Raw genomic sequence first — 111,152 nt, 5'->3', positions numbered from 1 at the left:
TCCTGCCGGTGCTCGCGTTGGTCATGTTGCAAGCAGGAAGCCTGACACGCTATTTCCGCGCCAGCATGCTGGATGTCATTCGGATGGACTTCATCCGTACCGCCCGCGCCAAAGGGCTGCGCGAAAGAACGGTTATCTTCAAGCATGCCCTACGCAACGCGCTGTTGCCGCTCATTACCTTGATGGGCTTTGAGCTGCCGGGGCTCTTTTCTGGCGCGATCATCACCGAGAAGGTCTTTAACTGGCCGGGAGCCGGGCATATCAATATCGACTCACTGGCCGCCCGCGATTACCCGGTATTAATGGGATTCACGCTGTTTTTGGCGGTGCTCACCATCCTAGGCAACCTGATCGCTGACGTGCTTTATGCCTGGGCTGATCCACGTATTCGGGTGAAGTCATAATGTTAATTTCTCTGTTCTCCAGCCAGCGTCGGCTGCGTAAGGCGCAAATCCCCGCGCTGGCGCAGGCCACGCCTTCACCACTGCATCAGGCGTGGAAGGCATTACGCAGCAATCCGCTGGCAATGTTTAGCCTCATTCTGCTGACGGTTATGGCGCTGTGGTGCGTGTTTGGCCCGATGTTTTCCCCGTGGCGCGATGAAGCCACTGACGCCCTGATGATCAACAAAGCCCCTAATGCCCAGCACTGGCTAGGGACCGACTTTTTGGGCCGCGATATCTATACCCGCCTGCTACTGGCCGGGCGCATCTCGCTGGTTATCGGCCTGCTGACCATGCTGCTCTCGGTGACGCTGGGCTATCTGCTCGGGGCGCTTTCCGGCTATGTCGGCGGGTTGACCGACAAAATCGTCATGCGCCTTGCCGACCTAATGATGACCATTCCCACTTTGCCTTTGCTGTTGGTAATGGGCGCGATGCTGTCCGAGCTGGATTTCTCGCCGGACTCGCGCATCTATATGGTGATCGTGATGCTGAGCCTGATCGAATGCCCGAAACTGGCGCGTCTGGTGCGCGGGCAGATCCTCTCATTGCGCGAGCGCGAATTTATGCTGGCGACGCAGGTGCTGGGGCTCTCTTCCCGCCGTCGCGTGTTCCGTCACTTACTGCCGAACACGGTACCGATTCTGGTAGTAATGGCCACCATGGCCGTTGCCAACGCTATTTTGATGGAGTCCGCGCTGAGCTACCTCGGCTTGGGCGTGGTGCCGCCGATGGCCTCCTGGGGCAACATGATGGATGCTGCCAACAGCCTGATCGACTTCCAGCGCCGTCCGTGGCTGTGGATGCCGCCGGGCATTGCCATCTTCCTCACCGTGATTGCGATTAACGTGCTGGGCGACGGGCTGCGTGACGCCTTAGACCCAAAAATGAAGCGGGGTTAACGCCATGACGCAACCTTTAGTCAGTTTTAACAACCTGTCGCTGTCGTTTTCCAGCGAGCAGGGCAGAGTGCGCGCGGTGCAAGGCGTGAGTTTCGACGTGATGCCAGGCCAGACGGTCGGCGTGGTCGGTGAGTCCGGCTGCGGCAAAAGCGTCACCGCCATGTCGTTGATGGGGCTACTGCCGCCGCAGTCGGCACGCATCGACTCCGGCGAGATCTGGTTCGAGGGCACCAATCTGCTGACCCTGCGGCCTTCCCGCATGGCGGATCTGCGCGGCAACGAGCTGGCGATGATTTTCCAGGAGCCAATGAGCGCGCTGAACCCGGTGCTGACCATCGGCGAGCAGCTGGTAGAACCCTTGATTCGCCATCTCGGGGATAAACCCAAAGCCGCATGGGCTAAGGCCACGGCTTTGCTGACGGAAGTCGGCTTAGCCCGCGCCGCAAGCCTGATGGAAAGCTACCCGCACCAACTTTCCGGCGGCATGTTGCAACGCGTGATGATAGCCATGGCGCTGAGCTGCAAACCTAAATTGCTGATTGCCGACGAGCCGACCACCGCGCTGGATGTCACCGTGCAGGCGCAGATCCTCACCTTGCTACGCGAACAGGCCCAGCGCCAGCACATGGCGCTGATGCTCATCACCCACGACCTCGGCGTTATCGCCCAAATGGCTGACCACGTGGTGGTGATGTACGCCGGGAAAATCGTCGAGCAGGGGCCGACCGCCGACGTGCTGCGCAACCCGCGGCACCCTTATACGCAGGGGCTGATTGCCTCAAGGCCAGTGCCCGGCGAACGCCGCCGCCGCTTATATTCCATCCCCGGTCAGGTGCCGAGCCTTACCGCGCTGCCGCCATATTGCGCATTTACCGAGCGCTGCGCCAAAGCCACCGAACGTTGCCGTCAGGGCATTCCGGCTTTGGTGGGGGAGATCCGTCAGGCCGCCTGTTTCTACAGTGGTTTGCCCGCCAGCGGGCTTGCCACCGCGTCGCCATTAGAGGTACAGCCGTGAAGACAGAATATTTGGTCGAAGTGAAAGACCTGAAAAAGCATTTTCCAATCCAAAATGGCGTGTTCGGGCAGGTGACCGGCCAGCTTCGCGCGGTGGATGGTGTGAGTTTCAACATCCGCAAAGGCTCTATCTTTGGGCTGGTGGGGGAGTCGGGGAGTGGCAAAACCACGGTCGGCAGAACCCTGCTCGGCTTATATGACAAGACGGCGGGCAGCGTGAAGTTTCGCGGCGAAGACCTTTCGGCATTGAAGCCCAAACAGCTGAAAGCCCTGCGGCCAAAAATCCAGCTGGTATTTCAGGATCCCTATAGCTCGCTGAATCCGCGAATTCGCGTGGGTGATGCCATCGGCGAAGCGTTGCTGGAGCACAAGCTGTGCGCGCCGGGCGAGCTGCGCGGCAAAGTGCTGGAGGTGATGAAGATTTGCGGCTTATCCGAGCTGCACTACAACCGTTTCCCACACGAGTTTTCCGGCGGGCAGCGTCAGCGCATTGGTATCGCCCGGGCGCTTATCCTGCAACCAGACTTTATCATTGCCGATGAACCTATCTCGGCGCTGGACGTGTCGATTCAGGCGCAAATCATCAATCTTTTTTCGGATTTGCGCGATGACCACGGTGTCACCTTCCTGTTCATCTCCCACGACCTTGGGGTGGTGGAGCACCTGTGTGATGACGTGGCGGTGATGTACCTTGGGCAGATTGTCGAAACGGCCGATCGCGACACGCTGTTCCGCCAGCCGCTACATCCTTACACTCAGGCTCTGCTGGCTGCGGTGCCGACCTTGGACCCGGGCAGCGTGCCGGTGGCGATGGCCAAGGGTGAGATCCCCGACCCGTCGCAGCCGCCGTCAGGCTGTCGCTTCAACACGCGCTGCCCGCTAGCCACCGAGCGTTGTCGCCAGGAAGTGCCCCTGCTGCGCGCCATTGGCGAAGCGGGGCATCGAGTGGCCTGTCACTTAGTGTGAATCCTGGGATGCTATAATCTCAGGATTTTGTGATTCTGAGATTTTATCGCCTCTTACCACCAGCATATAAGTCAGGGTAAATGACAGCACTAGCGCGATAGTCACCCCCATCAGGATGTAGATAAAGTAAGGGCCAATGTAGGCCGGCAGGCTGAAAATGCTCGACAGGATATAGCCATACAGACGCACGCCGAAGAAAGCGATGAAAGCCGAGGCAATCGAACTGCTGATGGTGGTAGCGATAAAGGCTTTCTTATAGCGGGTCAGCACGCCAAACAGCGCTGGCTCGGTAATGCCCAGTAAGCCAGAGACGGCGGCGGAAACCACCAGCGTTTTCTCCTCGCGGGTTTTCACGTGGAAGTAGATGGCGAAGGTGGAACCGGCAATCGCCATGTTGGCCATGAACATCATTGGCATCAACATATCCCAGCCCTGATCGGTGAAGTTCTGCAAGGCAATCGGCGTCATGGCATGGTGCATGCCGGTCAAAATTGCCACTGGCCGGATGGCACCGACAATAAAGCCCGCGAACACCGACGAGACGTCAAACAGCCCCTGAATGAAGAACGCCAGCAGCTTGCCGAGGTAAATGCCCGCCGGTCCAATCACGGACAGCGACACCAGCGCGGCGATAAACAGCGTCAGCGTTGGGGTGAACACGGTCTTCAGCACGTCCGGCATAAACCTGTCTACCCAGCGGTGAATGTAGCTGAGCGCCAGAACCGAGAAAATCACCGGGATCACGCTTGCCGAGTAGTTAAACACCGAGACCGGAATGACATCCATAAAGTAAATCGCGCTGGCGGCGCCCGGCGTGTGGCTGGCCAGTGCCTTGGCGGCGTCGATAAGCGTTGGGTACATCAGGCAGGCTGCTACCGCCGCGGCTAAATATTCATTGGTTTTAAAGATTTTCGCCGCAGACACCGCGAGGAAGAAGGGCAGGAAGTAAAACACCCCGCTGGCGATCAGGTCGATAACCATCACCGTGTCGCTCTTGGCTGAAATCACTTTCAGCGCGATCAGCCCGGCCAGCAGACCTTTGATCATACCCGCGCCCGCGATGGCCGGAACGATTGGGCCAAAAACGCCGGAGACGGTATCCATAAACAGCGACACCAGCCCTTTACGCGCTTTCGGTTTATCGGCTTTTTCCAGCGTCACTGGCTTAAGATGGCTGACTATCTCCTCATACCACTCATTCACCTTCGGGCCGATGATGATTTGCACCTGCTCACTTTGGCTTTGCGCACCTAATACGCCGGGCAGGGCTTTTATTTCCTGCCACGCCACTTTATTTTCATCAATCAGATCAAAACGCAGCCGAGTCATGCAGTGCCAGACTTTATTAATATTTTCTGGCCCACCCACAAGCTGGATAATTTTCTGCATTGCTTCTGTTTTTGCCATAAAAACCCCACTGCGAACAGTTATTATTATGAAGTCGAAAATAATGACGTGAATAGCATGGAATACTAATGTTCCATGCCGACAAAAACAAACCAATAAAACATGATACAACTTACAAAACCACCCTGAACGGCGGTGATTTGTGGAGGTTATAGCAAATTGGTATGGTTTTTACTGGTCTTCGATGCTGAATGCCAAACCATTTAAAATGAATTAAATTTAAGGTTTACAACAGGGTTTAAAATAGGGTGAAATTGATGAAATCAGATTATTTCCATCCATCATGGTTACTCGATAAATAGCTTTTTAAGAGCAGTTTTATGTGAGCCACCGAGGAATAAATTATGCAGCCCACCTTTATTACAAATATTGAATGCCAGATAACTCGCCCCGATCGCCATAATCTGGTGGTGGTGACGATTGAGACAGATAAAGGCATTCGCGGACTGGGTTGCGCGACCTTCCAGCAGCGCCCGCTGGCGGTAAAACTGATGGTGGATGAGTACCTTAAGCCGCTGCTGATAGGCCGCGACGCCAACCATATTGAAGACCTATGGCAGATGATGATGGTCAACGCTTACTGGCGCAATGGCCCGGTGATGAACAACGCTGTGGCGGGAATAGATATGGCGCTGTGGGACATTAAAGGCCAACTGGCGGATATGCCGCTCTACCAACTGTTTGGCGGGAAATCTAAAGACGCTATCACCGCTTACAGCCACGCGGCCAGTGACACGCTGGAAGGATTGTATGCTGAAGTAGATCGCCTGCTGGCGGAAGGCTATCGCCATATTCGCTGCCAGCTGGGGTTTTACGGCGGCAACGCGCAGGACTTCCACGGTACCAAAAATCCGACCGAGGGCGCGTACTACGACCAAGATCAGTACATGGACAACACGCTGGCGATGTTCAAAGCGCTGCGCGAGAAATACGGCAATCGCTTCCATATCTTGCACGACGTCCACGAGCGTCTGTTCCCGCAGCAGGCGTTGCAGTTCGCCAAACAGGTGGAAGCTTACCGCCCATACTTCATCGAGGACATCCTGCCGCCGCACCAAAACGAGTGGCTGGAGCAGATCCGCAATCAAACCGCCGTGCCGCTGGCGACCGGTGAACTGTTCAACAACCCGGCCGAGTGGAAAGATTTGGTGATCAATCGCCGCATTGATTTTATCCGCTGCCACGTTTCACAGATTGGCGGTATCACCCCGGCCCTCAAGCTGGGGAGCTTCTGCCAAAGCTTCGGCGTGCGCCTTGCCTGGCATTGCCCGCCGGACATGACGCCGATCGGCGCGGCGGTGAATACCCATCTGAACATTCATCTGCACAACGCGGCGATTCAGGAGTTCGTGGCCTATCCCGCTAACACCCAGCGCGTGTTCCCGGACGCAGTGAAACCCGAAGGTGGCTACTTCTATCCAATTGAAAAGGCAGGGATCGGCGTCGGCTTCGATGCTAAAGCCGCAGAGGAATTCCCGGTGGTCTATCGCCCACATGAATGGACCCAAAGCCGTTTGCCGAATGGCGCAATTCATACGCCGTAAAGCATGGCGGTTAAAGGCGAAAGTGAGGGTCAAAAGGCGGGAGGTTCAAGCCTGATGACTCTTCCTGCTGAAGCTATGGTTGATGGGCGATGGGCAATAATGATTCGGGTAATGTGCAGCGCTGAGATCGCCGCGTTAATACAGGCTTCGTTATCAAGATCGAGATGGCTGGTGGCTTCGTCCATAAAGAGGATGCTCGGGCGGCGATGCAAGGCTCGGGCAATCAGCAATCTCTGTTTCTGGCCTCCGGACAAACTTCCTCCCAGCTCGCCAATTAAGGTTTCATAACCCATCGGCATGGCAATGATCTCTTCGTGAATATTGGCGTGCTGCGCGCACTCTTCAATCCACCGTATATCAGCAGACGACGTAAATCCGGCGATATTTTCCGCAATTGAACCGGCCAAAAGTTTATCGTCTTGCAACACACAGGCGATGCATTTTCGATAATTATTAATACCTATGGCATGTATATCTACACTATCAACCCGCAGCGTTCCTGATGTCGGTACTAATAATCCGCACATCAATTTCATTAATGTTGTCTTGCCTATGCCCGACGGGCCGATTATTGCCACGCTTTCGCCGGAATGAATATGAAAACTCATATCCCTAATTAATGGCTTTGAAATGTCGTCATATTGGTAAGACAACTGGTGGACATCGAAAGAGAGCGCTTTTCCGGCATGAAATACAGCCTGGCTGGGCATCTGTTTTTCTTTATCAGAGAGCACGATGTCTGAGACCCTTTCGTTATGCAAGCTGAGCATTCGCAGGGCCAGCAGCATATCGATGAGGCTTGAGGCGCGCTCAGAGAACTGACCACGGTAGGCGTTGAAGGCCACAAACATGCCTAATGTCATCTGATTTTCAATCACCAGAGAGGCCCCTAGCCACAGAATAACCACCTGATCGAGAGTGGCTATCAGTGAGCTTATGCCACCAAAAAGCATATTCATTTTGGTGAGTTTGATGTCGGCATTCACCGTATCGGCGTTTAGATTCATCCAAATTTGAGAGCGCGAACCCGCCAGATCCAGAGATTTAATGGTGCTGATGCTATATAAGGTTTCCATAAAATGAGAGTCAGTCTTGGCTCCTTTGACTAACTGCTCCTCAGAGAGTTGGCGATAATAGTTATAGGTTGATAAACGTAAAATGATATAGAGGGTCGTGAAACCCAGTACCACCCACACTAACCAGCCGCCATATAACAGCATCATGATAAATACGCCAACGGTCATGATAGTATCGATAATGCTATTTACTATGCTGGTGGTGAAAGTGGTTCTAATAATTTCTAAAGAGCCAAACCGAGAATGAATATCCCCAAGTTTGCGTTTCTCGAAATAGGAGAGGGGAAGCTTGATCAAATGGTCAAAAACACCGGCTACCCATTGGATGTCAATAACCGCATCCATCACTATTGATGTCCACGACCTCAGCATTGAGATAGCCGTTCGGAACAAAATAAAAAATAGCAGCCCGATGCAAATCAGAGACAGCAGGTTGTGGTCACTCGCCAGAATCACGTGATCCATAATGAGCTGGGTGCCGACCGGCATGAGCAAATTAATACTTTCAATCACTACCGACAGCGCGAAAATCTTGATCAATGCGCCTTTCAAGCCGCCAATATTGGATAACAGAAGGCGAAAACTCAGTTTGCTACGCTTGGTGACGGGCGTGAATTCGCTATCTGGCCACAGTTCTAATGCCATGCCGGTGAAGTGTTTCGACACCTCCTGAATACCCAAGACTCTGCGACCAAACGCCGGGTCATGAATGACCACCCGCCCGCGACGCGCGGCGATAAGCACCACAAAATGGTTCATATCCCAATGTAAAATACAGGGGGTTTTCAGGGCATTAAGCTCTTCAAGATCAAGGGACAAAGCCCGGCTTTTCATTTTTAAGCTGCTGGCTGCGTCTATCAGCATCGACATCGTGGCACCGCGAGAAGATAGCCCAAACTGCTGGCGAAGATTGAAGAGATCGATACTCGCGCCGTAGTAGTGGCACACCATTGCCAAGCTTGCTAACCCGCACTCCGCGGACTCGGTCTGTAATATCTGTGGGACTTTGCGTCGCCAGGATAGATTCAGTTTTGCAGTGAGATCGTTAAAAAAGCTTTTATCCATTTACCGGCCCAGCTACGCTTTTTCGAATACCGTAAAAGGGCGAAAACATCCATTGATAAAGCGGCCTCTTCTCTAGAAACAGGGTGGATTCGGCCTTCATGCCGCTCGAAAGCGCCAAGGTTTTATTCTGATGGCGAAAGTGAGTTTCCGTTAAAGCCACCATCACTTTGTAGTACGCCTCGCCCTGTCGATTGGGCTGGCCGATAGGTGAGTTACTATAGGTTGCCATCTCTTGGGGTGAGGCGGGCACGTAGGCAATGGTCTCAATTTGGCCATGAAACTGACCAAATTTCTCGAACGGGAAGGCTTCATAGCGAATATTTACGCTCTCTCCCTGCGAAATATAAGGCACGCTAGAGTTTGGCAGCCACAGCACTAAGTAGTAGGTCGAGTAGGTGCTGGGTATAAGCTGCGCCAGACTGTCGCCTTGATTGACCATCTGCCCGCGGGTTACGCTCAGTGACTCAATGCGGCCATCCGCCGGGGCCTCAATGATCCGCGTGCTGTTGGCATCAGATTCTGCTAGCTGCCGTTGCAGGCTATTGTGTTCAAGCTGGGACTGAGATATTTGGTTGTCGAAATCTGCCGCCCGAGTGACTATTTCCGTAGCAAGGTTGGTTATCTGTAGTGACTCTTGAATTCGCTGATTAGACAGTATCTGAACGCTGTTCTGCTGCTGATAATAACTATAGGTTTGCGCGCTCAGTTGGTCTTTCGTGGTAAGCCCTCTTAGATGGTAATCCGAGTAATTCTTCATGGTCTCTTTAGCGAATTGCGCGCCCTTGCGGGCATCCATGAGGAACGATAAGGATTGGCTATGGGCCAATTCGTATTGCTGTTTCTGCGTTCGTAAATTATCGACGGTCAGCTGCTTATTTTTTTGCAGTTTGTCGATAATCTTTTCTATTTGAACCAGCTGCGACTCTATTGCTTCCCGGGTCTTAATGCTGAAATTGCCACCGTGGGTAACTTTGCTAAAATCGATCTGATAGAGACGATCTCCCTTTTTAACCACATCACCGACCTTTACAAAACGGTCTGAAATAAACCCTTGCTGAGTCGCGAAAATGTTCACTGAGCGAGGTTCGCTGGTTATCTCACCAAAGACGTTTATACGGCGGGTGTAGTTGCAGAGGGTTAACGCTGCAATGAAGATCGTTAAAAAGAGAAGTGACAATCCCAAAACTAGCCAAGCTGGGGCAGAGGGGGTTAATAATGCTTTACCTATCCACTTAGTCTGCTGGTGTTCTATCGATTCCTTTCGAAAAGAGAGCTTCATTTAGTGGTCTATTCTGGTTTAACAAAGAAATAGGTTAATGTTTTGAATGCTATCCACCTTATTCCCATAAAGGAGGATGCGCTTAAAAACGCATCTGCAATGCTATTTCCATTGGACACAATATTTAAGTTTGATGCGTAGGCTAAAATAATACTCAGTGTTAAGGCGAAGATATTCGCTGCGGCGTGTATCCACTTACTGCGGGTCATCATTAGATTCCATTCTAAGTGTTAACGAAAAACCGCGCCCTTAGACGCGATTTTTCAGGCTGGAGTTAATAATATGGCTATCGACGGCATTGCCCATTCACACTATTGCTATTATTATTGCCGCCAAATGCACCTTGATTGCGGCCCCCACTTGAGCCATTTCTAGAGCAAGAAACGGCAGTCGATAAACTAGCTAATGCAGCGGCTGCCGCCATTCCAGGAGGGCCTCCTGGTATACCTGCCATTGCTCCAAGAATACCATTTACGCCTGCTTGATTGGCGCAGGTGTCAGGTGCTCCGCGACTATTTTTATTTCGATCTGAGCGATAATCACCGGTATTACCGCCACGGCCACCAGATATGTATTCCACTAATGAATTGTCAATAACTTTCATAAACGGCTCCTTGTTTTTGGAAACTGCATATTTAAATAATAATATATTTCTTATCGTGAGCTAGATCTCATTATTAAACCTGTCGTTTAATTTTTTATCGAATTTTTAGTTAATTAAATTAGTCGGGCTACTATAAAAATCACTTTTCAATATGTTGTGTTGTTTTTTTGATTTTATTTTATTTGAGATTTTTGTAATAAACCCTATTAGGAACTATGATTTTAATGAATTCATCAAGCTTCCTGCCAAACAATAATATATAAATTTCTGTTTTACAAAACAGCCTTATGATCATTAAATTCCTACCAAACACCTTCAATCAAGTCTAAGGAACCCTGCGCGATGATGACCCTAAAACGAAAAGAAAGTATCAATGAGGTGGATTGGCAGGCGTTGGTCGAGCTGATTGATACCGCCGGTCTAGGTCTACGTGAGTTGGGCGATTTAGAAAATGCCTTTCGCCACAGCGCTTTCTGCTGGTTTGGCTATGAACAGGGCAAGCTTATTGCTGTGGCGAGAGCAATCAGTGATATGACTTGGTGCAGCTATCTTTCCGACGTAGCGGTGGCACCTCATCAGCAGGGCAAAGGTTATGGTCGGCAGCTCATGGAGGCGGTGCGAGAAGAGTTGCTGCCCTTCGGCAAGATCTTCATCTATGCCGCGCCGGATAAAATAGGTTTTTACCAGAGTCTCGACTTTGAATTACTGTCGACCGGCATGGTCTGCGCCAAGGGTGAAACCCTAGAAAAAATGCAAAAGCAGGGCTATATCAGGTCTGCCTAAAGGCCAAATTATCCTGATTGAAGGGGATAACATAGGTGCAGGAATAATCGATATCGACAATATCGCTGAACGCATACACCCGGCCGTCGCGCAGAATTCCACGGTTAAGGATATGCATCGCTGGCGCGCCTTTCTTACAGCCGAGCAGCTCGGCCTGCACTTTATTAACTATCACGGCGTCGTAATGGGTGAGGGAGTGGGAAATCTGATAGCCCTTGCCCAGCACATATTGTTGAATAGAACTCTCAATCACCCTCTGGTTTAAATCGGTAAACAGGCTGAAGGGCATTCTGGCCTGTTCAATCTGCACGTTGTGCTGATTCACCGCGCGCAGCCGGGTAAAGGCCCAAATAAAGTCATCCGCCGTCAGGCCAAAAATCTGCTGCTCTTCCTTGTCCGGGCGGCGTTTGTGCAGATTAAGCATGCGAAAGCTAATTTCAGCGAATTTCTTCTCGGTGATGGAGTTGTAAACCAACGGATTACTACTGATGCCGGGATTAATAAAAATCCCAGAACCCTGAACCACCCGCACCGCGCCGATATCCACCAGCTTCTCCAACGCCTTGCGGATGGTGAAGCGAGAAGCGCCGTACTCCTCTGCCAGCTGGCGTTCGGGGGGAAGCTTGGTCGGGCGTTGATCTTCCGGCAGGGCGCTGCGTTGGTAAATTTTACTCAGCAAGTCCTGAGCAATAAATTCCTTCTTTTTCATCAACAACGCCCCGATTTAATCATTCTATTTCGCCAACTTTATCATTAAACAGAGCTTATTTAGCATCATGATGCTGGGTGAAGAGTGCCAGCAGGCTGTGCGGCGCGTCCTCCCCAAAGCACAATTCTAGATTTCGCGCGGCTTCTTCTGCCGCTGCCGCGCTGCGCGGGAAGAGTTCCTTTTCATAGGCGGCCAGCGCCGCTTCTATATCGCCGAGGTGCGCGACGATGGCTTTTGCCAGTTCAGCACCGTCGAACATGGCCAGATTTGCGCCTTCACCGGCGAAGGGCGACATCAGGTGCGCCGCGTCGCCGAGCAGCGTCACGCCTGGAACCCGTTGCCACTGATGATCCACAGGCAGCACGGAAATGGCACGTACCACGGCGTCTTCTTCGCTGTCGGTGATAAGTGCAGTAAGCTCCGGTGCCCAGTCGGCGAACTCGGCGGCCACCTGCGCCTTAGCGCTCTGCGGAACGGAAAAATCAACAGTGGCGAGCCAAGCCTCAGGCTCTCTCAGGGCCGCATAGGCGTGCAGCGTGCCATTACCTTCACAGTGCGCCAGAATGCCTCGGTTTGGTTCGAGAGCAAACAGAGTTCCGCCGCCCACGGCTGCCGCGCTTTCCGGGTGATCCTCATCAGCATTGTGCAGGTAGGTTTCAATGAAGGTCACTCCGGCATAGCTTGGCTTGGCGGGGGAGAGAAGAGGGCGGACCTTCGACCATGCGCCGTCAGCACCCACCAGAATATCCGTCACCAACGTCGAGCCATTGGCGAAGGTCAGCTGATGCTGCCCAGAGCCTAGCGGCGCGACTGACGTGACTTTATGCCCCCAGCGGATCATGCCCTCAGGCAGTGAATCCAGCAGCAACTTACGCAAATCGCCGCGATGCACTTCTGGCCTGCCACCATCGCCATCGTCCGGCTCATCAAGCAGCACCTTGCCGTGTTTATTCAGCACCCGCGATGCCTGAGCGCCGCGCTGGATAATTGCCTGAAACTGCTCGAAAAGCCCCGCAGCCTGAAGCGCAAGCTGGCCATTATAGTCGTGGATATCCAACAAACCGCCTTGTGAACGCGCATCGGCAGAGGCTTCGGCCTCATAAATAGTGGAGGTAATGCCGTGCAGAAGCAGAACTCTGGCCAGCGTTAAGCCACCCAAACCTGCACCCACGATGGCGATTGATTGGTTCATTCTGGGTCCTTTAGAACTTTAAAAAGATAAAATAGGGTCAGATTCAACGCTAAAGATGCCAGAAGGGTTCCCAAGAACTCAAATAAAAAGTTCTCTCTTAGATAAGGAGGGCTATTAAGCAGATCTAAGGTTAGCGGATGAAAAAACAAACGAAGGAAGTAAGCAAGAAAAGCATGATTAACACTCTAAATTTGCTGTGCAATTTCCCGGTGTTTTTTGAGTAGATAACGTAGCTCATGACTGACATACAGAAAGAAGCAAAATTGAAACCTAGTTCATCCATGATATTGATCCTTTAAAAAGAATGCTCCAAATAGCCACTGCCCGCGGCTATCCACACTTTCCCACGAACAGACATCATAAATGCCCTTGGCTTCAAAACTCTGACTTTCAACTACATTCCATTGGCACCAACATTAGTTACAACATACTCATACGTGGAAGGATTTCCTGTAAGTGCAACCTGTAAGTTTGACGGCAGAAATAGCGCCAGAGCCCCTTTGGAGCAAGCTTTAGCAGGGCGGATGTGTTGGCGAGGCGTGGGCAGTGACTTAGCGAATAATCAGCTAAATAATTACGTAATGATCATTACGTAATTTATTGACGCTTGGCCCTGAATGCCGTTTCATAGCCGCGATATCTAGCTTCCCTCACTTTAAAACCTTCAGGATCCTTTTATGACTGAGTGCACTTCCCTGGACGCCCAGCCTAACGCTTCTGCATTTAAACGATGGTTGAGTGTTATCTCGCTCGGCTTCGGCACCTTTGTTTTGATTAACACTGAATTCTTGCCTATAGGCTTACTGACCCCCATTGCGCATTCGCTGAATGTCAGCGAGGGGCGGGCAGGGCTGGCGGTGATGCTGCCGGGGCTGGCGGCCGCAGCCTCGGCGCTCCTGTTGATACTGTTTTCCCGCCAGCTGAATCGCCGCACTCTGCTGTTGTTCTTGTCTGCGCTGGTGATTTTCTCTAACGCGGCGGCGATGCTCGCACCCTCTTTTGGAGTTTTGCTGATCGGTCGTATCATTTTGGGAGTCGCCGTTGGGGGATTTTGGTCTTTTGCCATTCCTGCGGGCCGCCGCCTAGTGCCTGAAGAGCAGGGAGCAAGAGCCACTTCGCTGATTTCGGCGGGCGTGGCGGTGGGGACTGTCGCCGGGGTGCCCGCTGGGGCATTTATCGGCGATATTCTTGGCTGGCGGATGGCATTTACCCTGAATACGGTGTTGGCCGTTGGGGTCTTTCTGCTGCAATGGGTGACGCTGCCCTCGCTCCCGGCCAGACAGTCGATAAAAGCCAGCACCCTATTTAGCGTGGCGAAGATCTCCGGCGTGCGTTATGGGCTGATCATCGCGCTGTTCATGGCCGCCGCGCAGTTCTCGGCTTATACCTACCTCGAGCCGTGGCTGCGTTTTCAGCTCGGGTTATCGGCGTCAGATCTCTCTCTATTACTCATGGCTTATGGTCTTGCGGGACTGGTCGGGACTTTCCTGACGGAAGTGATGGTGAAGAGCGTCGGCGTGAAGCACACGCTTTTGGCCTGTTTGCTACTCATGGGTGTGGCGGTGGTCGGCGCTTCCCAGCTTAGCGACAGCGCGCTGACGGCATCCTTCCTGATTGTTATGTGGGGGCTGGCGTTTGGCGCTATGCCAGTATGTTTGAATATCTGGGTTTATCAGGCCGCGCCTGAGCAGTTTGAAACCGGATCCTCATTGATCGTGTTTATTTTCCAGTTTTCACTGGCGAGCGGCGCGTTCTTTGGCGGCGTACTGGCTGACAGTATCGGCACCAGCAGTGCCTTTATGCTCGGCGGAGTTCTTGCCCTGCTGGCCTCGGTCATTGTGTTATTCACCCGGCCGCGGCCCGCCGTGCGGGTCTGATAGGTCGCTGCTTGCTGCGTCAGGGGGCATCTTTTAGAATCGGAGTTATGAACACAGATAAATCTTCCACATTAAAGAAACGCGGCAGACCTAAGTCTTTCGATCGCGAAGACGTGCTGGAGCAGGCCATGCGCCTGTTCTGGCTGCATGGCTATGAAACGACGTCGATGGCCGAACTGCTTGAGGCGATGAAAATCACCACGCCGAGCGTCTACAGCACCTTTGGAGATAAAGAGCGGCTGTTTCTTGAGTCGGTGGATCGCTATATCAAAGGGCCGGGCAATTATCAGGTGGAAGCCTGTAAAGAAGTCACCGCCAAGGCCGCCATTGAGCGCATTTTACGGCAAGCCGCCGAGCGATATGTCAGCCCAGGAAACCCGCCGGGCTGCATGCTGGTGGTCTCGACGGTGAATTCCTGCCCGTCCACCTCGCCAGTACAAAGGGCTGTTAAGGCCGCGCGCTTTGAAACCGAATGCGCTCTCAGAGGCCGCATAGAGCTGGGAATGGTCGACGGCGATGTGCCGAAAACTGCCGATCCCGCCGCCTTAGCCAGCTTCTTCAGCACCCTGCTGAATGGCATGTCGATCAAAGCCAAAGAGGGCGCGTCGAAAGAGGCCATGATGGCGCTGGTCGACAATGCTATGCGCGTTTGGCCCGAGTAAACTGCTGCTCAGTGATAGTGCTTCCCCTCTGATCGCCTTGCCACTCTTTCGCCAGTTCAAAGCCAAAGGACTCATATAAACGCCTAGCGGCGGTGAGTTTGTTGAATGTCCACAGCTGTACCGCCGGGAAACCTTGTTCATCGCAGAATTGCATCGCGGCGGCAATCAACTTTCTACCCGCGCCGCTGCCGCGACAGCCATCATCAAGGATGAACCAGCGCAGGTGGGCATCGTCATTCGCCAGATCTTCACCATCAATCGCCACCGAGCCGACAATGCGTCCATTTTGCATCGCCAGCCAAATCTGATTGCCCGGCTTATCCAGACGTCCGGCAAAATCCGCCAGACCCGCCGCCACTTTGGCTTCAAAAAAGCTGCCGAAATTATGTTCTCTGGCGTAATAACTGCCGTGCATTTCAGTGATGCGGCCAATCATTCCGGGCTGGTAGCCACAAATGACTTTTACCTGATCTTTGCTTTCCGGCTCGCTCTCTTGGCGACAGGCTTTTAGCGCCTCGGCATAAAATCTCAACCCTTGTGAGACGGTCTGCTGCTGGTGGGGATTCATCTTTTGCAGGGCGGCGATCACCTGTTGGCTGCCGTAACTATTGATTTTTTCGACGGTTTTCCTGCCCTGCGCCGTCAGGGTAAGCTGCTTGATCCTCGCGTCGTCGGTAGATGGCGTTTCTTCCAGCTCACCGGCGCTCACCAGCTTAGTCAGCATGCGGCTGACGCTCGACTTCTCAAGCCCGAGGATTTGCACCAGCTGCGCCGCCGTCATGGAGCCATGGTTTTCCACTTCGAGCAGGGTGTGGACCACCGACGGGGAGTATTGGGTGGCGGCCAGCGTGTTATTCATAAAACCCAACTCTCGCACCATTTTGCGCGACGCCACGCGGATTTCTTCAACTATAGAGGGGGCTGAACTCATGGAAATCGATCTCTGAAATATGGTTGTATTATACAACCATATAGCAAAGGAGTCGTCAATATCGTTTGGGAATGTCTCACCTAAAGGCTATTGCAAATCGCACTCGGCGAATTTGAAAATCTTTTACCGTGCAATTTTTTACAATCCAGCTCCTTTTACCCGCGCCATACTCAGGTTTGCAGTTAAAAAATCACCTATAAAAACCAGAGGAACATCGCATGACGCGCATTTTAAGCCGGACTCAACCTGAACTTATCACCTGTGAAAGCCCAATCTTGCACACCGGCGAAGATGAAAAAGGGCGCTATTTTGTGGTCGAGCAGACGGTTTTTTATCCTCAGGGAGGCGGGCAGATGTCGGATCACGGCAGTGTGACCCAGCATGGCCAAAGCCATTTGGTGCGCCAGGCGCTGAATCATGGCGGGGAAGTGCGCCATTACTTGGCGGATCCCCAAGTCAGTCTCGACATCGGTCAGCTCGCGACCTTAACTATTGACGCTGAGTTCCGCCGCAGGGCGTCGCTGGCCCATACGGCAGGGCATTTAATTGCCCACGTGGTGGAAACTCTGATGCCCTCTTTGGTGCCAGCTAAGGGCCACCACTTTTTGCCGGGTGCCTATGTGGAATTCACTGGAAACAGTACCTTAGCCGCCGATCAGCTGCTGGAGCAGGTGCGCAGCAAGGTGGCGGAGGCAATTGAGCAGGATTTGCCGGTTACCATTGAAAGTATGTCTTTTGATGAAATCGCCCGCCTGCGGCCAGAGCTGGCGGGGTCTATTCCGCAAAACGAAGAGATGCGCATTGTGCGTCTGGGCGACTATGTGCCGGTAGCCTGTGGTGGCACACATGCCGCCACCACCCAGGCATTACGGGGGTTGGAACTGCGAAAAATCAAAGCTAAAGAGCGGATTAAAATCAGTTACGAATTTGCCTGAACACCCGTGCGGCTTGGCTTTTAGGCGTCTTTTAGTGGCTGGTGGTGAGTGTTTCTAATGCGGCTCAGGCTAACAATAATCGCCAGACCCGTGGCTATCACCGCCACCCACAAACTGAAATGAATCGCCTGAGCTTCGTGCGCCGCATCACTCAGTGAAATCGACAAAATCACGCCCACCAGTGCCGTTCCCAGACACTGCCCGAAGGTGCGCATAATCGCCAACACGCCAGAGGCGTAGCCACTGTTTTCGCGCGAGGCGTTGGCCAGCATTTCGCGGTTATTGGGGCTTTGGAAGCAGCCAAACCCGATGCCACATATCAGACTGCGCAAACAGATATCCCACATCGCCGCCTGTTCTGGCAGCAAAGAGAGCAGAATCAGTCCCAGCGCAATTATCCCCAGCCCAATGGTTGAAATTACCGCTGGCGAATGGCGGTCGGCCAGCCTCCCGGCGTGCGGCGCGGCGAGGATAATGCCAATCGGCCACGGGGTGAAAAGCAGGGCCGAGGTAAAGGCGCTATAGCCATAAACGTTTTGGAACAGAAACGGCAGGGCGACGAAGGTGATGCCCTGACTGACAAAGGACGCCAACGAGGTGAGCGCCGCCAGAGAAAAGCGCGATGAGGCGAACATGCCCAGAGGCAGCAGCGGCTTAGGTGCCCGGCGCTGACGCCAGACAAAGGCTATCCCGGCCACAATGGCGGCCACGGCGTAGGCCAAAGCGTCCAGCAGAGTTTGCGATGAAAAATGGCCGTTGTCCGCATGGGAAAAGCTATTCGCGGCCATGATCAGCGCGCCGAGCGTGATGGCAGACAGCGCCCCTCCGGCGACATCAAAGGGGTGGCGAACCGTGCTGGTTTTGCCCGGCACCACGCGCAAAGCCAGAAGCAGTGCCACGACGCCCAGTGGGATATTAATCGCAAATAGCCATTGCCAGCTTAGCGCGGCGAGGATGGTGCCGCCGAGCATCGGGGCAACGGCCGTACTGGCGGCGATCAGCAGGGCATTCGCGCCCAGCACTCTTCCCAGCAGGCGATTAGGGAACACGGTGCGCAAAATGGCCGGGCCGATACTCAAGGTGGCGGCGCCGCCAATCCCCTGTAGCAGCCGCATAGCGATCAGCATGTCCAGCGAGGAAGAGAACACGCAGCCCACCGACGCCAGCGTGAACAGGATCAGGCCGCCGCTGAACAGGGCGCGAAAGCCAATATGGCTGCCGAGGGCGGCGAAGATAGCCAGCGACATCGCCGCAGACAGCAGGTAGCCATTCGATACCCAAACGGCGGCGGCGGCGGAAACCTCGAGCGAGCGCGCGATTTGCGGCAGGGCGATATTGACCATCGAGCCGTCGAACACCACCATCGCCGCCATGGTCATCACGGTTAGCATAGCGAAGAAACGGTCGCGGCCGGGCAGGCCGTCGTCACCGGGTCGGTTGGAGAATAATTCCATAAATAGCCTTTACCACTCGTATTAAGTTGTCGATGAAGCAAATATACTCGTCGCTGAGATAAGGCGGAAGGCGCAGCATTTGCACTTATAACCTGCACCAGACGCCTTCTCACTTTGACTGACTCTGGAGTAAAACGCGCGTCATGACTGAACCCGATCTCAATTTACTTATCGCCCTCGACGTGCTGCTTAATGAAGTCAGCGTCGCCGCCGCCGCTCGCCGCCTGAGTCTCAGCGCCTCGGCGATGAGCCGCACCCTCAGCCGCCTGCGTGCCGTCACCGGCGACCCGCTGCTAGTAAGGGCCGGACGGCAGATGGTGCTCACGCCCTACGCCGAAGAGATCCGCGAACGCGCGCAAAACGCCGCGTTGGAAGCCCGCGCCGTGCTGCGCCCTGCGGCCACCGCGCTCAATGTTGCCACGCTAAAGCGTACCTTTACTCTACGCTCCAATGACGGTTTTATTACCGCGTTCGGCGCGGCGCTGATTGCCGCTGCCGCCGCAGAAGCGCCGGGTGTCTGTCTGCGCTTTCTGCCTAAGCCGGAGAAAAGCGCCAAACCGCTGCGGGAAGGGCGGGTAGATTTAGAAATTGGCGTGCTGGGCGAAATGGGGCCGGAGATCCGTTTGCAGACGCTATTTCGCGATAAGTTTGTCGGCGTGGTGCGCAACGGCCACCCGCTGGCCCAAGAGGAGAAGATGAGCGTGGCGCGCTATGCCTCTTTCGGTCATGTTTTGGTGTCGCGCCGCGAAGGCATCACCGGGCCGGTGGATCAGGCCTTAACCGAACTAGGCTTTACCCGCAAAATTGCCGCCGTGGTGCCGGGCTTCTCCGCCGCGCTGGCGATTGCTCAGTCCTCAGACCTGGTGGCTCACGTCCCGGCATCATTCCTGATTAATCAGTCCGTTAATCAAACTGACGGCCAGCTCGCCAAACTTTGCTCTTTCCCACTGCCGGTGCAAACGCGAGAAATCACTATCTCGCAGATGTGGCACCCGAGATCTGAAGTGGATCCCGCCCATCGCTGGCTGCGGCAGCTGGTGCTCAACGTTTGTCGGCGGCTGGCTCCCGGCTGATTCTCACCGCCGAAGTATTTAATTTATACCCTTGAATTTACAGGCTGAAAGTCTGAAAAAAGTCTCGCATTTTTAATGCATAGGTTATGTCTTTTTCTTATTTGCCAGCGAGGGCGGGGTTTGAAAAACTCACGCCACAAAACTAGCCCGACGGGCACCTTCATTTTGGTTGTTTTTTATAGTTTAAGGAAAGACATTGTCTATGCGCACCTCTCTCAAACACGCGGTAAAAGCTTCTTTATTAACAGTTTCTTTGGCAAGCGCGCTGATCCTTAGCGGCTGTGGCCCGAAGAAAGATGACAACCACATCAAAGTCGGCATCAGCGCCGGTATTGACCAGCCGCTGTGGGACACGGTCAAAAAAGTCGCCAAAGAGAAATACAATCTCGACGTGGAAGTCGTCACCTTCACCGATTATGTGCTGCCAAACTCAGCATTGAGCAGCGGCGATATCGACGCCAACTCCTTCCAGCACGGCCCTTATCTGGAAAAACAGATTAAAGAGCGTGGCTATAAACTGGCGGCTGTAGGCAACACCTTCGTTTACCCAATCGCAGGCTATTCGCGCAAAATCAAATCCGTCTCCGAGCTGAAAGACGGCGCGCAGGTTGCCGTGCCAAATGACCCCACCAATCTGGGACGCTCTCTATTGCTGTTGCAAAAACAGGGTTTGATTAAGCTGAAGGATAACGTGGGCCTACTGCCGACTTCTCTGGATATCGTCGAGAACCCAAAACACCTGAAAATTGTTGAAATTGAAGCGCCGCAGCTGACCCGCGCCATCGACGACGACAAAATCGACCTGGCCATCATCAACACCAACTACTCAAGCCAAGTCGGCCTGACGCCAGCTAAGAATGGCCTGTTTGTTGAAGATAAAAACTCACCTTACGTGAACATTATTGTGGCGCGTGAGGACAATAAAGACAGCCAGAAGGTGAAGGATTTGGTTAAGGCTTATCAAACTGATGAAGTTGCCGCCGCCGCCGACAAGATTTATCACGGTGATGCAGTAAAAGGTTGGTGATGATTGTGGAATCCTGAGATTTCAGGATTCCATGATACTTATTGATTTATCTGACTATATATAACTAGTAGTGAGAAGGCGCGACGCCGAAAGCCCAGCGGAACGCGCGGTTGAAATGGCTTTGATCATAAAAACCCACTGCGGACGCGATGTCCGCAATGCTTCTCCCTGGTTGCCCCAGCAGGCTACAGGCCACTTCCAACCGCAGGCGTTTCAGCCAGGCATAAGGCGTCATGCCGGTGTGTTTGCTGAAACAGCGCAGAAACTGAAATCGATTCAACCCGCACAACGCCGCCAGCTCGCTCAGTGAAATTTTCTCCGCCAGATGCGCGTGGCAGTAAGCTTCAATCTCTCCCCACTGGCGTCTCGACAGGCCCTGCTGCGTCTCCACCGGCCTCGTGACTTTTAGCTGAATAAACAGCGGCTCGAGCGCGGCCAAATATTGCTCGTCAAACGAATGCCCTGCCGTATCACTCTTCTGCGCCATCAGTTGATGAAGTACAGATAGGTGCTTACTGAGATCCGGCGCTTCAATAATTCCCGCGCCGACGGCCAATGGCCGGTGGCGGCCAGAAAACTCTTCCGCCAGATTATTGAGCAAAGCAGGAGCAACGCGGAAGGTGCGCAGGGTATAGGCATTATTGTTTTCCGGCGTGCCGGTGTGGATCTCGCCGGGCGGCATAATTGAGATACGCCCGGCGCCCAGCAGCCCGGTTTGCCCTGAGAACTTTTGCCGCTGCGCGCCTTCGCTGATCAAGCCAATGTGGTAATCCAGATGGAAGTGCGGCTCAAAGCTGAAATCGGTGAAGTGCGCCTCACCCAGCACCATGCCCGGAATATCCTCCGGGCGGTAGTAACGCACTTGCTCAGGCTTACTCACCGATTGAGCCATGACGGTCAGGCCGGTTTTTGAGCCAGCAGGGTGGCGAAACGCATTTTGTAGCGATTGCCGTTGGCGTCGCGTTTGTGCAGTTCGCCGACGTCTTCGTTGTACTTCACAATGTTCCAACCTTGGTAGTAATCACGCAGGTCGTTGGGCTGGAAGCTGAAGGGGAAAGGCAGCGGGCAAGGATAGTCCGGGCTATCCATGGCGGCCACAATCAGGTTGTAGCCCCTCGGTCGGGTGCTGGCGTGCATATCGGCAATGATATTCGGAATGCTGCTGCGCTCTAAGAACATCATCACTACGGTGGAGAGGATAAAATCATACTCGCCGCTAAAACGATGGGCATTGAGATTAATTTCCGCCGTCTCAATCCCTTGCAGAGATTCTGCCTCAATGATCTCATTGAGTTTGGCAATGCTCAGCGAGTTGAAGTCCCACGCGGTGACGCTTGAGCCTTTAAGATTGAGATACAGTGAGTTGCGACCACTGCCGCAGCCTAAATCTAACACCTTGCCCGGCGGAACCTGCTGGGCGGCAAAAATAACTTCGGAGTGCGTGCGGGTCAGGCCATATTTTTCGGCGTAGTAATCTTCTGCTGCTAGCTGGTTGGACATCATGCTTTCCTTTGTCTCTTAATCCTCAGAATGCCACCATTATCCTCCGAAAGCCGCGCATTTCCCCGAAGTTTTTGTTTATCGCTATTCAGACTTAATCAACCTGCCACCCGGCGTTGTAAAAAGTCGATAAAAGCCCGCACTTTTTCCGGTACGTGGCGGGTGTTGGGGTAGAGGGCATAAATTCCCTGAGCCGGAAAACGGTGATCGGGTAGCAGATGAGTCAGCTTTTTAGTGACAATGTCACTTTCAACCAGCCATACGGGCAGCAGCGCGATACCCGCGCCGTTAAGGGCGAAGGCTAATAAAGAGGAGGCGCTGTCGGCCATCAGCATCGGGCTTTGTCCGGCGTTGAACAGCACGCTTTCACCCGTTGGGGTCAGCACTTGCCAGGTTAGCGGGGTGTTCAGGCGACTATGGGCAATCCATCGTGCCTGCTCCAGCTGGGTTAAATCCGCGATGTTGCCGCCCCATTGCTGTAAATAGTCCGGAGAAGCGACGGGGAGAATATCAAAACGGTCGATCAGCGCTGCGTGGTGGCTGGAGTCCGCCAACTGCCCGAGGCGAATTGCCACGTCAAAACGGCCAGAAATCAGGTCGTCGTGATTCGACGAAGAGACGTGCTGAATGCGCAGTTGCGGGTGAAGCAGGGAGAAAGCCGCCAGAGCCGGAACCACCACGCGCGCGCCATATTCCGGCGTGGTGGTGATGCGTAGCAAACCTTGCAGGCCAGAGTGATCGCGGCGTACGTCGTCGAGCACGCTTTCGGCGTCTTGCAGCAGTTGTAGGCAGCGCAGGTAAAATCGCTCTCCGGCGTCGGTCATGGCAATGCGCCGGGTGCTGCGGGTTAGCAGGGCGACGCCCAGTTCGTTTTCCAGCTGCTTAATGTTGAAACTCACCACGGCTTTAGTCAGGCCGAGGTTATTGGCCGCGGCGGTAAAACTGCCCGCCGCCACGACGGCAACGTACATTTCAAGGCGCTGTAAATTCAGCATGATTTCTCACTTTACCGGCATTATTGTCAAAGTTATTTTGACAGTGTAACGCCGGTAAGCCAATTTATCTCGGCCAGTTAAAGCTCTAGACTGCACGCTTTCCTGCTTTATATTCTGAGAACTTCATGACTTACCGGATGCGCGTCGCCAGCGTCTACCTGCTGGGCTTTTTTGTCGATCTGATCAATATGTTTATCGCTAACGTGGCCTATCCGGACATTGGCCGCCACTTCGACGCCCCCGTCAGCCTGCTGGCTTGGGTCAGCAATGGCTACATTCTTGGCCTGTCGTTGATTATTCCTCTCAGCCGCTGGCTGGCTCAGTGCATCGGCGCTAAGCGACTGTTTATCATCTCATTATTGATATTTATTCTTGGCTCCTGCGGCGCGGGATTGTCAAATTCCATGGCGCAGCTGATTGGCTGGCGTGTGGTGCAAGGTCTTGGTGGGGGCCTGCTGATCCCCCTCGGCCAGACGCTGACTTATGCCCTTTACCCGAGTCACCAGCGAGCCAAGCTTTCGTCCGTGATCATGCTGGTGGGGTTGATGGCTCCGGCATTATCCCCGGCAGTTGGGGGGATGATTGTCGACAGTCTGAGCTGGCGCTGGGTGTTTTTTGCCTCACTGCCACTGGCGGTTGTGGCGCTAATTCTGGCAGCCTGCTGGTTAAAACCTGAAACCGAGAAAGTCGCCGCCGGGCATTTCGACGGGCGAGGTTTGCTGATGCTGTGCGGCGCTTTGACCCTGATTTTACTCGGCCTAACCTATCTGGGGGATGGCCAGCAGATGCTGTTCGGCGGCGGGTTGCTGCTAGCGGGAGCCTTGCTAATGGCGGCTTATGTGTTTTACTCGCTGCGCTTGCCGCAGCCGTTGCTTAACCTACGATTGGTGCAGGACCCGCTGCTGCGCATTTCGATGATTATCTATCAATTTATTCCGGGGCTTTTTACCGGCGTTAGTTTGGTCTCCATGCTCTATCTGCAAGACCAGCTCAAAATGCATGCGGCGCAGGTGGGGATTTTGATGCTGCCCTGGTCGCTGGCTTCTTTTATTGCCATTAGCCTCACGGGGAAAACCTTCAACAAGCTGGGGCCGCGCCCGCTGTTTATTGTTGGCTGTCTGGTACAGGGGATGGGCATTGCGACGCTGACGCAGATCAGCGGCGCTACGGATATCGGCCTGCAACTTACCGCCTTCGCGCTGATGGGCTTTGGCAGCAGTTTGTGCAGCAGCACGGCGCAAAGCACGGCGTTTATCCAGATTGAAGACCGCCAGTTGGCCGACGCCAGCGCGCTGTGGAACATCAACCGCCAGCTGAGTTTTTGCCTCGGCGTAACCCTGCTTAGTCTGTTACTCAACCTTTTGCTCAGCTACTCGGGCCTGAGTGCTGAACGCGCCTACCAATTCTGCTTTGTGCTGGCCGCCCTCAGCGTCTTTATTCCCATTGCGCTGTGTTGTCGAATCGCCAATCGCAGCCTTGTTAACACCTTAAATCAGGAGTCAACGTGAACCGTTATTTTCAGGAAGTGCTTGATGCACATGACTTAATCGCCAGCTGGTTGGGTAATGCTAACTCCCCGCAAACCACCTACGACCAGCTTCTGGGCCGCTTCAGCCCGCAATATTCGATGGTGACATTGAGTGGCCATGTATTGGATTTTGAGAAGTTATGCGGATTTTTCCAATCGCAGCATGGCGCAAAAATCGGCCTTCAAATTGAAATCGAACAGATGAAGTTGGTGGCAGAAAGCGCCGACGGCGGAGTGGTTAGCTATCAGGAGCGCCAGCAGCTTCCTGGCCAGAACGCCACGCTGCGCTACTCGACCGTGGTGTTTTCAGCCGATGCGGATGGCAAAGTGATCTGGCGACATTTACACGAAACCGCCGCCGCAAAGGGATAAGCCGGACTATCATTTAAACAGCGAAAGGTCCGCATTTCGGGCCTTTATTGTTTGTCCACCAGGCGCAGATTGCGCTGATTGATGATGCGGTGCAGGTTAGTTTCCACCCAGTCCGTTAGCCCAGTGAGCTGTGTTTGTACCTCAACGCCTAACGGGGTCAGGCTGTATTCCACGTGGGGCGGCACCACGGGGTAGGAGATGCGATCCACAAAACCGTCGGTTTCCAGCGTCTGTAAAGTCTGCGCCAGCATCTTCTCACTAACTCCGTTGATTTTACGGCGTAATTCGCTGAAACGCTGGGTTCCGTCGCTTAAGGCGATCAGCACTAAAACGCCCCAGCGGCTGGTGATGTGGCTGAGAATTTCGCGGGACGGGCAGTCGGCGCTCATCACTTCGCCCCGGCGAAGACGCTCTCCGAGGATGTTCTCCATGACCTGTTCTTCAGCCGTTTCGACCGGCAATGATGTTAATTTCATACTAACCTTTTTGTACGTACTTACGAAAAGTTAGTATATCGCATAGGATATCTTTCACGGACGCGATATTCAGACTGTTTCGTCATAAGACGACCGTCCAATCGAACTTAATTCACTTTCGGAGAAACATCATGATCGCTATTACCGGTGCTACCGGCCAACTCGGCCGCCTTGTTATCGCAGCATTGTTGAAGAAAGTCCCCGCGAACCAGATCGTCGCGGCAGTGCGCAGCCCTGCAAAAGCCAAAGACCTGTCTGACCTTGGCGTCGATGTGCGTCAGGCGGATTACACCCAGCCCGAAACGCTGGAAAGTGCCTTCAAAGGTGTGGAAAAAGTGCTGCTAATTTCTTCTAACGAAGTGGGCCAGCGCGAGGCTCAGCATCAGGCGGTGATTGACGCGGCCAAACGCGCCGGGGTGAAATTGATTGCCTATACCAGCTTGCTGCACGCCGACACGACCAAACTGGGATTGGGCACCGAGCACCGCGCGACCGAGGCGGCACTCAAAGCCTCTGGCGTGCCTGCGGTGATTTTGCGCAACGGCTGGTATACCGAAAACTACGCCGCGAGTATTGCTCCGGCTCTGGCTCACAATGCGTTTATCGGCGCAGTTGACGAAGGCCGCATCTCTTCAGCAGCTCGTGAAGACTATGCCGAAGCCGCGGCGGCGGTATTGCAGTTGGAAAATCAGGGCGGGAAAATCTACGAGCTGGCTGGCGATGAAAGCTACACATTGGCCGAGTTCTCCGCCGAGATTGCGCGCCAGTCGGGCAAAAAAGTCGACTACGTTAATCTGTCGCAAGATGAGTTCGCCAAAGCGCTGCTTGGCGCAGGCCTGCCGGAAGGTTTCGCCAATATGCTGGCTGATTCAGACGCCGGTGCGGCGAAGGGTGGCCTGTTTGACGACAGCAAAACCCTGAGCAAACTGATTGGGCATAAAACCACGCCTTATCAAGATGTTATTGCGGTGACCTTAAAGTCTCTTTAAGTTCTGGACAGGTTGAAACCGGCGCTCTGGGTCAATAGCGCCGGTTTTTTATTGGCGTTTTAACAGGATTGCCAAGACAAAAATACCTCCTAATCCGGCAGTGATAATGCCAATCGGCAGCTCTTGGGGGGCAATCAGTAACCTACTTAGCAGGTCGCCGCCTGACATTAATATGGCGCCGAACAGTGCCACCACCGGCAGCAATAATCGGTGGCGAACCCCGCACAGCGGCCGTGCCAGATGGGGCACCATCAACCCAACAAAGCCGATCACCCCGGTTAAAGAGACCAATAAAGAGGTCGCCAGCGCGCAGCCGAGGAAGATTTCAATCCGCAGGCGGGTGAGATTTATTCCCAGTGAAATCGCGGTTTGTTCTCCTGCCAGCAGGGCATCCAGCCAGCGCCAGCGCAACGCGACCAAGGCAAACAGTAGCGCAACTGCCGCCACAGCGAAGCCAATGTTGTCCCATCGCGCCAGCCCTAATCCCCCCAGCGACCAAAATAGCACTGAACTAGCCGCGCGCTGATCGCCCGAAAACACCAGATAGTTAGTCAGTGCGCCAAACAGGAAAGAGATCGCCAGCCCGCTAATTACCAGCTTTTCTGCCCCTTTGGCGCGTTGCAGCATAAACAGCAGCATCACCGAAACCGCAGAAAGAATGCCGCCCGCGAAGGCCGAAATCGGCAAACCCCACGCGCCGAGCCGATCGCCATAGCGGGTGATCACCGCCACGGCTCCGGCGGAGGCCCCGGAAGAGAGCCCGAACAAAAAAGGGTCGGCCAGCTCATTGCGGGTAGTGGTTTGCAGCAAGGCGCCCACCATCGCCAGACCCGCTCCGGTCAGCGCCGCCAACAAACTTCGCGGCAGGCGTAACTCGAACACGATGCGATGGATCATGTCAGGAACCGGGGCCTGATAAAGCCCCAGCGAGGACAACACCTGCGAAATCGGCAGAGAAACGCTCCCCGCCGCGACGCCCAGCAGCATCAGTAATATCAGCGTAAACAGGCTCAGCGCAATAAGCAGAAAGTAACGATAACGACTCATTTTCAATGAGTTGCATCCGGATAAAGCACTTTGGCCAGTTTTTCTACTGCGTCAATATTCGCCGGACCCGGCGTCAATTCGCTGTACTGCAACTTCACATAGCGATGATGTTTAACCGCAGGCGTCTCTTTCATTAATGGGTGAGATTCGAGGAAATGCTGCAAGGCCGCCGCGCCGCCGCCGGTTTGATAATCCAGCAACACAATCACATCCGGCTCTTGAGTTGCCACGCTCTCCCATGAGGTGGTGGTCCAACTGGCGTCAAGATTGTCCATAATGTTTTTACCCCCGGCGGCTTCAATAATTGCCGTCGGCATGGCGTATTTCCCGCTGGTGAAGGGCTTGTCCTCGCCGGAGTCATACACAAAAACTTTTAGCGTTTTCTGTTTACCTATCTTCTGTTGCACGGCTGCGACGCGAGCTTTCCAGCCATCGACCAATTTTTGCGCCTCTTCGCGTTTGCCGAAAATTTCGCCCAGCTTCAACTCGTCGCCATACAGCAAATCCATGCTGGCGCGCGGGCGATGCTTGTCGACAAAAATACAGCTTTCGGTCAGCGCCAGCGTTTTCACCCCGTAGTGGGCGAGCGACTGTGGTGTGACGTCGCCGCCCAATTTCATGCCATAGTTCCAACCGGCGAAAAACAGGTCAGGGGCGACGGCAACCAGAGTTTCTAAAGAGGGGTATTTGGCAGCCAGTTCGGGGATATTTCCCTGCTGAATCTTGAATTCAGGCGTCACTTTGTACCAGCCGCTAATCCCGGTCACGCCAACGATATGGCTTTGCAAACCCAAAGCAAAAGCCATTTCCGACATATTTAAATCGTTGATCACGGCGCGCTGCGGGGCCTGAGTAAAAGTCAGCGGCTGGCCGCAGCTGTCCACCGTAACCGGGAAGCCGCTGGCAAAGGTCAAACTGGAGAACAGTAAACCGGGCAACAGAAAGGCGAGTTTTTTCATGAGGTTGTCCTAGAGAAAAGTAAAACATTAAGCGCACAAAGGCGCTTCAAAAATGCGTAAAGAATTGCCGGTAATAGGGTGGGTGACGGTGTAACTTTCCATGCCGAACACGCGGTTTATTATTTGAGCAGACAGCGCGATTTTGGGATAACCCCAGATCACCAGCCTGCCTTTTTGCAACACCACGACGCGATCGGCGAAAGGTTCGATAAGAGGCAAATCATGCAGCACGGCGATGGTCGAAATTCCCTTGCTGCGCACCAGCGACAAAAGCGTCGCGCGACTTAAAGGGTCGAGATGATTGGTCGGTTCATCGAGCAGCAACAATTGCGGAGTTTGGGCAAAAGCGCGAGCCAAGGCGGCGCGCTGTTTTTCACCGCCGGAAAGTGACCCGATCAGTCGATGTCGCAAATGTTCCAGTTTGGTATCGACCATTGCTTGCTCAATACAGCGCCGATGATGAAGGGGCGTGCAGCAGTTGTGATGGGGAATGCGGCCGAGGGCGACATAGTCTTCAACTAGCAATCGCGGATCGGGCGGATCGTTCTGCGCCACAATCGCAATATGCTTGGCGCGCTCTTGCCGCGAGAAGCTGGCCAACGGCTGACCGTTGAGCAAAATGCTTCCTTCGCTTGGTACGAGTTCGCTGGTCAGGGCGCGAAGTAAAGTCGATTTACCACTGCCATTCGGCCCGATCACCGCTAAACATTCCCCTGCGTCGAGCTGGAAATTTACTCCGCTAATTAACAGGTTGTTGCGCTGCGTGCAGATACTTAGGCCTTCAATGCTAAGAACGTTGGGAGTGGACATGGCAATAGGTTTGTCAAAAGATGATATTGTTATGTTATAACATATCAATACGAAGTGAAATCATAATAAATTGGCATTTTTGGGGCTATGATCGCCAAAAGCCTTGGGTAAATTGATGCAGCTGAGCTGGCTAATATTGGCGAGTCGCATTCTTAGTGACTCCAGACTTAATAGGTCTGGAGTCACAAAGGTTTTGCCTCGGTTTACTGAAGTTGTTATAACTGCGCACCGGACTTTTGCCTGTAGAAATTACCTGAATGAACCAAGCCGTGACAGAACCCGACATCGCCGCCGATCAGGTTGGCCGCCATGTGATCCTTTTTCTTAACCAGATCAAGAATGCGCCGCTGACCGAGCTGGATAATATGGAAGAAGAGGGGAACGCCACCGTCGAGCAGGTGATGAAAGTGTGGATCAGACTGTCGCTGATGATCACACGCCGTCGCCCGGAAATTGCTATTTCCTCTCTGCTCAAACACGTGCTGCCGATGATTGGTTCGCTGCCGCTGAATAAAGTGACGCGCCTGCGGCTCAACCGGCTGTTTAACGTGCTGCTGGCCGACGGAAAAATTGCCGAAGCCAAGCGCGTTTTTGCTCTGTGCAAACAGTTTATGAGCTGGGCGGAAACCCAAGGTTATATCGAACATTCTCCGATTGGCTCGATGAAACGGCGAGACGTCGGCGGCCGAAATACGCCGCCAAGAGAGCGATCGTTGACCGACGCAGAAATCTGGATTTTCTGGCATGGTCTTGATTTATGGGATATTTCAGAGCAGTGCCGCTGGGCTTTGCGCCTCTGCTTACTCACCGCCAGGCGCCCTGACGAAGTGGTTCGCGCACGCAAAGACGAATTCCATTTAACCATTGGTTTATGGCGTCAGGGGCAGAGAAATAAGTCACGTCGTGACCACAGTTTACCCCTTACCGCAATGATGACTCGCTGCGTCAATGCCCTGTTGGAAGCCAGTCCGGCCGACAGTCCGTGGCTGGTTCCATCGCCGTCGGACCCGCAAAAACCTTTATCACGCGGGGCGATCACTCAGGCTTTGCGCAGAATGGTTCGTGCAGAAAGAGGGCTGGGCATCGAGGCTTTCACCACTCGTGATTTGCGTCGAACGGCCCGATCCAAGCTGGCCTCCCTCAATATCGCCAACGACGTGGCGCGTAAAATCATGAATCACTCGCTGGAAGGCATCGACCGCGTCTACGACACCCACGACTATTTGCCACAAATGAAACAGGCGCTAGAAGCCCTGTCAGCAGACATCGAACGGATAATTTCCAGCGACTCCTACCAAAGCCTCCACCACCGTTATCAAGGCGAATCGCTGCAAATTAGCGAAAGATCGCTGCTGTTTATGGTGAGTTAATTTTTGTCGGCTGAATTTAAAGTGTGACAGAATTTCTCATGAAACCGGTATGAAATGAATTAATGCTAGACTTTGCTCTGTACTTTGCATGGTCAGAGAACGGAGAGAATAATAATGAATTTAACAAAAACGACGACCACCGGGTTGCCTGCGCCGACACAGACTCTGTATTTAAGTGGCCGCAGCTCAGAGGAAAAACGACAGGAGATCCTCAACTATTTTCAGCAGACTTGGGCACTGTATGAGCGTCTTTTCGACTGTCTGGACGACGAGCGCGCTTACTTCAATAAGGCCATTTCCCTGCGTCACCCGCTGATTTTCTACTTCGGCCATACCGCGACTTTTTATATCAACAAGCTAATGGCCGCGGGGCTGATTAAGCAGCGCATTGATGATGAAATTGAAGCCATGCTGGCTATCGGCGTGGATGAAATGAGTTGGGACGACCTTGATAACAGTCACTACAGCTGGCCGAGCGTGGCGCAGTTGCGAGATTATCGTGGCAAGGTTCGCTCGTTAATTACTCAGTTTATCAAAGAGATGCCCCTTGAATTGCCTTTGGACTGGGAAAGCCCGGCGTGGGTGATTTTGATGGGTATCGAGCATGAACGCATTCACCTCGAAACCTCCAGCGTGTTGATTCGCCAGTTGCCGATCGAGTGGGTGAAGCCGCAAGCGCACTGGCCTGTCTGTCCTCAATCGAGAACCGAACGCGGCGAAGTTCCGGCGAACTCATTGGTTTCGCAAAAAGGTGGCGAGATCACTTTGGGCAAAACGGATGATACTTACGGCTGGGATAACGAATATGGTTCGTTCAAGACCGAGGTAAAACCTTTTAAAGCCAGCAAAATGCTGGTCAGCAATGCCGAGTTCTTTGAGTTTATTCAGGCCGGTGGTTATCAAAATAACGACTGGTGGGACGAAGAAGGGCAAGGGTGGCGCGATTTTGCGCAGGCAGTCTGCCCGACATTTTGGGTGGGCGATCTCGCCTCGCCTGAATCTTTGATGCTGCGCCTGATGGCGGAAGAGATCCCCATGCCGTGGGACTGGCCTGCCGAGGTAAATCAGCTGGAAGCCGCCGCGTTCTGCCGCTGGAAGGCGGATGAAACCGGTAAGTCTATCCAGTTGCCGACCGAGGCCGAATGGTACGTTTTACGCGACCAGGTTGAGGGCGACCAGCCAGACTGGCAACAGGCGCCGGGAAATATTAATCTGGCGTGGTGGGCCTCTTCCTGCCCGGTAGACCAGTTCCCGCAAGGGGATTTTTACGACGTGGTTGGCAATGTCTGGCAGTGGACGACCACGCCAATTGGCGGTTTTTCGGGTTTCCGCGTCCACCCGCTATATGACGATTTTTCTACGCCAACCTTTGATGGCAAGCATTCCATCATCAAGGGCGGCAGCTGGATTTCTACCGGCAATGAAGCCTTGCGCTCGTCGCGCTACGCCTTCCGTCGGCATTTCTTCCAACACGCGGGTTTCCGCTATGTGGTGTCTACTCATCAGGAAAAACAGATTGTGAATCCGTACGAAACTGACACCTTAGTGTCGCAATACCTTGATTTCCAATACGGTAAGTCCTATTTCGGCGTGGATAACTATGCCTGCGCATTGGTCGCCATCGCTGAAAAACTCTGTGATAAACGCCAGCGCGCTTTGGATATCGGCTGCGCCACCGGTCGCGCCAGCTTTGAGCTGGCCCGCACGTTTGACCAGGTCACCGGTCTGGACTATTCGGCGCGCTTCATTGACGTGGCACTGTCGCTGGCCGCCGGGGAAGAGCTGCGCTATTTGATTCAGGAAGAGGGCGAGCTGATGGAGTACTGTCACGCTCGTTTATCGGATGTCGGGCTAAGTGCTGAGCTGGCTGCAAAGGTGCGCTTCTCGCAGGGCGACGCCTGTAACCTTAAGCCGCAGAAAGAGCCTTACGATCTGGTGTTGGCGTCCAATTTGATTGACCGCCTGCGCGAGCCGAAGCGTTTCTTGCGTGACGTTGTCACTATGATCCGTCCCGGCGGCATTCTGATGCTCTCTTCGCCATACACCTGGCTGGAAGAGTTTACGCCGAAGGAGAATTGGCTGGGGGGCGTGCGTGAGAATGGCGAAGCCCTGACCACTCACCAGGCCTTGCAACGCCTGCTGTCGAGTGACTTTGAGGAAGCGCAGTCGCCAATGGATGTGCCTTTTGTGATCCGCGAGACGGCGCGTAAATATCAGCACACCGTGGCCCAGTTAACGGTTTGGCGTAAGAAGTAGCTTTGCAATAAAAAACGCTGCAATAAAAAAGCGCAGCCCGGAGTGATTTCGGGCTGCGCTTTTTATTATCTACATCCATATCTCACGGCTTTTCAGTCGCCGGAATGGGCAGTTTGGCCAGTCTAGTTTTGCCATAAATAATGGTTAGGATGGCTGGGACGCTAAAGGCGACGGCGATAGCGGCGACTTCGTAAATCATCTTCGAGTCAGGGCCACTGAACAGGCCGAGCTCAAACACGTTCAGCACCGGCAAGAAACTGTAAGTTTTCACCCCCAGCAGGCCGGTTATCCCGCCACCCAGCGCCGCGCCGATGCAGCCAAACACAAACAGCATGCGGTACTTCAGGTTCACCCCATACAACGCCGGTTCGGTGATGCCAAAGAAGGCGGAAATAGAGGCTGAAATGGCAATCTGCTTATCTTTCACATTGCGGGCGATGAAGATTGCGCCAAAAGCCGCGCCGAATTGCCCCATCACCGCCGACATAAACATCGGCATAATAGTGTCGAAGCCCGACACCTGAATATTAATCAGCGCAATCGGGATAATGCCCCAATGCACGCCGAATACCACGAACAACTGACCAATGCCTGCCAGCAGCGCGCCGGAAATCACCGGGCTGAGCTGGTAAAGCCAGAAGTAACCTTTGGCGATGCCGATGCCCACGTAGTCAGCAATCGGGCCGATAAAGGTGAATACCACGAAGCCGGTGATAATCAGCGACAGGCAGGGGACAAACACCAGCGCGGCGACTTCCGGGATGACTTTCTTCAGATAGCGTTCGACATAGCTGAGGAAAAGTACCGCGAAAATCGCCGGGATCACCGCGCCGCCGTAGATTTTCATACTCAGCGACAGGCCAAAGACGCTGATCGCGGCGGGGATATCTGTCGTCGTTAATGGGTATACCATGGCCGCCGTCAAAGCTAACGCAATGTATTTATTGGTTTTAAACTTCTCTGCGGCAGTGACCGCAATAAAAAGCGGCAGGAAGGTAAACACGCCGCTGGCCAGTGCGTTAAACACGGTAAAGACATAGGCATCGGTATGGACCAGATTCATAGTTTGGAGTAAAACCACGATACCCTTGAGCATGCCAACGCCCGCCAACACGCCGATGTAAGGGGTGAAAATGGCCGAGATATTGGAAAGTAGACGGTTAAACAGCGAGGTTTTTTCCACGGGTTCGGCAACCGTCTGGCTTTCAGGTTCGACGACCCGAGCCTGCTCAATCGCCCGATAGACGTGCTCGACTTGCGGGCCGATGACGATCTGGAACTGGCTATTGTTATTGATAACTTTAATGATATCCGGCATGTCGCTGAGAGCAGGCCCATTAACCTTGGTGAGATCTTTTAGATTAAAACGTAACCGCGTGGCGCAATGCGTGAGATATTCAATATTGTTATCACCACCAATATTAGAAATAATCTGACTTGCCATCATTTTATAATCAATAGCCATGTTATTTCCTTCATTAAACCTTAGTTATAATCACCGGGTTTGGTTTTGCTTTTCACCGACACACCAAAATCGGTAAAAATACGCTGGCCTAGGTTATTGCCTTTATCTTCAGCGATATGATGAGCCAATATCTGGAACGGGATCACCGCAATCAGTGGCGCAATATATTCACTGACCTTGGCATCAATCGATAGGGTTTGCGGCTCGTCGCTTTTACCGATTTTCAGGCTGTAAATAAAAGGCGTGCATTTCTTCTCATATTCTCTGAGCAGCAATAAACGCTCTTTGGCGACGCTTTCCACCTCGATAAAGAAGATGCGATGCTGCGGATTCACCTCGAAGTAGGGGCCGTGCATAAAGGTTTCCATCTCAATTCCTTGAGAGGGGACGCGCACGGTTTCGGCAAATTTAGTCGCCATCTCCTGACAGACGCCCACCGCCGGGCCATAGCCAATGCTGGTGAAGCGCGGCGAGGCGACCAGCTCATCCTTCCAGGTTTGGTAGAAGGTTTCGGTGTCATCAATGATGGTGGGAATGGCGTCAATGGCGGCTTTAAACATCGCCAGCTCGGCTTGTTCTTGCTGTTCGCTAATGGCGCCGTCGGCTCTGGCACTCCGTAAACCTAATAACATCAGGGTGAGGATCGTCGCGGTATAACCTTTGGTGACGTAGCCTACACGTTCTTCGCCGTTTTGAATATCAATAGCGATATCAACGCTTTTCGCCAGTTCGCTGTCCATCTTGCTGGTCACGCCGTAGGTCTGCGCGTCACTGTACTGCTTAATATGGCGCATGGCGTTGAGAGTGGAGGTGCTTTCACCACTTTGTGAAACCCCCATTACTAAATCAATCGCCGGGTTTGGCTTCTCAAAGAACTGATAATTGAACGGTTCTTCGATAGTAATTCTGGCGCGGGTTAATTTCTCAATATAATACTTCGCGCTTTTCGCCGCATTAATACTGGAGCCGGTGGCAAGTATTAACCACTCTTTCTTATCTTGAATAACAGGGATTGTCTTAGGATATCCATTAAGGATATTTAACAATACTTCATGCTGCTGATGAATATAGGTCATCATGGTCGGCTTCACGGTCTTCTCCCTTATTTACGATGTCTTTTAGGTTTTTAAATGAAAAACCTGAAAACGTTTTCAGTAAAATAGGAGCCGGCAATAGGAAGATCAATACGACAAGATTGAAACTGTGAGCGAAGTGGCAAAAGGCTGGGTTAAAACGCCTTTTGCCAAGGGGGAGTGCGCTTTTGGATTTAACGGGGAGTGACGGATGGCTTGAGCAAACACTCAAGCCGGGACAAGCTTAGCAAGACTCGCCTTCAATCAGCACAGAGACAATTTCCGGATGCTCACTCGCCTGCTCACGCGGCTCGATGATTTCCAGAATAGTGGTGGTAACCGCCTGACCGATCTGTGCATTTTGATGGTCAACCGTGGTAATGCGTGGAACGTAATATTCGCTGCCAGGGAAGTACTCGCAGCTGGCGACCGCAATATCTTGCGGCACGCTGATATGGTTATCTTTTAACGCTCGGATAGCCCCGATGGCGACCTGATCGTTAATCGCCAAAATGGCTTCAGGAAGCCCGCCTTTTTGACGCTGCTGTATCAGGCGTTCTGCGGCCTGATAGCCGTGTTGCAGGTAAAAGTTGGTCTCAACGATCAGGCTGTCATCGACCGTTAATCCGGCTTTCGCCAGCTGATCTTTGAAGGCTTTTATCCGCTGTTTAGTGATGTAGACCTTCTCCGAACCGCCGATAAAGGCGATTTTCTGATAGCCCTTATCAATCAAATGTTGAGTGACCAACTCAACGCTGTGGGTCTGGTCACGGACTATACAGGGGTAATCAAGCTGCGGAATGTGACGACCCACTACCACGGTAGGGATGGTTTCGGTGAGTTTTTTCAGTGCCTCAAGATAGCTCTCCGGCACCACAAGGTAGTCAATTTCGCCACCGAGAATAATCACGCCGTCGAGCTGGCTGCTGATCACCGAGGTAAAAATGTTCTCGTCGATATGCTGCGCAGAGCCCGTCGGGCCTTTATTGGCGGACTGTGTGTCGAACAGCATAACCTTATAGCCAGCGTGTAAGCAGACTTTTTCAATCTGTTCGACCAGCATCACGAAGTAGGGATTAGTGATATCAGAAACCACCACCGCCAGCATGTGGGTCTTCTTCGAAATCATGCCGCGCGCCACTAAGTTCGGGCTGAAATTATGCTCCTTGATCACCTTATCAACTTTGGCTTTGGTTTTATCCGCCACCCATTGGTTGTTATTGAGTACGCGGGAAACCGTGGTGATCGACACCCCGGCCATCTCAGCAATATCTTTTATGGTGATGCTTTTCTTCATTATGCGTCTCTTTCCTTCAAATCCTGTCGTCGCATTCCTTGGCTGGCAGGGACTAAAACGGCCTATAACGTCGCATAAAGCGGGAGATTTTTGAAGGTTTACCTGAATCTCCCTTGATAACCATCCCAATTCCGAGCAGAGAAACTGCCATTCCGGCCAGCATGGTCCATGAAAGTGGCTCGCCAAACATCGCCCATGCCCAGAGCAGGGTGACCGGCGGGCTGAGGAACAGGACACTGGTGACGCGCACCGCCGAAGTGCGTTGCAGGCAGAACCAGTACAGCCCGTAGCCGCCGAAAGTTGAAAACAGCCCGGTCCACAGCACGCTTAATACGAATCCGCGTGAAATCTCCGGCAGCAGTGGTCCCTGAGTCCCGGCCACGACAGCAAATGCCACTGAAGACGCAGCGCTTTGCAGCCACAGCGTGGTGGTGAGATTCAGCGGAGTCGAGGGCTGAAATTTCTTTTGTAGCAGGGTAGCACCGGCCAGTGACAGCATCCCAAGCAGCGGCAGGGCATAGGCCCACAGCGGAACCGCCTTCAACGACAGGCTACTCCAGCTGACCATTAGCACCCCGCCGACGCCCAATAACAAGCCGAGCCAGACCACTTTAGCTGGTTTTTGCCGCATAAAGATCAGTGCCAGCAGAGCGGTGCCGATGGGCAAAAGATCGGCCATTAATGCCGCAAGCCCGGTGGAAACGCCCAACTCAATGCCTTTCACTACTCCCGCCAGATATCCCGCCATGGCCAGGAGGCCAATGCCCGCGTTGAGTGCTATCGTGGCAAGCGATGTATGGCGTAACTGCCTAATAACAAAGGGGAACAAAATCACCGTGACCAGCACGCAGCGCCAGAAAACCACAAGAAAAGCCGAAGTGTAATCAATGGAGAACCTTGCGCCGACGAACCCTGAACTCCAGGCAACCACCAACAGTGCTTCGCAAGCCAAAAGTGAGAGGGTGCCGGTGAGGGCCTTTTTGTCAGTTTTTGCCGGGAGAATCTTTGTTGTGTGGTGATTTAGCATATTTTTTCGCCTCTCTTTTGCTTGATCTTAGAGAAACGATGTACTTCAATAAAACGAAATAAATTAATCTAGTGGTTTATAAAAACAAAATGATGTCTTCAACCTTAGATATAGAACTGCTGCGCACCTTTCACGCCGTGGCGAAGTTAGGCCAATTTCGCGCGGCGGCCGCGCAGGTGCATAAAAGCCCGGCGGCGGTGAGCGTGCATATCCAAAGATTGGAGGCGATTGCGGGCGGCAGGCTGTTTGACCGCGATAACCAGTCGGTGATCCTCACGCCCTTGGGCGAACGATTACTAGCAACCACCGGCAGCCTGCTGCGGGCTCATGACCAGATCCTCGATGAGCTTCGTACCGCGCCGCTAAAAGGCCACATCAAGCTGGGCGTGCCTGATGAATATGCGGCCTATGTGATCCGCGATATCTTGCCGACTTTTAATATGAGTTATCCCGATGTCGTGCTGGAAATCACGACCGCGCCCAGCTTCACGCTGAGGAACCTGATAGGGCAGGAGCGTTTGGATATTGCCATTTCGGTTTGTGCCGCGGGGTCACGTTCCGAGGGTTTATTGCTGATGGCTACTACGCCGGTGTGGGTGGGAGGAGTGGGGATGGCGCTCACGCCGGAAAGCCCGCTGCCGTTGGCACTGCACGCCAGCCATTGCCCCTATAGTGAAGCCATGACTAGCTCGCTTTCTGACGCAAAGTTGGGCTGGCGTGTGCTCCTCACCAGTCCCTCTTCTAGTGCAATTGAAGCCTGCGTGGAAACCGGCTTAGGTATCAGCCTGATAGATCGCGCGCGGGTAAAACCGACGATGCGTATTCTGGAAAACTTACCCAAAGTCCCGACTTACGAAGTGTACTTACTGCGTTCTCCTTCCAGCGACCTTTCCCAAGCGGTGTCGGCACTTGAGAAGGTCATTGCTGAGCAGTTTCGGCTGTGATGAAGCTTTTTAGTAAGGCTTTCAAATGTTTTTATTCCTGATAAGCAGTGATGGTTTTTCACTGAACATGCCGAATGCACAGTTGAAGTTTATTGAGCTTATCGTATGTTGTAACTAAAATAGGTTGTAATACACCACCTATTTCCCTAGGAAGGGCATCACCCTTGAGATTGAAACTTGGTAGCAAAAACCTTAGAGAACCAGTCTATAAACACCCTGACCTTAGGGGAGAGGTAGCGACGATCGTGGAACAAAATGGATACTGGCTTAGTGACTGTTGCATAATCGGTTAATACTTCTCGCAGCTCGCCGGATTGAATATGCGGGTCCAGCGCGGTCTGCGGCGCATGAAGCATGCCAAGCCCGGCTAACCCACAGGACAGCAGCACATCTGAATTATTCACCAGCATACTGCTGCCTGGCCGACGAGAGATCACTTTACCATCCATGACAAACTTCCATTCCATCACTTCACGACTGTGCTCGCTAAAAAAATGAATGGCGTTGTGATGCACCAGATCATCAGGAGTAAGCGGAGTGCCATATTTTTCAAGGTATGCCGGTGCTGCGCAGGTGGCCATACGCACGGTACCTACCCGGCGCGAGATAAAACTGGAATCAACAAGCTCCCCCAGACGAATAACGCAGTCAACGCCTTCTGAAACCATATCCGTAAGTCGGTCGGACGCGGTGAGTACGATGTCGATTTGCGGATAGAGAGTCTGAAACTCATTTAAAGAGGGGATCAGTATGGTGTGCGTCAGTGCCAACGGCGCATCAATACGCAGACGGCCGCGTGGCGGCTGGGTGGGTGAAACTGAAGCCATCATTTCGTTTACATCACCCAAAAGTGCTTTGGCTCGCTGGTAAATTTCATCCCCTTCAACCGTCACGCTTAGGCTGCGTGTCGTACGATGAAGCAGTTTTACACCCAAATCATCTTCCAACTGCTGTATTGACTTACTCACCGCAGGGCGATGCAGTTGCAAAGCGTCAGCCGCTTTAGTGAAACTGCGCAGCTCGACCACTTTAACAAAAATAGTCATTAATTCCAGCATGTTAGAACGCATGTCTTTATCCTTGATAGGGACGTAAAGCTTATAATTCGCATTATACCCTACATGGATTGTTTCCCCTGCAATAACACTGAAGTCCTTTTCTGTGACTTTTTCCGGCTTATCTCACTCTCTATCATTGGCGAATCTTAGGCATAGAAAGTGGACGCAATAAAATGAAAGCATGGTTACTGAAAGATTTTGGTCTGGAAAATTTACAACTTGAAGAAGTTGAGACGCCGACACCTGGCCCCGGTGAGTTGTTGGTAAAAGTCGGCGCAGTCTCTCTGAATTTCAGGGATAAAGCGATTATTGAAGGGTTTTATGAACCTCATTTGGTTCCAAAATCACTTATTCCGGTCTCTGATGCAGCGGGCACAATTGTTGCCGTTGGTGAAGGTGTTACCCGTTTTAGCTTGGGTGAGCGTGTTAACTCACATCTCTATTCGCGCTGGTTAGAGGGTGAGCCCGCTGCCGATGAGCCAGCCTGGTGCATGGGCATGCCTCTACCGGGTGGATTGGCGGAATATATGATCATCCATGAAGACAGCGCCGTCAGCGCGCCTGACAGCATGACTGATGAGGAAGCTTCAACCTTGCCTATTGCGGCACTTACAGCATGGTACTCACTGATGGATATCGGCAATCTTCAGCCCGGGCAAACAGTTCTGGTGCAGGGAACGGGCGGCGTATCCGTTTTTGCTGCCCAGATTGCCCATGCTTACGGGGCCCGCGTTATTTCTACATCCAGTAACGATGCCAACCTTGAGCGCATTAAGTCCTTGGGTGCCGATGAGGGGATCAACTATAAAACCTGTCCTCACTGGCATAAAAAAGTCCTTGAGTTGACCGAGGGTAAAGGCGCAGACATTACGGTGGAAGTCGCCGGCGGGGAAGGGATTAACCAGTCAGTTGCCGCGACCAAAGTCGCCGGAACCATTACTCAGGTAGGTTTCTTGACTGGCCAGACATCACAACTTGATCTAATGCCACTGATTTTCCGTCAGACTACGATTCGTGGCATCGCCGTGGCACCGCGTTCATCATTCGATCGCATGAATCCTTTCCTTAATAAACATGATATCAAACCGGTTATTGAGCAGGTTTATAGTTTCAGTGAAGCAGTAGAGGCCTTCAAACACCTTTCTCGCGGCGCGTTTGGTAAAATCGTCATTAAGATTGGCGACTGATAGCTTTTTCTGCGTGAATAAATGCAGGATGTATCGGAAGGCTCCCAATTGGGAGCCTTTTCCACAACTGAGAGTCATCAACAGTGGCCATATTAGGAGTATTACTCGTAAAGCGACAAATCGACACATTAATGTCATTAATGGGGTTAAAATGGTTTTATCTATGAACAGCCTTCATAAATGCTCATTTGTGAACTTCGTTAAGGAAATCGCTAATGCTCAAAGAAAACTTCAATGAACTCCAAATTTTTTTTGTGGTAGCTAGGGAGCGCAGTTTTACCAAAGCGGCGGGCAAACTCGGGGTTTCTCAGTCAGCACTTAGCCATGCAATAAAAGCATTGGAGGAAAGGCTAAATATCCGCCTTCTGACGCGGACTACCCGAAGCGTTGCTCCCACTGAAGCGGGGGAGAGAATCATTGCTTGTCTTGAACCCCGTATTGCCGATCTTGAACAGGAGCTGGCATCACTGGTTCAACTGAATGGGACGGCCTCCGGTAACATTCGCTTATCTGCGGGGGAACATGCCGCGCGAAGTTTGGTATGGCCGAAGCTAAAACCTTTTCTCAGAGAATACCCGGAAATAAATGTCGAACTGGTGGTAGATAACGGTTTTGTCGATATTGTTGAAGGGCGATTTGACGCCGGAATTCGTCTGGGGGAAAGCGTGGATAAGGACATGATTGCCGTGAGGATTGGGCCGGACATGAGTATGGCGGTGGTCGGCTCGCCTGCTTATTTCGCCACTCACCCTGTGCCTCAAACACCCCACGAGCTGCAACATCATCGGTGCATCAATATGCGCCTGCCGACTGCCGGTGGGCTTTACCATTGGGAGTTTGAGAAGGATGGGAAACCGTTACGGGTCAGAGTGGAAGGGCAGGTAACCTTTAATCTGCTGGCGGAAAGGATTGATGCAGTATTGTCGGCTTTTGGTCTCGCCAGTGTCCCTGAGAATATGGTTCAGGATTATATAAAGTCCGGAGAGCTTATTCAGGTTCTGCGGGACTGGTCGCCTACTTTCCCGGGATATTATCTTTACTACCCCAGCCGTAAGCAGCACCCACCTGCTTTTTCACTGATGATCGATGCACTTCGCTACTCGGAATAACGGGTTCGCAGATCGGTACGAGCCCGCCAGAGTATCAACGGCCTAGGCGGCTTTTGACTTAAACATCAAGTTTGCGGCCAGTCAGCCATTCCACCATCGCCGGGTCACGGTGAGAGAAGAAGGCGCTGGTTGCAGTGTCGAGGGCGGCAATTTGCAGCATATCTTCAAAACTGAGTTCAAAATCGAGAATGTTAATATTCTCCTCCATGCGTTCTTTGCGCACCGATTTCGCCAGTGAAATGATGCCTCGTTGGAAGATCCACCGCAAAACAACCTGACCCACGCTTTTGCCGTACTTCTGGCCAATTGCTGTTAGCACGGGGTGCTGGAACAGAGCATTTCTACCTTCAGCAAAGGGGGCCCAGGCTTCTGGCTGAATGCCACGGCTTTGCATCCACGGAGCGGCATGCAGCTGCTGGTTGAAGGGGTTAACTTCAATCTGGTTTACCGCAGGGGCCACTTTGTTGAATGCGATAAGATCGGCCAGTCGGTCAGGCTGGAAGTTGCTGACGCCAATGGCGCGAATTTTGCCCGCCTGTTGCAGTTCTTCCATGGCCCGCCAGGCCCCATGGACATTGCCGTAAGGCTGGTGAATCAGATAAAGGTCAACATAATCCAGTTGCAGCCGATTCAGTGAGCGCTCGAACTGTGATTTAGCGCCTTCATAATGAGTATCCTGTAGCCACAGTTTAGTCGTAACAAACAGTTCGTTACGGGCGATGCCGGTCTGTTTCAGTGCATTCCCGACCTGGGTTTCATTCTGGTAAGACGCGGCGGTATCAATCAGGCGGTATCCCGTATCGATGGCATCAATAACGGCACGCTCGCATTCTGCGGCATCCGTCATCTGGAAGACACCAAAGCCCAACAGGGGCATTTCAATACCGTTATTCAGTTTTACCGTTTGCATGACGTTATCCTTCAGCTGTTGTGTTGGAAAAGCATAACGCAAAGTGATTTATTCGATTAGAGCGTGCAATGTGCTAGGGCTAATTAGCAGGATTCATGAATATTTACTGAATCCTGCTTTTAGATTACTACCCTACTGCAATTTTTTTTCTTTCAGGTACTGGCTCACCAAATCAGCAATCTGCACATTATTGAGGTCAGAGAACGGGAAGTGAGTATTTCCTTTGATTCCTACCTCTGGCAGATGCGTCAAAGTGAAATACCCACCATGCTTATTCACCACGTCACGCCACTCATGAGCCATTTCCAGGCGCGCTCGCCAGCTGTCCTGCGCGGGCATGGCTACAGGCTTATCCGGTATGTTATCGCCGTAAATAATCAGAATCGGGATTTTGGTCAGTGCCATAAACTGCTCCATCGGCACAGACTCACCCTTCAGCGTGTCGAACGCACTTGGCATAGGGGCAGGGAGTTATTTTTCTGGGAAGACGAAGCTACTGCCAGGCTCAAAGGCGACAATGGCTTTGACCTTGTTGTTTTTCATCGCCGTATACCAGCCTGACCCGCCACCCTGAGAGTGGGTGAAGACAATATCTGTAAGAAATTCCCGCCAGTTCCGTACTATAAAAAACAGACTGGATGATGTATCCTGCGTTGATTATTGATATACTGTATATAATTACAGTATAAGGAGCAAATCATGGCTGTTGAAACAAAGTTTGTTGTCGTCAGAAAAGGTGAAGAAAAAATGACATTTGCCAATAAGAAAGAAGCGGACGCTTATGACAAAATGCTCGATATGGCTGATGCTTTTACTGACTGGCTGTTGCAGAGCGAACTGGAAATTGATGAATCGCTGGCAGAAAACATCGCCCTGCGTCTGGCTGAGCAAAAAGATACCGTTCAGCACATCCTGCGTACTAGCAAGCTGCCGGAAGAAGAAGCCATGAAAGCCCCTGTCGCGCAGACGGAAGATCCGGCGGTGACAGAAACTGAAGAATCACTGGAAGAGACGACTGAAGAAACCGCAGCAGCGTCAACGCCTAAAAAGGCCGGTGCTGTTAAAGCCGCCTGATTCGCTTTCTGCCCCTGTAAAAAAACCGGCTTATCAGGCCGGTTTTTTTGTCCCGCAAGAAGCAAAGGACGCTTATTTATGCTGTTTCGCGAACTCTTCTTTGGCTTTCTTCAGTTGTTGCTGGAAAGCGTCGTTTGTGTGCAGCGTTGCCACAACTGCAGAACCGACGATTCGCGCCGCATCCACATCACTCTGCCAGTGGTATCCGCAAATCACGCGGCTCTGGCCTAAATCATAACCACGCTGCAGGATTTGATCCTGACGTTGCGGGTTGATTTCAGTCAGCACTAGCGCCGTTGCCCAGCCAATAGAAGTATGGCCGGAAGGATAAGAACCGTTTTTCGAAAGCTTATCCTGCTCGGTGGTATTACAGGTCGGGACGCCATAGAAGGCAAACGGGCGGATACGCATGTACTTCTCTTTCGCGCCACGCGTGGCCAGATCTCCGGCATCTTCAATCATATTGGTCAGCAGCTTGTGCAGCTCCGGCGTGTCTTTGGCAGTGATCGGTGAGCCAAATGCACCGGAGAAAGCATTCGCCACGCCCCCTCCGCTCAGGTTTGCATCTTCAGCGGCCTGTTTGCCGCGCTCGGTTGAACGCAGCAGACGGCCCTGCTCATACATCGCCTGGTCATTGAGGAAGGCAATGCTGCCCACTGCCGGTGGTGGTGGCAGCAGGTTCAAGCTATTGATGGCCTGGTCATTCTTTAAATAGTAGAGATCCGGTTTGGTGGTGGCATCGTTGCCAGTCAAGGCAAACGCATTAAACGAAACAAGTCCTGCGAGGCAAAAAGTGGTCAGTCTTTTCATGTTAGCATCCTTACAATCAGCTATTTTATTTTCATCACGAAATCATTTTCGTAACATTTCCTAATACTGGGTAGTAAAACAAAATAGGTGATAGAAAGTTGGTATGAGATCTCAAAACAAGAAATTCATAGCGGGCATGAATGTTTTACGGCTAAAAAATGGGCTTTTTGCTGGAAAACGCGACGAAATTTGGTAAAACATTTTCTCGGCTAACCCGACCGCTAAACCGGCTGCACCCGTCGTTCAATATTTTTGGCGAAAAAGTAGATAACGGACGCCATGAGGATGTAGAACACGGCCGTCAACGAATAGGTTTTGAAGAATTCGAAATTGCCTGCCGCCAACTCCTGCATGCGCGCAAACAGCTCGGGATACTGCACCAAAAACGCCAAAGAACTGTCTTTGAGGTTATGGATCACCTGATTGGTCAATGCCGGGACGGAGGTGCGCAACACCTGAGGCAGAATGATATAGCTGTAGATCTGCAAGCGGCTAAAACCCTGTGCCGACGCGGCTTCCAGCTGGGTTTTGTCTAGCCCGTTGTAGGCCGTCAACATATATGCCGCGTTGTAGGCCGCAATGTTTAGCGTGAAGCCCAGCACCGTCACTTCAAAGGGAGACAGCCTGAATCCGTGGGTCGGCAGCCCATAATAGAGAATGTAAATAATGCAGATCAGCGGCGTGCCGATGAAAAAGGATTTATAGGCTTCAACACAGCGAGCGAGACGGCTATTTTTGCTCAGGCTAAGATAGAAGACCACCACGCCCAGCAGGAAACCGGTGACGGAAATCACCACTGTCAGCTTAACCGTCGCCAAAATGCCTAAATAGATCAGTGGCCACTGGTCGAGAAAATCGTGGTAGAAACTGAGCATGCTGTCACTCATAGCGCATTTTCCGAAAGAATCGCTGCACTTCAGGAAGGGGGGAGGAATGGGCAAGTTGGCTCACCGAGCCTTGCGCCATAATTTTCCCGCCGTACATAAAAGCGACGTTATCACTGATTTCATTAGCAAAAGCGATGTCATGGGTTACGCAAACGGTGGTGACTTTGCGGCTCTCGAGCTTCTTAATTAATTGCGCCACTTCCTGACTCATCAAAGGGTCGAGGGCCGAGGTAGGCTCATCCAAAATCACAATTTCAGGCTTCATCACCAGCGTTCGCGCCAGCGCCACGCGCTGCTTTTGCCCGCCAGACAGCTGTGCCGGAAACTTCTTCTCGTGTGCCGACATCTCAAAATAGGCCAGCTCCTCCCGCGCCAGAGCACGCGCCTGCTCTTTGTTTTTCCCCTGAATTTTGCGCAAAGCCAGCGTCACGTTGTCTAAAACGCTAAGATGGCGATAGAGCGCAAAGCTCTGAAAAACAAAGCCTATCTTGCTGCGCAATAAACGCACATCCACCTCTTTACCCAACAACTCTTCGCCATGAAAGGTGATTTGGCCCGATGTTGGTCGCTCCAGCAAATTAAGGCAGCGAATGAGCGTGGTTTTGCCACAGCCGGAAGGCCCCATAATGACCTGAGTCGCACCGGCGGCGATAGCAAGGTTGACGCCATCTAACACCCGGTTGCCGTCGAACTGCTTCACCAAATCGGACACTTGTAAAATCGACACGTATTCCTCCCGGCTGTTATTCAACCGCGTATTTATTTTTTGTTTTTTTCAAAATGAAAACGAAGAATAGGTAAATAATGAAATATAAAACCCCACAAATAAGGTAAATATTCATTCCTAACATGGTGGAGGCGGTCAATGCTTTGGCCTGCCCCAGAATTTCCGTTATTCCTACAGTGTAGGCGAAAGGGGTATTTTTCAGGATAGAGGTCAGTTCATTCATCACGCCGGGAATTGAAAAACGCAGCATCTGGGGGAATTCGATATACAGAGTGATTTGTAAATCGCTAAAGCCCATAGCCTTGGCTGCCGTTATTTCATTTTCCTCGACCGATTCCAGCGCGCCGCGAAAGACCTCAGAGATATAAGCACCGCCAATAATACCTAAACTCAGATTCATGGCCACCAACGGCGGACTGCTTAATCCAAAGCTCGGCAAGCCGAAATAAATTAAGAATAACAGGACTAACACCGGCACGGCGCGAATAAGGAAAACAAGACAATCAAGAATATAACTCACTCGACGGCCAGTGAGTCGCCGCAGCGCGGCGACTACCAGTCCCGAAATAAAGGCCGTTATAAAGCAGGTGAGTGTGATATAAAAGGTATAAACCACGCCGTGCAATAACAGACCAGTAATATCGAAAAGTTCTTTAGCGAACATGGATTATGACTTCAACCATTTATCCATGATGGCAGCCAGCTTCTTCGGACCCAATTGCTTGAGGTATGCGTTGAAGTCGTCACGAATTGGCGAGCCTTGTTGGAATGCAAAGCCCAAATGGTCGACGCCTTTGAACGAGTAGCTAATAGCCAGAGGCATTTTCTGGTGGAAACGGTAGTTGTCATAAACTGGTTCTTCGATGAATGCCAAGTCCAGATTACCGTTTTTCAGGTCGGTAACTGCTTCGTTATATGAAGGATATAACTTCACATCAGCAACGTTGTAATAACCCTTCGGCTCAAGGTCGCTTTTGATTAAATCAGTGTAAGCCATACCGCGCGGGTAGCCGATGCTGTATTTTTTCAGCTGTGACAGGTCAGTGATCGTCAGCTTTTTAGAAGCCAGGCTGACTAAGTTAAAGGAGTTCTCATAATAAGAGTCAGAGAAATCCATCACCTTTTTACGTTTATCCGTAATAGAAATCCCAGAGAAGGCGACGTCAGCCTGTTTGCTAGCAACAGCGCCTAACATGCCATCCCAGTCATACTCTTTAGTTTCAATTTTGCAGCCGCGCGCTTTGCAATAATCTGTGAAAATTTCCAGATCAACGCCCTGCAATTTACCATTCTGATCTTTAAACAGCATCGGTGGCGAGTTTGGTGAAATGGCAACGGTAAGCGTTTTACCTTTAACCAAATCAGCTGCGAAGGTACCTGTTGTTGTAAAAGCTAACAAAGAAGCAAGAACGATCTTTTTAAGATGTTTCATATTAATCCTATAGAAGATTATTTAATTGGATTATAGCTGACATTTAAATAACTAATCCTAGCGAAGAGGATACTGCTCGCTTTATAAAAAACCGTCAATACGGCCAAATCCATTTTTAGCAAAAAGTGCTGAACTTAAAATTCAGCAATTTGCCATTACTTAGAATTTTATATTACCAGTGAAGGTTCAGTAGCATAGGAAATAATGCAGAGTGATTTGCTATGAGAGTTATAACGTAAGATAGGAGGCATTGTTAATCTGAATGTAATATTTTATTAATTTTATATCATTACAGTAGGTTATTAATAACTCCTAAAAGCCGATGGAACTAAAGCCTTAATTTTTCCACGCAGATAACTTGCACCTAAATAAATACAAGTTAAGGAGTTAACCAAAAACTTTAGCCAAAATCTCATTTGGTATTACAAAGGTTATACATTAGTTTAATGATGCGGAGCAATACTAAAAAGCAGTAGCGTTAAAAGTTAAATAACTTACCGATGCTGTCTCGGTGAACAGCCAATAACGCGTTTAAAAGCTTTACCAAATGCACTTTCGGACTCATAGCCGAGGGACGTGGCGATGCGCGGGATTGAATCTGCTGAGTTTTTTAATCGATCGCAGGCCAGCAGCATCCGCCAGTGGGTCAGGTACTCAATCGGCGCGCTGCCGACGATGTCTTTAAAATGCTTAGCGAAAGCTGAGCGAGACATGCTGACTTGTGCTGCAAGACTCTCTAAAGTCCAGCGATGCTCCGGGTTGTTATGCATACAGGCCAGCGCGGTGCTTAACTGTTTGTCCGCCAAAGCAAAAAGCCAGCCAACGCCGCTATTTTTTCCGTCGTGCAGATGAAGCCGAAGAGCCTGGATCAGCATCATATACGCCAGCTGCTGGGTGATCAGGCTGCCGCCCGGCTGAGGTTCGCGCACCTCCAGCGCCATTCGCTCCAGCGACCAACGCATGGCCGCTTTATCGGCTTCCTGCTGAATATGCACCACGGGCGGCAAGGAGCCGAGCAGCAAATCAGCATGAAGCCCGGTCAACACAAAGTGGCCGCCGACTAGAAAACACGCCTCCTTCCCACCCCCCAGCACGTTTTGGCCTAAAAGCCGCGCCTCGCGCAGAATAGCGAAGTCTACCGGCGCGGCTTGCAGATCCGTTGCGATAACAAAAGGCGCTCCCGGCGGCAGGAGGTAACAGTCTCCCGCATTCAGCTCTATCGGCCCCTCCACGCCTTCGACGGATAACCAACATTGCCCAGACACCACGGCGTAACACTTAATACCAGCATGTTCGGGCCATTGAATTGCCATCTCGCGACCTATCGCCACGCCCCCCGAGGCATAGCTCTGGGGCTTGAGCAAGGAGAGCAGTTCTGACAAAGGATCCACATTAAGCTCCACGGCATTGGACGATGGGACGATAAATAGCGACTTTCCAGCATAGATCGTTCAGCGAGCAGAATCTAGAGTAAAGGCCACGGGACGCTGAAGTCCTGACCCAACCAGAGGCGAATTCACCATGCGTATTTTTCTCACCGGCGCGACCGGATTTATTGGCACCGCTGTCACCCGCGAACTTATCGCCGCGGGCCACCAGGTACTTGGATTAACCCGCAGCGAGCAGGGCGCGCACCACTTGGCGGCCTCGGGGGCGGAAGCACATTATGGCGACGTTAACGATCTAGACAGTTTGCGTCGCGGCATTAGTCAGGCCGATGGCGTGATCCACACCGCGTTCAATCACGATTTCTCGACGTTTTTAGCCAACTGTGAAAGTGACCGTCAGGTGATAGAAGCCATGGGCCGAGAATTGGCGGGGTCATCTCGCCCGCTGATTATCACCTCGGGTGTCGCGCTGGGCGCACTTCAACCCAATACGCTGGCTAGCGAGGACAACTTCAATCCTGATCACGCCAACCCGCGTAAAGCCTCAGAGCTGGGTGGCATCAAGGCCGCCGAGCAGGGCGCCAGCGTCTCGGTGGTGCGACTGTCGCAGGTTCATGACCCTATCAAGCAGGGTTTAATCACCCCGCTGGTTGAACTGGCTTTGCAGAAGGGCGTTTCGGCCTATGTCGAAGAAGGGCAAAACTGCTGGTCCGCTGTGCATATCAGCGATGCGGCGCGGCTCTATGTGTTGGCGCTGGAGAAAAACGCCACCAATAGCCGTTATAACGCCGTGGCCGAGCCTGCTATCCCAATGAAAACCCTCGCCGAGACACTGGGCCGGGTGCTGAATTTGCCGGTGAAACGCCTGGCTACGCACGAGGCGGCCGAGCATTTCGGCTGGATGAATATCTTTGTCACCCACGATATGTCTGCCTCCAGCGACCTCACCCAGCAGCGTTTAGGCTGGAAACCAACGGGCCCGTCATTGATAGCCGACCTTGAGCAAATGCCTTTCAAGTAACCTTGTCAGCGGCTTCCGGCGTGGGGGCGGCTCGTCGGGTGGCGAGGAAAATCAGCGGAACTGCAATCAGGTAAATCGCCACCACCGACAGCCAGACCGCGCCGGGCCAGTGGTGCTGCACGGCAAAATAGAAGGTAGAGAAAAAGAGTGGCGCGACAATAGATGCCAAACTCACCGCCGACATCAATACCCCCTGAAATTGCCCCTGCAGGTCGGCCTCCACCTGCCGTGTCGCCAGTGCCTGAAGGGCCGGGGTGCCCATACTGCCCAACGCGAACAGCGGCATAATGGCGAACACCATCCAGCCTTGTTGAGCCAAGGCCAGCCCGACCAATGCAAGACAGGCGCAGCCAATTCCCAGCAATGTCGCGCCGCGCTCGCCAAAAAACCTGGCGGTGGGGCCGGGCAGAAAAGTCTGTACCAGCGTTTGGCACAGGCCAAAGGCTCCCAGAGATAAGCCAATCCACAAGCCGTTCCAGTGAAAAGCGTCGTGTCCCCACAGCGCCCAACAGATGCCGTAAGCCTCGCCGGTGGCACTCAAAATAAAGAAAGTCATCACAATCGGCATCAGGCCCTTCATCGACCAAACCCAGCGCAGCGGGCGTAATGGATTAAGCAGCGCGAGATTGATTTTCCCCGCACTGGCTTTGCGCGACTCCGGCAAAACCCACAGCGCCAGTAGGAAGTTGGCAGCGTTAAGCGCGGCGGCGGCCATAAACGGCAGCTGCACGCGGATATCGCCCAAAACCCCGCCGATAACCGGGCCGATAATAAAACCCAGCCCAAACATGGCATTGAACAGACCAAAGCGTCGGGCGCGGGTTTCCGGCGGCGAGATATCCGTGATGTAGGCCATGGCCACTGAGACATTGGCGCTGGTCATCCCGGCAATGGCTCGGCCAATCAGCAGCCAAACAAGGGAGGAAGAGAATGCCAGCAGCAGATAATTCAGCGCGGCACCGGCGAGGGAGAGCAACAGCACCGGCCTGCGCCCAAGGCGATCGCTCAGCGCACCCAGCACCGGCGCAAAAACAAACTGCATCACGGCATAAAGCGCGGTCAGAATGCCAATATAGAAGGCAACATTATCGCTATGGGTAACCTGTTTGAGTAAGGAGGGCAGAATAGGAAAAATCAGGCCGATGCCCACGGCATCAAGTGCAATAGCAGTGTAAATAACAATAAGTGATTTATTCATAACGCGTTCCTGTCGACATTCAGATTCAGCCTTCATAAAGCTGAGTCCATTGACCTGCCTGACCGGGAGTCAGACCTTAGAACGCTGGCCGAGGAGTGCGTTGGATCACTCTCGACGTATGTGTCGGCACCGAAGCGCCGATTTTTCGCGAGGAGGGAGTTATAGCATGGCTCGGCGCGGGTTGCATCACCTCTGTACCTGTACGCGCTCTATTGCAGCCATGAATATTTAACAGCCATGGCCACAACGCCAAGTTAAGATTTTTGACACCCGCTCACCTGCGGGTAATTGCGGCACACCAGCATCAATTCGCCTTTTGGCTCGAAGCCTTTATCCAGCATACATTGCTGGATGCCCGCGGCTTTGCGCAGCGTTGGCACATTGGGGACTGAGCCTAAAGGGTGCGGATATCCGCATTGATACATCACCGACTCGGCCAGCTTGTCATTCTCATTCTGCTCGTCGAAGTGCTTCGACGCCCCGGCCTTGCGCCAGGTGATAAAGGAAGACTTTACTTCGGCGTAATCAGGCCTCATTGGGTGGAAGCCTCTGTCAGCCACAAAAGGCAGAGCGTCGAGCTGGCTCTGGCTGAGAGGCTTTCCCTGCTCCTGCTCACGGCAGGCTTGGGTATCGTGGTAAACGCGGACACTACAAATTTTGAATCCGTCTTTGCGGGTAAACCCTTGATTTTCCATGCACTGATAATAAAGCACTGACTCATTGTCGGTCTTGGGAATGTCGGAACCAGGCAGCTTAACGCCACATTGCCCCATCGCAACGCGCACGCCGTCAATATCCGTATTTGGGCGCTGCCACTGGGTCAGGTCGGGTGCTGGAGGGCATCCCGTTAACAATAGAACGGACACGGCCAGCAGAGGTAAGGTCAACAGAGTCGATTTGCGGAACATTGAAATCCCTTATTTATTATTGTGTAAGGCTGCGCCCATACTGCCCGTATTCCCGTTCTGCAACAATCTTGTTCTCCGAAGAAGTTTCTATGAAATAAAAATTTAACCTCGCCCGGATTGACTGCCACTTCAAACGTAATATTATAAGTTACATGAAAAGAGACAGTAAATTATCCGGCATCTTGCACGTCTTGCTGCACATGGCCGAACAGAATACGCCCGTCACCTCTGAGTTGCTGGCACAAATGATGGGCACCCATCCGGTGGTGATCCGCCGCACCATGGCGGGGCTGCGCGAACGCGGCTATGTCAGCTCGGTGAAAGGGCACGGCGGCGGCTGGACTTTAACCTGCGACCTCAACCAGATCACCTTGGCGGAAATCTGGCGCGCGGTGGGTGAGCCCGCGCTTATCGCCTTAACCCATCGCCACGAATCCCCCGGCTGTCTGGTCGAGCAGGTGGTCAATCAGGCATTAGATACCGCCAGCCGCGAGGCCGAAGCCTTATTAATAGCCCGGCTGGGTGAAGTCACGCTGGCCGAGCTTTCCAAAGATTTTCATCAGCACTTCGCCGCGCATCGGTCAGCCACGCACGCCTGCCAACCCAAGGATCCCGCATGAACAACACCAATGACATCTTCAACGGCGAATTCTCACGCCAGTACGACGCCTATAATGAAAGCCTGAATGAGATTGCCAATAACCTGCATATGTTGATTGCCGTGTTGCTGCGCGACCTGCCGAAAAAGGCGCGAATTCTCTGCGTGGGAGTAGGGACGGGGTCTGAAATCACCCGGCTCGCCAAGCAGCATGCGGGTTGGCACTTCACCGGCGTCGATCCTTCCCCAGATATGCTGGCAGTCTGCCAAGAGAAGTTGCAGCGCGAAGAGCTGAGTGAAAGATGCACTCTGATCGAAGGTTATCTGGGCGACGTGCCGGTGAGCGGCGACTATGACGTTGCGCTGTGTCTGCTGGTCGCCCACTTTATTCAGGACGCCGATCGTTTGGGTATTTACCAGCAGATAAATGACCAACTGGCGGCGGGCGGGCGAATGATCTGCGCCGAAATCGCCGGAGATATGGCATCTGAAGGCTTTGACGCCCAGCTCATTAGCTGGGCAGCCATGCACTCTGTAGCCAGCAAAACCGAGCGCGACCCGCTGGAAATCAGAAACCAGCTTAGCCAACGACTGTTGTTACTGGCCCCGGAGCAAACCGAGCGCCTTATTAGCCAATCAGGCTTTGAACTGCCGCAGCGCTTCTTCCAATCCTTGCTGATCCACGGCTGGATGGCAAAGAAACCTCAGAGATAGCATTTATCGTCAAAGACAGAATGTGAACGAACATTCTCAAAACTTGAACAGGCGTCCAGCTTTTGGCATGATGCTTGCCCCACCGAGTTTTAAAACGGGTAATTTCTTGGTTTATCTCTGTAAACAGGACAGGCAGGCCGCCATTTTGCAGGCCGCCGCACGCGTGGCGTTGGATGAAGGATTAGCCGCCACCACGGTGAGACGCGTAGCGTGTGAAGCGAGCACCGCCTCAGGTCAGGTGCATCACCACTTCTCCAGCGCGGCATCCCTGCGGGCAGAAGCCTATGCGCTGGTGATGCGTGAACTGCAATGGGATCTGGAAGCCACCAGCTGTCACCTGCCTGCGCTGGAACGGCTACAGCTCTATCTCATTGATGCGAAACATGAAAGATACCTACAGGCCATCCGCCTGTGGCGCGAAGCCATGCTGTTGAGCGAACAAGATGAACTGATGAAAGCCGCCTTCGCCGGTTCACTCTACGACTGGCATCGGCTAGTCACTAATGTCATCCATTCCGGGCTACAAAACGGTCAATTCACGGCGACGGATGACGCGCAGGACATTGCCTGGCGGCTAATTGGCTTAGCCAGCAGCTTCGACGGTATGTCGCGCCTCGAGTCGCTGGGTTTAACGCGGGAAAAAGTGGCTTACAACTTAAACCGCGCGATTGAAAAAGAGTTGTTTTTACCTTCTAGCACCCATTGATTGATGACGATTATAGAGTCGATTTCCGGCGCGAAAAGCCTGGGATCCACGTTAAACATCAGGACAGTTCGGAGCGCAATTTGTACAACATCGAAAAACCTGATTTCCACGACCAGCTGATCAAAGAGCTGCTGTACTGGATTGAAGTGAATCTGAATGACCGTCTGACCATGGAGAGAGCCTCGAAGAAAACGGGCTACTCGCCGTGGTATCTGCAACGCCTGTTTAAAAGCAAAACGGGCTATGCCTTGGGGAAATACATCCGCGATCGCCGTTTGACCATGGCGGCCATTGCTCTGCGTCTGACCAATATGCCGATTCTGGATATCTCGCTCTACTACTCTTATGACTCGCAGCAGACCTTCACTCGCTCTTTTAAGAAGAACTTTGCCGAGACGCCCGCCGTGTTTCGCCGCAACGCCGAGTGGAATATGGGCGGCATTACCGCGCCGCTGCTGATCGACGAATTTCCTGCGCCGAGCTATGAAATTATCGAGCTGCCGGAGATGTCATTTGTCGGCAAAACCCAGCGCCACAGCTATCCGATTGAAGCGTTATTCAATCCAAAAAACCATGTGCACCGCGACGCCATGCATCACTACCTGAAAGATCCGACCTGCCTCGACCGTGCGGCTTGGGGTTTGGCGGATTGCCGGGCCAGTGACGAAGTGGAATCGGTGATGGGCATGGACATGCTCTACACCGTGGCGCGCCAACTCGGCGAAGAGAGTCGAGAGGGGGATTGCGACGAGCTAGTGGAACAGATAGTGATCCCGGCGGGTCGCTATTTGAAATTCGACTACACCCACGAGTTGGATCGCCTTAACGATTTCATTCTATATATGTATTCGGTGTTTTTACCGACGCAAGATTTGCAGTTCCGCCTCGGGCATGATTTGGAAAAGTACACCCGCACCGCCAGCGAAAATGGCATTACCTGCGAATATTACATTCCTATTGCCTAGGTTATTCCGTCGAAACGCTCTCAGCAGGGGCCATCACTGGCCCCGCTGACGCTCGCGGTATTCGCGCGGCGAACAGAGCATCACTCGCTTAAACGCATTACTAAAAGCACTGTCCGACTCATATCCCAGCGACTGCGCCACGACAGAAACTGTCACATCGCTGGCGGCCAGGCGCCGACTCGCCAACTGCATCCGCCAGCGCAGTAAATATTCTAAAGGCCCAAAGCCGACTTTCTGTTTGAAATTCAAGGCGAAGGTTGAACGGGAAACCCCGGCCACCTCGGCCAATTGCTGCACGCTCCAGCGTTTTTCCGGTTCAGCATGCATAGCCTCCAGCGCGGCGTTGACTCTTGAATCGGAAAGGGCAAACAGCCAGCCCGTCGGGCTGTCCTGCTCCCTTCCCAGATACTGGCGCAGCACCTGAATCAACATGATATTGCCCAACTGCTGGGCCATCATCGCACCACCGGGGGACGGGCTGGATACCTCTTGCGCCAACAGTTCAAGGGCCCAGCGCAACACCGGCGCCGAATCCGTGCTGGCATTGACTACCGCCACCGAAGGCAGGCTGTCGAGCAATAAACGGGCTTCCTGACCGTAATTAAAACGCCCGCCAATCATAAAAAAGTCCTGCTCAGCGCCGTAGTGCAACATGCCTTTGACCGACTGGCGAAACAGCGCCACGGCATCTGCGGTTTTCATCCCTAAGGCGCTGGTCAGCGTGAAGGCTCTCGGGCGGGTCAGAATGAAGCAATCCCCCGGCTGTAGCTGAATAGGGGCGGATTCTCCTTCCACTGTTAGCCAACAACTGCCTTCGACCACGGCATTGAATTTGATGTTTTCGGGAGGCGGGAAATGCATCCCCCAATCACCGCCGGTGCGCAGCCCGACCACATAAGCTTTGTCGGCACTGAGTTGGGAAAGTACGTCTGAAAGTGGGTCCATGGGTCGACTCCGCGAAGTGCCGTAATGGCGTCATAATGCACGGAAGATATCAGCTATACTCGCCGCACGGATAACCTTTTCATGGCTTATTCCTCCATCCTTTGTTCCCACCACACAGGCGCACTGCATGATAGAGAAGATCTTAAGCACCATGCTGTTAGACTCTACTAACCCTAAAATTCAAACGATTCAGACTGGTCATCGCCTGAATCTGGCGGAGTTCTGGGCCATCAAACCGAATGAGCGAATCCTTGAGATTGGCTGCGGGCAGGGCGACACCACCGCCGTGCTAGCGGAGTTGGTGGGCGAAGACGGGCAGGTAGTGGCGCTGGATATCGCCAGCGGCGACTACGGCAGCCCTTACACCCTCGCACAGTCTCTCGACAAGCTCACTTCCTCGCCGGTGGGCAGCCGAATCAGCGTGCATCTCGAGACGGACTTCCTCTCAGACGCCGTTGAATTTCCACCTAAGTACTTTGATAAAGTCATTGTGGCGCACTCCTCTTGGTATTTCGAAAACCTCGACGTGCTGGCGCGCATCATTGAAAAAGCCCGCCGCGTCGCCAAGCGGTTCTGCTACGCCGAGTGGGATACGCGCGTCACCGACGTCAACCAGATGGCTCACCTTTACGCAGTGCACATTCAGAACCAGTACAACCTGTTTGCCCACCACGACGACTGTAATATTCGCACGCTGATCACCCGCGACGACCTTGCCGCGATGATGGCCGCACGGGGCATTAAGCAGCAGTCGGAGCAAGTCTTTGAGCAGCACCAACTGCAAGACGGTCAGTGGGAAGTGAGCCACGTGCTGCGCCACCTCCAGCAGGTGATCGCCAACAGCGCAGAGCTGAACGCCAAGACCAAAGCCTTCTTCCAAAGCCAAATCGCCGAGTTGAAGCACTACGCCGACCGCGGCGTCGCGCCGTTAAATGCGCATGCGTCGGTGTGGGATTTGGGTGAATAAATAAAATAGCTCGCCACATTTCAATAATCAGACGATCTCGACAGTATTCGGGACGTTAATGCATTCCTAGTCTGAGCAATATCCAGCATGATGGGTTGTCGGCTAACCGATGACCCCGGGGTTGTCTTGCGATTCAACCACATTGGAACTGACTCTATGACCACTCAACAACAACCACTGCATTCTGGATTCGACAAAAACTCTACCGCCAGCGAGGTGCTGGGCCAACGCAGCCTCACTGGCATAAATGCGATTGTGACTGGCGGCTATTCTGGTATTGGGCTGGAAACGGTGCGCGTTCTGGCCGAGGCCGGGGCGCAGGTCCGCGTTCCCACCCGTGATGTGGAAAAGGCTAAAGAGGCGCTAAAAGGCATTCCCAATGTTGAAACGGACTTCTTAGACCTGATGGACCCCGCGTCTATTGACGCTTTCGCCGAGCGTTTCCTCGCAACGGGCCGCCCACTGCATATTCTGATTAACAGCGCGGGGGTGATGGCACCGCCGCTGCATCGTGACGCACGGGGCAACGAGTGGCAGTTTTCCACCAACCATCTCGGCCACTATCAACTCACCGCGCGCCTGCTGCCCGCGTTGAAAAATTCCAACGGCGCGCGCGTGGTCTGCGTCTCTTCACGCGGCCATCGCTTTGCTGGGGTGGATTTCGCCGATCCTAACTTCAATCAGCGCCCGTATGACAAATGGCTGGCCTACGGCCAGTCGAAAACCGCCAACGTACTCTTTGCCTTACAGCTGGATAAGCTCGGCGAGGCGCATAATATCCGCGCATTTTCCCTGCACCCGGGCGCGATTTTTACCGCGTTAACCCGCCATATGGAAAAGAGCGATTATCAACGCGTCGGCGCACTCAATGAGAATGGTGAGGTAAAAACCACTGAAGAGGCGGGATTCAAAACCGTTGAGCAGGGCGCTGCAACCTCGGTGTGGTGCGCCACCCATCCAAGTTTGGCGGGCAAAGGCGGTGTTTACTGTGACGATGCAGACATTGCTCCACTGGCCGCCGAGGACGGCGCAGAAATCGGCGTAAGCTCATGGGCCATCGACCCCGAGGCGGCCAAACGGCTGTGGCAGCTGAGTGAGAAACTCACCGGCGTGCGCTACGTCTGGTAAATCCGGGCAAAAAAAATGCCGCACGCCATTTCTGGAATGCGGCATTTTTAATTCCGTCATCACTGTTCTGCAACATTAGCCATAGGCCGCTTTATGATTGATGTGATAGAAGGTCGCGGTGGCGGCCATGACGTGTTGATCTTCCTTACCCGGTTTGTGCGATTCCACATTAGTAATGTGATAACCGACAGCACCCGCGTCTAACGCCTTTTTAACAAATGCACTATTCAGCTCTTCCATGGACGTTGCCCAAGAAACCGTTGCTACGCCGACGGCCTGCAAGGACGCGACTTCACGATGCGATAATCCTGTGCGAACTAAAACAGGCGTAACCGTCTTGGGGTTAAATATGGATATAATATCATTCACTAAATCTTTCATGGACTTACCCCTCATCAGGTTAGGTTCTACATCGGTTAGTCAGAGCATGTCGTCAATAAACAGAGGTTGATGGCCACTCTGATTTATTCACCGGCACCGTTCCAATAGACACCCATTTTTGTTTAGATCTTTAGCTTTAATTGCTAATTAGTTGTTAAGAAAACTCCCGCCACAATTCACGTCATCTTCAACGAAGATATTTTCAGTTGGTTACAGGTCAGGGGTGGTTGAAATGTGCCAACTGGCGGCTATTTCACCGTCGCCAGTTGGCGAACTTCAGCCTCCGGCTTTGCGGCAAATTGGTTTTCCGGCTCACGCAGGCCCAAATTCTCGCGCAGCGTCTCTCCTTCATACTCCGTGCGGTATAAGCCTCGCTGCTGCAAGAGTGGGATCACCTGCTCGACAAAATCGTCGAAAGCCGTTGGCGTGCCGCCGCGAACGATAAACCCGTCCGTCGCGCCGCTGGTAAACCAGTGTTGCAGACCATCGGCCACGTCGCTGGCGCTGCCAATAAAGGTCGGACGAGGGGTGGCGGCTTCCAAAGCCACCTGACGCAGCGTCAATCCGCGCGCTTTGGCGTCACGCTTGATAGAGTCCGTGGTGCTGCGGAAGCTGTTTTGGCCTAATTCACCGATGTCAGGGAAAGGCTCGTCCAGCGGATGCTGGCTAAAGTCATAATGCTCGAAGTAGCGCCCTAGGTACTCCAGCGCTTTATCGGCGGTGACTAGCTGGGCCGTTTGCTGATATTTCTGCTCGGCGTCGGTGACGCTGTCACCAATAATCACGCTAATGCCTTGGAAGATACGGATATCATCGGCGTCACGGCCGTTTTCAACCAGCTGGCGTTTGACGTCCTGATAGAATTCGCGGGCCAGCTCCGGCGTGGCCTGACGAGTATAAATCGCGTCGGCGGCCTCGGCGGCAAAGGCTTTGCCCTGCTCGGAAGCTCCGGCCTGAAACACCACTGGCTGGCCCTGCGGCGAGCGACCGACGTTAAGCGGCCCCTGTACCGAGAAATACTTCCCATGATGGTTCAGGGTATGCAGCTTATCCTGGGCGAAGAATTGTCCTTTGGCCTTGTCGCGCACGAAAGCATCGCCTTCCCAAGAATCCCACAAGCCTTTGACCACGCTGACATATTCACTGGCGATGCGATAACGCTCGTCGTGCTCAGGGTGCTTATCCCGCGAGAAGTTCTTGGCCGAGCCTTCCAGTGGCGAAGTCACCACATTCCAGCCCGCGCGGCCGCCGCTGAGGTGATCCAGACTAGCGAACTGCCGCGCCACGGTAAAAGGCTCGCTGTAAGAAGTAGAAAGCGTCGCCACCAGACCAATCTTATGCGTCACCAGCGCCAGCGCGGACAGCAGGGTGATAGGCTCAAAACGGTTGAGGAAGTGCGGGATCGACTTCTCATTGATATACAGCCCATCGGCGACAAACAGAAAATCAAATTTCCCCTGTTCGGCCTTTTGCGCCAGCTGCTGGCAGAACTGGATATTGATGCTGGCGTCAGCCACCGCGTCCGGGTGGCGCCACGCGGACATATTCCCTGACGCGCCCTGAATGATCGCCCCCAAACGTAACTGTCTCTTGTTGCTCATGACGCTTTCCTCAATATTGGGTTGATGTTGTTCGAGCTAGGCCGCCTGACCGGGCAGCGCGGCCAGCAGTTGTTGAGTCCAGCGGTGCTGCGGATGGTTAAACACCCGATTGACATCGCCGCTTTCGACCACCGCGCCGTCTTTCATTACCAGCACGCGGTCGGCGAGATGGTGAATGACGCCAAGGTCGTGTGAAATAAACAGCAGCGCGGTGTGATGCTCCGCCTGCATATCGGCCAGCAGATCCAGCACCTGCGCCTGCACGGAAACGTCGAGCGCGCTGACCGGCTCGTCGGCCACCAGCAAGGCAGGGTTTGGCGCGAAGGCGCGAGCAATGGCCACGCGCTGACGCTGCCCGCCGGAGAGTTCACGCGGGTAACGCTGGAGAAAATGCTCGCCGAGGCGCACTTCATCCAAAAGCTGTAACACGCGCTGGCGGCGGGCCGCGCCGAAAATGCCCGCTGCGTCGAGGCTCTCGCCAATGATTTTCTCCACGGTATAGCGCGGGTCGAAGGAGCTGAGCGGGTCCTGCGCAATCAGCTGAATTCGGCTGCGGCGCAGGCGTCGTTCAGCCTCCGCCACGCGGCTCCACGGCTGCGCTTCAATCTGGATCAGGCCGCTGTCCGGTTCGGTCAGCCCCAGCACCATGCGCGCGACGGTGGTTTTACCCGAGCCAGACTCGCCAACGATGCCCAGCGTTTCTCCTGCCGAAAGCTGGAAACTGACATCGCGCACCACCTGATGCTCGCCGTAATATTTATTCAAGTGCTGGGCCAGCAGCAGCGGCTCACCGGCGGCAATTTGGCGCTGGGGAAGGGGCACCGGCGTGGGGGATGAGAGGCGAAAACCTTTAGTTTCGGGCGTCGGCGCGGCGCGCAACAGCTGGCGAGTCCACTCGTGGACCGGAGCATTAAGCACTTGCCAGGTCGCGCCTTGCTCGACCACTTCACCATCCTTCATCACTATCACTACGTCAGCCAGTTGGCCGACAACGGACAGGTCGTGGCTAATCAACAGCAGCGCCTGCCCGTCGTCGCGGCGGCGCTGAAGGAGGTCGAGGATCTGCTTTTGCACTGTCATATCCAGCGCGGTGGTGGGTTCGTCGGCAATCAGCAGCTCGGGTTTACCGGCCAATGCCGTGGCGATCAGCGCGCGCTGGCGTAATCCGCCTGAGAGCTGATGCGGGTAGAGGCTCAGGCGGCGCTGCGCCTCCGGCATGCCCACCGACGCCAGCAGTTGCAGACTCTGCTTGCGCAGGTCGATTTTGCCCTCGCTCGGATGCGCCAACAGGGCGTCGCCCAGTTGCTGGCTAATACGCCGTAAAGGGTCGAGAGAAACCAGCGCGTCTTGCAGCACATAGCCAATCTGCCTGCCGCGCACGCCGCGCCACTCGCGCTGGCTGGCACGCAGCATGTCGCGGCCATTAATCATAAAACGGTCCGCCGTCAGCTCGGCTTTTTCATCCTGTAGGCCAATCAGCGAGCGGGCGGTAACGGTTTTCCCCGAGCCGGATTCCCCCACCAGCGCCAAAGACTGCCCGCGCTGCAATTGCAGGTTTAACCCGCGCACCACCACTTTGCGGCCCTGCGGCGAGGGGAAGCTGACGGTCAAATTGCGAATATCAATAAAGAGTTCCTGACTCATGCCTGTCTCCCTTCGAAACGCGCCTGCCAGTGGCGGCCGACGGTGTTGACTGCCACCACGGTGAGGGTGATCGCCACGCCGGGCCAGACGCCAATCCACCAGGCATTGCGCAGGTAATTTCGCCCTTCGGCCAGCATCAATCCCCACTCGGCCGTTGGCGGCTGCGGCCCCATGCCGAGGAAACTTAGCCCGGCCGTGCCGATGATCGCCGTGCCTAAACCCAAGGTTGCCAGCACCGGCACGTGGGCGATGGCGTGGGGCAACACGTGCCGCCAGACCAGCGTGCGGCGAGTCAGGCCGAAGGTGCGCGCCTGCTCGACATAGCCCGAGGACATCACCACGAAGGTTTGCGCTCGCACCACGCGGGCAAAGCGCGGGATCGAAGCGACGCCGAGGGCAAAGATCAGATTGGTGGTGCCCGGGCCGGTGAAGGCAATCAGCATCAGCGCCAGCAGCAGGTCGGGGAAGGCGGAGATCACGTCCACCGCGCGGCTGATAAACTCATCCAGCGCGCCGCGCGCCAGCCCGGACAACAGCCCGAGCAGGCTGCCGACGGTGACCGCGACGGCCATCGCCGCGATACTGATTAGCATCGAATAGCGGCTGCCGTAGATAATGCGCGTCAACACGTCGCGCCCCAGTTGATCGGTGCCAAGCCAGTGGGCGGACGAAGGAGGCAGCTGGGCGTTGATCGGGTCAGCGCTCAGCGGATCGTATGGGCTAATAAGGGAAGGAAAAAGCACCGCCAGCAGTATTAAAATCAGGAACAGAGCTGCCACTGCTAATCCTGTTGAAGGCCAACTGCGGCGGCGCTGTAAGCTTAGGGAGAGGCTCATGACGCGCCTCCCTGTGAAGAGGGCTGGTCGCGCAGGCGCGGGTCAATCAGCAGGTAGAGAATATCCACCAGCGTGCTCATCACCACGTAAACCAGCGCCGAGAAAATAGCCACGGCGAGCACTACCGGCAGATCTTTGCCGAGCACGGCGTCCACCGTTACTTTGCCCAGCCCCGGGCGGCCAAACACCTGTTCGGTGATCACCGCGCCGCTGAGCAGCCCGCCAATCAGCCAGCCGGTGAGAGTGACGGCGGGCAGCGCGGCGTGACGCAACGCGTGGCGCAGGCGAATGGTCAAATTACCCAGCCCCCACGCCCGCAGCGTCAAGGCGAAAGGCTCGTTTAACGCGTCCTCCAGACCCCGGCGCAGCACCTGCGCGACCACCGCACCCTGCGCCAAGCCCAGCGACAGCGCCGGTAACACCAGTGCCGAGAAGTTGCGATCTCCGGCGACCGGGAACCAGCGCAGGGTGAAGCTGAAGATAAACAGCAGCACGATCCCCAGCCAGAAAGAGGGTGTCGAGGCCAGCAGCAGCTCGAAGAACCCGGCAATCCGGCGGCCAAGGCGGCGGTTAGCGGTGAGCACCGCCATCGCCACGGCGAAGGTCAGGCTGACCAGCAGCGCCGCGCCGGTCAGTTTCAACGTCGGCCAAAGCTGTGAAAGTACCAGTGAACTGACATCAATATTGAGCAGGTAAGAGCGGCCGAAATCGCCGTGCAGCACCCGCCACAGATAGTGGAGATATTGCAGCCACAGCGGCTGATCCAGCCCCCATTCGGCGCGAATCGCCGCCTCAATCGCTGGGGTACGTACCTGCTCGCCAATCAGCAGGCTGACAATATCCCCCGGCGCGAGATAGACGCTGATAAAGGACAAACTCACCGCCGCCCACAGCACCAGAACGCCGCTGCCAATGCGGCGTAGAATTCGCCACAACAGCGGCGCGCGCCATCTCGGCGGGCTGCGCCACCGGCGAGGCGTATCGAGTGAAGTTTCAACAGTCATCGGGCGGCTCCTTGGTTCACTTACAGTTCAGTTCGGCGCGATTTAATGGTCGCTCAGCCAGACGTCATAGGCGTTTTCAGGCATCTGCTTGAAAGGTCTAAAGCTGACACCGTGGACGTAAGACGCGGCAGCAATCTGGTCTTCCGGCTCATAGAGCGGGATGGCGAAGGCCTGCTGCACGATGGCAAACTCCTGCAACTGGGCATAAAAGCCTTTGCGCTTGTCGTTATCGAGGGTTTGCGCCGCGCCGTGCAGCCAAGGGGCGATTTCTGGCGCATCGGTACGGCTATAGTTGATGGCACCGCCGCCTTTCACTGGCAGGTAGTGGTTTTCAATATCAATGCCGTCGGTGTCGGTGTTCGAGTTAGCAATCGAGCCAAACAGCCCGGTATTGCGCACATCGGTGTAGGTGCCGGAGTCGACATAACGAATCTTCAGTTCGATACCCAAACGCTGACGAGCCTGCGCCTGAAGGGCTTGCAGCAGCACATCGCGCTGGTCGCGCACCGTGGCCTGCGCCTGAATGATCTCAATGCTCAGGCGTTTGCCGTCTTTGGTGCGAAAGCCCTCGCCGTCGCGGGTTTTCCAGCCCGCCTCATCCAGCAGTGAGTTGGCGAGCTGCGGGTTATTGCCATATTTGCCGTCGAGGCTGTTGTCATACAGCGGGTCCACTGGCGAAGTGATGCCCCACACCCGCGTGCGCTCACCGCGATAAATAGATTGCAAAATCGGCCCGACATCCAGCCCCTGCAACAGCGCCTGGCGCACCTTCACTTCCTGGGTTGGGCCATAAGTCACATTGAGGAACAAGGAGTAAGGCGTGCCGGTGTTCAGCGCGTGTTGGTAGGTGAAGTCTGGATTATCTTTGAACTCCCCCGCGTCATTGCCGGAAATCCCCTCAATCACATCCACCTGACCAGAAAGCAGCGCGCCGGTGCGCACCGAGGATTCAGGCAGGAAGCGATAAGTCACGCTGTCGAGATAGGCCGGGCCTTGGTGCGCGGCATTGGCCGACGCCCAGTTGTAGGCCGGGTTTTTCACATACTCGACCTGCTGGCCTTTCTCATAACGTTTGAGGATAAACGGCCCGGTGCCCGCTAAGTCCGGCCCACCGGCTTTAAGCTGCGGAGAGGACCACGAGGCCGGAGAGAGCAATTTCAGCCCGGCGGCGAAAGAGAGGAAGGGCGCGTACACCTGCTTAAGAGTGATCACCACCGTACTTTCATCCGGCATGGTGACGCTCTCGATACGGCTGGCAATGGCGCACAGGCTAGAACCGGCGCAGTACGCCGGGTCCTGCGCATGGCGGAAGTTCTCCGCCACGGCGTTGGCATCAAACTTTTTGCCGTCGGAGAAAGTGACGTCAGGGCGCAGAGTGAAAGTGTAGGTTTTGCCGTCGTCAGACAGGCTGTAGCCCTTGGCCAACCATGGAATATAGGAGCCGTCTGGCTTGCGAGCCAGCAGGGATTCATAGGCCACGCGCAGGATCAGTTCGGCTTTCGACTGGCCGTTAAGCTGCGGGTTGAAAGTATTGGGTTCGGTTTCTACGCCCCAGGTCAGAGAGCCGCCACTGCGCGGTTTTTCATCGGCGGCAAAGGCAGAATAACTGACAGACAGCGCCATTAACGAAAGGGCGGTTAGCCCGATAGTGGGTTTAATCAGGTTCATTGTTTTCCCAGAGATCAATAAGTTAAAACGGCATTTAGACGAAAAGCTTGGCCTCGGGCACGGTGCGCACGAACTCTTTTTGCGCCTGCGCCTCATAGAGCGAGGTGTTGAGGATTTTGCGTAAGTACACCAGTTCCACCCCTAGCGGATTCACCGCCGTGTGGAAAGGCTCATAGCCGCGACGCTGATAGAGCGCCGTCAGCCAAGGGTGGCGAATGGCGGTCGCTAGGTAGACGGCGGGCACTTTGAGGGTGTCGCGCAGAAAAGTATTTTCGACATGCGTCATGATCTGGCCGCCATAGCCGTGGCCTTTAGCATTCTCATCCACCGCGAACCAGTGGACGAAAGGCCAGGGCGCGTACTCTTTTTTGCTGGTCGGCGTCCAAGGAAAGCGAGTGGTGAGGGTCGCCGTGATGCCTTGCTCGGTTTCCAGCACATAGGTGGTTTCATTGCGGATCACCTCACGCACGTCCTCAACGCTGGCGCGGGTAATGGTGAAGTGAATGTTCAATTGCAGCAGCGGCGAGTAAGCGCGTTGCAGCAGGCCATGCAGCTCGGCGGCCTCATCTTCGCGGGCCAGACGGATACGTTGACTCATGTGTTACCCCCCTAAGCCAGCGCCCGGCTCTCTGCGGCGAGCAGTTCGAGCGAGGCCAAACGCGCCTGTGGCTGAGCCAGCGGCGTGTCGATCACAAACTCTTCCACGCCATAGCGCGCCTGCAGCTCTTCGAGCTGATGGTGCACCTGCTCGGCGGTGCCGGTCAGAATCGACGAAACGCGCTCTTCAATCTTGTGCGAGGCGGCGGTGGACTGGCGAATGTAAGCCTCGGCCTGTGCCACGCTGCCCACGGTGACGCTCTGACCGTCGCTGCCAATCACCCGGAAAGCCTGCTTGTCTGCGGCCAGCTCTTCGGCTTTCGCTGCCGTCTCCGCCACAATCACCGACACGGCCAGCAGCGCGCGACGCCCCTGACTGTCATGGGTGTAAGCTGAGAGGGCGCGGCCGATTTCGGTCTGGTCGCCATTTAAATGCGCGGCAAACACAAAGTTCCAGTTCAGGCTGGCCGCCAGACGGGCGCTCTGCTCACTGGCACCGAGCAGGAAGCGTCCGGCAGTCTGCGGCGGCAGCGGCGTGGCGAGCAGGGTATCGCCCTGAGTGTCATTCGGCTTGGCATTTAGCCAGTCGTCGAGCAGGCGCAGCTGATCGGCAAAATCCCCTTTCAGGGCCGGATCCACGGCATATTGCAGCGCGCGAGTAGAGAGCGGCAATCCGCCCGGTGCTTTACCCACGCCTAAATCTACCCGGCCCGGCGCGAGGGAAGAGAGGACGTTGAAGTTTTCCGCCACTTTGTAAGGACTGTAGTGCTGCAACATCACGCCGCCCGAGCCGACGCGAATGCGCTGGGTGTGGGCGAGGATCCAGGCAATCACCACTTCCGGCGAGGAAATAGCCAGCTTGTCAGTGTTGTGATGCTCTGCCAGCCAGAAGCGGTGATAGCCCCAGCGCTCGGCCTTCTGCGCCAATTCCAGCGTACGTTTCAGCGCACCGCTGGCACTCTCACCTTCATCGATTGGACTTTTTTCCAGCAGACTTAATCGGTAACCCATCTCGTTATTGTCCTTATGTTCCCTGACTACGGTATGGGTTCGATTATTAAAGGCAGGTTAGAAAGTTGTAAAACAACAATAGTTGCTATGAAGTTGCGCGAAATGAGATAGGGATGGCGAGGAAATAGAAGTAATTGCCCAATAACTTGGTTTAAGATGCCACTTTCTGTTGTGCCAAGATAAGGATTATCATTAATGGCCACCATGCATAACCCACCGCATCCGGGGCTTCTTGTGAAAGAAACCATGGAAGAGTTAAACCTGAGTACCCGTGCCTTGGCGAAAGAGTCGGGGGGTGCGCCCTCGACGGTTCAGAGGACCTTTGCCGGGAAGTCCGATATTTCGCCTGAAATGGCCATTCGTCTCTCGGTAGTGATCGGCAGCTCTGAATATGTCTGGCTCGGCATGCAGAATGATTATGATTTGTGGCAGGCGAGGCAGGTGGTGGACGTTTCCCAACTGCACCGATTGCAAACGGCATAGCGATATAAATTGAAAGACAGAAGGGCTGCAAACCCGTCCCATAATTAGGTCCACCATGACACAACAAACCCCCAACCAAGATTTTGACCAGCGCTTCAATGCCTTGGTGGATAGCCTGACGCTCGCGCCCAATACGCCGGACAATCAGGTTATTGACCGCATTGCCCTGCATTTTCGCAAGCTGCTGAATTTTTTGAGCCAAGACGCGGTGCTTGCCCAGCAGTCCTTTGGCGATAGCCATAAAACCGCGCTGGTTGAGGCCATTAGCAGCCTGTTGGCCGGGTGCCAGCAGAGCGGGCTGTTTCGTCAAGACCTGTCGACACGGTGGATAGCGCGCTGCTTTGTTGGCATGCTGGATCAAATGAAAGAAGAGCCGGGCGACGCGGCGGCTCGCCACCAACAGAGCATCGGCTGCGCCAAAATCCTGTGTGAAGGGGTTTGGCCGGGCGCGGCAGACGCCAGACCTTAATCAGCGTAAAAAAATGACATAAAAAAAGCCCGGTGATTGTTGCAATCACCGGGCTTTTTAGTCACTAAAACCCTAGCGAGTCAATGATTTGAACTGACGCGTCGTTTCGGTGAGTGCCACCTCGGTCGGAAGGCGCTCCATTGAGCTGGCACCGTAGAAACCGTCAACCTGCGGGCAGTTCTGCATGATGTATTCTGCATCCTGTGGCGAAGAAATCGGTCCGCCGTGACACAGCACAATCACGTCTTCGCGCACGCCTTTCGCCGCTTTGGCCCAGTCATTAATCAGCGGCACGCAGTCTTCGAGTTTCAACGCGGTGCCCGCGCCGATATTGCCACCGGTGGTTAACCCCATGTGCGGCACGATGATATCAGCACCGGCTTCGGTCATGGCGATGGCGTCCGCCGCGCTAAATACGTAAGGCGTGGTCAGCATGTCTTTTTGGTGGGCGAGGCGGATCATGTCCACTTCCAGTCCGTATCCCATGCCGGTCTCTTCCAGATTCGCGCGGAAGTTGCCGTCAATCAGGCCGACGGTGGGGAAATTTTGCACACCGGCAAAGCCAAGGGCTTTCAAATCATCGAGGAATTTGTCGAACTGGCAGAAGGGGTCTGTGCCGTTGACACCGGCCAGAACTGGCGTGTGTTTGACCACCGGGATCACTTCCTTCGCCATATCCACCACAATCTCGTTGGCGTTGCCATAGGCCAGTAAGCCTGCCAAAGAGCCGCGCCCGGCCATGCGATAACGCCCAGAGTTGTAGATCACAATCAGGTCAATGCCACCCGCTTCTTCGCATTTTGCCGAAAGGCCGGTTCCCGCCCCGCCGCCAATGATAGGTTCGCGACGCGCGATCATTTCGCGGAATTTTGCCAGCAGCGCCTGTCGTTCAAATTTAGCCATGATGGTTTTCCCTTAATGTTGAGCAATATCTTTAAAAAGTCCTACTGCCGTTTCTGCAAACTCTGGATCATTGATGTTGCAGTTGAGCCTAATTACACGCCGCTTCGCGGTCTGTTTTACGGTGTTTTCCAAGGTGTTAGCAAAAGCATTCAACGCATCGGGGTTCCAGAAGGGTTGCCCGACTGCATCTAGAGCGGAAAAACCGCCCTCTGGTATCAGGAAACGCACTTCGCCTTCGCAGGCGTTGAGCTTTTCCCCGATCCATCTCGCCATTTCGGCGTTTTCTTCCGGCGTGGTGCGCATCAGCGTCACCTGCGCGTTATGTTCATAAAACTGGCGGTCGGCATACTTGGCCGGGACCGTGGAAATATGCCCGAAATTGACCATATCCAAGGCGCCGCACGATCCCACGAAGGGGATTTCAGTCTGGGCGATGGCGTCGAAACGCTCCGGGCCGCAGGCCAGTACGCCGTCGAAAAGCAGGTCGCACACTTCCGTGGTCGTTAAATCCAGCACGCCGGATAGCAACCCGCTGGAGACTAATTTCTCCATCGCTTTACCGCCGCTGCCTGTCGCGTGAAACACCAGACAGTCGAATTCGCTCTCTAGCAATTCGCTGGCGCTATTAATGCACGGCGTGGTGACGCCAAACATGGTGAGGCCAACCGCCGGTTTGTCATCCTGGCTTTCTGGGTGAGAAAACAGTACCGCGCCGGCTATTTGGTGCGCGGCGTTAGCCAGCACTTTACGCGAAATGCGATTCAAACCCGCGACGTCAGTCACAGAGTAGAGCAGGGATATATCGCTCGCGCCGATATACGCCGAGACATCGCCAGAAGCCATGGTCGACACCATCAACTTCGGCACGCCAACGGGCAGAGCCTGCATCGCCGGGGTGATTAATGCCGTGCCGCCAGAGCCACCTAGGCCCAACAAGCCCGCCACGTCAGTCCTCGAGGCGATAAAGCCTTCGAACGCCTGCGCCATGGCGCTGATGGCTTTGCCGCGATCGCCACAGAAAACCGCATCGATGCCCTGAGGATGAAACGCAGCGACGGCGGCGGCACTGATATCAGCCTGACCGTCATGGGTTTTGTGCTTGGTCGATAAATCGACCGTGACCACGTTAACCCCCGTCGCGCGGATTAAATCCGCCACAAAAGCCTGTTCCCGGCCCTTGGTATCGGTGGTGGTAGCAACATAAACATTGGCTTGTTTTGCGTTCATCAGGACATCCTTTTTGATTAATATCCCCGCATAATGAGACGCCAGTCTCACTAGAGCAAGGTCATCATACACATTTGAGACTCGAGTCTCATAAAATTTACATTTCGGTGATTTTGCTTTTCCAGCAGGCATTTTTTGTTAAAGTTGGGTCATTAGACTCCTAGGTGGAAACCCTATCTTGACTCCTATTCATACGCCGGTAGCCCTGACCGAAGCCCAGACCCGCACCCAGCAGAAGCTGGTGACCGCGGCCATGCGTCTGGCAGAAAGTGGAGCATTACCTACGCTAACCGAAGTGGCCGCCAGTGCCGGATTTTCCCGCGCGACGGCGTATCGCTACTTTCCCACGCAGAGTGCGCTGGTCGCCGCCATGGTGGAAGAAAGCCTGCGGCCAATCATCGAGTGGGATCCGCAGCATGCCCACGCCGGTGAACGTATCGCCGAGTTACTGAGTTTTGCGTACCCACGAATGCTAGAACATGAAGGCGTTTTACGCGCGGCTTTACAGTTATCTCTGCAACAATGGTCAGAAAAGCGTCGCGATCCCGATACCCAAGAGACGCTGGTACGCGGCAACCGCAAAAAGATTTTGAAAAGGGTGCTCGCCCCCCTGGAAGACAGGCTTTCGCCAGCAGCGTTACAGCGCACCATGCACGCTTTTTCGCTAATTTACGGCTCGGAAGTGTTTATGGTGATGAAAGATATCTGGCACGTCGGTGACGGCGAAATTCAAGATCTCACCCAGTGGATGGCTAAGGCTATTTTGCGGCAGGCAGAGGAAGATGCGCGGCTGGGGGAGTGAGAGGGACTTAGGTGCCCGCACTGCGCGGGCATTTTATTGAGTCGGTGTCCGCGCTTTAAAAGCTCAAAAACAACCCTATCAGCACAGCCAAAATCCCCGCAATGACAATCCATGGCAACCATTTTGAAAATGATTTCATTGAATAACTCCCTGTTAATGTATGGTCATGGCAAAGCGATATTACCACCTCCTGCACGAAGAAATCTGCTCATGAAAGAGTCTTTAACTGGATCAAATATCGCCACTGTCAGGGGAAAGATAAGACGTAAGTGAGGAAACCTGAGAGCATGGCTCTCAGTTCCATAATGGCATGGGGAAGGGAGTTACTTCTTATTCTGCTCGGTGAATCGGCGGAAGACTTCGAGGGTTTCATCGCTGACGTGGTGCTCAACGCCTTCGGCGTCGAGGCGGGCGGTTTCCGGGCTGATGCCTAACGCGATAAAGAAGGCTTCAACTACGTTGTGGCGCTCGCGGTTTTCCGCCGCCAGTTTCTCGCCCTCTGGCGTCAGAAAAGTCCCGCGATAGGGAAGTTGACGCACTAATCCCGCACTGGCCAAGCGCTTGAGGGTTTTTGCCACTGTAGGTTGAGATACGCCTAAACGGGCTGCCAAGTCGACCTGTCTGGCCTCGCCAAACTCACGAATCAAATCCGAAATCAGCTCGACATAGTCATCCATCAGTTCGCGGCGATGCGCTTCTCGCACTTGTAAAAAACCCTGAGCGTGCTCTTCAACATCCAGTAAAGGATTCACCTTCTTTTCATTCACAACGCTTGCCTCTTTCTTGCTCAACGGTTTTTTACCGCCGCCATTTACGGCGACAGGGATTGATATTGTAAACCAAGCTGGCGCTAGCACCAATTTTTGCAAACTTTGCATTGGCTAAGGAGTATAGCCTATGCTATATCTGTGTAATAAAACGTCGCCACGCTGCAAAAGAGCACACAGGAGAAATTTCATGGAGAGAAAACAAAGTGTTTGGAAACTGTTCAGCCTTACCCCGTTTCAGTTACGGCTGATGCTCATCGGCATGCTGGTCGCACTGCTGGGTGGCAATGCGCAGGCTGCTGATAAAGAAAAGAAAAAATTCAAAGTCGTCACGACATTCACCGTGATTCAGGATATCGCGCAGAACGTCGCGGGCGACGCCGCCACGGTTGAATCCATCACCAAGCCGGGGGCGGAAATCCATGATTACCAGCCGACGCCGCGTGACATCGTCAAAACCCAATCCGCCGATCTGATTTTGTGGAATGGCTTTAATCTTGAGCGTTGGTTCGGGCGTTTCTTCGAAAATATCAAAAATGTGCCCTCCGCGACGGTCACTGACGGCATTACGCCGCTGCCGATCCAAGAGGGGCCTTACCTTGGCAATCCCAACCCTCATGCCTGGATGTCGTCCAAAAATGCCTTGGTGTATGTCGAGAATATTCGCGCCGCTCTGGTGAAGTACGATCCGGCCAATGCCGAGGTGTATGACAAAAATGCTAAAGATTATTCAGAGAAAATTAGCCAATTAGATGCTCCACTACGTGCCCGACTGGCGAAAATCCCGGCCGAGCAGCGTTGGTTAGTCACCAGTGAAGGGGCTTTTAGCTATATGGCGAAGGATTACGGTTTGCAGGAAGCCTACCTTTGGCCTATTAACGCCGAAGAGCAGGGCACGCCGCAGCAGGTCAAAAAGCTGATTGATTTGGTGCGCGAGAAACATATTCCGGTAGTGTTTAGTGAAAGCACCATTTCAGATAAGCCCGCCAGACAGGTGAGCAAGGAGACCGGCGCGGCCTATGGCGGCGTGCTGTATGTCGATTCACTGTCGACAGCCGATGGTCCGGTGCCAACCTATATTGATTTGCTGAAAGTCACCGTCGGGACAGTGGCAAAAGGGTTTGGCCAATGACAGCAGAAACCTTAGAACTCAATGTAGAAAACGTCAGTGTGACCTATAACAATGGCCACACGGCGATTGAAGATGCCAGTTTCCGGCTGGAAGGCGGCTCGATTTGCGCCTTGCTGGGGGTAAATGGCAGCGGCAAGTCGACGCTGTTCAAAACCATTATGGGCATTGTTCGCCCGACCACCGGCAGCGTGTCGCTCAACAAAATGGACGTTGCCAAGTCTTTGCGCCAGAACCTTATTGCCTACGTGCCGCAGTCAGAAGACGTCGACTGGAACTTCCCGGTGCTGGTGCGTGATGTGGTAATGATGGGGCGCTACGGCAAAATGTCCTTCTTGCGCATTCCTTCTAAAGAGGACAAGAAGCAAGTTGCTTCAGCCTTGGCGCGGGTCGGCCTGACCGATCTTGCTCAGCGCCAAATCGGCGAGCTGTCCGGCGGGCAGAAGAAACGGGTATTTTTGGCCCGCGCGCTGGCGCAGCAGGGCAGCGTGATGCTGCTGGATGAGCCTTTTACCGGCGTCGACATCAAAACTGAAAATGCCATTGTTGACCTGCTCAGGCAGCTGCGCGATGAGGGACACCTGATTCTGGTATCGACCCACAACATCGCCAGCGTGCCGGATTTCTGCGACCGGGTGGTGCTGATTAACCGAACGGTGATCGCCAAAGGCCCGCTGGAAACCACCTTTACCCACGCCAATTTAGAGCACGCCTTTGGCGGCGCAATGCGCAATATTGACTATCTGGCGAAAGAGCGCGTGGCCGAGCGCCCATCGCCAGTGAGGCTGGTGCAATGATCGAGCTACTGCTACAACCTTTCCACTATAACTACATGGTGAAAGCCATTTGGGTCAGCGCCGGAGTTGGCGCGGTATGCGCGTTTCTCTCGGCTTACCTGATGCTAAAAGGCTGGTCGCTGATGGGCGACGCGCTGTCGCACTCCGTAGTTCCGGGTGTCGCCGGGGCTTACGCATTGGGCTTTCCCTATGCCATTGGGGCTTTCGGCACCGGCATTCTGGCCGCGCTCTCCATGACCCTGCTGCGCCATTACACCCGGCTGCGTGAAGATGCCATCATCGGCTTTGTCTTCTCCTCCTTCTTCGCGCTGGGCCTGCTTTTGGTATCACTGAATCCCACCTCGGTGAACGTGCAGTCCATCCTTTTTGGCAATATTTTGGGCATCGACGACGCCGATATTTTGCAGGTGCAAATCATCGTCGGCGTTTCGCTGCTGGTGCTGTGTGTTATCTGGCGCGACCTGCTTGCCGTATTTTTTGATGAAGCCCATGCCCGCTCAGTCGGTTTATCGCCCCTGTGGCTGAAAGTGATTTTCTTCACCCTGTTCAGCGCCTGCAGCGTGGCGGCGCTGCAAACCGTCGGGGCGATTTTGGTGATCGCCATGGTGATCACACCGGGCGCGACGGCCTACTTGTTGACCGACAGGTTCTCCCACCTTTTGCTGTTATCCGTCGCCATCGGTGCCGTCACTAGCGCGGTCGGAGCCTGGCTCAGTTACTACCTCGATGGTGCCACCGGCGGGGTGATTGTGTGCCTTCAGACCAGCGTCTTCCTGCTGGCCTTCATCTTCGCGCCTAAGCACGGCTGGTTGGCGAATCACTTTCGTATCAGAAATAAGGCGCAGCACAAGGAGAGTGCCTCATGACCTCATGGTTTGACCTGGTGATGGAGCCGATGGGCTTCGTCTTTATGCAGCGCGCCCTGTTGACCGCCATGGCGACCAGCATCGTGTGCGCTATCTTCTCCTGCTTTCTGGTCTTGAAAGGCTGGTCATTGATGGGAGATGCCATCTCGCACGCGGTGCTGCCCGGCGTGGTGTTGGCGTTTCTGGCGGGCATTCCACTGGTGATTGGCGCTTTTGTTTCCGGCTTATTCTGCGCCGTGGCGACGGGCTACATCAAAGAGCATTGCCGCGTGAAAGAAGATTCGGTTATGGGCATTGTTTTCTCAGGCATGTTTGCAGCGGGACTAGTGCTGTTCTCCCGCGTTAACACTGAACAGCATTTAAGCCACATACTTTTTGGCAACGTGCTCGGCGTGACTGACAGCGAAATGCTGCAAACGCTGGTGATTGCTGGCGGCGTAACGCTGGCTATTCTGGTGAAATTTAAAGATCTGACGCTGTTCTGCTTCGACCCAGTACAAGCCAAGGTGATAGGCCTGCCGGTGCGTTTCTACCACTACGCGCTGCTCTGTTTGCTGGCATTAACCATTGTCGCCGCTTTGCAGGCGGTGGGGGTTGTGCTGGTGGTTGCCATGCTGATCACGCCGGGGATCACAGCTTTTCTGTTGTGCAAAACGCTGCCTAAAATGCTGCTGGTTGCTGTGACAACGTCACTGATTGCCGCCATTGCCGGGACTTTCATCAGTTTTTATATTGATGCCGCGACTGGCCCGGCCATCGTTTTGGTGCAGGCAACCCTCTTTTTACTGGCACTGGCAGGCTATTTATTACGTAAAATCCCCACCCGCCGCGCTGAAAAGATCGCCTGAAAAGTAAGATTTTTGCCATACTGACGGCAGAGTCCCTTTTCAGGAGTGTTCATGGAAATCATTAAATCAGGTCATGCCGATGTGCAGGAGATCCTGCACATTCTGAGCGAATCCAAGGGTGAGAACCTCTCTTCCGAGCAGCGAGCTAACGAGGGATTTACTCAGGGCAATATGGACGAATCCTTGCTGAAAACCTTTCAGGACGGCGTCGGCGTTTTTGTTTGCAAAGAGCAGGTTGACGGACAGCCGGTGATTGCGGGGGTAGCAATGACTTCGCTCGGTAAGCTGGCCAAGCATGGGGTGGCGCAGGCGACTTACAACGCCGTGGTCAGTAACGGCAAGGTTCCGGCCGATCAGATTTTCCTCTACGGGCCAGTGAGCGTGCGGCGAGATTTTCGCGGCAAAGGGCTGCTGACCCAGCTCCTCGTTCATATCTGCGAAAACCTACAAAATCGTTTCGCGCTTGGCGTGGCTTTTGTCGATAAAGAGAATCAGAAGTCGCTGGCTATCCATCGCCATTATCCGATGACTGAATTTGATACCATCAGCATGAACCGCCGCGAGTATGTTATTTTCACTTTTGAGCCGCGCCGCGTCCTCTCCTTTTATAAAAACCGCTAATTCCTCATAGTCATCACGCAGATATAGAAAGCAGAAATCGTCATTTTATTTCTGCTTCATTCCATTGTTAACTGGTTTCAACGAAGAGCGACGCAAAGCGCATTTCTCTTTCAGAAATTTATTTAGCAAGGGGCCGACATCATGACGCAGAAAAACTCGTTTTCTTCATCAACAACCTTTTGGCAACGCGTTAAAGATAAATGTTTAACCGCATTTCTCACTGAACCTTCACAGGACAGCACGCGCATGATGGAAGCCTTAATCCCTACAGGAAGCTTATATGGTATCGAAATGGGCAGTTTTTCAATGGAAAGAGTTGACCCAGCCTGGTATCGCACGAAATAGCTTTTACCGGCATAGGGTACGCTTTAGTTACTGGAATGAGCTGTGCATCACCCATCAGCTGTAATTCCTGATCTTTCTCCTGGTAGTCCGAGTAGTAGTGCAGTAAATGTTCAACACTTTTAGCCTTAGTTCTCTCTGACCTCGTCGTAAATGTGATTTTTCTCTCAATTGTGGAGCCCGTAACTGATATCAGTTATGGGTTTTTTTATTGCCTAAATTTTGACACATTTAACCGCTAATTCCCGCCTTTGTCTTTTTACGCCGCAAATTAATATATATTTAGAATATTCAAATTAAATACATTCACCAAACAAATAATTAAAGCCAAAAGAAATAGTTAGCAATAAATAATAAATCTATTTATCGAAAATTAATTAATACCAAGGGGAACTCTGTCGTTATTATTAGAAGGAAATATAATATATACAAATTTATTATATTGAATATAAAAAAATTCATTTGAATGATAAAAGGAATGAGATCATGAAATTAAAAGCATTGGCACTATTGGTCCCAGCATTACTGATTACAAACGCTGCACATTCGGCTGAAGTTTATAACAAAGATGGCAACAAATTAGACCTGTACGGCAAAGTTGATGGTCTGCACTATTTTTCTGACGATGCGTCAAAAGACGGCGACCAGTCTTATGCCCGTTTCGGCTTCAAAGGTGAAACCCAGATCTCTGATCAACTCTCAGGCTACGGCCAGTGGGAATATAACGTTCAGGCGAACAATACTGAAAGCAGTGGCTCTTCTAAAAACGCCACGCGTCTCGGCTTCGCGGGCCTGAAATTCGGTGACTACGGCTCATTTGACTACGGCCGTAACTATGGCGTGGTGTACGACGTTGAATCCTGGACGGATATGCTGCCTGAGTTCGGCGGCGACACCTATACCACTGCGGATAACTTCATGGTTGGCCGTACCAACGGCGTGGCAACCTACCGTAATAACGGCTTCTTCGGTCTGGTTGAAGGCCTGAACTTCGCGCTGCAATACCAAGGGGCAAACGACGGCACTAACAATGGCGAAGGCACGAACAACAGCCGTGACGTGCGCCACCAGAATGGTGATGGCTACGGTATGTCTACCAGCTATGACTTTGGTATGGGTATCAAATGCTAACCATCTATTATTACTAATTAAATTTGCATCCCTGCAAAACTCCTGCAAAATTCTTCTGCAAAACGACATATGAATTAAATGACAACCTCCTTCCAGTCCTTTCCCCGATCGTCATGATATTTCTCCGTCATCTGGCTATTTTTGTGACCGAGTAACACCTGCGTGTTCACACCCTGCTCACTGAAAAGTCGTTCTGACAACGAACGCTGCTCGTGAAATGTTGGGGGACTTACACCGGTCCATTTCAGGCCACAGTTATCTCGAGCTTCTGCAAATCCCTTTGACAGGGTGCTCGTGGTGATCTGTCCTCCCCGCGTACAATTCCTTCTCGCTCGATGATGATGCAAGACCCACTGGCTCAAAACCGAATCACGACATTCAGTAATGACATCCTGTAGAGAGATACCCAACGCTTCACATTTTAAAGAAAGCGGAATGGCGACTTTAGCCCCAGTCTTTTGCTGAATAATGTGGAGTTTATTGTCCCAAATATCTGTGAACTTTAATTTTGACAAATCACCAATTCGTTGCCCGGTAATAATAGCCAATAACATTGCACGCGGAATATGCACTGGCATCTTCAAAGCCTCGGCATATATTTCCTTCCATTCATCCAATGAAAGCCTTTGCCTTGTTACCTTAGCTCTTGGTTGCTTAGTTGCTTTAGCCGGGTTGTATCCAACGGGGACTTCGCCAGCATGTTGAGCTTCTTTAAAAACATCACTTAATGTTGAGCGCACCATTTGCGCCATTCGGCCTTGGCCTTTTTCAATATACAAATCAAGAATGCCAGCGATATCTCTGGCTCCTACTTCAGAAAGCGATTTTATGCCACAGTAAGATATCAATGCTCTTAATGAGGGTTCACGGAGTTTTGCAGTATTAGCTTTAATCTCCCCAGCTTTAACTCTCTCTAACTGTATTAATCTGTACTTATCAACCCAAGCATTTGTTGAAATACCTTTATTTACATCTCGGCTAATCTCGTTTCTAACTCGTAGTAAATTAGCCATTTTCCGTTGGTTTAATTGCATATTCGCATCAATTGCGATTGCTTTTGCTTCATCTTCATTGTCTCCGAGCCCATGAAACTTTCCAGTTCCTGGGTGTTTATAACGCCAGTACACTTTTTTTGTTCTGGCGTCGGTATAACAGGAAAGTCCGGGAATATTCACGTTGTATTTACGTGGACGTGCCATCTTCGAGAATCCTCATTAAACGTGGATCTAAGTCCTTGCTGATCTCGACCTTCTCGGCAATGCCAATGAACCGCGCTGAAGCTTCTACACGCCAGCACCGCCCAGCCTTAACGGGAAGAGGGAAAATCATTCCGTTTTTGGCATACCTCATTAATGTTGCTCTACTTGGTACTGGCGCTGAGAACTCTTCGAGAGCCCATTCATCTAACGTTAATGTTCTCGCCATCACTCACCCCACACTGGTTAATTTCTGCTGCACACAGAGTTGCTATTGGTTGTTACGGCCTCTTGCCCGGCCGTAATACCGGCCCTCGAAAAGGTTGATCATTTTCATGCCCGCTGGCAGACGTGCCGAAGGTGCTGGTGGAGAGAACCACCAAAACCCCGGATATGATACGAATTCCCCACGCACGCGGGGGAGGCGCTGTGCCATGTCACTCACCATCCTTAACGACGATGCCAGCGGCGCGCATTAACTTATCGCATTGCTGTAACGCCTCATTGAATCCATCAACTCGACCTCTCGCCCACGGCTCCTCGTCAAAGTCATAACCTTCACCTTTCTCCAGCTCACAATCAAAATCAAGCTCGGCGGGCAACACCACTACAGGCTTAGGCTGGCGGGTGAATAGCTCTGTATCAAGAGGAAGGTTTACGTCAGATATGAATGAATATCTGAATGCGCCGTCACTAAGCAGTGGCGTTTTACGCTTTATTAGGCCTACAGGCTCTTGCTCACCCCGAAGCTCGGCGAGTTCTCCCTCTGCCGCCTCTCGCTGCTGGCGTTCTGCTTCGAGCTGTTTGGTCAGATTGACGATTTTAAGCTGCTGAACGTTCCAGACTAAGTTTGCGTTGTCACATTCCTCTGGGTCAACATGCCCGCAGTGAGGGCAGTAGCAATCATCGTAATCACCACTATCTGCAATCGGACCACCACCTTCAGCGTTTTGGCTAGGGAAAATCTGCCCGCATTCTTCACACTCCGCGACGTAGTACCCGCCGGTATTATCATCAGTAACAAACCCCAACTTGGCGCGCTCAGATGGACGCAGCGCCGCGATCTCAGTTGTCTCAGTCATGGCATGCTCTCCATTTATCGTCCTGAATGTGATTCATGCAGCCGTAATAGAAACGGCTACTTCCGACGTATGTGCGGGAGCGCTTCTTGCAGAGCTTTGCGTAGGCGGACCAGAATATAGCCTTATTCATACAGCCTCCTGCAACGGCATAACTTTATTTTGGGAATCGTTGCCCCAGCGCTTGACCTCTTCATGAGTAAATTTTCCCGCGTCAACTGCGCTTTTCGTATATCCACTGAAACCACTACGGTGATAGAGCTGGTGTTCTTCATTCCAAAGAACGAATAAAGGCTCCGCAGGCTTAAAAATTAAGTTTTTGATGACCTCCGCCCGCTTAAAATCCATGATCTTGATAGCATCTGAAAGCTGACCTTCAAGGCGACGACGACGCTGGTGCGCATTGCGCTTCACCCGGATATTTTCAGGTTGAACAACATAGAGAGAGTGGCAACACTCGTTTTTAACGCCATATTTTCCTGACACAACCCACCACATATTGTTGATGTTGTAATAAGCAATGCCGGAGCAGATCCTGCCCTTATAATCGGTGAACCAGACGCGCTGCCCGTGAGTGACTTTCAGACCTTCAGCCGAGGTTGAATTGTGCTTTTGGTCGTACTCTGTCATGGCCGACGGGTCACCCTTGAAATGCGAGCTGGTTTTGTAACAACCTTCGATAAATTCCAAAGCTGTTACACCATTGATCCCGCGCTTAGTATTCCGGCCATCTCTAGACTTTGAGTTGAACGCGTAACCCTCAAAAACATTGCACAGATAGTCACGGATCCGGCGGCGAGTACGTTCCATTTCTAGACGCATCACGTATGGCATGTGGTGTTCTTTATCAGCTTGATATCGACCGCCATGATCAGGCCGGTCTGGAGCATTAACGCACTGGAACATTTGCAACTGGATAGTACGGCCAGAAATATTCAGATCAGCGTGCAGGTCACCTTTATGGCAAAGTCTTTCGCGGCGTGCCGCAGCGACAGAGATTTTGTAGCCGTAATGCTCAACGTCTCTGGTATCAACTTCTGGAACTTTGCATGTCCACCCAAGGCGATTAAGCTGCTGTAAGATTCGCTTGAAAACCTGATGCTTAAATTTTGCTTCCCAAGCCTCTCTCTCAGCCCAATTCCCGGCAAGTCCTTCTTCCCAGATATTGATGCTTGCATCACCGAAGGTGACATTACCTTCCCGCTTGATTTGGCCTGATTTTTTATTTTTTTCAGTCATGAAAATACTCCACACGTCATTTTTAGTTTGAGCGAATCCCTTGCCAGTTACGGCAATAAATAAAATTCGATAGGTTTAAATTATCTTTTGGCTTCGCCGCCTAGCGCGGCAATCAAAGCAAAAATGAAGGTTGAGTATTCGCCGGTAACCAGCAGGAAATCGGCCTCAAATCGCTGAGCAAAATCTTCACGGTCAATATCGTCGTTCTGGTCGATCAGCGTATCGCTCGGCTTAATCTTTTTCAGGGCAAAGGTGTCGTTTATCTGGAAGCTAATGCGCTCCTGCCAGTCAACTGAGAGCTGAGTAACGAGCTTGCCGTTCTCGATATGGCTGCCTATCTCGTCGCTGACCAGAGACTGTTTCTTGCATCGGATGGTCCCGCCTTCTTCCAGAATGGCTTTCAGTTCCGCTTCATCTTGCAGCTGGAATCCAGCTGGCGTTACGCCGGAACGGACCCATTCAGTGAGCGTCAGCTCGATAGGGGATTCCATGGTCAGCGGCACCACTGGGAGTGAGCCTATGCTTTTGCGGAGCAGGGCGAGAACGTCTTCGGCCTTTTTCGCGCTGCCAGCGGCGACCATGATTAGGCCGTTGACCGCATCAATCCAGACCAAGGTTTGGCTGTAGCGGCTGAACGCACGCGGCAGAAGGGTATGCAGCACCTCATCTTTCAACGAGTCCTTTTCTGTCTTCTTCAGCTTGCGGCTTTGCTCACTTTCCAGCTGGGCAACCTTGGCCTGCAGCTCCTGCTTAATTACCGACGCCGGAAGGTTTTTCTCTTCCTTCTTGGCGCAGATTAAAATCTGCTGGCTGCCGGTTGAATGAACCAGTTGGCCGCCGCCGAATGACCCCATAGGAGAAACCCAGCCAGTTTTCGCCATATCTTGGCTACCGCACGGCGAGAAGATGAAGCGCTCGAGCTGCGGCTGCATTTCCTCAGCATTCAGCTCTACATCGCGGCTGAGGCGGTAAATCAGCAAGTTTTTAAACCAAAGTTCTTTCACGTTAACTACTCCTGTTTATGCCCCTGCACAGGGCTTAAAGAAATCTGCTCACACACATAGATAAAGGGCCGCCGGAAAATGCACAGGGCGTGCTGGACGGGGCCAACGAACCCTTATCTATGTCTGTAAAAAAGGGGCGACTGACCTGATAGAACACTATCCTCACTCCCCCTGGTGTTGGATGATTGAAGGATCAGGCCAGTCGCCAAGAACTACACACAGCAAATATCGGTTTTCCACTTCGATTAGGCGCGTGGCGGCGGTAGTCGAAACCGCAACCGGGCAGGGTAACCCGACCATCCCCTGATGCCTGCCACAACGGCAAGAGCACTGGATCAACTATGGTAGTTGCCTGCCTGTTGGTGAGTTCCTCAACCCCCAGTACCCTTGCCGTTGTGCTATGACCAACTATGACTTGGGTAATAACTCAAGTCAACACGAAACCTCAAAAAATTATTACATTGGTAATAATTGGTTGAAGGATGGCACAATTTTTTTTGTTATCTTTGAAAAGGTCAATAAAATACTATATGGATATACAGTGTTTTGCGGGCGGTAAATAGCGTTACCGCTCATCCGAGATAAGGAATGGCTTTATGAGTATGGGTGTGTTGCTAAAACGAGAGGGGAATGGGGATTACGGCAAAAGCGTGGTTGATATTGAAAAGGTCACCTATTACCGTAATTTTCGAATGAGGATTTGCTCAATAACGCCAATAATTGAGGAGGGATCCTTAACCTCGAAAAGAGGAACCCGGTCATTGTCCACACCAAGGAAGCCATGTTCCGTTCCCCCATCAAGAAAACGATAGGCTGAAATTTCCCCACGAATATTGGCTATAACCAAGTCTTCATTTCCCGGCCTTAGAGAGGGGTCAACAAGAGCAATTGCTCCCGCTGGAACCTTATCTATACCAGTGTTTTTACGCATTACGTATGCTCTGAAGTTATCCGGCATAGCGTCAGGCCATGAGATAACGTCATCCGTAATGCCGGACTCGTTCCACACTGAAATCAGACGTGAAACATCCACTTTTTCAAGATTTGTGTCATTACCATCCATACTGCCTGATCCATTAATCAACCAGTCAGCACTAATCCCCAGCGCAGCGGCAATCTTCCCCGAGAACTTCGAGGTTTCGTTTTTACCCGTCAGGATTTTGGAAATGATGGATTGGTTTACCCCTGACAATCTTGCCAGCTCACTTTGAGAAGTAACCCCGTTCCTCTGCATCGCGATATGCAGTCTTTCACATAGTGTTTTCATGCGATGAAAATATTACCTAAGTAATTGGCAGTCAAATTACCAGCGTAATTGATTAAATCTATTACTTGGGTCATAATCCAGTCTCTTTAGGTAATAGGAGTTTGAGATGAACAGCATTATCCAAAAGGCCATCACTGCCGCTGGGTCTCAAAAGGAGTTAGCCCGCAAGGTAGGTGTTGACCAATCAGCAGTGAGTAAGTGGCTGAATGGCGGAGGTATTCGTTCTCAGTATATCCCCGCAATCATAAGTGCATCGAATGGACAGGTCACAGTGGCTGAAATTCTGAGTTCTTTGGAACGCTCAGAGCCATCAAATCCTAGCGCATCGGCCGCTTGATTTTAACTACCCAAGGAAAAGCGAAATGGTAGACATCAAAACAGCAGTAAAAGCGATGTGCAAAGCCTTCCCCGGCGGTCGTTCTGCAATGGCTGGTGGACTGGGAATGACTGAAACGCAGTTCAACAACAATCTGTACGAGAAAAACGGCTGTCGATTTTTTGAAGTTACTGAGCTTGAAGCAATCGAGGATCTGAGCTGTACCAGTTTCTTGGCAGAGTACTTCGCCCAGCGCCGCGGTGGCCTGTTCGTGGACATTCCGCAATTGGATGAACTGGATCAGGTTGAGTTGTTCAGCCGGAGCATGCGCACAGCAGCGCATCGTGGCCACGTCGACATGATTATTCAGGCATCGCTTGAAGATGGTGTGATTGATTCGGCAGAAGCCGCAGAAATCATGACGTATCACCAGCGCCACTTGGCGGCACGTGATGCAGAGGTTAGGGCGGTGATTGCGCTTTTCAGCAAGAAGTCAAAGGCCGGAAAGGGTGACGCCCCGAGTGTGCAGCTCGAGGCGTCGTGCGTAACTAAACAGTGTGGAGTAGATAACGCATGAACAGTTTACTCGTAAAAGCTGGCGTTCCGCAAATGCGCTGTCGGTCAGTGACTGGCGGAGCGCCTGGCTCTTTCTCGTATGAAGTGATTATCGGCGGACGCTGGGTGCCGTGCAACTACCAGTTCGCCGCGTGGTGGGTAGGTTACGTGGTGGCGCTGAGCCAGAAGGTGACAGCATGTCTGAAGCAATCCAAGCGCTGGACAGGCGTTACAAAGATTGGCGGGGCGTACTGGTCCACGTCGTGGGATATGACAGAGCCACAGAGCGAGTCATCTACATGCGGGAAGGGTATGAGCATGAATGCTCCTATCCGGTTGCCCGCTTCAAGTTACGGTTTGAGAGGGTAGTTGATGAGCCGGATATTTGAAATCGTTCAGGCAATGTCAGGGCAGGGGAACTGCATCACTATCCCTGCGCCTTATCTGGACTTTGTCTATGGCGATCCGCAGGCGCACCTGCTTGGCGCGATCCTCAACCAGTTGGTCTTCTGGTCAGGCAAGCAATCCTCTCAGGAGAACGGCTGGTTCTACAAGACCCATGAAGAGCTTGCTGCTGAGATTCGCGGCGTTAAACCGGATCAGGTGCGTAAGGCCGTTGATAAGCTAATCACCAAGTATCTACCGGGCGTAATTGAAGAGGCTAAGCGCAAGGTTAACGGTACACCTAAGAAGCATTATCGGGTGGATGGTGACACCTTAATCACTATCATTTTCCCGCCTAAAGCCGCGCCAGTAATGGAAACGGCAGTATTGCCAAATGGAAACGGCAATATCGCCGAATCCAATCGGCAAATAAGCCAAATGGAAACGGCAGAATCGCCGAATCTTGGAAACGGCAATATCGCCAATTCTATTCTCTATACAGATCATTACTCAGAAGAACACAAACAGATCAATAAACCCTCTTGTCAGCCGGCTGCGCCGACAGACGGAGAGGAATTTATTTCTGAACGTTTAACTCGAGAAGCGACAGAAATCGTTAACCACCTGTCGGCGCTGACTGGCGTGAAATTCGAATTAACCGACGGCAACCTGCAACACGTTCGCGCCCGGCTGCGCAACGCTACCGCTAGCAAGTCAGAAATGCTGATAGTGGTCGACCATCTGGTTGCCTGCTGGTTGGGCACCAAGTACGCGCGCGGCTTAAACCCGTCGACCATCTTCTCGTCCGATAAATTTTCTTCCAACCTGCTGGCTGCGAAAGCGTGGGATACCGCAGGCCGCCCAGCATGTTCAAGCGAAGCCAAAGCAAGCCCTGTGCCGGAAGATACTGCTGAGCGCGATGCCGCGTATCGCCGCTTCACCTCTGGTGTTGGTGCCGTCAAGAAGCCAAGCGAGCTGGAGAAGTTGGTTTGCTCCGAGGCGAGTAAGGCAAACGTGAGGAACATGGGGCCAGCGTATTCACAGCCTCGCTGGAATCAAATCTGGAAAGAGTGCGCGCAGCGCCAGCAGCAGGGGGCTACGGCATGAGCTATCAACTAAACATCGGTCGTTGTGAGGAAGTATTGCGCCGCTTGGCCGACAACAGCGTTGATTCGATAGTCACAGATCCACCTTATGGTCTGAATTTCATGGGGCATAAGTGGGATTATCAGGTGCCAACTGTTGACCAATGGGCTGAGTGCTTGAGAGTTCTGAAGCCGGGCGGGCACCTTCTTGCGTTTGGCGGCTCAAGAACCTATCACCGCTTGGTCGTAAATATTGAGGATGCAGGTTTCGAAATACGCGACCAACTGATGTGGATTTACGGCACAGGGTTCCCGAAATCGAAAAACCTCAATGGCGAACATGCTGGAATGGGTACCGCTCTGAAACCGGCCCATGAGCCAATCGTGATGGCGCGAAAACCACTCGCTGGAACAGTAGAGGCGAACGTCCGTGAGTTCGGGACCGGCGCGTTGAATATCGATATTTCCCGAGTGCCGACAGGCGAAGCATTAACAGGTGGTGCTGGCGCTCTCTTGTCCCACGTTCGCGATGGGAAAGAGGCGGATGGTGCTGACTGGCAACCTGAACAACTCGGCCGCTGGCCGGCGAATGTATTGCACGATGGGAGTGACGATGTGGTTGCAGCGTTCCCGGACGCCAAGGGTCAACAGGGGGATTTGAAAACTACGGGAAATTCCCGCCCGGCCCGTATCTGTTATGGCGATATGAACGCCCCTCGCGATCATGCCGCTCGAGTAGAGAGCAGCACATCAGCAGCGCGTTTCTTCTACTGCGCCAAAGTAACAAAAACTGAGCGCGACGAAGGGATGGACCGATTTGTGCCGGTTTCGGCTACTGAAATGACCGGCGGGCGAAGAGAGGGCAGCGCGGGCATGAATGACCCGCGCGCTGGTGCCGGGCGAACGACTGGCGCCCGCAACGCGCACCCAACCGTAAAGCCTTGTGACCTAATGCGCTATTTATGTCGTCTAGTAACTCCCGCTGGTGGGACGGTCCTTGACCCATTCATGGGGTCTGGTTCCACCGGAAAAGCAGCCATTCTGGACGGTTTCAGTTTCATTGGGATAGAACTCGATCCCGACCATCTGACCACCGCCGCCGCGCGCATAGCTTACTCAGCAAAGGTAATGGCTAATGAATGAATTCCAGAAAATCTGGCTTGATGCCTATAACCGCTGGTTACTGGCTGAATCCGCAACGGGTGAGTTGCATACCTTGGATTACACCGCGGCGCGGGAACATGCAGATGCTGTGCTGAACAGCCTCATCAAGGCGGGGGAGGTTGCATGCAGCTGACCCTGCCATTCCCACCGAGTGTTAACGGCTACTGGCGCGCCACTAGCAAAGGCATGCTGATCAGCGCACGCGGCAGAGTTTACCGTTCAAACGCTGTAGCCGCAGTTTATGAGCAACTCAAATGCAAGCCTAAGCCGCTGACCGCCGAGTTGGACGTTCACGTCGTGCTGTTTCCGCCGACCCGCGCGCGCCGGGATCTGGATAACTTCCAGAAGGCGCTGTTTGACAGCCTGACGCATGCCGGAGTGTGGGCCGACGACAGTCAGGTGAAAAGAATGACTGTTGAGTGGGGAGAGTTAACGAAAGAGGGAAAAGCAGAGGTACGGATCATCGATTTCAAACCAGCCGGTGTGCAGCCGGTTTAACGTGTGGGGTAATTATGTCGAACAGTTTGCTGTCAGGAAAAGTGGTAACGATGTCGAGCCGAGAGATTGCCGCGTTGGTGCAGAGTAAGCACAGCGATGTGAAGCGGTCGGCTGAGCGGCTAGTAACTGGTGGAGTTTTAAGCGCGCCGTTGGCGCACACCCCCTATTTGCACGAGCAGAACGGGCAGGAGTACCAAGAATACTGGTTCAATAAGCGTGATTCACTGGTTCTTGTGGCGCGCCTATCGCCGGAGTTCACCGCCGCAGTTGTGGACCGGTGGCAGGAACTGGAATCCAAGAGTCTGGTACCTCAGACACTGCCGGAGGCTTTGCGCCTTGCTGCGGATCTCGCTGATGAGAAACAGGCTCTGGAATCTCAGCTGGCGCTGGTCGCACCGAAGGCTGAATTTGTCGATCGGTACGTGGCCGCTAAAGGTTCAATGGGGTTCCGATCGGTCTGCAAGCTTTTGAAGGCCAAAGAGCCAGAATTCCGCCTGTTCATGATCGATGAAAAAATCATGTACCGGCAGGACGGGCAGTTCACGCCTTACAGCACGCACACAGACGCTGGCAGGTTTGAAATGAAGACAGGCACTAACCCGAATAACCAGCATGCTTTCCGGCAGGCGCGGTTTACGCCAAAGGGGATACAGTGGGTTGCCGGGCTTTGGGCCGACTACCAGCGCAAGAAACAGGAGAACGCAGCGTGAGAGCATTACTTAAGCCTTACGCCCAGCGCGCGGCGGGTGTTGGTATATTTACGCCAGATACAGACTTAATGTGGCTGTTCGACCAAAAGCAGCTGCTCGTTTCTACGGTTCCGCCGGAGTTAGCTGATCAGCCAGACGGCAAACTACCGGATGTCATTCATTCGTTGGTGGATGATCAGCGCCTGAAAGATTTCTTCATGAATGAGCGAGTATTGAACGCTGCTGGCAGCGAGTGGGCGCTCAGAGACTGGTTAAAGCGGATCATGACCTGCCAGTGGACGCGAGGAGACGACAAATTTCACACCAAGGAAATGGACACCCTTAAATATGGACACAGCGGCGTCCGCCTGTGCTGGCACCATGAAACCAAATTCAGAGACCACATTGTGGATGAGCTCGACCGACTTGCCGACCGCAACCGCGCAGAGTTTATTGTGACAGCAGCAGTTAGGGACTTGAAGCTACCGGAAGGCCACCAGCTGAGTTTCTATGATTTGTGCTGGTGGGCGACGCTGCGGGGACTGGTTGACCTGATGCCCTACGATGCCGCGCGCCACGCGTTGCGCTGGCAGCCAGAAAAGCCGATTAAGTCGGTTGGCCGTGAGTCGGAAATTGTGCCTGAGGCCCATCCCGTTGAGGCGCTGAAAGAACGCGTTGAGCCGGTTAAAGCGGTCCTGTACGTCGCCATTGACCCGGAGACACCGGAGTCCTTCATGCTGCGCCCAAAGCGCCGCCGGTGGGAAAACGCCAAGTACACACAGTGGATTAAGCGTCAGCCTTGCTGCGGCTGCGGGAACCAGGCCGACGACCCGCACCACATCACCGGTAATGGCTTCGGCGGTATGGGAACAAAATCGCATGACATGTTCGTGATCCCGCTGTGCAGGCAGTGTCACGACAGGCTCCATGCGAATACGGCCGAGTGGGAAGAAGTGAATGGCAGCCAGTTGCTTCTGGCTATGCGGACAATGGACAGCGCGCTGGCGATGGGTGTTATCGCTACGGGCAAAGCAAAATAAGTGTGGAGAGAATAATGCGTGATATCCAATTGGTGCTGGCTCGTTACGGAGTTTGGGCTCGAGATAATTCAGGTGTAAGCTGGTCGCCAATCGCGGCTGGCTTCAAAGGCCTGCTGCCTACTGAATCCAGTAAGATAGAGACGTGCTGTGATGACGATGGGCTGATAGTAGACGCGGCGGTAGGTCGGCTGGCGGCGGTGCGCAAGCCAGAAGAAGTGACACTCATCATGCTGCATTACCGCTATGGCATGTCGAAAAGAAAAATCGCGAAGATTTTTAAGGTGAGCGAAGGCCTTATCCGTCAGCAGTTACAGGTCGCTGAGGGTTTTGTTGATGGATGCCTTGCGATGACTGGCGCTGTACTGGAAATGGATGCCTACACGTGAAAAATAACGCTTAAGAAATATTATTGAGCTGAGGTTCTTTACCTTATAGACTAAAGTTATAAAAAATAGCCCATGAAAATGGGCTTATCTCATACTAATGGGTAATTAATATGGAACAAATATTAAATCAGTATAAGGCTATTCGGAGCTCGGCAGAAAAAATAAATTATTCTCTTGCTCACTTGTTAAGGCCGGATTGCCAGTACTATCCCGTCGGCTTTTTTAATATGGCTATCAATCAAGTAACTTTAACATTTGAATTGCTAAGTTACTATAATGAAGTATGGAGAAAAACAACTTCAGTAGAGGGGATTACTGTTGAGAAAGCAAGAGAGCAAAATTCGCAACGAGTTGTGATGATTCAAAAAATGTCATTTATAGGCCTGATTTCTTCACTTGAGTATGCAGCAAAGAAAATTATCGAACTAGGTGACTCAAAGTTGGTTATACCTACTGATAGGCGGATATACCTCGGAGATATAATGAAAAAGTCATTGCATCAAGAAATTATCTCAGAGAAGCAGTATGTTTTATGGTCAGGGGCTGTGAAGTTTAGAAATACCCTTGTGCATAACAATGGAATTCCAGATAAATCAGATACTTATTTTTTTCCTGAGTTTGAGCTATCCTTAATTAAAGACGAAATGTCAGTGGGCAAGCTGAATCTTTTTGGTAATTTAAATCATTGGCTAATCTCTTCTGCTGAAGAATGGTTTAGAGGCATATATTCGTAGATTCTTACTCACGTTCTAACCTTTTTTAATAAAGATTATATAATCAAAGTGAATAAATATTAAAAATCCCTCATGCGCTACGCAAAATCTATTGTAACCTGTTAAGAGTGGTCACGAAGTCACAAAGCTTAGAAAATATCGAAACCTCGCCTCGGCGGGGTTTTGTCGTTTCTGAAGGATAGTAAAATGCACAAGTAAACGGCTAGACCGTAGGCGTCAGCCAATGCAGCAATCATGATGCTGCCCTGAGTCGCAAAGTTGCGCGAGCCTGTGTAGCGACGGGTCAAGGGTCATATATCAAAACAAGCTCCGGTAGAGCAGCGCGACAGCCAGACGCGCACCGGTTATTAGCGGCCATGGGCGACAGACACTCAAGGGCATGAGCGCGGCCACTGCGAGAGTGTGGTGTATAAATTATGTTGGTGATAAAATAAGCATTGCCGCATTCCAGCGGTCTCAAAGGAGTTGATAATATGGACATGAAGTCAGTAAGAATCACCGCCAATAGCGAAAAAGACGTGTCACATCTAAGGGTCAAGGTTTCCGCAGAACCAGATAAACATGGAGTTGTGGGTTTTCTGAGAAATCTTTCAGCCGGGATGTATGAGAAAGACTTGTTTCCTATCTACAGGAAAAAAACCTGCCGTGGGTATGAGTATTTATGCCCTCTGAGCTGAGTTAGAAAATGAATTTTAGAGGTCGCCAATCGGCGGCCTTTTTTTATGCCCTCGATTCGATGGAGGACAACAACAGCGATAAGGGGTTTATCAATGTCTGAGCCTGTATCAGCAACAGCAGCTTCAGCGGCACTCGCTACGGTCGGTGTGTTTGGGTGGTTCACTGGCCTTGATTACGGCGTTGTGTTCGGTGCGTTTGCTGGGGCTGTGTTCTATGTCACATCAGCAGTAGACCTGTCAGCGTGGCGACGTATCTCATATTTCGGTGTGTCGTTCCTGTGCGGCCTGTTTGGTGCTGGCGTCGCTGGCGCAAAGTTAGCGGCTTGGCTCAACTATCCCGATAAACCACTGGATGCCTTGGGCGCGGTGATCATCTCCGCACTGGCGGTTCAGCTTTTGACGTTCGCCAGCAACCGGGCAAAGAACCCAACATCACTGATTGATCGGTGGAGGGGGCAAAGTGGTACTAAATGACCCGCTTGTTATCTCGAACGTTGTGCTTTGCAGTCTGGTGGTGGTCCGGTTGTGCTTCTTTCGAAAGAATGGGGCAACGCACCGGCGCTGGGCGGCTTGGCTGGCTTACCTGCTTATCTTGGCCTACGGCAGTGTGCCGATCCGCTTCTGGTTCGATCACTACCACAACACGCACTGGGCGTCGTTCGCACTTAACGCCATCATCTGCATCGCGATATACCGCGCTGGCGGGAACGTTGCCAAACTCTTCAGTGTCCTGAGACATCCACAATGACAAAAGACCAATTTCAACGGGCGGCTTCACTCAGCGCCGACTTAGCCACGCGCTGGTATCCGCATCTGGTTTCTACGATGGCCGAATTCGGCATCACGACACCTGCGCGCCAGGCGGCATTCATCGCCCAAATCGGTACCGAGTCCGGCGGCTTTAAAACGCTGTCCGAGTCGTTCAACTATTCCATTGCTGGCCTGTCAGTGTTCGGCAACCGCCTTACGGCGTCGCAGCGCGAGCAGCTGGGCCGCCGGAACGGTGAAGGTCCGTTATCGCTTGAGCGCCAGCGTGCTATTGCCAATCTGGCCTATGCGAACCGCTTCGGCAACAAAGCAGCCGGAGACGGCTATAAATTCCGAGGTCGTGGACTGAAGCAGATCACGTTCCTCGACAACTACCTCGCCTGTGGCCGCGCGCTGGGCATTGACCTTATCAGCGACCCGGACCTGCTATTGCAGGACGAATACGCGGCACGGTCGGCGGGCTGGTTCTGGAAGGCCAACAACTGCAATCGCTTTGCAGACTCTGGCGATTTCACCGGGCTGAGGAAGTGCATTAACGGTGGCACAAACGGGCTGTCAGACAGTCAGGCCCGCTTGCTGGTGGCGCAAAAGGCGCTGGGGCTGAAATGAACGTTAAGGCGTTAGTGATTGTCGCTGCGCTGCTGGCCGCTGGTGTGACGTGGTGGATTGAGGGCATGCGCTGGGATAAAGACGTTTCCAGCCTGAAGGAGTCCCATGCCCTCGCACTGAAGAGCATCAGCGATAAAGCCTTTGCAGATTTGACCGCCGCCAACCAGCGCACCGCTGAAGCGCAGGCCGCTGCCTCAGTGTTAGATAAGAAGCATACCGAGGAATTAGCCAATGAACTGGCAAAAAATGAAGCCCTTCGCGCTGACGTTGCCGCTGGTACTCGCCGCGTGCGGATCGCCGAAGCCAACCTTGCAACCAGTCAGCTCATCCGAGGCAACAATACCGGAGCCGGCGGCGTGGGCCATGCAGCACAAGTCGAACTCTCTGACGCTGGTGGACGGGCTGTTCTCGATCTCCGAGCCAGCGCCATTAAAGACGACCAAGTGATTCAGTACCTTCAGGGCTATGTCACCGACATAGTTAAGCAGTGTAAGGTGAGATGAAGTGTGCTTTCAGTTTGATGAAGTATTATGTATGTAGTGATGAAATAATTTATTAAAATAAGAAAAATGCTAAAATTGTGGCTCCATTCTCTTTCAAAAAGGAATCCCACAATGGCAGTTAATAATGAAATTTACAAATCAACAATCCGAATTGAATGTAATGTGCCAGGAGGTGTATCTGTAGGAACGGGTTTCTGGTTTGCTTTTCAACAAGATGAAGGTGTTGTTATTCCTTTAATAGTAACTAATAAACATGTGGTTAATGAAGCTACCCAAGTTAAATTAAGATTAAATGTTAAAAGTAATAAAAATCCCGGTTTGAAATTTTACAATGTTGAAATCAATCAGGGTAAAGGAGCGTTTATCGATCACCCAGATCCTAATATAGATATCTGCATACTACCGATGGGGGCTTTCCTAACCCAACTTACTGATGAAGGAATTGAAGTTCAGGCATTTTCCTTTACTGATAAAGAAATGCTGTCGGATAAATTCATTACTCCTATTGAAGATGTATATATGACAGGTTATCCCAATGGATTGTGGGACTCTGTTAATAATAGACCTATCACAAGGAAAGGTGTTACTGCATCTTCCCCTAAGGAGGATTGGCAAGGTAACCCTGAATTCTTAATTGATATGGCTTGTTTCGGCGGTTCAAGTGGATCACCTGTGTACATTATGAACCAAGGAGCTTACGCGAGCGAACACGGTACATCTTTTGGAGAGAGGTTTATTCTGCTTGGTATACTTTATGCTGGGCCAACAGTGAATGTTGACGGCTCTATTGAAATAGTAAATGTCCCAACAGCAACAACAGCCGTAGTGCGTTCCACAATCGGTTTAAATCTTGGCCTCGTAATAAAGGCGGAGAAACTAAACGATTTTAAACCATTGATGGGAATTTGATTCCACTTTTATTTGTTAACTTATGAATTAAACGAAGCAGGTATTCACTGAGTGCCTGCAATAATGTTGAATTGCGGGGTAGGTACATGCCTAGTGCGGCGATCTAATATCGGGTTTGCCGGTTAGATTCCGGTGGCGCTGGCGTTAATCGACCAAGGTCGCGGGTTCGAGTCCCGACGGTTAATGCTGCTGGAGTTGGGCACCAGCCACCACATCCTAAATGTTAAGCATGTAAGGGGCTTCTATGGAAACTAATAGTCAAGAAACCATGCCAGTTATGATTGATGGCACGCTGGTTCAGGTCCCGTTCCATTATGAAAAGAATACTGGCGGGAAGATGGTCAAAGTCCCTGAGCTAGTCGGGGAATTCGTGGACATAAAAAGGCTGGACTCAACGATGCCCGAATATGTTACGGCCTCTCGCTGATCGGAGAATGTCAGTAACTTTGCTCAAGGGATCGACTCCCTTCCTGATTACCATTGACTGCAAGTTCTCATAGAAAGGGAATCGCCTTATACTGGCAAAAAAAAACAATCAATGGTGAAATGATGTCAGCAGATAACCGATTTATTGTATTCGCCTACGACCACTGTGAACGCGCTGGCGGCACTGGTGATATTCATTGTGTCACTGCGACTCTCCAAGAAGCCGAGGATGCAGCTCAAAGCGACGAAGCTAGAAATAACAACGACACGATAGAGATTTATGATATTCAGAAAGAGAATATAGTTTGCTCGTTTTATCACACAGTGCAGGGTGAGTGGGTTAGAGACGAGTAGCGCTAAAAATCAATTCATTATTAAGCCGCCTCCGGGCGGTTTTTTTATGCCTGATGTAAATCAATAACGCATTCGCGCCACGGGCCGCTTCAAGGCTATGCACCGCTGTTAGAGGTCAGTCTTAAATGATACTGATTGCTATTATCGTCGGTGGTGCCGTGGGTCCTCCCGGCGGGGGTGCCTTCCACGGGGCGGCGCGCTCGCGGGAAACGACTAGTTTTTCGGATCCTAGGTCATCATCATCATGTGGGTAGGTCTTTGTTTTCTTTAGAGGCCTTTTTTCAAAGATGTCGAATCGTTTAAAAAGTGTTCACCATCATGGACCAAGAAATAGCCTCCCTCAAACTCAATATTAACCAGCTGGCTGCCATCACAGATGTGCATCGGCAGACGGTTGCCGCGCGGTTGAAAAACGTCAGCCCAGCGCCCGGCAGTAACAGCAAATTAAAGCTTTATTTCGTCACCGAAATCTTAACGGAATTGATGGTGCCGACAGTATCAACAGACCTTGACGACATGCAGCCTTCTGACCGACTGGCGCATTGGAAAGCCGAGAATGAGCGGATCAAATTTGAGCAGGATACCGGCCAGCTAATTCCAGCTGACGAAGTTGCGCGCGAATTTTCACTGATGGCGAAAGCCGTCGTCATGATTCTTGAAACCCTTCCTGACATTCTTGAGCGCGACTGTGCGCTAACGCCGGCGGCAGTCTCTCGCGTTCAAAGCGTGATTGATGACTTACGTGATCAGATGGCCCAGAAAGTTCTGGAAGCCGAAGAAGAGGAGGACCATACGGAGGAGGACTGATGGCAAAGAGGGCATCAGCCCGAGGCATCCGCCATGATGTTTCAGGTATTTTACGTGCCCCACGCCGTATGCAGGTGGCTGATGCGGTAAGCACTTATATGCGCGTACCAATGGGCGCGGGCAACTCCGTACCGTGGGACCCCGATTTAGCTCCTTACGTCATTGAACCAATGAACTGCCTGGCATCGCGTGAATACGATGCCGTGGTTTTCGTCGGCCCAGCCCGAACCGGTAAAACCATTGGTCTAATAGACGGATGGATTGTTTACACCATTGTCTGTGATCCGGCGGATATGCTGCTTATCCAGATGACGGAAGAGAAAGCGCGCGAGCACTCGAAAAAGCGTCTAGACCGTACGTTTCGCAGCAGCCCAGAGGTTAAAACCCGCCTGAGTCCGCGGAGAAACGACAACAACGTCTATGACCGCACGTTCCGCGCCGGTAACTATCTCAAAATTGGCTGGCCGTCCGTGAATATCATGTCTTCTTCTGACTATAAGTGCGTAGCGCTTACAGATTACGACCGTTTCCCCGAGGATATTGACGGCGAGGGTGATGCATTTTCATTAGCCTCGAAGCGAACCACGACGTTTATGTCATCAGGAATGACGTTGGTTGAGAGTTCTCCGGGGCGCGATATTCGCGATACTAAGTGGCGGCGGACTACACCGCATGAGGCACCGCCCACAACGGGTATTCTGACCCTCTATAACCGCGGGGACCGCCGCCGGTTGTATTGGCCTTGCCCACATTGTGGCGAGTATTTTCAGCCAGAAATGGACAACATGACGGGCTACCGTGAAGTTGCCGACCCTGTCATAGCCAGCGAGGCGGCTTTTCTTAAATGCCCAGCCTGCCACGGTAAAATTACTGCCGACATGAAGCGCGCGCTTAATATGAGATGCGTGTGGCTTCGCGATGGGCAAAAGATTGATGCCGCGGGTGTGGTGACTGGCGAAGGGCGCCGTTCGCGTATCGCCTCCTTTTGGATGGAAGGGCCAGCAGCCGCATATCAGACCTGGTCCCAGCTTATTTATAAATTCCTCACCGCCGAACAAGAATATGAAGCGACGCGGAGCGAGGAAACCCTTAAAACCGTGGTCAATACCGACTTTGGCAGGCCCTATCTTCCACGCTCAAGCATGGAGCAGAGAAAGAGCGAACTGCTGGAGGCGCGGGCCGAGAACATACCGAAACGCTCGGTACCGGACGGTGTCAATTTTATTGTGGCTACCGTAGACGTTCAGGCGGGCAAAAACCGCCGTTTCGTTGTTCAGGTTACCGGCTATGGAAGCATGGGCGAACGCTGGCTGGTTGACCGTTACAACATCAAGCAGTCACTGCGATGTGATGCCAACGGCGAGAGCCTGCAAATTGATCCGGCGAGTTATCCTGAGGACTGGGACCTGCTATTAAGCGACGTGTTTAACAAAACGTGGCCGCTGGCCTCTGATCCGTCGAAAGGCTTGAGGCTGATGTCTATGGCAGTGGATTCAGGCGGCGAGGATGGTGTAACCGATAACGCCTATAAATTCTGGCGGAAATGCCGCCGCGAAGGGATCGGGAAAAAGGTTTTCCTCTTTAAAGGGGACAGCAAAGCCCGTGCAAAACTCATTAGCCGCACATTCCCAGACAACACAAACCGAACTGGTCGCCGCGCCATGGCCGCCGGTGATATCCCTCTCTACCTGTTGCAAACCAACGCCCTCAAAGACCGCGTAAATAACGCGTTATGGCGCGAGTCGCCGGGGCCGGGCTACGTGCATTTTCCAGCATGGCTGGGAAGTTGGTTTTATGACGAACTTACTTATGAGGAGCGTTCTACTGAGGGAAAATGGAGCAAGCCCGGTCGCGGCGCTAACGAAGCATTCGACCTTCTTGTCTACGCCGATGCTCTGGCGATCCTCAATGGATACGAAAAAATCAAATGGCCGGATGCACCGGAATGGGCTCAACAAGCAACGTGGTTAGAAAATATCGCCGTGCTGGGAGACGACGAGCCTATCCCGCCGCCCGCACCCGCTACAGCTAAAAAACAGAAGCGTAAAAAAGACGCGACTAAAGAGACCAACCCATGGACAACCGCAGGAGGTTGGGTGTGAACAGAGGTGATATTGAGTCAATGATCCAGCGTTATACAGACGCTGAGCTGGCCGTTCTTGACGGCAAGTCTATTCGTTTCAACGGTCAGGAAATGACAATGGAAAACCTCTCTGAGATCCGTAAGGGGCGGCAGGAGTGGGAAGGGCGATTGACGTCTCTTATTAACCGGCAGCGCGGACGGCCGGCATACAGACTGGCGAGGTTCGAATGACATTTCTGGATAATGCAATCGGCTTGTTTTCGCCCGGATGGAAAGCATCACGCTTGAGGTCGCGGGCCGTTATTCAAGCGTATGAGGCAGTAAAACCAACCCGTACGCACAAAGCGCGGCGAGAAAACCGCTCTGCTGACCAACTCAGCCAGATGGGGGCAGCCTCACTACGTGAACAGGCGCGTTGGTTGGACAATAACCACGATTTGGTGATCGGCGTTTTCGACAAACTGGAAGAGCGTGTGGTCGGGGCGAAAGGGATAATCGTTGAACCGCACCCTAAATTGACCAACGGTAAGATCGCCAAACAACTTGCGGCAGACATACGCAAAAAGTGGGGGGAGTGGTCAGTAAAGCCTGAAGTGACGGGGCAGTTTACCCGCCCCATGCTTGAGCGGCTTATGTTACGTACCTGGTTACGTGACGGCGAAGTGTTCGCTCAACTTGTTCAAGGGAAGGCGACAGGACTAGAGCCTGTGGCCGGGGTGTCCTTTTGGCTTGAAGCACTCGAGCCTGACTTTGTCCCAATGAGCAGCGATGCCGCAAACAAGCTAAATCAGGGGGTGTTTCAAGATGACTGGGGGAGGCCTAAAAAGTATCAGGTTTATAAAGCCCTCCCTGTCTCTGGTCGGCAGTTCGATACCAAAGAAATCGACGCCGAGAATATGCTCCACCTCAAATTCACCCGCCGCCTTCACCAGACTCGGGGCACCTCGCTCTTATCAGGCGTACTGATGAGGCTGAGCGCGCTAAAGGAGTACGAGGATTCAGAACTCACTGCCGCCCGCATAGCTGCCGCGCTAGGCATGTACATCAAAAAAGGCGATGGACAGAGCTTTGATGGGGACGCCGAGCAATCGGATGATCGAGAGGTCATGATTCAGCCCGGTATGCTCTATGACGATTTAAAGCCCGGTGAAGAGATCGGAATGATTAAGTCCGATAGACCAAACCCGAATCTTGAGACGTTCCGTAACGGCCAGCTGCGTGCCGTGGCGGCGGGCAGCCGGCTGAGTTTTTCCAGCACCGCGCGAAACTACAACGGCACTTACAGTGCCCAGCGGCAGGAGCTGGTGGAATCAACAGACGGTTATCTAATCCTTCAGGACTGGTTTATCGGGGCGGTTACGCGGCGCATGTATCGAGCATGGCTGAAGATGGCTATTGCGTCAGGTGAAATTAAAGTGCCGCGCGGCGTGGATATGGAAACGCTATACGGCGCTGTTTATTCCGGTCCGGTGATGCCTTGGATTGACCCGGTAAAAGAGGCCAATGCTTGGAAATTGCAAATCCGTGGCGGTGCGGCGACTGAGTCAGATTGGGTTCGCGCAAGTGGCCGTAATCCTGATGAGGTGAAAACTCGCCGTAAAGCTGAGGTTGATGAAAACAGTGAACTGGGACTGGTGTTTGACACCGACCCCGCCAATGATAAAGGAGGCACCAGTGCCGAAGTCAAACAACAGGGCGAACCACCGCCCGAAAGCCAGCGCAAAAAATAACTCCTGGTTCCGTATGCAGGCCAGCGCCGCCAATGAAGCTGACATCTTCATTTATGACGAAATCGGCTATTGGGGAGTTACGGCGAAACAATTCGTCAGTGATCTGAAAGCGCTTGGCGAAGTCAGCCATATCAACCTTCACATCAATTCGCCTGGTGGCGATGTCTTCGACGGCATCGCCATTTTTAATGCCTTAAAGCACCACGGGGCAGCAATCACAGTCCATATCGATGGGCTGGCGGCGTCCATGGCCTCGGTTATCGCCATGGTCGGGAACCCGGTCATCATGCCTGAAAATACCATGATGATGATTCATAAGCCGTGGGGATTTGCTGGCGGTGACGCCAACGACATGCGCGACTATGCCGACTTGCTGGACAAGGTGGAGTCAGTGCTCATCCCCGCATATGTAGAAAAAACCGGTAAATCTGCGGAAGAGATTTCATCGATGCTGGATGATGAAACTTGGTTAGATGGGGCCGAGTGCCTCGCTCTGGGTTTTGCCGATCAAACCACCCCCGCCTTGCAGGCAATGGCCTGTATTCAATCGAAACGTATTGAGGAATTTGAAAAGATGCCAAACAGCATTCGTAATATGGTCACTCCACCGCGCAACACCACTCAGCGTGAACCGCAAAAGCCTCAGCCGCAGGGCAGCCAGACCGAACCTAACCAGCCGCAGCAAGCGGATGAGGGGACGATTCGCGCCCAAATCTTGGCGGAGCAAAAGGCCCGTGTAAACGGCATCAAGGATTTGTTTGCCATGTTCGGAGGCAAGCATCAGGAACTTCAGGCGAAGTGCGTGGGCGATATTGACTGCTCGGTTGATGATGCCAAAGATCTTCTGCTGACAGAGTTAGGCAAATCCGGCACGCCATCGAATAAAACCGGCAACGAGCATATCCACGCAGGCAACGGTAACTTTGTTGCGGACGGTATTCGCCAGGCGCTGATGGCGCGGTCTGGTTTCGAAAAACAAGAAAGCGACAACGTCTACAACGGCATGACGCTGCGCGAGTATGCGCGAATGGCGCTCACTGAAAAAGGCATCGGAGTATCCAGTTACAACCCGATGCAGATGGTGGGGATGGCGCTGACGCACAGCACCTCTGACTTCGGCAATATCCTGCTGGATGTTGCCAACAAGGCGCTGCTACAGGGTTGGGATGAAGCGGCAGAAACCTTCGAGCTTTGGACCAAGAAAGGGCAACTCTCTGACTTTAAGACGGCAAATCGTGTCGGTATGGGTGGTTTCCCGTCACTGCGACAGGTGCGTGAAGGGGCAGAGTACAAATACGTTACCACGGGTGATAAAGGCGAAACCATTGCGCTTGCCACCTACGGTGAAATTTTCTCTATCACGCGTCAGGCGATCATCAACGATGATTTGAACCAACTGACCGATGTACCGATGAAAATGGGCCGCGCGGCCAAGGCCACTATTGGCGATATGGTCTATGCCATTCTGACGAAAAACCCGAAATTGTCCGACGGCAAAGCACTGTTTAGTGCCGATCATAAAAACCTCGGTAGCGGCGCTATCTCGGTCGGCAGCATTGACGACAACCGCAAGCTGATGCGTCTGCAAAAAGAAGGTGAGCGAGCGCTGAATATTCGCCCGGCTTATATGCTGGTACCGGTTGCTCTGGAAACACTGGCTAATCAGACCATCAAGTCTGCCAGCGTCAAAGGCGCGGATACTAACTCGGGTATCAACAACCCGATCCAGAACTTTGCAGAAGTTATTTCTGAAGCGCGACTGGACGATGCCGACCCTAAAGCCTGGTATCTGGTCGCAGCACAAGGCACTGATACCATCGAAGTGGCCTACCTTAACGGTGTGGATACGCCGTATATCGACCAGCAAGAAGGCTTCACGACCGACGGTGTTGCAACGAAAGTGCGCATTGACGCCGGTGTGGCACCGCTTGATTACCGTGGCCTGACGAAATCCACCGGCCAGTAAAACACGCCAGCAGCAATCCAACGCCCGTAAGGGCTTTTTTTATGCCTGAAACCAGCCCCTTCGGGGGCTGAACGGAGAACATTATGGCTAAGAATTTTTTACAAGAAGGCAAAACTATTGCCATCACTAACGGCACCACAAAAAACATCTCAAGTGGCGACCCTGTCGTGATCGGGGCCGTAATTGCCGTGGCAATCACTGATATTCCAGCTGGTTCAGTGGGCGACGGCTTTACATGCGGCGTATTCATTTTGCCAAAGCTGCCAGCAGATATTGTTCCCGCAGGCACGGCCGTGTTTATCAAGGACGGTAAGATTCAGCTTGATAGCAAAGATGCCGTGGCAGCAGGGATCGCGTGGGAAGACGGAGGCGCAAACGCCCCCGCTGTTGCAGTAAAAATCAATGGCTAATGCCTTTGAAAGAATGGCCGGTCGCATGGATGCGGTCACCATCAAGGTTATGGGGAAAACGGCCAATATTAACGGCATTGATTATGCGGTTGTTCCTGCGGAGCTTCTCGAGGAAATGGGGCCGTTGTCCGGCACGGGCACCACGCTGGTAGTTTTCTCAAGTGATTACCATGCGCGGCGAAATGATGTCGTCATTTTCGACGGTGAGTCACTCACGGTAACGCGACATGACAAGTTCAACGGCAAGTCGCGCATCCATATCGAATAGACGGGAGGGACGATGTCAGTAAAAGGGTTGGAAAGAGCTATCCAGAACTTAAACAGCCTAAGTCGTTGGATCGTTCCCGACGCTACGGCCAAGGCTCTAAACCGTGTTGCAGGCAGAACCATCAGCCACGGCAGCCGGAAAGTAGCCAAAGAGGCGACGGTCGACGACAACCGCAAAAAAGGACTGCCTGTCAGGCTGGTTCGCCAGCGGGCCAAGCTGAAAAAAGCGAAGCCTGAGCGCCTTACTGCCTCAATAAAAATTAACCGCGGCAACCTGCCGGCTATCAAACTTGGCGCGGCCCGAACGCGACTCTCCCGCCGAAAAGGCGCAAAGCATGGACAAGGAAGCGTTCTTAAAGTGGGTCCCTACACTTTCCGAAACGCTTTTATCCAGCAACTCGCTAATGGTCGGTGGCAGGTGATGCGCCGTGTTGGGCGCGCTCGTTATCCAATCGACGTGGTGAAAGTGCCGCTTGATGCGCCGCTGACAGAAGCATTTACCACTATTTCAAAGGGGCTCATTGAAAGCGATATGCCTAAGGAGCTTTCTTCAGCCCTTAAAAATCAGTTGAGGATCCACCTAACGCGATGAACAAGCACACCGCTATCCGCGCGGCCGTACTGGATAAGCTGAAAAGCGACATCGGTGATTCAGTGACTTGGTTTGACGGCCGACCCGTATTTCTTGAAGAGCAGGATTTGCCCGCCGTTGCAGTCTATTTGTCTGATGCTGAGTACACCGGCAACACACTCGACGAAGACAGCTGGCAGGCCACTTTGCACGTTGAAGTGTTTCTGAAAGCAGCAAACCCAGACAGTGCCTTAGATAGCTGGATGGAGGAAAAAGTCTATCCATCAATGGCGTCTGTACCTGCCTTGGCTGGCCTAATCGAAACAATTACCCCACAGGGCTATGAATATCAGCGTGATGATGAAATGGCTACGTGGGGATCGGTAGACCTGTCCTATTCCCTCAATTATTCAATGTAAGGATTTTTATGCCTACTCCAAACCCGCTGGCGCCAGTAAAAGGCGCCGGAACTACGCTTTGGCTGTACACGGGAACTGGTGACCCTTATGCCAGCCCGCTCAGTGATACCGACTGGACTCGCCTTGCAAAAATCAAGGATCTAACGCCGGGCGAAATGACCGCCGAGTCCTACGATGACACCTATCTGGATGACGAAGATGCGGACTGGAGTTCAACTGCGCAGGGCGAAAAGTCAGCCGGCGATACCAGTTTCACATTAGCGTGGAAGCCGGGAGAGGTGGGCCAGCAGGGCTTGGTTGACTGGTTCACCCTCGGCGACGTGCGTGGCTACAAAATCAAATATCCGAACGGGGCCGTTGACGTGTTCCGTGGTTGGTTGAGCAGCTTAGGCAAAGCGGTACCGGCGAAAGAGGTGATCACCCGTACCGTTAAGGTCACCAACTCGGGTAAACCGTCTCTGGCGGAAGAGGACCGTTCAGCATACGTGCCCGTTACTGGTTTAACCGCCACGCCCAAAACTGGCACGGTGACAGTCGGCAATACCACGACAATCACTTTTGCCGTAAGTCCGGCAGGTGCGACAGACAAGACGCTGCGCATTGTTTCATCCGACAAATCGATTGCAACGGTAACCGTGCTCGATAACGTCGTAACCGTAAAAGGGGTTAAAGCCGGTACGGTGCAAGTGATCGGTATGACGCCTGACGGTAGTTTTGTGGCAACCGCCGACATCACAGTCTCTTAACGCGAATTCACTCCACTTTCAAAGCCCCATCACAGGGGCTTTTTTCATAGGTACCAATTATGTTTCTGAAAAAAGACACGCTGACTTTGGGTGACCAGAAGGTAACGCTTCACGAATTATCGGCGCTTCAGCGCGCAGAGTATTTTGATTTTCTGGCAGATAAAGAGGCCAGTACCGCTGAGGGCGAAAGCGATTTTAAAGCTAATGCTCGTTTAATGAAATTCAACATTGAAGTGAATGCATGGTTGGTTTCACGGTCCTTGTGGCACTCGGAACCTGAGCGCGAAGAAAATGAAATTTGGCGGGAGGTCATGCGCAAATGGCCAAGTGAAGGTTTGAATGAGGCCGTTGAAATGGTTCTAGAGCTGAGCGGTATGGTTCCTAAAAAAGCTGATGCGCCGGAAACTGCTAATGATGAACCTCATGTAGAGGACGTAACGGTCGAGGCCCGCCCACTGGCAAAATAGCCGCCCGTGAACGCGACTTTGCGTTTCGACTTGCAAGGGAATTTCGGCGGGCGGACTGGCGGCGGATGTTAAGCGAAATGAGCGCGTCCGAGTTTTCAGGCTGGACAGCCTTTTTTTCCAAAACACCCTTCATGGATCAGTTACTTGATGCTGAGTTCGCCACGGCTAAAGAACTCATGGTGGCAATGTTCACGGGCAAGAATGACCTTTCAGCCATAGATTTTAGCCTTCTCTATCAGCCGGAAGATGAACCTGAAAAAACGGATGAGGAGCTGATGTTGGCTGGAGAAGGGCTTTTCGGGGGAAGCAGATATGTCCCAGCAAATTAGTGACCTGGTCATTAATCTTGATGTTGATAACGCCACGTTTACCGAGCAGATAGCCCGGATCAAGGGCCAGCTCAGGAACATGGCCGATGACTCAGATAAGTCCCTCGGCAAGGTTGGGCAAGCTGCCGAGCGGCAAGCGGCAGCACTCAAACAAATGGGGGATGCCGGTGCGCGGGCGGCAAATGACATTCAGGCCCAGCAATCCGCAGCTGCCAGCGCGGTAAGTAGCGAGTGGCAGAAAACTGAGGCGTCAATGGAGGGGGCTCGCCGCGCAATAAGCGGCATGAATGTTGAGCAGCTTTCCAATATTAAATCTCTCCTAGCCGGAATGACGGCAGAAAATGAAAAGGTGCTGGACCGGTTGGGCAGCGCAGCCGACCGTCAGGCTGGCTCTTTAATGCGAATGGGCGAAGCTGGCGCCCGCGCTTCAGAAGAGATAAGAGAAAAACAATCCCTAGCGGCCAATGCTGTAAGCAGTGAATGGCAAAAATCCGCTGCGTCGATGGAAGGGGCGAGACGTGCGCTGAGCGGGCTTAATACGGACCAGCTGAACAGCGTAAAATCTATCCTTTCAGGCATGTCTGAGGAAAATGGCAAGGTTTTTGACCGCCTTGGCAGAGCAACAGAACAGCAGACTGAGTCCATGGTAAGGCTAGGGGCGGCCGGTGCGAATGCGGCAAATGAAATCCGCAACGCTCAGACCAAGGCGGCAGGGGATGCCACCAGTGCGTGGAATAAATCAGCTGAAACAATAGAGGAAACAATCGCCCGCGCTAAAGAGCTCATCAAACAGAATGAAGATAACGCTGCCGGAACGAAGGAAAACCGTCAGCAGCAAGAGGCATTAACTAACTCTTTCCTTCGTCAGATTAATAGCATCAAAGATCTCAAATCTGGTACGGCAGAAATGGCGCAGGTGCGTCAAAAAGCGCTTGAAGAGTTAAGTAAAGGTAACCTGACCGGGCAAGACCATCTGGCTATTTTGGGGCAGATCACCCAGCGCCAGAAGCAGCTAACAGCGGAAGATAACAAGGCCGCAGCTGCGAAAGCTAACTTCATTCAAAAATTGAAATCGCAGCTGGCGGCGCAAAAATTAACGAGCGAGGAGTTACTCCGTAACAAGGCAGCTCAGCTGGGTGTTAGCAACGCAGCAGAAATCTATATCAGTAAACTCGAGGCTGCGAAAAAATCGACCCATGGGCTTGGGCTTGAGAGTGCAGGAGCGCGTCGTGAGATCGGCATTTTAATCGGCGAAGTCGCGCGCGGAAACTTTGGTTCACTTCGTGGCTCAAGTATTACGCTGGCAAACCGTGCCGGATGGATTGAGCAGCTCCTGACGCTGCGCGGGCTCGGTATCGCGGGTGTTGTAGGGGGGATTGCAGCCTCTATTTATGGATTGGGTAAAGCCTGGTACGAGGGCAGCCAAGAGTCGGTCGAGTTCAATAAGCAGCTCATCCTCACCGGTGATTATGCAGGGAAGACATCCGGGCAGCTTGCAGAGTTGGCAAAATCCATCGGCGGCTCTCAGGCAACAAACGCTGCGGCACTTGCTCAGGTAGTGGGAAGCGGAAGCTTCAAGGGTTCGCAAATCGAGAGCGTGACCCGTGCCGCCGTGGCAATGCAGGAAGCGACGGGTAAATCCGTCGAGGAGACGATAAAGAATTTCGAAAAGCTTTATGACTCTCCAACAAAAGCTTCTTCCGAACTGAATAAGCAGCTTCATTATCTGACTGCCGGTCAGTTTGAGTACATTTCTCAACTGGAACGTCGCGGGGATAAAGAGGCTGCCGGTCAGGCTGCGGCCGATGCTTATAGCCGCGCCGAGCAGCAAAGAAGCCAGCAGATCCTTGATAATCTCGGATTGGTTGAGCGCGCAGCGTTGGCTACCCGCAATGCGTTTAAAAACATGTGGGATGAGTTGCTCAACATCGGGCGCGGAGGGAATGACGCGGCCACGCTTCAGACGATGAAAGATACGCTGGCTGAAATTCAGGAAAACAGTCAGCAGGGGCTTTTAGGGCGCTTTAAAAATAACGCCATGGGTGTGGATAAAGCTCAGCTTGAGGCGGATATCCGCAATCTTGAGTTCGTCGTGAAATCTCAGGAAGGTTATAACCGGTCAAAAGCCGAATTTAACAAAATCAATAATGACGGTATTGAGGCTCAGATTTCGTTTAACAAGTACCTTGATGCCGGAACCACGCAAGCTGAAAAAAGGGCCTTAGCCCAGAAGGACCTGAACAAAGCCATCGCAGATAACGCTGCTGCTGCCAAAGCGACTCAAGGGCTATCACCCGACAAGCGAGTTAGTCTTTGGAGTTCCGCTGACATAGAGAAGGCTCGCGCAGGTATCGAAAAGCTTTATAAAGATCCGAAGACGGCTAAGGCTAAAGGATATGTCACACCGGCCGGAGACCGCGCCGAGGATTCAGCTCAGAAAGACCTGATTGCTTTACAGTCCCAGCTGAAAGTCCTTCAGGAGCATAAGAGCATCACCGATACCATTAGCCAGCAGCGCAAAGAGCTCTGGGGGACAGAAGCACAATTTTCTGTCCTTGAGGACGCTTCCCGAACCCGCCAATTATCCAAGCAAGAAAAATCGCTACTCTCCAGCAAAGAGCAGGTGCTACAGCTCGCCCGACAAAAGGCGCTGCTAGGTGATCAGATCGTTGCTCAAGAGCAGTTGAATAAACGCATGGATACGTCGCAGAAATACGTCACTCAAATGGCCGAAAAGCAGTCTGCCTTAATGGGTAGCGCCACTATGAGCGACCGAATGGCAGGCAGGGAGTCCACATTCGCCCAACTGCGCAGCGGCTGGAAAAATGCGGGCGGCTCGTTGGATGATGAAGGCTACCAGCGCCAGCTGGCGGCAGCTAAACAGTACTATGCAGCAGAGGACAACTTGCGTGGAAACTGGCAGGCGGGCATTCAGAAAAGCTGGGCCGATTACACCGATACTGCGACCAACTCGTATGAGCAGATCAAGAATGTTAGTGGCAGCGCCTTTAATGGCGTGAGTTCGCAGCTGACGACTTTCCTGACGACCGGGAAGGCAAGCTTTAAAGATTTCACCAAATCTATTTTAAGCATGCTGACCGACATCCTAGTCAAAATGTCGCTGGTTAATGGATTAAACAGCGCCGCTAGCGCGTTTGGGTGGGGAGGTTTGAAGGCCAATGCTAATGGCGGTGTTTACACCTCTTCGGGTCTAAGTGCTTTTAGCGGCAGTGTCGTCGACAAACCGACATTCTTTGCGTTTGCCAAGGGCGGCGGCGTAATGGGTGAGGCTGGACCGGAAGCTATCTTACCGTTGCGCCGAGGTGCTAACGGTAAGTTGGGGGTTGTTGCCGGTACAGCCAGCGGCGGAGGAAGCCCGGTGTTTAACAACACCATTATTTTGCAAAGTGACGGTACTGCCAGCGCTAAAACGTCTGGTACTGACGACGCAGTAAGCAAATCGATGATGAAGGTGCTCGATCAGTTCTGTCAGAAAAATATACTGAAAGAACTGCGTTCCGGCGGAATTCTCTTCAATGCTATGAAATCGCGCTAAGTATTCAAAGGACAATTATGGCAGTCGAAACTTTCACGTGGCCTACACAGATTGCGAGCCAGCCTACGACTGAATATACCCGTACAGTCAGGCAGGTTCAGTTTGGTGACGGGTATAGCCAGATATCAGAAGACGGGATTAATTCGGAAAAAATTAAATTTCCCTATTCGTTCCGCGGTTCCCTCGAAACCTCGTTGGCAATCAGGGATTTTTGCCGACGACATTGTATCAAAGCATTTATTTTCAGGCCGCCACATGGAGAGGTTGGGTTATTCCGAGTAGCAGCAGATTCAATCCGTTTGGTGCCGAATGGAAAGACGCAGGCAACGGTTATGGCAACATTTGAGCAGGCTTATTCTGCTTCGGGGGTTTGATGTCTTTAAACAATGACTACCAAAAGTTAGAGGCTGGTAACACCATCAGGCTTTATGAGGTTGACGGAACGGCGTTCGGTACAGGAGAGGTGCTGCGCTTTCACGCCTACAACATCCCCCACAGCGAAGCTGAAATTATTGCTGCTGGTGGTGATGAGGCCAAGCTCCCGGCTAAATCCATCTGGTGGCAGGGCAATGAGTATTCTGCGTGGCCTTGCCAGATAGAAGGAATTGAAACCTCAACCAGCGGCAGCAGCGCGCAGCCAAAGCTGACTGTCGCGAACCTCGACGGTTCGATCACTGCGCTTTGTCTTGCCTATGACGACATGCTTCAGGCCAAGGTGTCAATCCATGACACCCTTGCTAAATATCTCGACGCCCAGAACTTCCCGGGAGGGAACCCAACGGCAGATCCGACACAGGAGAAGCTGAAGGTTTTCTACATCGACAGCAAAAGCGTGGAAACGAAGCTCGAAGTCGAATTCACGTTGAGCAGCCCTATGGACCTTCAAGGGCTACAAATTCCTACGCGGCAGCTGCATTCACTTTGCACATGGTGCATTCGCGGGAAATATCGCTCAGGTGATGGTTGTGATTACGCGGGTACGGCCTACTTCGACAAGTTCAATCGGCCTGTTTCTGACCCTTCGCTTGATGAATGCAGCGGAAATCTTACCGGCTGCAAATTACGATTCGGCGAAAATAACGAGCTTTCGTTCGGCGGCTTTCCGGGCACTTCATTAATTCGGTCATAGCCATGAGACAGAAAACGATTGATGCAATCATGCAGCACGCGGCCGCCGAGTATCCGCGAGAGTGCTGCGGCGTCGTGGCGCAGAAAAGCCGGGTTGAGCGTTATTTTCCCTGCAAAAATCTTGCAGCTGATCCTAATGAGAATTTTCACCTAGACCCCGCTGGGTATGCAGAGGCGGAAGACTGGGGCACGGTCATAGCGATTGTGCATAGCCACCCTGACGCAACGCCGCGTGCCAGCGAACTCGATAAAGCTCAGTGCGATGCCACTGAATTGCCATGGCATATCGTGAGCTGGCCTGAGGGTGATTTGAATACCATCCAACCGCGCGGGGAGCTTCACCTGATTGAGCGGCCGTTTGTGCTTGGCCACACTGATTGCTGGGGGCTGGTTATGAGCTATTTCCGGCAGAAGCACGGCATTGAGCTTACCGACTACCGCGTTGATTACCCGTGGTGGGAGGCCGGATATCCCGACAATTTTTATCAGGACTGCTGGTATGAATGTGGTTTCCGCGAGTTCACTGGCGCACCGCAGCCTGGTGACATGGTGATCATGCAGGTCCAGTCAGATAAGTGGAATCATGCCGGAATACTTCTGGAAGGCAATATGTTACTTCATCACTTGTTTGGGATGCTAAGTAATCGCATTCCTTATGGTGGATACTGGCAAGAAAGGACTATGAAAGTCGTTCGTTATAAATCATTTATTTGAATAAAACATCGTGCTAGGATTTATTCCTTCTTGATAAAGGGAATGATATGAAAAAAATACTTCTGGTGATAGCAGTATCGTTTCTAGCTGGGTGCGTTTCCAACCCTAACCCAGTAGAGGTTAGTAATGCAGATTATGGAGTTAAGCCCAGCAAGGAATTATACGAACTTAAAATTAAGAGTTATCAGGAGGAGAGGCTTAAAGATCCTGATTCCGCTAAATATCATTTCGGAGAACCCCACAAAGGTTGGTGTAAGTTCAATGGAATGGTTAACTATGGCTGGATAATAGATTATAGCCTGAATGCTAAAAATAGTTATGGTGGATACGTAGGCGCGAAACCTCAGTTTGCATTTATAAAAAACGAAACTGCTTATCATATGGAATATTTTTTAAGAGGGAATTGCAGTAAGTGATTTTTTCAATGTGAATAATTAATAGTACTGATTTATTAAAAAGAAAAGACTGCTTTATGCGGTCTTTTTTTATTGGGGGTATTTATGCTAGAAGATGTAAATACAAGAATAGAGTTGTTTGGTGTTCTCGGCAAAATATTTGGTAAGGTGCATTATAGAATTATTCGTACCGCAGGAGAGGCTGGGCGAGCTTTAAGTTGCACAATACCAAGTTTTGAGCAGTATTTAAAAACTAGTAAAAAGAGAGGGCTTACATATGCCGTATTTAAAGGAAGAGAAAATATCGGCAAGGATGATTTAGGTTACCCTGTGACAGGTGATGTAATACGTATTATCCCAGTGATAATTGGAAGCAAACGAGCCGGTATTCTCCAAACTATACTTGGAGTCGCTCTGGTGACTGTAGGCGCTATTGCTACCTTTGGATTTGGGCAGGCTTGGGGCGTAAATTTAATGGTGGCTGGTGGCTCCATGATAGCCGGTGGCGTTATTCAGATGTTATCACCACAAGCCTCAGGACTCGCCAGCAAGCAGGATTCTGATAACCAAGCATCATATGCATTCGGCGGCGTGACGAATACCGCCTCACAGGGCTATCCGGTGGCTTTAGGTTATGGCCGTCGCCGCGTGGGCGGGGCGATTATCTCTGCGGGTATCTACGTGGAAGACCAGCAGTAAAAAACACTTATCTAATTCCTTTCTCTAAGGCTGCTTTCGGGCGGCCTTTTTTTATGGGCTAAATATGGCAACA

General features: G+C 52.7%; 119 protein-coding genes and 2 pseudogenes (1 of these 121 running past the window's edge). 73 read left to right on the top strand and 48 right to left on the bottom strand.

Annotation, left to right across the window (positions count from 1 at the left end; genetic code table 11):
- The 4 genes in view from ACT3RT_RS18070 to ACT3RT_RS18055 are tightly spaced (at most 4 nt apart) and all read left to right on the top strand, a layout consistent with a single transcriptional unit that may run on beyond the window.
- Positions 1-404 carry the end of an ABC transporter permease gene (locus tag ACT3RT_RS18070; protein WP_353504241.1) on the top strand. It extends 556 nt beyond the left edge of the window, so only the last 404 of its 960 coding nucleotides appear in the window; the start codon falls outside the window, past its left edge; it ends in the stop codon at positions 402-404.
- Positions 404-1,345, top strand: a complete 942-nt coding sequence (locus tag ACT3RT_RS18065; RefSeq protein WP_353504240.1) for an ABC transporter permease — start codon at positions 404-406, stop codon at positions 1,343-1,345. Before ACT3RT_RS18070 ends, ACT3RT_RS18065 begins: the two co-directional genes overlap by 1 nt.
- A 4-nt stretch (positions 1,346-1,349) precedes the next feature.
- Positions 1,350-2,360 (top strand): ABC transporter ATP-binding protein, encoded by a 1,011-nt coding sequence (locus ACT3RT_RS18060; RefSeq protein WP_496203482.1) that lies wholly within the window; start codon positions 1,350-1,352, stop codon positions 2,358-2,360.
- Positions 2,357-3,325: an ABC transporter ATP-binding protein gene (locus ACT3RT_RS18055; RefSeq protein WP_496203481.1), complete on the top strand. Its 969-nt coding sequence runs from the start codon at positions 2,357-2,359 to the stop codon at positions 3,323-3,325. The genes ACT3RT_RS18060 and ACT3RT_RS18055 overlap by 4 nt, the downstream gene beginning before the upstream one ends.
- On the opposite strand, the gene ACT3RT_RS18050 is transcribed toward ACT3RT_RS18055, so the two are convergent.
- Positions 3,317-4,732: a PTS transporter subunit EIIC gene (locus ACT3RT_RS18050; RefSeq protein ID WP_496203480.1), complete on the bottom strand. Its 1,416-nt coding sequence runs from the start codon at positions 4,730-4,732 to the stop codon at positions 3,317-3,319. The two genes, ACT3RT_RS18055 and ACT3RT_RS18050, sit on opposite strands and share 9 nt — an antisense overlap.
- Positions 4,733-5,076: 344 nt before the next feature.
- On the opposite strand from ACT3RT_RS18050, the gene ACT3RT_RS18045 reads away from it, so the two are divergent.
- The gene (locus ACT3RT_RS18045) at positions 5,077-6,276 is read left to right on the top strand and encodes an enolase C-terminal domain-like protein (protein ID WP_496203479.1); all 1,200 of its coding nucleotides are present in this window, start codon (positions 5,077-5,079) and stop codon (positions 6,274-6,276) included.
- A 29-nt stretch (positions 6,277-6,305) separates the two neighbouring features.
- Here ACT3RT_RS18045 and ACT3RT_RS18040 read toward each other — a convergent pair whose 3' ends face one another.
- From ACT3RT_RS18040 to ACT3RT_RS18030, 3 genes are all read right to left on the bottom strand, one after another.
- The gene (locus ACT3RT_RS18040) at positions 6,306-8,417 is read right to left on the bottom strand and encodes a peptidase domain-containing ABC transporter (RefSeq protein WP_485903395.1); all 2,112 of its coding nucleotides are present in this window, start codon (positions 8,415-8,417) and stop codon (positions 6,306-6,308) included.
- Entirely contained in the window at positions 8,410-9,696 is a 1,287-nt protein-coding gene (locus ACT3RT_RS18035) for an HlyD family secretion protein (protein WP_485903394.1), read from the bottom strand. Before ACT3RT_RS18035 ends, ACT3RT_RS18040 begins: the two co-directional genes overlap by 8 nt.
- A gap of 286 nt (positions 9,697-9,982) precedes the next feature.
- Positions 9,983-10,300, bottom strand: a complete 318-nt coding sequence (locus ACT3RT_RS18030) for a hypothetical protein (RefSeq protein WP_485903393.1) — start codon at positions 10,298-10,300, stop codon at positions 9,983-9,985.
- Between the two features lie 342 nt (positions 10,301-10,642).
- Between ACT3RT_RS18030 and ACT3RT_RS18025 the strand changes: the two genes are divergently transcribed.
- Positions 10,643-11,083: a GNAT family N-acetyltransferase gene (locus ACT3RT_RS18025; protein ID WP_496200659.1), complete on the top strand. Its 441-nt coding sequence runs from the start codon at positions 10,643-10,645 to the stop codon at positions 11,081-11,083.
- On the opposite strand, the gene ACT3RT_RS18020 is transcribed toward ACT3RT_RS18025, so the two are convergent.
- Entirely contained in the window at positions 11,070-11,792 is a 723-nt protein-coding gene (locus tag ACT3RT_RS18020; protein WP_485903391.1) for a GntR family transcriptional regulator, read from the bottom strand. The genes ACT3RT_RS18025 and ACT3RT_RS18020 overlap by 14 nt on opposite strands.
- A gap of 55 nt (positions 11,793-11,847) precedes the next feature.
- A complete protein-coding gene (locus ACT3RT_RS18015) occupies positions 11,848-12,984 on the bottom strand; it encodes an FAD-dependent oxidoreductase (protein WP_496203478.1) in 1,137 nt (378 codons plus the stop codon).
- A 677-nt stretch (positions 12,985-13,661) separates the two neighbouring features.
- On the opposite strand from ACT3RT_RS18015, the gene ACT3RT_RS18010 reads away from it, so the two are divergent.
- Together ACT3RT_RS18010 and ACT3RT_RS18005 are read left to right on the top strand one after the other, a co-directional pair.
- The gene (locus ACT3RT_RS18010; protein WP_485903389.1) at positions 13,662-14,861 is read left to right on the top strand and encodes an MFS transporter; all 1,200 of its coding nucleotides are present in this window, start codon (positions 13,662-13,664) and stop codon (positions 14,859-14,861) included.
- A 47-nt stretch (positions 14,862-14,908) separates the two neighbouring features.
- Entirely contained in the window at positions 14,909-15,523 is a 615-nt protein-coding gene (locus ACT3RT_RS18005) for a TetR/AcrR family transcriptional regulator (protein WP_485903388.1), read from the top strand.
- Here ACT3RT_RS18005 and ACT3RT_RS18000 read toward each other — a convergent pair.
- Positions 15,501-16,454, bottom strand: a complete 954-nt coding sequence (locus ACT3RT_RS18000) for a bifunctional helix-turn-helix transcriptional regulator/GNAT family N-acetyltransferase (RefSeq protein WP_496203477.1) — start codon at positions 16,452-16,454, stop codon at positions 15,501-15,503. The genes ACT3RT_RS18005 and ACT3RT_RS18000 overlap by 23 nt on opposite strands.
- A gap of 218 nt (positions 16,455-16,672) precedes the next feature.
- Here ACT3RT_RS18000 and ACT3RT_RS17995 point away from each other — a divergent pair, with 218 nt between their 5' ends.
- Positions 16,673-17,389 (top strand): alanine--tRNA ligase-related protein, encoded by a 717-nt coding sequence (locus ACT3RT_RS17995; protein WP_485903386.1) that lies wholly within the window; start codon positions 16,673-16,675, stop codon positions 17,387-17,389.
- 20 nt (positions 17,390-17,409) lie between these two features.
- Here ACT3RT_RS17995 and ACT3RT_RS17990 read toward each other — a convergent pair whose 3' ends face one another.
- A complete protein-coding gene (locus ACT3RT_RS17990) occupies positions 17,410-18,843 on the bottom strand; it encodes an MFS transporter (RefSeq protein ID WP_496203476.1) in 1,434 nt (477 codons plus the stop codon).
- 143 nt (positions 18,844-18,986) lie between these two features.
- On the opposite strand from ACT3RT_RS17990, the gene ACT3RT_RS17985 reads away from it, so the two are divergent.
- Together ACT3RT_RS17985 and metQ are read left to right on the top strand one after the other, a co-directional pair.
- On the top strand, positions 18,987-19,916 hold the full coding sequence (locus ACT3RT_RS17985; RefSeq protein ID WP_485903385.1) for a LysR family transcriptional regulator: 930 nt from the start codon (positions 18,987-18,989) through the stop codon (positions 19,914-19,916).
- A gap of 202 nt (positions 19,917-20,118) precedes the next feature.
- Positions 20,119-20,943 (top strand): methionine ABC transporter substrate-binding lipoprotein MetQ, encoded by an 825-nt coding sequence (gene metQ / locus ACT3RT_RS17980; RefSeq protein WP_353504219.1) that lies wholly within the window; start codon positions 20,119-20,121, stop codon positions 20,941-20,943.
- A 64-nt stretch (positions 20,944-21,007) separates the two neighbouring features.
- On the opposite strand, the gene ACT3RT_RS17975 is transcribed toward metQ, so the two are convergent.
- The 3 genes from ACT3RT_RS17975 to ACT3RT_RS17965 all read right to left on the bottom strand — a co-directional run bounded on the left by ACT3RT_RS17975 (position 21,008) and on the right by ACT3RT_RS17965 (position 23,438).
- Positions 21,008-21,835, bottom strand: a complete 828-nt coding sequence (locus ACT3RT_RS17975; protein WP_496203475.1) for an AraC family transcriptional regulator — start codon at positions 21,833-21,835, stop codon at positions 21,008-21,010.
- Positions 21,836-21,840: 5 nt separating this feature from the next.
- The gene (gene tehB, locus ACT3RT_RS17970) at positions 21,841-22,443 is read right to left on the bottom strand and encodes a tellurite resistance methyltransferase TehB (RefSeq protein WP_496203558.1); all 603 of its coding nucleotides are present in this window, start codon (positions 22,441-22,443) and stop codon (positions 21,841-21,843) included.
- A gap of 98 nt (positions 22,444-22,541) precedes the next feature.
- On the bottom strand, positions 22,542-23,438 hold the full coding sequence (locus ACT3RT_RS17965) for a LysR family transcriptional regulator (protein ID WP_441655924.1): 897 nt from the start codon (positions 23,436-23,438) through the stop codon (positions 22,542-22,544).
- Between the two features lie 125 nt (positions 23,439-23,563).
- On the opposite strand from ACT3RT_RS17965, the gene ACT3RT_RS17960 reads away from it, so the two are divergent.
- Both ACT3RT_RS17960 and ACT3RT_RS17955 read left to right on the top strand, forming a co-directional pair.
- Complete coding sequence (locus ACT3RT_RS17960; RefSeq protein WP_496203474.1) at positions 23,564-24,946, top strand: MFS transporter; 1,383 nt, start codon at positions 23,564-23,566, stop codon at positions 24,944-24,946.
- Positions 24,943-25,338: a DUF4440 domain-containing protein gene (locus tag ACT3RT_RS17955; protein ID WP_353504215.1), complete on the top strand. Its 396-nt coding sequence runs from the start codon at positions 24,943-24,945 to the stop codon at positions 25,336-25,338. Before ACT3RT_RS17960 ends, ACT3RT_RS17955 begins: the two co-directional genes overlap by 4 nt.
- A gap of 44 nt (positions 25,339-25,382) precedes the next feature.
- On the opposite strand, the gene ACT3RT_RS17950 is transcribed toward ACT3RT_RS17955, so the two are convergent.
- Positions 25,383-25,769, bottom strand: coding sequence for a winged helix-turn-helix transcriptional regulator (locus ACT3RT_RS17950; RefSeq protein WP_485903451.1), 387 nt, complete (start codon positions 25,767-25,769; stop codon positions 25,383-25,385).
- A 176-nt stretch (positions 25,770-25,945) separates the two neighbouring features.
- Here ACT3RT_RS17950 and ACT3RT_RS17945 point away from each other — a divergent pair, with 176 nt between their 5' ends.
- Complete coding sequence (locus ACT3RT_RS17945) at positions 25,946-26,803, top strand: SDR family oxidoreductase (protein ID WP_485903379.1); 858 nt, start codon at positions 25,946-25,948, stop codon at positions 26,801-26,803.
- 48 nt (positions 26,804-26,851) lie between these two features.
- Here the strand turns inward: ACT3RT_RS17945 and ACT3RT_RS17940 are convergent, their stop codons facing one another.
- From ACT3RT_RS17940 to ACT3RT_RS17930, 3 genes are read right to left on the bottom strand one after another with little or no spacing between them, the layout of a single operon-like run.
- Positions 26,852-27,850 (bottom strand): FecCD family ABC transporter permease, encoded by a 999-nt coding sequence (locus tag ACT3RT_RS17940; RefSeq protein ID WP_496203473.1) that lies wholly within the window; start codon positions 27,848-27,850, stop codon positions 26,852-26,854.
- Positions 27,851-27,852: 2 nt separating this feature from the next.
- On the bottom strand, positions 27,853-28,809 hold the full coding sequence (locus tag ACT3RT_RS17935) for an ABC transporter substrate-binding protein (RefSeq protein WP_496203472.1): 957 nt from the start codon (positions 28,807-28,809) through the stop codon (positions 27,853-27,855).
- A 27-nt stretch (positions 28,810-28,836) separates the two neighbouring features.
- A complete protein-coding gene (locus tag ACT3RT_RS17930) occupies positions 28,837-29,619 on the bottom strand; it encodes an ABC transporter ATP-binding protein (RefSeq protein ID WP_496203471.1) in 783 nt (260 codons plus the stop codon).
- 257 nt (positions 29,620-29,876) lie between these two features.
- Between ACT3RT_RS17930 and ACT3RT_RS17925 the strand changes: the two genes are divergently transcribed.
- Positions 29,877-30,989 (top strand): tyrosine-type recombinase/integrase, encoded by a 1,113-nt coding sequence (locus ACT3RT_RS17925; protein WP_496203470.1) that lies wholly within the window; start codon positions 29,877-29,879, stop codon positions 30,987-30,989.
- Between the two features lie 114 nt (positions 30,990-31,103).
- Positions 31,104-33,245: a 5-histidylcysteine sulfoxide synthase gene (gene ovoA, locus ACT3RT_RS17920; protein ID WP_496203469.1), complete on the top strand. Its 2,142-nt coding sequence runs from the start codon at positions 31,104-31,106 to the stop codon at positions 33,243-33,245.
- A gap of 82 nt (positions 33,246-33,327) precedes the next feature.
- On the opposite strand, the gene ACT3RT_RS17915 is transcribed toward ovoA, so the two are convergent.
- The 4 genes from ACT3RT_RS17915 to ACT3RT_RS17900 form a co-directional block, all read right to left on the bottom strand.
- A complete protein-coding gene (locus tag ACT3RT_RS17915; RefSeq protein ID WP_485903373.1) occupies positions 33,328-34,710 on the bottom strand; it encodes a PTS transporter subunit EIIC in 1,383 nt (460 codons plus the stop codon).
- A gap of 20 nt (positions 34,711-34,730) precedes the next feature.
- Positions 34,731-35,801 (bottom strand): SIS domain-containing protein, encoded by a 1,071-nt coding sequence (locus ACT3RT_RS17910; protein WP_485903372.1) that lies wholly within the window; start codon positions 35,799-35,801, stop codon positions 34,731-34,733.
- Between the two features lie 226 nt (positions 35,802-36,027).
- Positions 36,028-37,080, bottom strand: a complete 1,053-nt coding sequence (locus ACT3RT_RS17905; RefSeq protein WP_485903371.1) for a LacI family DNA-binding transcriptional regulator — start codon at positions 37,078-37,080, stop codon at positions 36,028-36,030.
- A gap of 52 nt (positions 37,081-37,132) precedes the next feature.
- Entirely contained in the window at positions 37,133-38,107 is a 975-nt protein-coding gene (locus ACT3RT_RS17900; RefSeq protein WP_496203468.1) for a DMT family transporter, read from the bottom strand.
- Positions 38,108-38,196: 89 nt separating this feature from the next.
- On the opposite strand from ACT3RT_RS17900, the gene ACT3RT_RS17895 reads away from it, so the two are divergent.
- A complete protein-coding gene (locus ACT3RT_RS17895; protein WP_496203467.1) occupies positions 38,197-39,051 on the top strand; it encodes a LysR family transcriptional regulator in 855 nt (284 codons plus the stop codon).
- A 158-nt stretch (positions 39,052-39,209) separates the two neighbouring features.
- On the opposite strand, the gene ACT3RT_RS17890 is transcribed toward ACT3RT_RS17895, so the two are convergent.
- Positions 39,210-40,121, bottom strand: a complete 912-nt coding sequence (locus ACT3RT_RS17890) for a LysR family transcriptional regulator (protein ID WP_496203466.1) — start codon at positions 40,119-40,121, stop codon at positions 39,210-39,212.
- Between the two features lie 161 nt (positions 40,122-40,282).
- Between ACT3RT_RS17890 and ACT3RT_RS17885 the strand changes: the two genes are divergently transcribed.
- Together ACT3RT_RS17885 and ACT3RT_RS17880 are read left to right on the top strand one after the other, a co-directional pair.
- Positions 40,283-41,296, top strand: coding sequence for a zinc-dependent alcohol dehydrogenase family protein (locus ACT3RT_RS17885; RefSeq protein WP_496203465.1), 1,014 nt, complete (start codon positions 40,283-40,285; stop codon positions 41,294-41,296).
- 215 nt (positions 41,297-41,511) lie between these two features.
- The gene (locus ACT3RT_RS17880; protein WP_496203464.1) at positions 41,512-42,405 is read left to right on the top strand and encodes a LysR family transcriptional regulator; all 894 of its coding nucleotides are present in this window, start codon (positions 41,512-41,514) and stop codon (positions 42,403-42,405) included.
- A gap of 58 nt (positions 42,406-42,463) precedes the next feature.
- On the opposite strand, the gene ACT3RT_RS17875 is transcribed toward ACT3RT_RS17880, so the two are convergent.
- A complete protein-coding gene (locus ACT3RT_RS17875; RefSeq protein ID WP_496203463.1) occupies positions 42,464-43,315 on the bottom strand; it encodes an aldo/keto reductase in 852 nt (283 codons plus the stop codon).
- Between the two features lie 132 nt (positions 43,316-43,447).
- Positions 43,448-43,906: pseudogene (locus tag ACT3RT_RS17870) on the bottom strand (alpha/beta hydrolase); the annotation flags it as partial.
- 108 nt (positions 43,907-44,014) lie between these two features.
- Between ACT3RT_RS17870 and ACT3RT_RS17865 the strand changes: the two are divergent.
- Positions 44,015-44,389 carry a YebG family protein gene (locus ACT3RT_RS17865; protein ID WP_485903364.1) on the top strand — a complete coding sequence of 125 codons (375 nt, stop codon included), beginning with the start codon at positions 44,015-44,017 and terminating at the stop codon, positions 44,387-44,389.
- Between the two features lie 72 nt (positions 44,390-44,461).
- Here the strand turns inward: ACT3RT_RS17865 and phoC are convergent, their stop codons facing one another.
- The 6 genes from phoC to ACT3RT_RS17835 all read right to left on the bottom strand — a co-directional run bounded on the left by phoC (position 44,462) and on the right by ACT3RT_RS17835 (position 49,636).
- Positions 44,462-45,199, bottom strand: coding sequence for an acid phosphatase PhoC (gene phoC / locus ACT3RT_RS17860; protein WP_185690422.1), 738 nt, complete (start codon positions 45,197-45,199; stop codon positions 44,462-44,464).
- 221 nt (positions 45,200-45,420) lie between these two features.
- Entirely contained in the window at positions 45,421-46,086 is a 666-nt protein-coding gene (locus tag ACT3RT_RS17855) for an amino acid ABC transporter permease (protein WP_353504197.1), read from the bottom strand.
- Positions 46,079-46,813, bottom strand: coding sequence for an amino acid ABC transporter ATP-binding protein (locus tag ACT3RT_RS17850; RefSeq protein ID WP_485903363.1), 735 nt, complete (start codon positions 46,811-46,813; stop codon positions 46,079-46,081). Before ACT3RT_RS17850 ends, ACT3RT_RS17855 begins: the two co-directional genes overlap by 8 nt.
- Positions 46,814-46,829: 16 nt before the next feature.
- Positions 46,830-47,477 (bottom strand): amino acid ABC transporter permease, encoded by a 648-nt coding sequence (locus ACT3RT_RS17845; protein ID WP_485903362.1) that lies wholly within the window; start codon positions 47,475-47,477, stop codon positions 46,830-46,832.
- 3 nt (positions 47,478-47,480) lie between these two features.
- The gene (locus tag ACT3RT_RS17840; protein WP_353504195.1) at positions 47,481-48,245 is read right to left on the bottom strand and encodes a transporter substrate-binding domain-containing protein; all 765 of its coding nucleotides are present in this window, start codon (positions 48,243-48,245) and stop codon (positions 47,481-47,483) included.
- Positions 48,246-48,739: 494 nt separating this feature from the next.
- The gene (locus tag ACT3RT_RS17835) at positions 48,740-49,636 is read right to left on the bottom strand and encodes an AraC family transcriptional regulator (protein ID WP_485903361.1); all 897 of its coding nucleotides are present in this window, start codon (positions 49,634-49,636) and stop codon (positions 48,740-48,742) included.
- A 130-nt stretch (positions 49,637-49,766) separates the two neighbouring features.
- On the opposite strand from ACT3RT_RS17835, the gene ACT3RT_RS17830 reads away from it, so the two are divergent.
- A complete protein-coding gene (locus ACT3RT_RS17830) occupies positions 49,767-50,654 on the top strand; it encodes an SDR family oxidoreductase (protein WP_496203462.1) in 888 nt (295 codons plus the stop codon).
- Here the strand turns inward: ACT3RT_RS17830 and ACT3RT_RS17825 are convergent.
- On the bottom strand, positions 50,647-51,888 hold the full coding sequence (locus ACT3RT_RS17825; protein WP_496203461.1) for a TCR/Tet family MFS transporter: 1,242 nt from the start codon (positions 51,886-51,888) through the stop codon (positions 50,647-50,649). The two genes, ACT3RT_RS17830 and ACT3RT_RS17825, sit on opposite strands and share 8 nt — an antisense overlap.
- A 218-nt stretch (positions 51,889-52,106) precedes the next feature.
- Entirely contained in the window at positions 52,107-52,760 is a 654-nt protein-coding gene (locus ACT3RT_RS17820) for a hypothetical protein (protein ID WP_496200686.1), read from the bottom strand.
- Between the two features lie 152 nt (positions 52,761-52,912).
- Between ACT3RT_RS17820 and ACT3RT_RS17815 the strand changes: the two genes are divergently transcribed.
- The 4 genes from ACT3RT_RS17815 to ACT3RT_RS17800 all read left to right on the top strand — a co-directional run bounded on the left by ACT3RT_RS17815 (position 52,913) and on the right by ACT3RT_RS17800 (position 55,743).
- Positions 52,913-53,380, top strand: coding sequence for an Rrf2 family transcriptional regulator (locus ACT3RT_RS17815; protein WP_496200687.1), 468 nt, complete (start codon positions 52,913-52,915; stop codon positions 53,378-53,380).
- The gene (locus ACT3RT_RS17810) at positions 53,377-54,072 is read left to right on the top strand and encodes a class I SAM-dependent methyltransferase (protein ID WP_496203460.1); all 696 of its coding nucleotides are present in this window, start codon (positions 53,377-53,379) and stop codon (positions 54,070-54,072) included. The genes ACT3RT_RS17815 and ACT3RT_RS17810 overlap by 4 nt, the downstream gene beginning before the upstream one ends.
- A 67-nt stretch (positions 54,073-54,139) precedes the next feature.
- Complete coding sequence (locus tag ACT3RT_RS17805) at positions 54,140-54,778, top strand: TetR family transcriptional regulator (protein ID WP_353504188.1); 639 nt, start codon at positions 54,140-54,142, stop codon at positions 54,776-54,778.
- An 80-nt stretch (positions 54,779-54,858) separates the two neighbouring features.
- A complete protein-coding gene (locus ACT3RT_RS17800) occupies positions 54,859-55,743 on the top strand; it encodes a helix-turn-helix domain-containing protein (protein WP_353504187.1) in 885 nt (294 codons plus the stop codon).
- A gap of 33 nt (positions 55,744-55,776) precedes the next feature.
- Here the strand turns inward: ACT3RT_RS17800 and ACT3RT_RS17795 are convergent, their stop codons facing one another.
- Complete coding sequence (locus tag ACT3RT_RS17795; RefSeq protein ID WP_496203459.1) at positions 55,777-56,688, bottom strand: cupin domain-containing protein; 912 nt, start codon at positions 56,686-56,688, stop codon at positions 55,777-55,779.
- A gap of 127 nt (positions 56,689-56,815) precedes the next feature.
- Here ACT3RT_RS17795 and ACT3RT_RS17790 point away from each other — a divergent pair, with 127 nt between their 5' ends.
- Positions 56,816-57,655 carry a class I SAM-dependent methyltransferase gene (locus tag ACT3RT_RS17790; RefSeq protein WP_353504185.1) on the top strand — a complete coding sequence of 280 codons (840 nt, stop codon included), beginning with the start codon at positions 56,816-56,818 and terminating at the stop codon, positions 57,653-57,655.
- Positions 57,656-57,811: 156 nt separating this feature from the next.
- Positions 57,812-58,783: an oxidoreductase gene (locus ACT3RT_RS17785; RefSeq protein ID WP_496203458.1), complete on the top strand. Its 972-nt coding sequence runs from the start codon at positions 57,812-57,814 to the stop codon at positions 58,781-58,783.
- Positions 58,784-58,858: 75 nt separating this feature from the next.
- Here the strand turns inward: ACT3RT_RS17785 and ACT3RT_RS17780 are convergent, their stop codons facing one another.
- From ACT3RT_RS17780 to ACT3RT_RS17745, 8 genes are all read right to left on the bottom strand, one after another.
- Entirely contained in the window at positions 58,859-59,164 is a 306-nt protein-coding gene (locus ACT3RT_RS17780; protein ID WP_353504183.1) for a YdgH/BhsA/McbA family protein, read from the bottom strand.
- A gap of 248 nt (positions 59,165-59,412) precedes the next feature.
- The gene (locus ACT3RT_RS17775) at positions 59,413-60,765 is read right to left on the bottom strand and encodes an LLM class flavin-dependent oxidoreductase (RefSeq protein WP_485903353.1); all 1,353 of its coding nucleotides are present in this window, start codon (positions 60,763-60,765) and stop codon (positions 59,413-59,415) included.
- Positions 60,766-60,801: 36 nt separating this feature from the next.
- Positions 60,802-62,409 (bottom strand): dipeptide ABC transporter ATP-binding protein, encoded by a 1,608-nt coding sequence (locus ACT3RT_RS17770; protein ID WP_496203457.1) that lies wholly within the window; start codon positions 62,407-62,409, stop codon positions 60,802-60,804.
- Positions 62,406-63,245 (bottom strand): ABC transporter permease, encoded by an 840-nt coding sequence (locus tag ACT3RT_RS17765; RefSeq protein ID WP_496200694.1) that lies wholly within the window; start codon positions 63,243-63,245, stop codon positions 62,406-62,408. Before ACT3RT_RS17765 ends, ACT3RT_RS17770 begins: the two co-directional genes overlap by 4 nt.
- The gene (locus ACT3RT_RS17760; protein WP_496200695.1) at positions 63,242-64,249 is read right to left on the bottom strand and encodes an ABC transporter permease; all 1,008 of its coding nucleotides are present in this window, start codon (positions 64,247-64,249) and stop codon (positions 63,242-63,244) included. Before ACT3RT_RS17760 ends, ACT3RT_RS17765 begins: the two co-directional genes overlap by 4 nt.
- Before the next feature lie 42 nt (positions 64,250-64,291).
- Positions 64,292-65,872 carry an ABC transporter substrate-binding protein gene (locus tag ACT3RT_RS17755; protein ID WP_496203557.1) on the bottom strand — a complete coding sequence of 527 codons (1,581 nt, stop codon included), beginning with the start codon at positions 65,870-65,872 and terminating at the stop codon, positions 64,292-64,294.
- A gap of 79 nt (positions 65,873-65,951) precedes the next feature.
- The gene (locus ACT3RT_RS17750; protein WP_496203456.1) at positions 65,952-66,515 is read right to left on the bottom strand and encodes a GNAT family N-acetyltransferase; all 564 of its coding nucleotides are present in this window, start codon (positions 66,513-66,515) and stop codon (positions 65,952-65,954) included.
- Between the two features lie 11 nt (positions 66,516-66,526).
- Complete coding sequence (locus ACT3RT_RS17745) at positions 66,527-67,525, bottom strand: LLM class flavin-dependent oxidoreductase (protein ID WP_353504177.1); 999 nt, start codon at positions 67,523-67,525, stop codon at positions 66,527-66,529.
- Positions 67,526-67,720: 195 nt separating this feature from the next.
- Here ACT3RT_RS17745 and ACT3RT_RS17740 point away from each other — a divergent pair, with 195 nt between their 5' ends.
- Positions 67,721-68,008, top strand: coding sequence for a HigA family addiction module antitoxin (locus ACT3RT_RS17740; RefSeq protein WP_496203455.1), 288 nt, complete (start codon positions 67,721-67,723; stop codon positions 68,006-68,008).
- A gap of 55 nt (positions 68,009-68,063) precedes the next feature.
- On the top strand, positions 68,064-68,477 hold the full coding sequence (locus ACT3RT_RS17735) for a hypothetical protein (protein ID WP_496203454.1): 414 nt from the start codon (positions 68,064-68,066) through the stop codon (positions 68,475-68,477).
- Between the two features lie 72 nt (positions 68,478-68,549).
- Here the strand turns inward: ACT3RT_RS17735 and ACT3RT_RS17730 are convergent, their stop codons facing one another.
- Positions 68,550-69,380, bottom strand: coding sequence for a phosphoenolpyruvate hydrolase family protein (locus ACT3RT_RS17730; protein WP_353504174.1), 831 nt, complete (start codon positions 69,378-69,380; stop codon positions 68,550-68,552).
- 12 nt (positions 69,381-69,392) lie between these two features.
- Positions 69,393-70,607, bottom strand: coding sequence for a Tm-1-like ATP-binding domain-containing protein (locus tag ACT3RT_RS17725; RefSeq protein ID WP_496200698.1), 1,215 nt, complete (start codon positions 70,605-70,607; stop codon positions 69,393-69,395).
- Between the two features lie 175 nt (positions 70,608-70,782).
- On the opposite strand from ACT3RT_RS17725, the gene ACT3RT_RS17720 reads away from it, so the two are divergent.
- Positions 70,783-71,409, top strand: coding sequence for a TetR/AcrR family transcriptional regulator (locus ACT3RT_RS17720; protein ID WP_496203556.1), 627 nt, complete (start codon positions 70,783-70,785; stop codon positions 71,407-71,409).
- Positions 71,410-71,732: 323 nt separating this feature from the next.
- Here the strand turns inward: ACT3RT_RS17720 and mntR are convergent, their stop codons facing one another.
- Positions 71,733-72,176 (bottom strand): manganese-binding transcriptional regulator MntR, encoded by a 444-nt coding sequence (gene mntR / locus ACT3RT_RS17715; protein ID WP_396132107.1) that lies wholly within the window; start codon positions 72,174-72,176, stop codon positions 71,733-71,735.
- A 190-nt stretch (positions 72,177-72,366) separates the two neighbouring features.
- On the opposite strand from mntR, the gene ACT3RT_RS17710 reads away from it, so the two are divergent.
- The 7 genes and pseudogenes from ACT3RT_RS17710 to ACT3RT_RS17680 form a co-directional block, all read left to right on the top strand.
- A complete protein-coding gene (locus tag ACT3RT_RS17710; RefSeq protein ID WP_396132108.1) occupies positions 72,367-73,308 on the top strand; it encodes a metal ABC transporter substrate-binding protein in 942 nt (313 codons plus the stop codon).
- Positions 73,305-74,102 (top strand): metal ABC transporter ATP-binding protein, encoded by a 798-nt coding sequence (locus tag ACT3RT_RS17705; protein WP_353504168.1) that lies wholly within the window; start codon positions 73,305-73,307, stop codon positions 74,100-74,102. Before ACT3RT_RS17710 ends, ACT3RT_RS17705 begins: the two co-directional genes overlap by 4 nt.
- Positions 74,099-74,968, top strand: a complete 870-nt coding sequence (locus ACT3RT_RS17700; RefSeq protein ID WP_496203453.1) for a metal ABC transporter permease — start codon at positions 74,099-74,101, stop codon at positions 74,966-74,968. The genes ACT3RT_RS17705 and ACT3RT_RS17700 overlap by 4 nt, the downstream gene beginning before the upstream one ends.
- Positions 74,965-75,816, top strand: a complete 852-nt coding sequence (locus tag ACT3RT_RS17695; RefSeq protein ID WP_353504166.1) for a metal ABC transporter permease — start codon at positions 74,965-74,967, stop codon at positions 75,814-75,816. Before ACT3RT_RS17700 ends, ACT3RT_RS17695 begins: the two co-directional genes overlap by 4 nt.
- Before the next feature lie 51 nt (positions 75,817-75,867).
- Positions 75,868-76,437 (top strand): GNAT family N-acetyltransferase, encoded by a 570-nt coding sequence (locus tag ACT3RT_RS17690; RefSeq protein ID WP_485903344.1) that lies wholly within the window; start codon positions 75,868-75,870, stop codon positions 76,435-76,437.
- Between the two features lie 141 nt (positions 76,438-76,578).
- The gene (locus tag ACT3RT_RS17685) at positions 76,579-76,782 is read left to right on the top strand and encodes a hypothetical protein (protein WP_353504164.1); all 204 of its coding nucleotides are present in this window, start codon (positions 76,579-76,581) and stop codon (positions 76,780-76,782) included.
- Positions 76,783-77,265: 483 nt separating this feature from the next.
- Positions 77,266-77,898 (top strand): annotated as a pseudogene (locus ACT3RT_RS17680) (porin); the annotation flags it as partial.
- 86 nt (positions 77,899-77,984) lie between these two features.
- Here ACT3RT_RS17680 and ACT3RT_RS17675 read toward each other — a convergent pair.
- The 6 genes from ACT3RT_RS17675 to ACT3RT_RS17650 form a co-directional block, all read right to left on the bottom strand.
- The gene (locus tag ACT3RT_RS17675) at positions 77,985-79,109 is read right to left on the bottom strand and encodes a phage integrase Arm DNA-binding domain-containing protein (protein ID WP_496203452.1); all 1,125 of its coding nucleotides are present in this window, start codon (positions 79,107-79,109) and stop codon (positions 77,985-77,987) included.
- Positions 79,093-79,335 (bottom strand): excisionase, encoded by a 243-nt coding sequence (locus ACT3RT_RS17670; RefSeq protein ID WP_185690393.1) that lies wholly within the window; start codon positions 79,333-79,335, stop codon positions 79,093-79,095. Before ACT3RT_RS17670 ends, ACT3RT_RS17675 begins: the two co-directional genes overlap by 17 nt.
- Before the next feature lie 208 nt (positions 79,336-79,543).
- Entirely contained in the window at positions 79,544-80,188 is a 645-nt protein-coding gene (locus ACT3RT_RS17665; protein ID WP_496203451.1) for a hypothetical protein, read from the bottom strand.
- 126 nt (positions 80,189-80,314) lie between these two features.
- Positions 80,315-81,424 carry a hypothetical protein gene (locus ACT3RT_RS17660; protein ID WP_496203450.1) on the bottom strand — a complete coding sequence of 370 codons (1,110 nt, stop codon included), beginning with the start codon at positions 81,422-81,424 and terminating at the stop codon, positions 80,315-80,317.
- A gap of 80 nt (positions 81,425-81,504) precedes the next feature.
- Positions 81,505-82,428: a recombination-associated protein RdgC gene (gene rdgC / locus ACT3RT_RS17655; protein WP_496203449.1), complete on the bottom strand. Its 924-nt coding sequence runs from the start codon at positions 82,426-82,428 to the stop codon at positions 81,505-81,507.
- Positions 82,429-83,104: 676 nt separating this feature from the next.
- Complete coding sequence (locus ACT3RT_RS17650) at positions 83,105-83,695, bottom strand: helix-turn-helix domain-containing protein (RefSeq protein ID WP_496203448.1); 591 nt, start codon at positions 83,693-83,695, stop codon at positions 83,105-83,107.
- A 106-nt stretch (positions 83,696-83,801) separates the two neighbouring features.
- Here ACT3RT_RS17650 and ACT3RT_RS17645 point away from each other — a divergent pair, with 106 nt between their 5' ends.
- From ACT3RT_RS17645 to ACT3RT_RS17470, 36 genes are all read left to right on the top strand, one after another.
- Entirely contained in the window at positions 83,802-84,032 is a 231-nt protein-coding gene (locus ACT3RT_RS17645; RefSeq protein WP_034795827.1) for a transcriptional regulator, read from the top strand.
- A 25-nt stretch (positions 84,033-84,057) separates the two neighbouring features.
- Entirely contained in the window at positions 84,058-84,588 is a 531-nt protein-coding gene (locus ACT3RT_RS17640) for a YmfL family putative regulatory protein (RefSeq protein ID WP_496203447.1), read from the top strand.
- Between the two features lie 175 nt (positions 84,589-84,763).
- Positions 84,764-84,955: a DUF4222 domain-containing protein gene (locus ACT3RT_RS17635; protein WP_496203446.1), complete on the top strand. Its 192-nt coding sequence runs from the start codon at positions 84,764-84,766 to the stop codon at positions 84,953-84,955.
- Positions 84,939-86,057: a conserved phage C-terminal domain-containing protein gene (locus ACT3RT_RS17630; RefSeq protein ID WP_496203445.1), complete on the top strand. Its 1,119-nt coding sequence runs from the start codon at positions 84,939-84,941 to the stop codon at positions 86,055-86,057. Before ACT3RT_RS17635 ends, ACT3RT_RS17630 begins: the two co-directional genes overlap by 17 nt.
- Positions 86,054-87,178, top strand: coding sequence for a DNA-methyltransferase (locus ACT3RT_RS17625; RefSeq protein ID WP_496203444.1), 1,125 nt, complete (start codon positions 86,054-86,056; stop codon positions 87,176-87,178). Before ACT3RT_RS17630 ends, ACT3RT_RS17625 begins: the two co-directional genes overlap by 4 nt.
- Positions 87,171-87,332, top strand: coding sequence for a hypothetical protein (locus ACT3RT_RS17620; RefSeq protein ID WP_167333544.1), 162 nt, complete (start codon positions 87,171-87,173; stop codon positions 87,330-87,332). The genes ACT3RT_RS17625 and ACT3RT_RS17620 overlap by 8 nt, the downstream gene beginning before the upstream one ends.
- On the top strand, positions 87,323-87,697 hold the full coding sequence (locus ACT3RT_RS17615) for a RusA family crossover junction endodeoxyribonuclease (RefSeq protein WP_496203443.1): 375 nt from the start codon (positions 87,323-87,325) through the stop codon (positions 87,695-87,697). Before ACT3RT_RS17620 ends, ACT3RT_RS17615 begins: the two co-directional genes overlap by 10 nt.
- Before the next feature lie 14 nt (positions 87,698-87,711).
- Positions 87,712-88,407, top strand: coding sequence for a phage antirepressor KilAC domain-containing protein (locus tag ACT3RT_RS17610; protein WP_496203442.1), 696 nt, complete (start codon positions 87,712-87,714; stop codon positions 88,405-88,407).
- Positions 88,404-89,426 carry a DUF968 domain-containing protein gene (locus ACT3RT_RS17605; RefSeq protein ID WP_496203441.1) on the top strand — a complete coding sequence of 341 codons (1,023 nt, stop codon included), beginning with the start codon at positions 88,404-88,406 and terminating at the stop codon, positions 89,424-89,426. The genes ACT3RT_RS17610 and ACT3RT_RS17605 overlap by 4 nt, the downstream gene beginning before the upstream one ends.
- Before the next feature lie 14 nt (positions 89,427-89,440).
- Positions 89,441-89,812 (top strand): antiterminator Q family protein, encoded by a 372-nt coding sequence (locus tag ACT3RT_RS17600; RefSeq protein WP_496203440.1) that lies wholly within the window; start codon positions 89,441-89,443, stop codon positions 89,810-89,812.
- 110 nt (positions 89,813-89,922) lie between these two features.
- Positions 89,923-90,546 carry a hypothetical protein gene (locus ACT3RT_RS17595; protein ID WP_496203439.1) on the top strand — a complete coding sequence of 208 codons (624 nt, stop codon included), beginning with the start codon at positions 89,923-89,925 and terminating at the stop codon, positions 90,544-90,546.
- 770 nt (positions 90,547-91,316) lie between these two features.
- Positions 91,317-91,697: a phage holin family protein gene (locus ACT3RT_RS17590; RefSeq protein WP_396130578.1), complete on the top strand. Its 381-nt coding sequence runs from the start codon at positions 91,317-91,319 to the stop codon at positions 91,695-91,697.
- Complete coding sequence (locus tag ACT3RT_RS17585; protein WP_496203438.1) at positions 91,684-91,971, top strand: phage holin family protein; 288 nt, start codon at positions 91,684-91,686, stop codon at positions 91,969-91,971. Before ACT3RT_RS17590 ends, ACT3RT_RS17585 begins: the two co-directional genes overlap by 14 nt.
- Entirely contained in the window at positions 91,968-92,600 is a 633-nt protein-coding gene (locus ACT3RT_RS17580; protein WP_496203437.1) for a glycoside hydrolase family 19 protein, read from the top strand. Before ACT3RT_RS17585 ends, ACT3RT_RS17580 begins: the two co-directional genes overlap by 4 nt.
- Entirely contained in the window at positions 92,597-93,103 is a 507-nt protein-coding gene (locus ACT3RT_RS17575; RefSeq protein WP_496203436.1) for a lysis system i-spanin subunit Rz, read from the top strand. Before ACT3RT_RS17580 ends, ACT3RT_RS17575 begins: the two co-directional genes overlap by 4 nt.
- A gap of 111 nt (positions 93,104-93,214) precedes the next feature.
- The gene (locus tag ACT3RT_RS17570) at positions 93,215-94,012 is read left to right on the top strand and encodes a S1 family peptidase (protein ID WP_496203435.1); all 798 of its coding nucleotides are present in this window, start codon (positions 93,215-93,217) and stop codon (positions 94,010-94,012) included.
- Between the two features lie 244 nt (positions 94,013-94,256).
- Positions 94,257-94,439: a hypothetical protein gene (locus tag ACT3RT_RS17565; protein ID WP_496203434.1), complete on the top strand. Its 183-nt coding sequence runs from the start codon at positions 94,257-94,259 to the stop codon at positions 94,437-94,439.
- A 53-nt stretch (positions 94,440-94,492) separates the two neighbouring features.
- Positions 94,493-94,792, top strand: a complete 300-nt coding sequence (locus tag ACT3RT_RS17560; RefSeq protein ID WP_496203433.1) for a hypothetical protein — start codon at positions 94,493-94,495, stop codon at positions 94,790-94,792.
- A gap of 318 nt (positions 94,793-95,110) precedes the next feature.
- The gene (locus tag ACT3RT_RS17555; RefSeq protein WP_034795792.1) at positions 95,111-95,599 is read left to right on the top strand and encodes a DUF1441 family protein; all 489 of its coding nucleotides are present in this window, start codon (positions 95,111-95,113) and stop codon (positions 95,597-95,599) included.
- Positions 95,599-97,701, top strand: a complete 2,103-nt coding sequence (locus ACT3RT_RS17550) for a phage terminase large subunit family protein (protein ID WP_496203432.1) — start codon at positions 95,599-95,601, stop codon at positions 97,699-97,701. The genes ACT3RT_RS17555 and ACT3RT_RS17550 overlap by 1 nt, the downstream gene beginning before the upstream one ends.
- Complete coding sequence (locus tag ACT3RT_RS17545) at positions 97,698-97,913, top strand: hypothetical protein (RefSeq protein WP_496203431.1); 216 nt, start codon at positions 97,698-97,700, stop codon at positions 97,911-97,913. The genes ACT3RT_RS17550 and ACT3RT_RS17545 overlap by 4 nt, the downstream gene beginning before the upstream one ends.
- Positions 97,910-99,412: a phage portal protein gene (locus tag ACT3RT_RS17540; protein ID WP_496203430.1), complete on the top strand. Its 1,503-nt coding sequence runs from the start codon at positions 97,910-97,912 to the stop codon at positions 99,410-99,412. The genes ACT3RT_RS17545 and ACT3RT_RS17540 overlap by 4 nt, the downstream gene beginning before the upstream one ends.
- Entirely contained in the window at positions 99,339-101,378 is a 2,040-nt protein-coding gene (locus ACT3RT_RS17535) for a ClpP-like prohead protease/major capsid protein fusion protein (RefSeq protein ID WP_496203429.1), read from the top strand. Before ACT3RT_RS17540 ends, ACT3RT_RS17535 begins: the two co-directional genes overlap by 74 nt.
- 83 nt (positions 101,379-101,461) lie before the next feature.
- On the top strand, positions 101,462-101,788 hold the full coding sequence (locus tag ACT3RT_RS17530) for a DUF2190 family protein (RefSeq protein ID WP_496203428.1): 327 nt from the start codon (positions 101,462-101,464) through the stop codon (positions 101,786-101,788).
- Entirely contained in the window at positions 101,781-102,056 is a 276-nt protein-coding gene (locus ACT3RT_RS17525) for a DNA breaking-rejoining protein (RefSeq protein ID WP_496203427.1), read from the top strand. Before ACT3RT_RS17530 ends, ACT3RT_RS17525 begins: the two co-directional genes overlap by 8 nt.
- A 12-nt stretch (positions 102,057-102,068) precedes the next feature.
- Positions 102,069-102,647, top strand: coding sequence for a phage tail protein (locus tag ACT3RT_RS17520; RefSeq protein WP_496203426.1), 579 nt, complete (start codon positions 102,069-102,071; stop codon positions 102,645-102,647).
- A complete protein-coding gene (locus ACT3RT_RS17515) occupies positions 102,644-103,045 on the top strand; it encodes a phage minor tail U family protein (protein ID WP_496203425.1) in 402 nt (133 codons plus the stop codon). The genes ACT3RT_RS17520 and ACT3RT_RS17515 overlap by 4 nt, the downstream gene beginning before the upstream one ends.
- 8 nt (positions 103,046-103,053) lie before the next feature.
- Positions 103,054-103,791 carry a phage tail tube protein gene (locus tag ACT3RT_RS17510; RefSeq protein WP_034795771.1) on the top strand — a complete coding sequence of 246 codons (738 nt, stop codon included), beginning with the start codon at positions 103,054-103,056 and terminating at the stop codon, positions 103,789-103,791.
- A 59-nt stretch (positions 103,792-103,850) separates the two neighbouring features.
- Entirely contained in the window at positions 103,851-104,258 is a 408-nt protein-coding gene (gene gpG, locus ACT3RT_RS17505) for a phage tail assembly chaperone G (protein ID WP_051899602.1), read from the top strand.
- A 65-nt stretch (positions 104,259-104,323) separates the two neighbouring features.
- Positions 104,324-104,587 (top strand): phage tail assembly protein T, encoded by a 264-nt coding sequence (locus tag ACT3RT_RS17500; protein ID WP_496203424.1) that lies wholly within the window; start codon positions 104,324-104,326, stop codon positions 104,585-104,587.
- Positions 104,571-108,143 carry a phage tail tape measure protein gene (locus tag ACT3RT_RS17495; RefSeq protein WP_496203423.1) on the top strand — a complete coding sequence of 1,191 codons (3,573 nt, stop codon included), beginning with the start codon at positions 104,571-104,573 and terminating at the stop codon, positions 108,141-108,143. Before ACT3RT_RS17500 ends, ACT3RT_RS17495 begins: the two co-directional genes overlap by 17 nt.
- A 17-nt stretch (positions 108,144-108,160) precedes the next feature.
- A complete protein-coding gene (locus tag ACT3RT_RS17490; protein ID WP_496203422.1) occupies positions 108,161-108,517 on the top strand; it encodes a phage tail protein in 357 nt (118 codons plus the stop codon).
- Complete coding sequence (locus ACT3RT_RS17485; protein ID WP_496203421.1) at positions 108,517-109,272, top strand: phage minor tail protein L; 756 nt, start codon at positions 108,517-108,519, stop codon at positions 109,270-109,272. The genes ACT3RT_RS17490 and ACT3RT_RS17485 overlap by 1 nt, the downstream gene beginning before the upstream one ends.
- A gap of 2 nt (positions 109,273-109,274) precedes the next feature.
- On the top strand, positions 109,275-109,985 hold the full coding sequence (locus ACT3RT_RS17480) for a C40 family peptidase (RefSeq protein WP_496203420.1): 711 nt from the start codon (positions 109,275-109,277) through the stop codon (positions 109,983-109,985).
- A gap of 47 nt (positions 109,986-110,032) precedes the next feature.
- Complete coding sequence (locus ACT3RT_RS17475) at positions 110,033-110,401, top strand: hypothetical protein (protein WP_496203419.1); 369 nt, start codon at positions 110,033-110,035, stop codon at positions 110,399-110,401.
- Positions 110,402-110,485: 84 nt separating this feature from the next.
- Positions 110,486-111,079 (top strand): tail assembly protein, encoded by a 594-nt coding sequence (locus tag ACT3RT_RS17470; protein WP_496203418.1) that lies wholly within the window; start codon positions 110,486-110,488, stop codon positions 111,077-111,079.
- Positions 111,080-111,152: the final 73 nt, after the last annotated feature.

The sequence above is a fragment of the Ewingella sp. AOP9-I1-14 genome (genome assembly GCF_052375995.1).
Lineage (GTDB): Bacteria > Pseudomonadota > Gammaproteobacteria > Enterobacterales > Enterobacteriaceae > Ewingella > Ewingella allii.
The sequence above is the reverse complement of the archived record's forward strand: the minus strand, read 5'-3'. Positions and strand labels throughout refer to the sequence as shown.

Excerpts from the sequence above, each read along its gene's own strand:
- ACT3RT_RS18065 (WP_353504240.1), top strand. The coding sequence starts at position 404 with ATGTTAATTTCTCTGTTCTCCAGCCAGCGTCGGCTGCGTAAGGCGCAA.
- ACT3RT_RS18060 (WP_496203482.1), top strand. The coding sequence starts at position 1,350 with ATGACGCAACCTTTAGTCAGTTTTAACAACCTGTCGCTGTCGTTTTCC.
- ACT3RT_RS18050 (WP_496203480.1), bottom strand. The coding sequence starts at position 4,732 with ATGGCAAAAACAGAAGCAATGCAGAAAATTATCCAGCTTGTGGGTGGG.
- ACT3RT_RS18045 (WP_496203479.1), top strand. The coding sequence starts at position 5,077 with ATGCAGCCCACCTTTATTACAAATATTGAATGCCAGATAACTCGCCCC.
- ACT3RT_RS18040 (WP_485903395.1), bottom strand. The coding sequence starts at position 8,417 with ATGGATAAAAGCTTTTTTAACGATCTCACTGCAAAACTGAATCTATCC.
- ACT3RT_RS18035 (WP_485903394.1), bottom strand. The coding sequence starts at position 9,696 with ATGAAGCTCTCTTTTCGAAAGGAATCGATAGAACACCAGCAGACTAAG.
- ACT3RT_RS18030 (WP_485903393.1), bottom strand. The coding sequence starts at position 10,300 with ATGAAAGTTATTGACAATTCATTAGTGGAATACATATCTGGTGGCCGT.
- ACT3RT_RS18025 (WP_496200659.1), top strand. The coding sequence starts at position 10,643 with ATGATGACCCTAAAACGAAAAGAAAGTATCAATGAGGTGGATTGGCAG.
- ACT3RT_RS18020 (WP_485903391.1), bottom strand. The coding sequence starts at position 11,792 with ATGAAAAAGAAGGAATTTATTGCTCAGGACTTGCTGAGTAAAATTTAC.
- ACT3RT_RS18015 (WP_496203478.1), bottom strand. The coding sequence starts at position 12,984 with ATGAACCAATCAATCGCCATCGTGGGTGCAGGTTTGGGTGGCTTAACG.
- ACT3RT_RS18010 (WP_485903389.1), top strand. The coding sequence starts at position 13,662 with ATGACTGAGTGCACTTCCCTGGACGCCCAGCCTAACGCTTCTGCATTT.
- ACT3RT_RS18005 (WP_485903388.1), top strand. The coding sequence starts at position 14,909 with ATGAACACAGATAAATCTTCCACATTAAAGAAACGCGGCAGACCTAAG.
- ACT3RT_RS18000 (WP_496203477.1), bottom strand. The coding sequence starts at position 16,454 with ATGAGTTCAGCCCCCTCTATAGTTGAAGAAATCCGCGTGGCGTCGCGC.
- ACT3RT_RS17995 (WP_485903386.1), top strand. The coding sequence starts at position 16,673 with ATGACGCGCATTTTAAGCCGGACTCAACCTGAACTTATCACCTGTGAA.
- ACT3RT_RS17990 (WP_496203476.1), bottom strand. The coding sequence starts at position 18,843 with ATGGAATTATTCTCCAACCGACCCGGTGACGACGGCCTGCCCGGCCGC.
- ACT3RT_RS17985 (WP_485903385.1), top strand. The coding sequence starts at position 18,987 with ATGACTGAACCCGATCTCAATTTACTTATCGCCCTCGACGTGCTGCTT.
- metQ (WP_353504219.1), top strand. The coding sequence starts at position 20,119 with ATGCGCACCTCTCTCAAACACGCGGTAAAAGCTTCTTTATTAACAGTT.
- ACT3RT_RS17975 (WP_496203475.1), bottom strand. The coding sequence starts at position 21,835 with ATGGCTCAATCGGTGAGTAAGCCTGAGCAAGTGCGTTACTACCGCCCG.
- tehB (WP_496203558.1), bottom strand. The coding sequence starts at position 22,443 with ATGTCCAACCAGCTAGCAGCAGAAGATTACTACGCCGAAAAATATGGC.
- ACT3RT_RS17965 (WP_441655924.1), bottom strand. The coding sequence starts at position 23,438 with ATGCTGAATTTACAGCGCCTTGAAATGTACGTTGCCGTCGTGGCGGCG.
- ACT3RT_RS17960 (WP_496203474.1), top strand. The coding sequence starts at position 23,564 with ATGACTTACCGGATGCGCGTCGCCAGCGTCTACCTGCTGGGCTTTTTT.
- ACT3RT_RS17950 (WP_485903451.1), bottom strand. The coding sequence starts at position 25,769 with ATGGAGAACATCCTCGGAGAGCGTCTTCGCCGGGGCGAAGTGATGAGC.
- ACT3RT_RS17945 (WP_485903379.1), top strand. The coding sequence starts at position 25,946 with ATGATCGCTATTACCGGTGCTACCGGCCAACTCGGCCGCCTTGTTATC.
- ACT3RT_RS17940 (WP_496203473.1), bottom strand. The coding sequence starts at position 27,850 with ATGAGTCGTTATCGTTACTTTCTGCTTATTGCGCTGAGCCTGTTTACG.
- ACT3RT_RS17935 (WP_496203472.1), bottom strand. The coding sequence starts at position 28,809 with ATGAAAAAACTCGCCTTTCTGTTGCCCGGTTTACTGTTCTCCAGTTTG.
- ACT3RT_RS17930 (WP_496203471.1), bottom strand. The coding sequence starts at position 29,619 with ATGTCCACTCCCAACGTTCTTAGCATTGAAGGCCTAAGTATCTGCACG.
- ACT3RT_RS17925 (WP_496203470.1), top strand. The coding sequence starts at position 29,877 with ATGAACCAAGCCGTGACAGAACCCGACATCGCCGCCGATCAGGTTGGC.
- ovoA (WP_496203469.1), top strand. The coding sequence starts at position 31,104 with ATGAATTTAACAAAAACGACGACCACCGGGTTGCCTGCGCCGACACAG.
- ACT3RT_RS17915 (WP_485903373.1), bottom strand. The coding sequence starts at position 34,710 with ATGGCTATTGATTATAAAATGATGGCAAGTCAGATTATTTCTAATATT.
- ACT3RT_RS17905 (WP_485903371.1), bottom strand. The coding sequence starts at position 37,080 with ATGAAGAAAAGCATCACCATAAAAGATATTGCTGAGATGGCCGGGGTG.
- ACT3RT_RS17900 (WP_496203468.1), bottom strand. The coding sequence starts at position 38,107 with ATGCTAAATCACCACACAACAAAGATTCTCCCGGCAAAAACTGACAAA.
- ACT3RT_RS17895 (WP_496203467.1), top strand. The coding sequence starts at position 38,197 with ATGATGTCTTCAACCTTAGATATAGAACTGCTGCGCACCTTTCACGCC.
- ACT3RT_RS17890 (WP_496203466.1), bottom strand. The coding sequence starts at position 40,121 with ATGCGTTCTAACATGCTGGAATTAATGACTATTTTTGTTAAAGTGGTC.
- ACT3RT_RS17885 (WP_496203465.1), top strand. The coding sequence starts at position 40,283 with ATGAAAGCATGGTTACTGAAAGATTTTGGTCTGGAAAATTTACAACTT.
- ACT3RT_RS17880 (WP_496203464.1), top strand. The coding sequence starts at position 41,512 with ATGCTCAAAGAAAACTTCAATGAACTCCAAATTTTTTTTGTGGTAGCT.
- ACT3RT_RS17875 (WP_496203463.1), bottom strand. The coding sequence starts at position 43,315 with ATGCAAACGGTAAAACTGAATAACGGTATTGAAATGCCCCTGTTGGGC.
- ACT3RT_RS17865 (WP_485903364.1), top strand. The coding sequence starts at position 44,015 with ATGGCTGTTGAAACAAAGTTTGTTGTCGTCAGAAAAGGTGAAGAAAAA.
- phoC (WP_185690422.1), bottom strand. The coding sequence starts at position 45,199 with ATGAAAAGACTGACCACTTTTTGCCTCGCAGGACTTGTTTCGTTTAAT.
- ACT3RT_RS17855 (WP_353504197.1), bottom strand. The coding sequence starts at position 46,086 with ATGAGTGACAGCATGCTCAGTTTCTACCACGATTTTCTCGACCAGTGG.
- ACT3RT_RS17845 (WP_485903362.1), bottom strand. The coding sequence starts at position 47,477 with ATGTTCGCTAAAGAACTTTTCGATATTACTGGTCTGTTATTGCACGGC.
- ACT3RT_RS17840 (WP_353504195.1), bottom strand. The coding sequence starts at position 48,245 with ATGAAACATCTTAAAAAGATCGTTCTTGCTTCTTTGTTAGCTTTTACA.
- ACT3RT_RS17830 (WP_496203462.1), top strand. The coding sequence starts at position 49,767 with ATGCGTATTTTTCTCACCGGCGCGACCGGATTTATTGGCACCGCTGTC.
- ACT3RT_RS17825 (WP_496203461.1), bottom strand. The coding sequence starts at position 51,888 with ATGAAGGCTGAATCTGAATGTCGACAGGAACGCGTTATGAATAAATCA.
- ACT3RT_RS17820 (WP_496200686.1), bottom strand. The coding sequence starts at position 52,760 with ATGTTCCGCAAATCGACTCTGTTGACCTTACCTCTGCTGGCCGTGTCC.
- ACT3RT_RS17815 (WP_496200687.1), top strand. The coding sequence starts at position 52,913 with ATGAAAAGAGACAGTAAATTATCCGGCATCTTGCACGTCTTGCTGCAC.
- ACT3RT_RS17810 (WP_496203460.1), top strand. The coding sequence starts at position 53,377 with ATGAACAACACCAATGACATCTTCAACGGCGAATTCTCACGCCAGTAC.
- ACT3RT_RS17805 (WP_353504188.1), top strand. The coding sequence starts at position 54,140 with ATGATGCTTGCCCCACCGAGTTTTAAAACGGGTAATTTCTTGGTTTAT.
- ACT3RT_RS17795 (WP_496203459.1), bottom strand. The coding sequence starts at position 56,688 with ATGGACCCACTTTCAGACGTACTTTCCCAACTCAGTGCCGACAAAGCT.
- ACT3RT_RS17790 (WP_353504185.1), top strand. The coding sequence starts at position 56,816 with ATGATAGAGAAGATCTTAAGCACCATGCTGTTAGACTCTACTAACCCT.
- ACT3RT_RS17785 (WP_496203458.1), top strand. The coding sequence starts at position 57,812 with ATGACCACTCAACAACAACCACTGCATTCTGGATTCGACAAAAACTCT.
- ACT3RT_RS17780 (WP_353504183.1), bottom strand. The coding sequence starts at position 59,164 with ATGAAAGATTTAGTGAATGATATTATATCCATATTTAACCCCAAGACG.
- ACT3RT_RS17775 (WP_485903353.1), bottom strand. The coding sequence starts at position 60,765 with ATGAGCAACAAGAGACAGTTACGTTTGGGGGCGATCATTCAGGGCGCG.
- ACT3RT_RS17770 (WP_496203457.1), bottom strand. The coding sequence starts at position 62,409 with ATGAGTCAGGAACTCTTTATTGATATTCGCAATTTGACCGTCAGCTTC.
- ACT3RT_RS17765 (WP_496200694.1), bottom strand. The coding sequence starts at position 63,245 with ATGAGCCTCTCCCTAAGCTTACAGCGCCGCCGCAGTTGGCCTTCAACA.
- ACT3RT_RS17760 (WP_496200695.1), bottom strand. The coding sequence starts at position 64,249 with ATGACTGTTGAAACTTCACTCGATACGCCTCGCCGGTGGCGCAGCCCG.
- ACT3RT_RS17755 (WP_496203557.1), bottom strand. The coding sequence starts at position 65,872 with ATGGCGCTGTCTGTCAGTTATTCTGCCTTTGCCGCCGATGAAAAACCG.
- ACT3RT_RS17750 (WP_496203456.1), bottom strand. The coding sequence starts at position 66,515 with ATGAGTCAACGTATCCGTCTGGCCCGCGAAGATGAGGCCGCCGAGCTG.
- ACT3RT_RS17745 (WP_353504177.1), bottom strand. The coding sequence starts at position 67,525 with ATGGGTTACCGATTAAGTCTGCTGGAAAAAAGTCCAATCGATGAAGGT.
- ACT3RT_RS17740 (WP_496203455.1), top strand. The coding sequence starts at position 67,721 with ATGGCCACCATGCATAACCCACCGCATCCGGGGCTTCTTGTGAAAGAA.
- ACT3RT_RS17735 (WP_496203454.1), top strand. The coding sequence starts at position 68,064 with ATGACACAACAAACCCCCAACCAAGATTTTGACCAGCGCTTCAATGCC.
- ACT3RT_RS17730 (WP_353504174.1), bottom strand. The coding sequence starts at position 69,380 with ATGGCTAAATTTGAACGACAGGCGCTGCTGGCAAAATTCCGCGAAATG.
- ACT3RT_RS17725 (WP_496200698.1), bottom strand. The coding sequence starts at position 70,607 with ATGAACGCAAAACAAGCCAATGTTTATGTTGCTACCACCACCGATACC.
- ACT3RT_RS17710 (WP_396132108.1), top strand. The coding sequence starts at position 72,367 with ATGGAGAGAAAACAAAGTGTTTGGAAACTGTTCAGCCTTACCCCGTTT.
- ACT3RT_RS17705 (WP_353504168.1), top strand. The coding sequence starts at position 73,305 with ATGACAGCAGAAACCTTAGAACTCAATGTAGAAAACGTCAGTGTGACC.
- ACT3RT_RS17700 (WP_496203453.1), top strand. The coding sequence starts at position 74,099 with ATGATCGAGCTACTGCTACAACCTTTCCACTATAACTACATGGTGAAA.
- ACT3RT_RS17695 (WP_353504166.1), top strand. The coding sequence starts at position 74,965 with ATGACCTCATGGTTTGACCTGGTGATGGAGCCGATGGGCTTCGTCTTT.
- ACT3RT_RS17690 (WP_485903344.1), top strand. The coding sequence starts at position 75,868 with ATGGAAATCATTAAATCAGGTCATGCCGATGTGCAGGAGATCCTGCAC.
- ACT3RT_RS17685 (WP_353504164.1), top strand. The coding sequence starts at position 76,579 with ATGACGCAGAAAAACTCGTTTTCTTCATCAACAACCTTTTGGCAACGC.
- ACT3RT_RS17675 (WP_496203452.1), bottom strand. The coding sequence starts at position 79,109 with ATGGCACGTCCACGTAAATACAACGTGAATATTCCCGGACTTTCCTGT.
- ACT3RT_RS17670 (WP_185690393.1), bottom strand. The coding sequence starts at position 79,335 with ATGGCGAGAACATTAACGTTAGATGAATGGGCTCTCGAAGAGTTCTCA.
- ACT3RT_RS17665 (WP_496203451.1), bottom strand. The coding sequence starts at position 80,188 with ATGACTGAGACAACTGAGATCGCGGCGCTGCGTCCATCTGAGCGCGCC.
- ACT3RT_RS17660 (WP_496203450.1), bottom strand. The coding sequence starts at position 81,424 with ATGACTGAAAAAAATAAAAAATCAGGCCAAATCAAGCGGGAAGGTAAT.
- ACT3RT_RS17650 (WP_496203448.1), bottom strand. The coding sequence starts at position 83,695 with ATGAAAACACTATGTGAAAGACTGCATATCGCGATGCAGAGGAACGGG.
- ACT3RT_RS17645 (WP_034795827.1), top strand. The coding sequence starts at position 83,802 with ATGAACAGCATTATCCAAAAGGCCATCACTGCCGCTGGGTCTCAAAAG.
- ACT3RT_RS17640 (WP_496203447.1), top strand. The coding sequence starts at position 84,058 with ATGGTAGACATCAAAACAGCAGTAAAAGCGATGTGCAAAGCCTTCCCC.
- ACT3RT_RS17635 (WP_496203446.1), top strand. The coding sequence starts at position 84,764 with ATGTCTGAAGCAATCCAAGCGCTGGACAGGCGTTACAAAGATTGGCGG.
- ACT3RT_RS17630 (WP_496203445.1), top strand. The coding sequence starts at position 84,939 with ATGAGCCGGATATTTGAAATCGTTCAGGCAATGTCAGGGCAGGGGAAC.
- ACT3RT_RS17625 (WP_496203444.1), top strand. The coding sequence starts at position 86,054 with ATGAGCTATCAACTAAACATCGGTCGTTGTGAGGAAGTATTGCGCCGC.
- ACT3RT_RS17620 (WP_167333544.1), top strand. The coding sequence starts at position 87,171 with ATGAATGAATTCCAGAAAATCTGGCTTGATGCCTATAACCGCTGGTTA.
- ACT3RT_RS17615 (WP_496203443.1), top strand. The coding sequence starts at position 87,323 with ATGCAGCTGACCCTGCCATTCCCACCGAGTGTTAACGGCTACTGGCGC.
- ACT3RT_RS17610 (WP_496203442.1), top strand. The coding sequence starts at position 87,712 with ATGTCGAACAGTTTGCTGTCAGGAAAAGTGGTAACGATGTCGAGCCGA.
- ACT3RT_RS17600 (WP_496203440.1), top strand. The coding sequence starts at position 89,441 with ATGCGTGATATCCAATTGGTGCTGGCTCGTTACGGAGTTTGGGCTCGA.
- ACT3RT_RS17595 (WP_496203439.1), top strand. The coding sequence starts at position 89,923 with ATGGAACAAATATTAAATCAGTATAAGGCTATTCGGAGCTCGGCAGAA.
- ACT3RT_RS17590 (WP_396130578.1), top strand. The coding sequence starts at position 91,317 with ATGTCTGAGCCTGTATCAGCAACAGCAGCTTCAGCGGCACTCGCTACG.
- ACT3RT_RS17580 (WP_496203437.1), top strand. The coding sequence starts at position 91,968 with ATGACAAAAGACCAATTTCAACGGGCGGCTTCACTCAGCGCCGACTTA.
- ACT3RT_RS17575 (WP_496203436.1), top strand. The coding sequence starts at position 92,597 with ATGAACGTTAAGGCGTTAGTGATTGTCGCTGCGCTGCTGGCCGCTGGT.
- ACT3RT_RS17570 (WP_496203435.1), top strand. The coding sequence starts at position 93,215 with ATGGCAGTTAATAATGAAATTTACAAATCAACAATCCGAATTGAATGT.
- ACT3RT_RS17565 (WP_496203434.1), top strand. The coding sequence starts at position 94,257 with ATGGAAACTAATAGTCAAGAAACCATGCCAGTTATGATTGATGGCACG.
- ACT3RT_RS17555 (WP_034795792.1), top strand. The coding sequence starts at position 95,111 with ATGGACCAAGAAATAGCCTCCCTCAAACTCAATATTAACCAGCTGGCT.
- ACT3RT_RS17550 (WP_496203432.1), top strand. The coding sequence starts at position 95,599 with ATGGCAAAGAGGGCATCAGCCCGAGGCATCCGCCATGATGTTTCAGGT.
- ACT3RT_RS17540 (WP_496203430.1), top strand. The coding sequence starts at position 97,910 with ATGACATTTCTGGATAATGCAATCGGCTTGTTTTCGCCCGGATGGAAA.
- ACT3RT_RS17535 (WP_496203429.1), top strand. The coding sequence starts at position 99,339 with ATGATAAAGGAGGCACCAGTGCCGAAGTCAAACAACAGGGCGAACCAC.
- ACT3RT_RS17530 (WP_496203428.1), top strand. The coding sequence starts at position 101,462 with ATGGCTAAGAATTTTTTACAAGAAGGCAAAACTATTGCCATCACTAAC.
- ACT3RT_RS17525 (WP_496203427.1), top strand. The coding sequence starts at position 101,781 with ATGGCTAATGCCTTTGAAAGAATGGCCGGTCGCATGGATGCGGTCACC.
- ACT3RT_RS17520 (WP_496203426.1), top strand. The coding sequence starts at position 102,069 with ATGTCAGTAAAAGGGTTGGAAAGAGCTATCCAGAACTTAAACAGCCTA.
- ACT3RT_RS17515 (WP_496203425.1), top strand. The coding sequence starts at position 102,644 with ATGAACAAGCACACCGCTATCCGCGCGGCCGTACTGGATAAGCTGAAA.
- ACT3RT_RS17510 (WP_034795771.1), top strand. The coding sequence starts at position 103,054 with ATGCCTACTCCAAACCCGCTGGCGCCAGTAAAAGGCGCCGGAACTACG.
- gpG (WP_051899602.1), top strand. The coding sequence starts at position 103,851 with ATGTTTCTGAAAAAAGACACGCTGACTTTGGGTGACCAGAAGGTAACG.
- ACT3RT_RS17500 (WP_496203424.1), top strand. The coding sequence starts at position 104,324 with ATGTTAAGCGAAATGAGCGCGTCCGAGTTTTCAGGCTGGACAGCCTTT.
- ACT3RT_RS17495 (WP_496203423.1), top strand. The coding sequence starts at position 104,571 with ATGTCCCAGCAAATTAGTGACCTGGTCATTAATCTTGATGTTGATAAC.
- ACT3RT_RS17490 (WP_496203422.1), top strand. The coding sequence starts at position 108,161 with ATGGCAGTCGAAACTTTCACGTGGCCTACACAGATTGCGAGCCAGCCT.
- ACT3RT_RS17485 (WP_496203421.1), top strand. The coding sequence starts at position 108,517 with ATGTCTTTAAACAATGACTACCAAAAGTTAGAGGCTGGTAACACCATC.
- ACT3RT_RS17480 (WP_496203420.1), top strand. The coding sequence starts at position 109,275 with ATGAGACAGAAAACGATTGATGCAATCATGCAGCACGCGGCCGCCGAG.
- ACT3RT_RS17475 (WP_496203419.1), top strand. The coding sequence starts at position 110,033 with ATGAAAAAAATACTTCTGGTGATAGCAGTATCGTTTCTAGCTGGGTGC.
- ACT3RT_RS17470 (WP_496203418.1), top strand. The coding sequence starts at position 110,486 with ATGCTAGAAGATGTAAATACAAGAATAGAGTTGTTTGGTGTTCTCGGC.